This window comes from Desulfosarcina widdelii, assembly GCF_009688965.1.
Classification (GTDB): Bacteria; Desulfobacterota; Desulfobacteria; order Desulfobacterales; family Desulfosarcinaceae; genus Desulfosarcina; species Desulfosarcina widdelii.
The window spans coordinates 173015-287388 of sequence record NZ_AP021875.1; the positions used below are offsets into that span (position 1 = coordinate 173015).

Sequence of the window (114374 nt, forward strand, 5' to 3'; positions counted from 1 at the left end):
AACACCGTGATCAAGCACAATGCCCGCAAGGTGCGGCGCATCTACAACGATACCATTTTGGTGGGCTTTGCCGGCGCCACCGCCGATGCCCTGACTCTGACCGAGAAGCTCGAGCAAAAGCTGGAGCGTTACAACGGTATCCTGACCCGTTCGGCCGTGGAACTGGCCCGGGACTGGCGGGCGGACAAATACCTGCGCCGCCTGGAAGCACTGATGATTGCTGTGGACAAACGCTCCATGCTGCTGATTTCCGGCAACGGCGACGTCATCGAGCCGGACGAGGGCATCGTGGCCATCGGTTCGGGGGGGGTGGCCGCCCAGGCAGCCGCCACGGCCCTGTGCCGCCAGACCGAACTGGATGCCCGCCAGATCGTGGAAACCGCCATGACCATCGCGTCCTCGCTTTGCGTATTCACCAACGATCGCTTCACCATCGAAGAACTGTGACCTATGAAAGACCTCAAACCCGCTGAAATCGTATCCGAACTGGACAAGTACATCATCGGCCAGGACCAGGCCAAACGCTCGGTGGCCATTGCCCTGAGAAATCGCTGGCGCAGGCGGCAGGTACCCGAACCGCTCAGAGATGAAATTGCGCCCAAGAATATCATCCTCATCGGCCCCACCGGGGTCGGTAAAACAGAGATCGCCAGGCGGCTCTCGCGGATGAGCGATTCTCCCTTTTTCAAGGTGGAGGCGTCCAAATTCACCGAGGTAGGCTATGTGGGCCGCGATGTGGAATCCATGGTGCGCGACCTGGTCGAACTGACGGTCAACACGGTGCGTGCCGAGGCCCAGGAAAGGGTCCAGGAAAAAGCCTGGCGGGTGGCCGAAGAGCGCATGCTGGATCTGCTTTTGCCCAAAGCCGACCGTCCTCGTCCGGAGGGCGCAGCGGACGGCGGGCTTGAAGTGGTCAGCGCTCCCGCCGAGACGACCTCGTCCACCCGGGAAAAACTGCGCAAGATGCTTCAGGCCGGAAAGCTGGACAGCCGATACGTGGACCTGGATGTGGCCGACCGCAGCATGCCCATGGTCGAGATCTTTTCCAATGTCGGCATGGAGGAGATGGGCATCAATTTCAAGGACATGCTCGGTCCCTTGATGCCCAAGAACACCCGCCGGCGAAAGATCAAGGTGCCCGAGGCCATGAAAACCCTGGCCGCAGAGGAAGCCCAGAACCTGGTGGACATGGACCAGGTGATCCGGGATGCCATTGCCAAGGTAGAGCAGGCCGGCATTATCTTTCTGGACGAAATCGACAAGATTGCCGGAAACGGCAAGGGACACGGCCCGGATGTCTCCCGGGAGGGGGTTCAGCGGGATCTTCTGCCCATCGTGGAAGGATCCACGGTGACTACCAAATATGGGCCGGTAAAGACCGACCACATTTTGTTCATCGCCTCGGGTGCGTTTCATGCGATCAAGCCCTCGGATCTGATTCCGGAGCTGCAGGGCCGCTTTCCCATCCGTGTGACTCTGGACGCCCTGGACCGCAAGGATTTCTATCGCATCCTGACCGAGCCGCAGAACGCTTTGCTGCTGCAGTACATCGCCCTGTTGAAGACCGATGGCGTCGAGGTGGAATTCTCGGACGATGCGGTAGAGAAGGTCGCCGAGATCGCCGAGGAGGTCAATGTGCGCACCGAGAATATCGGGGCCCGTCGTCTGCACACCCTCATGGAGCGCCTGCTGGAAGACGTCCTGTTCGATGCACCCGACGGTTGCCAGCCGCACCTTACGGTGGATGCGGCCTATGTGGCTGACAAACTCAAGGCAATCAAGGATGATGAGGATTTGAGTCGGTATATCTTATAGGTGGGTAGTCTGAAGACTAAAGGAGTTTCGGCTTTTTTATTTTTTTCTATCTGCAATTCGCTATGCGTGACTATCTGAAATAGAGGAACGATCATGACCATCGAAACACCCCCTCCCAATTCCACCGTCGCCGATATTCTCATCGAGGCGCTCCCCTATATCCGCAAATTTTCCGGTATGACCGTAGTCGTCAAATACGGCGGCCACGCCATGGTGGACGAACAGCTTAAAATCGATTTTGCGCGGGACATCACCCTGCTCAAATTTATCGGTCTCAACCCGGTGGTGGTCCACGGCGGAGGCCCCCAGATCAACCGGGTGCTGGACCAGATGGGCATCCAGCCCCAGTTCGTGCGCGGAATGCGGCTGACCGACGGCCCCACCATGGACGTGGTCGAAATGGTGCTGGGCGGCAAGGTCAACAAGGGCATCGTGGCCCAGATCAACCAGCAGGGCGGCCGGGCCGTGGGGCTTTCCGGAAAGGACGGAGGGCTCATCGAGGCCAGGAAGATGCACATCGTCCATCAGGCCGACGCGGCCAGCCCCCCGGAGATCATCGACCCCGGCATGGTGGGGGAGGTGACCCGCGTCAACCCGCAGATTATCCACACCCTCTCCGAGAAAGGATTCATCCCCATCATCGCTCCGGTGGGTGCGGGCCGGGAAGGGGAAACTTACAACATCAACGCAGACCTGGTGGCCAGCCATATTGCCATGGCCCTGTCCGCCGGGCGGCTGATGCTGCTGACCGACGTGGATGGGGTGATGGACGCCAAAGGGCAGTTGATCTCTTCCATCGATGCGGCCGCCATCCGAAGCATGATCGCCGACGGCAGCATCAGCGGCGGCATGATCCCCAAAATCGAATGCGCCCTTGCGGCCATTGAAAGCGGGGTGGAGAAGGTACCCATCCTCAACGGCACGCGCCGCCACGCGATCCTTCTGGAACTGTTTACGGATAGGGGCATCGGGACGGAAGTAACGGAGTAGAACGCCTGGAAGCGGCATATTTCGGTCAGGTTAGACGTTCTCATGCTTTTGAGATCCTTGACATAGCGCTGCCACGCCTCCGGTCGCAAAATCGCTGCGGCCTTGACCCGAACCACAAGCAACCATTTCCGAGCGGCCCGATAAGAACCGATTGAAAGGAAAAGTCATTTGGTCTTGATTCGACCCCGTCGAAGGTGTATCGACCTTAAATTCTGAACGCTGAACCCAGAACGCTGAACAAATCGGAGTGAACAAATGACAGACACAATCATGCAGACGGCTGACCGGGTGATCGCCGCCACCTACAAACGCTTTCCCATTGTCCTGGAAAGGGGCGAGGGCACGGCGGTGTGGGATACCCAGGGGCGCCGCTATACCGATTTTGTCTCCGGCATCGCCGTGTGCAATCTGGGCCACGCCCATCCGCGCATTGCCGAGGCCGTCGCCCGGCAGGCCAGGCAACTGGTTCATGTCTCCAATCTATACTATACGTTGCCCCAAACCGAACTGGCCGACCTGCTGGTGGCACAATGCTTTGCGGACCGTGTCTTTTTCTGCAACTCCGGCGCCGAGGCCAACGAAGCGGCCATCAAGCTGGCCCGTAAATATTTCAAGGACAAGGGCCAGCCAGAGCGCTACCGGATCGTCTCCATGGAGCAGTCCTTCCACGGACGAACCATGGCCACCTTGTCCGCCACCGGGCAGGAAAAGATCAGGGCGGGATACGACCCGGTTCTCCAAGGGTTTTCTTTCGTGCCGTTCAACGACATCGAGGCCCTGGAGGCTGCCGTGGATGAGGGCACCTGTGCCGTGATGCTGGAGCCCATCCAGGGCGAAGGCGGCATCCGCTGCCCGGCCCCCGATTATCTTCAACAGGTGCGGCAGCTCTGCAACCGGCACGGCATTCTGATGATTCTGGATGAAATCCAGACCGGCATGAGTCGCACCGGCGCCCTCTTCGCCCATCAGCACGAAGGGGTCACCCCCGATATCATGACGCTGGCCAAGGCCCTTGCCAACGGGTTGCCCATCGGCGCCATGCTGGCCACGGAAAAGGTGGCCGCGGCTTTCGGTCCCGGCGCCCACGCCTCCACTTTCGGAGGGACTCCGCTGGTTACCGCCGCCGCCCTGGAAACGCTGAGAACCATGCTTGACGAGCAGATTCCCCGGCGGGCCGCAGAAACCGGCGTCTATTTCAGGCAGGCCCTCGAAGGACTGAAAAAGCGGTGCAGCCACATTGTCGAGGTGCGGGGCAGGGGGCTTTTGCTGGGGGTTCAACTGGACGGGCCGGCCGACGACCTGGTAGCGGTCTGCATGCAGAAAGGGTTTCTGGTCAATTGTGTCCAGGGAGACACCTTGCGGTTCGCACCGCCGCTGATCGTCCAAAAAGAAGAAATCGATGCACTGATTGCGTGCCTCGAAGTTATTCTAAAACAATAAATTCTGTATCGTAAAAGGAGAACCACACGGTGAAGGAAAAGATCAAGAAAGTTGTTTTGGCCTATTCAGGGGGCCTGGATACCTCGGTCATCCTGAGATGGCTCATCGAAACCTACGAATGCGAGGTGGTGACCTTCAGTGCCGACATCGGTCAGGTCGATTCGCTGGAAAACGTCGAGGCCAACGCCATGAAGACCGGCGCGGTCAAGGCTTATGTGGACGATCTGAAAGAGACCTTCGTCAAGGATTATGTATTCCCGGCCTTCCGGGCCAATGTGATTTACGAAGGCCAGTATCTGCTGGGCACCTCCATTGCCCGGCCGCTGATCGCCAAACGGCAGATGGAGATCGCCGCTATAGAAGGTGCCGATGCGGTCAGCCACGGCGCAACGGGCAAGGGCAACGACCAGGTGCGTTTCGAGCTGGGCTATTACGCCATCGATCCGGACATCAAGATCGTGGCCCCCTGGCGGGAGTGGGACTTGAACTCCCGCACGGCCTTGATGGCGTTTGCCGAAAAGCACGGTATTTCAGTACCCACGACCCATGCCAAACCTTACAGCACCGACGGCAACCTGCTGCACATCAGCTACGAAGGCGGCATCCTGGAAGACCCCTGGGCCGGACCGCCCGACGATATTTTTACCCTGACAACGTCTCCCAAAGACGCTCCCGACACCCCCGAAATCATCGAGATCACGTTTGAAGGCGGCGACCCGGTCGCCATCGACGGAAAACCGCTCTCACCGGCCAACCTGCTGGCCGAGCTGAACCAGCTGGGTGGCAAGCACGGCATCGGGCGTATCGACATCGTGGAAAACCGCTTTGTGGGCATGAAATCCCGCGGGGTATACGAAACGCCGGGCGGTACGATCTTGCGCCAGGCTCACATGGCCATGGAATCCATTACCCAGGATCGCGAAGTGATGAACCTGCGCGATTCCCTGATTCCGCGCTACGCCCAGCTGATCTACAACGGATTCTGGTTTTCACCGGAAATGGAGGTGCTGCAGGGCCTGATCGACAGCACCCAGACCCACGTATCCGGCGTGGTGCGTCTGGAGCTCTACAAGGGCAACTGCACGGTACAGGGACGCAAATCAGACCACAGTCTTTACAGCGAAGCCCACGCCACGTTCGAGGACGACGATGTATACAGCCAGGCGGATGCCGAAGGCTTCATCCGGCTTAACGCTCTGCGGCTTCGGATTCGTAAACTGATGCAGCGCAAAGAGGCAGGCAGGAATCATGGCTGAGAAACCCTGGGACGGGCGTTTTGCCGAAAAAACGGACAAGCGCGTGGAGGCCTTTACCGCCTCCCACGCCTACGACCGCCGGCTTTACCCCTATGACATTGCCGGCAGCATCGCCCACTGCAAGATGCTGGCCAAAGTCGGCGTGATCACCGGCGAAGAGGTTGCCCAACTGGTGGAGGGGCTGGGGACCGTCAAACGCGAGCTGGACCATGGAAAATTCGTGTTCGACGACAGCCTGGAAGACATTCACATGCACATCGAGGCCCGCCTGCTGCAAGTGGCCGGAAAGGTTGCCCAGAAGCTGCACACTGCACGCAGCCGCAACGACCAGATTGCTCTGGATGTGCGCATGTACCTGCGCGAAGAGACCAGGTGCACCATCGGACTGCTGCGCGCCCTGAGAAAGGCGCTGGTTGAGCTGGCCGCCGCCCACCCGGATGTGATCATGCCGGGCTACACCCATACTCAGCGGGCCCAGCCGGTACTGATGGCCCACCATCTGATGGCCTATTACGAGATGTTTACCCGGGACCAGGCCCGGATGGTCGACTGCCTGGGCCGCATCGACGTCATGCCTCTGGGAACCGCGGCCCTGGCCGGAACGACCTATCCCATCGACCGGGCATACGTGGCCGAGCTGCTAGATTTTCCGGCGGTCAGCAACAACAGCATGGATGCGGTGTCCGACCGGGATTTCGCCATGGAATTTTTGTCGGCAGCCAGTATCAGCATGGTCCATCTCAGCCGCCTTTCCGAGGAGCTGGTGTTATGGTCCACGGCCGAATTCGGCTTTGTCACCCTGCCCGACGCTTTTGCTACTGGCAGCAGCATCATGCCCCAGAAGAAAAACCCGGATATTCCCGAAATCGTACGCGGTAAGACCGGGCGGGTGGTCGGCTCCCTTGTGGCCCTGCTGACGCTCATGAAGAGTCTGCCCATGGCCTACAACCGGGATATGCAGGAAGACAAGGAACCGCTGTTCGATGCCGTGGACACCCTGACGGCCTGCCTTTCCATCAACGCCGACATGATCCCCCGCATTATCGTCAACCGGGAGACCATGCGCCGGGCCGCTTCGGTGGGGTTCCTCAACGCCACGGACATGGCCGACTACCTGGTGGGCCGGGGCATGCCCTTCAGAAAGGCACACGCCTGCGTGGGTAAGGCCGTGGCTTTTGCCCTGGACAAGGGCAAGGAACTGCACGAGCTGACACTGGACGAACTCAAAGGTTTCTCTTCGCTGATCCAGGAGGATCTTTACGAACACCTGACCCTGGAGCACATGGTCGACCGGCGGCAAAGCGTGGGGGGAACTTCAACCCGCAACGTGGTTGCCGCCATCGACGCGGCTCGCAGGGTGCTGGCCGGAGAGGAAGCATAAAATTCCAATATCCAAAAGACAAATTCCAAATAAATTCCAATTGTCCAAATTTCAAACAGGGGGATTGGGAGCCTGTTTGGGATTTGGAGCTTGTGATTTGATATTTGTTTGAGATTTGGTGCTTGTTTATTGTCAATTTGCTTCCAGTCATGCGAAACTTGATTTCGACAAATTGCATTGCCGCCGCATTTTTTCTGGCTGTTTTTTCCCTTGCCGCCTGCGGCGTAAAGGGCCCGCCAATGCCCCCCAAGGCAGCACCGCTTCCGGCGGTGGCGCTGACATACCGCCTGGACGGCGCTTCGGTGCAGCTACAGTGGGAAATGGCATCGGACCTTTCGAATAAGCAGGCCCGCCAGGCGACTTTTACGATCTACCGCTCCCGTCGAGATCTTTCCGAAGGGGCCTGCGACGACTGCCCGCTGGTGTTCGAAAAAGTCACCACCCAACCCTTCGTACAGACGGGCGGCAACCGTTTTTCCAGCGTCGAAACCTTGGATTCGGGCTATGGGTACGCGTTCAAGGTGCGCCTGGAGATCCGAGGACAGGCGGGCGCCGACTCCAACACGGTTCGATTCGAATATCCCTTTGTGGGCCAATCGTCGGATAAGGAGACGCCATGACACCCATTCCCTTTTTCAAAATGAGCGGCAGCGGCAACGATTTCATCCTTATCGACAACCGCACGTCCGTGGTGCCCGAAGCGCGGCTTGAGGAACTGGTTGTGGGCGTCTGCCGCCGTAAGATGTCGGTGGGTGCCGACGGCATGATTCTGGTCGAGCCTTCCGAGAACGTCGATTTCAAATGGCGTTTTTTCAATTCCGACGGCAGCCTGCCGGACATGTGCGGCAACGGCGCCCGCTGTGCGGCCCGTTTTGCGTTCCTCAACGGCATCGCCGGCCGCAAGATGGCCTTCGAGACGCTGGCCGGGGTGATCGAGGCCGAAGTGGGCGATGCGGGCGTGCGCATCCGTATGACCGACCCCAAGGATTTCAGGCTCGCACAACGGCTGGAACTGGACGGCCGATCGGTGGCGGCCAGCAGTGTCAATACTGGTGTGCCCCACGCAGTCGTGATGGTCGACGACATTGAGGCCGTGGACGTCGCGTCCGACGGTCGGGCCATTCGATTCCACCCGGATTTTGAACCCGATGGTACAAACGCCAATTTTGTGGAACTGAATCCTGCCGGGGAGATTTTCATCCGCACCTACGAGCGAGGCGTCGAAGAGGAAACCCTGGCCTGCGGCACGGGCAACGTGGCCGCCGCATTGATCCTGGCTAAGGAGCGGGGGCTGGCATCACCGGTGACCCTGACGACCCGCAGTGGGGGACGACTGACCGTGCATTTCACCCGAAGGGACGAAGGCTTCGTGGATGTATTTCTCGAAGGCGATGCCCGGGTGATCTATCGCGGTGAACTCTGGGAGGAAGCATGGCAGGGGTAGGGAATCGGCAAACGGTCTACCTCTCCGTGGGTTCCAACCTGGGCGACAAACTGGACAACTGCGTAAAGGGTATCGCAGCCCTGGTCGCCGGGGGCGAATGCGAACTGCTGGCCGTTTCGCGTTTTTACCGTACCTCGCCGGTGGATTACACGGACCAGGACTGGTTCGTCAACGCTGCCGTAAAGGTCGCTACCCGCCTGGAGCCCTCCGATCTGCTGAAGAAGCTGCAGACCATCCAGTCGCAAATGGGGCGCAAGAGCAACGGCATCCGCTTCGGGCCGCGCACTCTGGACTTGGATATCCTGCTTTACGACGAGCAGGTGATCCGGATCCCCGATTTGGAAATCCCCCATCCGCGCATGCACAAAAGGGTCTTTGTCCTGCAGCCCATTTGTGATATAAATCCGGCGATTATTCACCCCGTGTTGGGAAAGACCGTTGCCGATCTGTTGAAGCAACTCGATGCCCAAGATCAGCAGGTCGTTCCCATGCGCAGCCAGCCGGAATTACCACAAGGCGGGACGCCGTGAAACTGCTGCTGCTGATCGTCATCGTTTACCTGACGTACCGGGCCGTAAAATCCTGGCTGTTGCGCAACCTTCAGGTTCCCGGGCAAAACGCGCCACACAATCCGAAAATCGATGATGTGATGGTCAAAGATCCGGTTTGCGGCGTCTATTTCCCAAGAAGAGAAGGGGTGGAATTGCGCCACAAGGGACAAGAATTCATCTTCTGTTCGGAAAAATGCCGGGACCGGTTTTTGGAAGAAAACGTTGAACTGTGATCAGTGATTCGTGAACAGTGAACGGAAGGTGGAAGTTCAGCATCAACCTTTAAACATGTTTAATTGACCAATCGGGAAGGAACAGCATTCATGAAATTTTTTATCGATACGGCCAACGTGGATGAAATCAGGGAAGCCCACGCCATGGGGATGGCGGACGGTGTGACCACCAATCCATCGCTGATCGCCAAAGAGGGCCGTGTTTTCGAGGAAGTGATCCAAGAAATTTGCGAAATCGTGGACGGCCCCATAAGTGCCGAAGTGATCAGTCTGGAGGCGGATGGCATGGTCAAAGAGGCGCGGGAGTTGGCCAAGATTCACCCCAACGTGGTCATCAAGGTTCCCATGACCGTGGATGGACTTAAAGCCACCCGCCAGTTGGCCGCGGAGAATATCAAGACCAATGTCACCCTGATTTTCTCCCCTCTCCAAGCCCTGATGGCGGCCAAGGCCGGCGCATCCTATGTCAGTCCCTTTGTGGGCCGGCTGGACGATCTTTCCAGCGACGGAATGCTGCTCGTCGAGCAGATTGCAGAGATTTTTGCCAACTATGCTTTTGAAACGGAGATCATCGTGGCCAGCATCCGCAATCCGTTACACGTGCTGGATTCGGCTCTGGCCGGGGCCGACATCGCCACCATTCCCTTCAACGTCTTGAGCAAACTGGCCGCCCATCCCCTGACCGACAAGGGGATCAAGGCCTTTATGGCCGACTGGGAGAAGACCAAAAAATAGATACTAGCGGTTGCCCGGGCGCCGGCTACCGGGAAAACCGGTCCGGCGCCTTAAAGGCAGGCGCTCATCCAACGGACAGGCAACGGCAAATGAAAAAAACGTCCATCAACTCTCTTCTCACCCATCCCAATACGCTGACGCTTTTCAGGATCGTTGCGGTCCCGGTTATCGTAGTGCTTTTGTTGATGCCCAACCGGTTTACGGCATTTATCGCCGGCCTGATTTTCAGTGCCGCGGCCATCACCGACTATTTCGACGGTTATCTGGCAAGGCGCTACGGGCTGGTTTCCAACCTGGGAAAGGTGATGGACCCGGTGGCGGACAAGCTGCTGGTTTCCTGCTCGCTGATTATGCTGACCGCTTTGGGATGGATGCCCGCCTGGATCGCCTGTATCATCATCGGCCGCGAACTGGCCGTTACCGGACTGCGCAACATCATTGCCCAGAACGAGATGGACGTCTCCGCGTCCAGCCTGGGAAAGTACAAAACAGGGTTCCAGATCGCGGCGATCATCCCCTTGATGTTTCACTATCCGGCCCTGGGATTCGACTTTCAGGCCATCGGCATGTTCTTTCTGTGGGGGGCGCTGATATTCACTCTTTGGTCGGGGACGGACTACTTTCTGCGCTTCAGAAAGTTGCTGCGCGGATAAATTTTCTGTTGACATCCAGCCCGAATATTTATAAAAGTGCCACTTCAACTGAGCGGGAATAACTCAGTGGTAGAGTGCGACCTTGCCAAGGTCGAAGTCGCGGGTTCAAATCCCGTTTCCCGCTCCATTTTTTTTTAAAGGGGCGGCATAGCCAAGTGGTAAGGCAGAGGTCTGCAAAACCTCCATTCACCAGTTCGAATCTGGTTGCCGCCTCCAAAATTAAGTCCTAAAAATTCAAGTTTTTATAGTAAAAAGGAGCCCTTAACCGGCTCCTTTTTCTTTTCTAACTTCTCACCTGTAAACGTCACTCAGCGTACAGAAATACTCTAAAAGTACCCTTTTCACCTACCAAGTCCCATCAAAATTCACAACACCCCCGATCTACATAAAAGCCCATGCCGATTAGGATCTGTTGGTTTTGATCTTAAAATTTCTGCGGAAAAGTCACATCAATTGATGAAACCAAAATTGCGAAACATAAAAATGAAAAAGTTGTTGACAAACACGATTATAATCTATAGGTGTCAATTATGAATGATGGCACTAAAAAGATAGGAAGCATGCAGTTCACGACAAAGGACATCGAGAACCTCTGTGGATTGAAGCAGAATACGCTCCACCTTTATATTCAAGCGGGCGCACTTACACCTGACATCGATCCTGGAAAAGGAACCGGAAAAACGCGCCTCTTGTCAGGAATCAACTTTGTCCAGGCTGTCATCATTGCAAATATGATCGATCACGGTCTGCCACGCAGGGCAATTGTGGAAATGATGAAAAGCTTAAACCAGGACCGCGGGCGCTTGGATCCAGATGAACTTCCAAATCATGGGACGGTCTATGTTGCGTTTTTTAAGATTCGAGGGCGGTGGGTCCATAGCTTTTTAGATCAAGATGAGAGCGGGAGGATTTTGTTTGCGGATGTTCTTGGCCTTGCCGGGTTTTCACATCTTTTCAATTTGTCCCATATTTTAGGGGCATATGCTGAAATAGTGTTCAAAAAATACAGTTAATTTTTTTTTGGTCATAATAATCTATGGCTGACAATCATAGATAAAGGAGGGTGGGGATGCATTTCAACACTTCATTGCTGGTAGCCATCAAAGAAAAGGGATGGACTCAAAAAGAGTTTTCAGCAATTGCCGGTGACCATCCAACTTTTGTTTCCAGAGTAATCAATGGATGGATCAATCTGGACGATGCTCGCAAGGCCAAATATGCGAAGGTTCTGGATTGCGAAGTCGGCGACCTTTTCGACTGAAGAATCATGAGCACTCAAGGCGATCAAAAATACCTCACAGCCACCGAAGCGGGCGAATATATCGGCGGTCGATCCGCTGGAGCCGTTCGCAATTTGGTCATGCGAAAGGCAATCCCTTTCCGCAAGCCTGGCGGTCGCCTTTTATTCATCCGAGAGGAACTCGACGAATGGATACAAACTTCCAGCGGTATCAAAATAGACGAGTTACTTGAAAAGAGAAGATGAGACCACATTTGGCGCCCCGGCATCGGCGCAAAACCCATGGAGCGTGGAAATGGCAAAAGTGAATGGCCGAACATGTAAAATTACCTAACGACGCTGACCTTGAACAGTCGGTTCTGTCTGGGATGCTCTTAGATCCAGAATCTGCCGAGACTGTTTTTCAAATCATTTCACCCAACGATTTTTATCAAACCCGCCACCAGATCATCGCCCAAACGATCCACGATCTCCAGAGCAAAAACGATCCGTATGACATCACCATCGTTGCGCTGGCCTTGAGGGAAAATAGTCAGTCAAAGCAGGTTGGGGGGGCTGCCTATCTCAAAAAAATCACCATGGAAGCGCCAGTCCCGACCAGCGTCAAATACAGTTGTGAAAAACTGGCAAGCCTTGCCACCAAGCGGAAGCTGGCAGAGGTTGGCAGCAGGATAATACAGGTGGCCACGTCAAGCAACGGTGACGGTGACCCGTTGGCTTTTGCAAAGGATCTCATCGCTGGTGTCGCCAAAAGTCAGACCGCCGATCGCGCTCAGTGTGATTGGGAATGTTTGGCAGACTTGCAGGGAAAAGAGTTCCCTCAGCCCAAATGGATCGTGCCGGGCATCTTGGCCGAAGGTTCCACCATTATCGGCGCACCTCCTAAGATCGGCAAATCGACCCTTTGCGCGAATATCGGCATATCCGTTTCCACTGGCGGTAAGGCGCTGGGCTGTTTCGATGTTGAAAAAGGCAGCGTCTTCTACATATCGCTCGACGATAAGTCAGAACGGCGCCTCAAGGGACGCATTGAGAGGATGCTGCCGGAATACAATACCACCTGGCCATCAAACTTTTTTTACCGTACCGACTTCCCCAAAGCCGATGAAGGTGGCATTGAGATGTTGCGGGGCACACTTGAGAAACACCCCGATACCCGCCTGGTGATCATCGACACCATGTACAAATTCCTATCTGGCAAGCGCGACCGCCAGAAAAACGCCTACGAAATAGACGTCGACCGCATCACACCAATTGCCACTCTCGCCACGGAGGCCGGTGTATGCATCCTATTAATCCACCACACGACCAAAACGCGATATGCAGACCCGTTTGATTCCCTAAGCGGCAGTATTGGCGTTCAGGGAACCGTTGATGATCTTATCGTGATCGAGCGTGATCGCACCGGGTTTAAGTTGTCAACCCGCGGCAGGAGCCTTGATGACAAAGAAATCATCATCGAAAGGCACGAACCAACCTTTACCTGGCATTACAAAGGGGAGGCTTGTGAGGTCGTGGACACAGACAACCAGCAGGCAATCTTAGATGCTTTACGCGACGACGGCGGCAGCATGTCACCAAAGGAGTTGATGAAGGCCACCGGTTTGAAGAGAAGAACGCTCATGTACAACCTCAACCGTTTCTGTGAGCAAGGAATAGTAAAAACCATCGGATACGGACAATACATTATAACGACCCTGCAAGAGGAGAGAGATTAAGTGTTTTTTTTTCTCTGGAGGCTTTTCACAGTTTGCACAGTTTGCATGGTTTACACACCTTGCACACTTTACACAGTTTTAATGGGAAGTGTGCAAAGGGTGGCCTTAAGTGTGCAACAACTGTGCAAGGGGTGTTTTGAAGAAAATGCATTGTTTTTAGGATCTTATTATGAAGTGTGCAAGGTGTGCAGGGTGTGTAATAAATCCAAGTTTGCCGCTGCTCGGCCATTCCAGCGGCAAACCGGATGCCCCCGGTGCCGGCCGGGGGCGTCCACCTCAACCGCTTAACAGGTGACATTATGCAGACCGAAATAAGCAACACAACCCACTTGATCGGTGCCCCTTCTCGGGTGGTTTCCCAAATCAAGGAACGGTTGACTTTCGTCAACCCAAAATGGCTTGAAAACGACCGCATGGGCCGCTGGAACGGGGAAACTTCCAGAGTGCTCAAGTGCTACGACATCGACGATGACGGCTGTCTTTTGGCGCCCCGCGGATTTACAGGCCAACTGCTGGCCATGCTCAAAAAGGACGGAATCTCACCATCCCTTATCGACAACACCCGCGAACTGGACGCTGTTGATTTCCAGTTCCAGGGATCGCTGCGCCCATTCCAGGAGCGAGCTGTTGCTGACATTCTGCCGCGTCGATTCTCTACCCTGGCTGCTCCAACCGGTAGCGGCAAGACCGTCATGGCCTTGTACCTCATCGCTGAGCGCCGCCAGCCGGCCCTGGTGGTTGTTCACACAAAGGAGCTGTTGAACCAGTGGATCGACCGCGCCGAGCAGTTCCTTGACATCCCCGCTGAGGAGATTGGCATCATCGGAGCCGGGAAACGCACCATCGGCAATCGTATTACCATCGCTACCGTGCAGAGCCTTTATAAGTGCTCTCAAGACGTCTATCCGTACATAGGGCATCTACTTGTTGATGAGTGCCACAGAGCCCCCAGCAGGACATTCACCGAGGCCGTCACGGCTTTTGACTGCCGGTACATGCTGGGCCTGTCCGCTACGCCCTGGCGCCGTGACAAGCTGAGCAAGTTGATTTTTTATTATCTGGGCGACGTCCACCACCAGGTTGACAAAGCCGAGCTACAGAATGCCGGCCATATCATGCGCGCCCAGGTCACCACCCGTGAAACGAATTTCATTCCCTATTGCGACCCATCAACGGAATATTCGGCCATGCTGCGCGAGCTGACAGCGGACTATGAACGCAATCGCCTTATCGCTGCTGACGTTGCCAGTCAGATTGGCAACGGAGTAGCCCTGGTACTGTCCGATCGAAAAGAGCATTGCCGATCACTGGCATCGATCCTTGATAAGCACCATGGCATTGAAGCCGCGGTGCTCACCGGAGACGTGCCGGCGAAGCAGCGCGAGGAGATCGTTCAAATGATCAACCGCGGCGATGTAAAGGTTTTGGTGGCGACAGGTCAGCTCATCGGCGAGGGGTTCGACTGCAAGCACCTAAGCACGTTGTTCCTGGCCACGCCGATCCGGTTCAGCGGCCGACTCCTGCAGTACGTTGGTCGGGTGTTGCGACCAGATGCCGGGAAGGCTGCGCCCAAGGTCTTTGACTACGTCGATGTAAACGTAGGCCCGCTTATAGCTGCGGCAAAAGCCCGTCAGCGGGTTTATCAAAACGAGGCCGCATAGGAGGCAACCATGAAAATCCTTGCACTCGACCTTGCAACAAAAACGGGATGGGCCACCAGCGCCGGCCATACATCAGGCGTGCAGACCTTCGATGTCAAACGCGGTGAGAGTCCGGGCATGAGGTTCCTGCGTTGCAGGGCCTGGCTCAACGACATGCTGCAGCTGCTTGGTGGCATCGACATCATTGTCTATGAACAGGCCCACCACCGCGGCGGTGCTGCAACTGCCTGTTGCGTCGGATTGGTTTCGACGGTTCAGGCCTTCGCAGCAGAGCACGGGATTGAACTCATGGCCGTCCACACAGGAGAGCTTAAGCGATGGGCCACCGGCAAGGGCAACGCCAATAAGCCGGCCATGATCGAGGCTGCCCGTGCTCGCGGGTGGGTGCCTTTCGACGACAATGAGGCAGATGCCGAGCTGTTGCTGGAATATGCCATGGCCACACTTCAGGAGGCGCCCAATGAGTGATGACCCGATTCTCAGAAAGCTCGATGAAATAAACGAGGCCCTGGCCGTCATCGACCGGAACCTCAAGCGGGTGCTTGAGCTCACAGAAGGCATGGAAGAGCAGGGGTCATTGAGGCCGCACATGCTCAAAGCGGTCGGTGCAAAATGATTGATTTTGGTCTGGGCGATAAAACCCAATGAGCAGCGGTTGCTCAGGCCAATAGCCGGGAGCGCCCGGCGCCCGTCATCCGCCGGGTGCTCCCAAACTTCAAATGGAAGGATTGAGATCATGTTCGAAACGAAACCAGATGAATCTATTTTAACCGGCCGCTCATCGGCCAGGACCGCCCAAGAAGTGGCCGCCGCCATCGATGCGCGCAAGCAGTCGGGGTTTCGCAACCACCTGGCGCGCAACATCGGCCGGTCGCTGAGCCGGAAAGTCGATCAAGAATACGCCAAGGTTGACGCGCTTGCCAAGCGGACGGCGGCAGAAGATCGACTGCTCAAGGCCTACGGAAACGCCCGCAGCACATATCTCGACCTGGATGGACAGCTCCACCAGCTCGAAAAATCGGGCGACGACAACGAGCGCCGGGCGCTTCATGAGCGGACCATCGACAGGCTGAACGGTTTGTTTTCGGATCAGCGCCAGGAGCTGCTTGATGCACTACAAGGACTCGAACAGGGAGGTGTATCATGAGAGCATGCCAAAAGATCATTTTGGTTTCTATGTGCGGTGGGGCTGGTGGTGGAGATGGCGGCGGTGACGCTCCTGGGATCGGTCCCGGCGGAGGCCCTGAAGGAAGCCCGGGCGGAATGGGCGGAGGGACTGCTCCAGGCGGAGGTCCGGCTGGCAGTACCGGCGGGGATGGCGGTTTCGGTGGGCTCGGTATCGGCAACCCGGGTTCATACGGTGGACAGGACACCGTCGGCGCACCCGGGGCAACTGGTGGTGCCGGCACCACGTCTGGTGGAGAGGCTGACGTTGCCGGGTTGGCTGCAGCCGAAGCGGCCAGCAAAGCAGCGGCAAAAGCGGCCGCAGGAGAAGCCCTGACCGACGCAGATATCAGTGCAATGGTTACGGTCACGCAGGACGCCAACCTTGCAAAAAGCCTGACCGCTGAAACGCTGGCGCAAAGCTATATGTCCGCGTCAAAAGTATCGGACGTTGACAAGTCCAATCTCGCAAACAGCTACCTGGCCGCACTCGTTGCCCGGGGAGATATCAGCGAGTCCGATATTACCGCCAGCGATACCATGGCGAAAGCTATGTCGTTCCTTACCGATTTTGCGCTAAGCAAAACGGCCGTGCCGGTCGTAGGCCAGCTGGCCACAAAAATAGGCCTGCCGCCAGTTGCTACCAGCTTGGCAAGCAACCTGATTAGCACGGAGGGGTTCATTACCAGTCAGTCCCGGCAATCGTTTGCACAACACCAAGCGGCCAAGGCGCTCGGCCTGTCCACCGAATCGACCGAAGCAACTATGCAGGCCGGAAGCGGTGGCTCTCAGTCCAGTGCCGGAAAAGAAAGCGTTGCTGGCGCTGTTGGCGGTAGTGCACAGGGTACGCCCCAACCGGCGACGAGCACCACCATGGCCAGTAAAGAGACGGCCTCGGTCAAGCAGTCGCTCGCGGATAGACCGGTGCTGGGCATGGCGGGGATCGGGCGCTCGGGGACGATGCTCACAGGCCCCCAGGGGATCAAGAATGCACCAAAACTGAAACGCAACACATTACTGGGAGGTTGATATGTCCAAAAAATCAAAGCCTTTTCGATGGCACGCGATGAAAGAATGTGTCGTCAGCGCAAAGTTGATCGAGTCGAACGATGCCGGCCGGTTTGTGATCCAGGGCCAGCTGCTCAAACCCGGCGACCCCCTCCCAAAGGATGCCCTGCAAAAGCCCGTCGTGCCGCTGATCATCGATGGTGAAGCCATCCGGCCCGTTTCCGGCCCGCCGAATAGGGAGGGTCGGCCCGTGGGTCCGTTCGTTTTTTGTCGGAATCCTCATGAAGGCCTGCCAACTTTTTTCGAGTGGGACGCCAGAAGTCCAGATCAGATTCGAGAAGACATTTTGCATTATCACGGGCGTGCCGTTCCCGCCGATTTGCCCCGCGAAAAGCTGTTTCGTCGATGGCTCGAGGGTGAACGGAAGCTCGCAAAGGCAAAGCTGCCGACTGGGTATCCATTCAGATATTTCGACCATGGCGAGGACCCGGAACAGATTGGATTTGATCTGTAAACCCGTAAACCATCGATGTAAACCATGGCCACGAGAAAACTCAGTACTGCCGAGCTACTACGAAGGGTTGACGCTGGTGACACCTACGCTGAAATCGCCAGGGATCACGGTATCACCCGGCAAGCTGTTTATAAGCGCGTTCGTGAGCTGAGAGGCAAAACCACGAAGGTCACGGCCGTAAAGAAGATCGAGGATGTCGTTGATCGTAAACTCGACGCCGTGGATCAGCTCCAGAAGATCAACGAGAACGCCAACGAGTTGCTCGATCTGTGCATGGCCTGGCAGCGTGGCGATGACGTTGCTCTCCAAATTCTCGAATCCCAACGGACATCAAAAAAGATCCGCATCGGTGACGAGGAGATAGAGATCAAGGAGTTCAAGTTCAAAGATCCCCGTGATCTGGCGCTAAAGGCCATGGCCGAGATCCGGCAGCAGCTTCGGCTCCAGCTGGAAATATTCTCGACGCTGTACGACATGAAATCAGTCCAGGAGTTCCAAGATGAAGTGCTCGATGCCATTGGAAAGGTAGACCCGGATGCTCGCAACAAGATCATACGTCGACTCAACCAAAAGCGCGCTATTCGATCAGCTGTGCGATACAGCTGACCTGCTTTTCGCGGATTCGGTCACCGGATCAGGAGCAACGACTTCTTGATCAGTGTGCTAAGAGTCCGCAACGAGGCAAAAAAAAGTATCTCAAAGACCTGGTGCTTGTGGCGCTTTACAGTGGCATGCGGCAGGCAGAGATTTTCAACCTCAAAAAGGCTGACGTGAAAATCAAGGACCGTTACCTGCTGGCGACCGATACCAAAACCCATAAAAACCGTAAGGTGCCCATCAACGATACCCTGATGGCCGTTTTGAAGCGCCGGCTTGGTGTCAGTGATTCCGATTATGTATTTTGCACTTCCAGGGGAAAAAAGCTGACGCAGTTGACCAACGCTTATTGGTATGCCGTCAAAGAGGCAAAGTTGATTAAGTATGACGGTGATGAAATGATCCGTTTCCGGTTTCACGATCTGCGGCATACATTCGGCAGCCGCCTTGGCATGGCCGGGGCCGACCTTAAAACCATCATGGAAATCATGGGGCATGAAAGACCGAAAACGGCGATGCGGTATCAGCACCCAGCGCCGGATCATAAAATGGCTGTTGTGAAAACCTTGGATCAAGTCCCATCAAAATCCACAACAGGCCAGATTGAGGAAATCAAAAACATCAAGAAAGCGGTAGGATAGGGCCAGTCAATAATGGTCTGCAAAACCTCCATTCACCAGTTCGAATCTGGTTGCCGCCTCCAAATTTCTTTTGAAACCAGTCACAATTCTTTGCTTCCATTACACCCATGCGGTGATTCACTCGATTTGAGTTCTTTTGGTATCTGTCTTAATTGTGTCCAGGGCCTGGAGGGTCGCCATTCGGGGACTGGCAGGACCGGTTCCAATAATATAGAAGTGTCCACGGCCCCAGGACAAAGCTTGGGAGGGCATTAAGGCGGTTGCAAACAGAGCGACAGCGCTGAATATAATTAAATTTTTTATCCGTTTCTTGATACCTTCTCCTTTTTAGCTTTATTGCCGAAAAATCTTACCTGTAAAGATTTCTCCCAAAACAAAAAAACCACGACGGTCAATTCCTTCCAAAACGGAGGGACTATCCTTCGTGGCTTTTCTTAAATATATTATCCAGATCCAGCAAAGCGCCGGATTTGAATCCATATTACTTCCGATGCAGGTGATTTCTACCACCCATTGAGTAGCGAGTTTGTATATGACTCCCACTGCAAAGTCAAATTTTAATTGAACTTTAGCTCATAAAGACTCCATGGCACTGCATGTGGTTGACAAGATCAAAATTGCATACTACATCTGGTTGAACCCATCCGATATCCGACGAACTACACCGGTCCGCATTCGATCTCTGGCGGCAAGAAACGGAACCTGCTGATGTAGAGGAGCGGCGACATGGCAAGGCTACGGAAATGCAAGTTGTACTGGGCGGCTTCGGAAACGGAAGACATTGTTGGCTACAAACTGTACTGGGCCAAGGGAACAACGGTTAGCTACGATTGCGAATCTATAGCGGTCGGCAAGGTCAACGAGATCCCCATCCCCGAGTGCGTGCGCCTGTCCGACGAGCCGGTGATGCTCGGCATTACCGCTGTGGACATCGACGGCAACGAATCGGACATGACCACCCTCGAAGCACCCTTCCAGCTCAAACCCCCGGCACCGCCACAGTGTCTTCGCATCGCACCGGCCGATGAATTTGTTGTTGGCACACAAACAGCGGAAGAGGCCATCGAACTGGAGGTGATTCAACAGCTCATCGATGAATTGGAGGATGACGATTCACCGGCGGAAGACCCGCATCCCGTTTCCGAAAGGGATGAAGAGGAAGAGGTCTCGGCGCAATTCGATATCGGCTCCCTTTTTTGACAGGCCCGCACTGTTTCCCAACCGGACTTCTCATATTTTAGCGACTCATTTCTGGCCATACCGTCTGGCAAGGTCTGCATAGCACAGTCCGCTGCCGCCGAAAATGTCCAGAGCGCTGCCCACGGTAAAATCGATCTTGCCGTTGCCCAATGATTCGATCTGATCGATGTCTTTTTGACTGGAAATGCCTCCGGCATAGGTGATCGGCAAACCCTGCCAGCGTCCCAGGTAGGCAACCAGCTCGGTTTCGATGCCGGCGCAGCGGCCTTCCACGTCCACGGCATGAATGAGAAACTCATCGCAGTAAGCGGCGAGGCGTTCCATGAAAGCATAGGTGACCGCCTCTTTCGTAAAGGTCTGCCAGCGGTCGGTGGCCACCAGGTATTCGTCGTCCCGCCGGCGGCAGCTCAAATCCAGCACCAGACGCGACTTGCCGATGCGTTGGATCAGTTTTTCCAGCCGGGCCATATCGATCCTGCCGTCGTGGAACACCCAGGAGGTGACGATGACATGGCTGGCACCGGCATCCAGCCACTCGGCAGCATTGTCGGCGTTGATTCCCCCGCCCACCTGCAGCCCCCCCGGCCATTGGGAAAGAGCCGAGAGGGCCGCCTCGGCGTTGCCCGGACCTAACTGGATGACGTGCCCCCCTGTAAGCCCGTCCCGGCGATAGAGATCGGCGAACCATGTGGAGGGTTTCCCGGCTTGAAAGTTGGTCGTCGGGCCTTCGTCCGGCTCGTCGGACAACGTGGCGCCCACAATTTGTTTGACTACACCGTCGTGAAGGTCGATGCAGGGGCGAAAACGCATGCGATGCTCCCGGGGTTCGTGTGTCTTTAATGAGAAAAGCCGGAAAAGGGGAGAGTTTTCCTCGGCGGCCCGCCCCCTTTTTTAAAAAAAGAGCTTTGCTCTATTTGGATACCGGGCCGCCGTTTTGCTTGTCCAGAAGATTCTTGAAGGCTCCCACCGGTACGGGTCGGGCGAAGAGAAACCCTTGCATGTTGTTGCAGCCGTAGCCGGCCAGAAAATCCATCTGCTCCTGGGTTTCGACGCCCTCGGCCACAGCCTCGATATTCAGGTTGCGGGCCATGTCGATAATGGTTTTGATGATCTCCCGGTCCCCTTCGTTGTTCATGGCATCGCAGATAAAAGAGCGGTCGATCTTCAGGGTGTCGATAGGAAAGCGTTTCAGGTAGCTCAATGAGGAATAACCGGTTCCGAAATCGTCGATGGAGAACGACACACCCTTAGTGCGCAGGGCTTTCATCTTGGCAATGCACACTTCCGGATTCCGGATCACACTGCTCTCGGTGACTTCCAGCTTGAGCCATTCAGGAGACAGTCCGGTCTGGTCGAGAATGTCAAGCACCGTTTTGACGAAGTCGGCCTCCTGAAGCTGCCTGGCGGAAATGTTGACGGCGACGAAAAGATCGCTGTGCCCCAAGTCGTGCCAGTGTTTGAGTTGGGTGCAGGCCGTTTGCAGCACCCAGCGTCCCAGAGGAACGATGATGCCCGTCTCTTCGGTGATGCGGATAAAATCGTTGGGCAGGATAAGACCCATTTCCGGGTGATTCCAGCGCAGCAGGGCTTCCATGCCCACGATGCGATTGGATTCGTTGACCAGCGGCTGATAGTAGAGCAGCATTTCGTTGCGGTCCAGGGCCTTGCGAAGGCTGCTTTCCATCTTCATGCGGTAGAGCGCCTTGCGGTTCATCTCCTCGGTAAAGAACCGATAGTCGCCGCCGCCTTGCTCCTTGGCCGCGTACATGGCCATGTCCGCATTTTTCACCAGGCCTTCCACGTCCCATCCGTCGTTGGGAAATACGCTGATTCCGATGCTGGTGGAAGAAAAAATTTCCTGGCCGCCGATGAAAAAGGGGCGGGTGACTGATTTCAGTATTTTGCGGGCGACCCGGGCCACGTCGATATCCCGGCCGAGGTTGGTGAGAATCACGGTGAATTCGTCTCCTCCCAGGCGGAACAGGTGGTCCGTTTCCCGCAGACAACCTTTCAACCGGCCGGCCACGCTTTGCAAGAGCTGGTCCCCGGTATCGTGGCCCAAGGCGTCATTGACCTGCTTGAACTTGTCCAGATCCAGGAACATCAGGGCCCAGGAGCGGTCCGAATTCCGGCGGCCGGCGTGCTGCAGCAGGTCGTCGAGGCACATGTAAAAGGATTTGCGGTTGGGCAGGCCGGTGAGCGTGTCGTGGTAGGCGACATACTTGAGTTCTTCGTCCTTTTTGCGGCGCTCGGTGATGTCCTGAAGGGTGTTGACGAACCCCTCGGGCCGGCCCAGGGCATCCAGGAAAACGGCCCCGCTGATGGAAACATCCACCGCTTCACCGGATTTGGTATGGCGCCGCGTCTCCACGCCTGAAAAAGAAATCCCCTTTTTAACCTGGGACATGAATTCATCGGTTTCGGACTGGTTTTCCTCGGGAACGAAGTCGATGGTACGGTTGCGGTATTCTTCCAGGGTCCATCCGAAAACACGGGTGAATGCGGGGTTCAGGTAGATCACCCTTCCAGACATATCTCTGACGATAACCGGATCCGGTGCCGCCTCCAGAACCGTCCGGTGGCGTTCTTCGCTTTTTGCCAGCGCTTGCTGAGACTCGATGCGCTGGGTGATGTCCCGGTAAATCACATAGACGGCCGGCTCGTCATCTTCCGTCACGAAAGGTTTGGCCAGAACCGAAACATCCACCAGGCTGCCGTCTTTTCGCTGTCTGCGGCTTTCCACTTCGAAGGTTTCGCCGCTGGCCGCGCGGGCCGACAGGGACAGGCTTTCCGCTTTCCGATTTTCCGGGAGGATCAACGCGTCCATCCGCCGGCCGATGCAATCCGTTGCGGAGTACTGAAAAAGGCGGCAGAACTCTTCATTGACGCGAATGACCCGGTCTTCCAGATTGACGATGGCAATGGCTTCCGGGGCGATATCGATCAACTGGTCGGCATAGTTTTTCTGGTCCTGAAGCTTTTTTTCGGCCAGGCGCTGTCGGGTCACGTCGCGAATAACGCTCTGGTAGCCGTACGTCCGTCCCTCGGGGTCATCCAGGCGCATGGCGGTGACCATGGTATGCTTCAGCCGGTTGCGGGCATCCAGGAAAATAACGGGAGCGTCGTGCACCAGGCCGGTTTCGTCGGCCTGCCGGATCAACCGCTCCCGGTCCAATCGATTGGCGTAGAAGGAAGTAATATCGGCCTGCTGGAGTTCGTCCCGGGATACATCGAAAAAGTCCAGGGCCGCGGCATTGAAATCCAGAATTTGGCCCGCCTGGGTGGTGACGACGACGGCTTCGGGATGCCGCTCGAAAAGGGCACGATACCGTTCCCGGACGATATCGGCATCCATGGGGGTAAAGGTTGAATCCGTTTGGATAGATTTCGCCATTCCATATTCCAATGGTCGTGAGAGCGCGTTCTTCAATCTTATCGTTCTATCCGTCAGATCCCAACGAATGGAAAGGATGTTTCCCTAAGCTAGGACCTCTACACAAAATTGCCAATTTTGGCAAGGAGATATCGCTGCTCCGGTTTGCTTGCAGGGCCGCGGGCGTTGACAAGGTGAGAACAATCTTCTACCAATCCAACGACAGCAAAAGCAAATGCACCACCATAGATTATCGTATGGCAACGGGTGGATGAAGGATACAATTAGAATCGGGATATCAAGGAACCCTTCATGAAAATCGATTCGGGACAATGGCAGCGAACTGTGATCGAGGGCGCTGCGGCACTGGCGATCGAGGTGACCGATGACCAGGTCCGGGCCATGAACGCGCACGCCCGGCTGCTGCTGGAATGGAACCGGATCACCAATCTGACGGCCATTATCGATCCAATGGAGGTGGCCGTCAAACACTATGTGGATTCCCTGGCCGCGGTTCTATGGATCGGCGAAGGGGTCCGCATTCTGGATGCCGGTTCCGGCGGCGGATTTCCCGGAATCCCGCTGAAGATCCTGCACCCTGAGCTTTCCATCACGCTGGTGGACAGCGTACGCAAAAAAGTCTCTTTTCTCAAACACGCCATCCGAACCATCGGTCTGGAGGGAATCGAGGCCGTCCACGGCCGGCTGGAAACGCTCGGCGAATCGCCCCGGTATCGCGGGGCCTTCGATATGGTGGTCTGCCGGGCATTTTCTTCGCTGGAAACGTTCGCCGAGCGCACAGCGGATTTTCTGGCTCCCGGCGGCAGCTTGCTGGCCCTGAAAGGCCCCCAGACCGATCATCCTCTCGAGGCCGCCGGAAGCGGAAGCACGATTCGTCTTGGTGGTCGATCTTTCACCATCCAGGTGAACAGCTATCAATTGCCGTTTTTGAACTTGCAGCGTCGGGCGGTGAGGCTGACACCGATGACGAAAGAGGGATGATGGACGACGGATGATGGATGAGGGAAGATGGAGGAGGAAGGTCGGAAGGCAGAAATCCGACATCTGTCCTCCGACCTCAGACTTCCATTATCTCAGCGTCCGGGCATATGATTGCAGCGTGCACAGCATTTCCAGCCCCTGCTTGCTGGCCGCGATGCCTTTGGCTGCGGCCATGGCGCCCGCCGGGGTCGTAATGTTGGGGATGTTGTAGCGGATGGCGGTCTTGCGGATCAAAGCATCGTCCAATTGGCTTCGATGGCCGCTGGGCGTATTGACCACCAGGGCGACCTCGCCGCTTTTAATGGCGTCCACCAGGTCGGGCCGGCCGAAACCGATCTTCTTGACCAGTTGGGAGGGTATCCCGTTTTTCCGGAGAAAGGCATGGGTGCCGCGGGTGGCCAGAATGCCGAATCCCATCTCGTTGAACAGCCGGGTGGGTTCGAGGATGCTGGGTTTGTCTTCGTCGGTGACCGTGACCAGCAGATTCCCCCTCCCGGGCAGGCAGGGTCCGGCGGCTTGCTGGGAGCTGAAATAGGCCATGCCGAAGACCTCGGCCAGCGTCATCACTTGGCCGGTGGAGCGCATCTGGGGCCCCAAGAGGGGATCGGCCTGTGGAAAGACGTCGTAGGGGAAGACCGACGAACGAATGGCGCAGTAGGGCAGCAGGCGCCGGGGTAGATCCATTTCGTCCAGCGACCTGCCCAGCATGATATCCACCGCCCGCCGGGCCATGGGTATATCGCAGATTTTGGAAACCATCGGCAGGGTCCGGCAGGCCCAGGGACGGGCAGCCAATAGATAGACCGTGTCGTTGTATACGGCAAAGCGGGCATTGAGCAGTCCTTTGACATCGAGCTTCAGGGCGATTTTGCGGATGTAGGCGTTGATGGTTTCAATATGGCGCGGCGGTGTGCTGTAGGGGGGCGTCACCAGGGAAGAATCCCCCGAATGCACGCCGGCCAGTTCGATATGCTCCATGACGGCCGGCACGTAAACCGATTTTCCGTCGCACAGTGCGTCGGCCTCCAACTCGATGGCGTATTCCAGAAACTGCTCGATCAGCATGGGGGCGTCTTCCGACAAGTTAGTTCCCAACAGGTCCTGTTCTAGCATGTCGGCATCCATGATGACGGCGTACCGGTTGCGATGCCGATCCGCCGGAACGCTGACCACCAGGGGAAAGCCGATGGATTCGGCCAGATCCATGGCCGCTTCGGGGCTGGCGGCCTTGCCGATGGAGGGGTGGGGGATGCCCATTTCGGTGAGCAGGCCGGAAAAACGCAGACGATCCTGGGACAGCGCCACCTGCTCTCGGGCGGTACCCAGTACCGTGAATCCGGCGGATTCCAGATTTTCCGCCTGGTCCATGGCTGCATAGCCGCCGAACTGGAGAATGATTCCATCGGGCTTTTCATGGCCGCAGACCGCCTTGAGATCAGGGGCCGTCAGGGGCGCTACGTAGGTTCGGTCGGCATCGTCCAAACCGCCAGCCACGGCCGGGTTGCTGTTTACCAGGATGGACCGGCGACCGGCTTTTTGCAGGCGCCGGGCGGCGTGGGCGCAGCAGTGATCTAACTCGATGCCGTGACCGATGCGGCCGGCACCCGGTCCTGCAATGAGTATGCTTTTGCCCATGGGACTGTGGGGAGCTTTTTTATCCGCCAACGTGGTAAACCATATCCGGGACTGCCCGTTCGCATCGGCAGCCCGGGGAAGGACCTGGATTTCGGCCGCTTCGATCAATCCGGCGGCCGCCTCACCGGAAATGTTCAACAGACGGGCCAGACCGGCTTCGTTCAATCCGGCTTCAACGGCCTTGCCGATCAGTTTCGGTGAAGGAGGTTGGGTCTCCGGGTTAGCCAGTTGGATCTCCAGGCTCGCCAGGACGGCCAGTTCACGGAACCATTTTATGTCAATGCCGGTGGAAGTGCTCAGGTCTCCTGGCCGGGCTCCTTTTTTCAGGGCCTCGTGGAGGATGGCCAGGCAATCCGGTGAGGGGGGAACCAACCGCTGCATCAGGTCGTCGAGGGGGATCGACGTCCATTCCGGCCGCATTCCCAACAGGTGGTGGTACGGCATTCGGCAGCGTTCGGCCTTCAACAGGGCTTCCAGGAGGCTGCTTCCTATCCCCATAACCTCGCCCGTTGACTTCATGCGGGCGTTCAGGGCTTCGATTTCCCCTCCGAAACGTTCGAATTCCCAGCGCGGCAGACGAACGGCCACGATTTTTCCATTCATGATGGACGCAATCCCTGCAGGTTCTTTTTCCGGCGCATCGTCTCCCAGAATATCGTCTAAGCCAGCGCCCATACACAATCGGGCGTGGACCGCGGCCAGATCGACGCCGAAGGACCTGGCGCAAAAGGCGCTCATCCGGGAAAACCAGGGATTGACGGACAGTACGCGCACCGGACGGCCGCCCGGAGCGACGGCGAATTTCACGTGAAGGATTCCGGCGGCGCCCATGCGTTCGGCCACTTTGCAGGCCGTATCAAAGATCTGCCGGCAGGTGGCTGTATCGAGGGTCAACGGTGGGATAGCGGCCATTGAATCGCCGCTGTGAATGCCAACCGGCTCCATGTTTTCTGCAATGGCAACCGGCTGCATACGATTGTCCGCGTCGCGCAGCAGTTCCACTTCCACTTCTCGATGGTCGGACAGCACCTCTTCGATGCGCAGCGGTTCGATTTCTTCCGAAGGCAGGCGTCCTGCGGATACCAGTTGGCGCAGTTCCTCGACGTTGTATACGATGCCCTGACGCTGCCGGTCGGCAAGCGGCGCTGCGCGCACGAATACCGGATATCCGATAGCTTCGGCCGCCGCTGCAGCGGCGGCCATGCGGGTTACACAGCGGCCGTCCGGGGTGGGCAGACCGAGCTGGCCGGCGCAATCAAATAGCGCCGAAGGGTCGCCCATCATCGCCAGGGTTTCCGGTGTGGTCCCCAACAGGCGAATGCTCTTTTTTTCCAGCAGGCCGGAGTCGACCAACGCTTTGGCCAACCCCATGGCCGTCGGACCGCCAACGGTGGGCAGCAGGCCGTCGGGGCGTTCCCGCAAGAGGACCTCCTTGAGGGACTGCACGGTCAAAGGCACCATGTAGGTGCGATCGGCGGTTTCCATGTCCGTGGCCAGGGCCGACGGATCGCAGTGCACCATCACCGTTTCGACCCCGGCATCTCTAAGAATACGGCAGGCACGGCAGGCCGCGTCGTCAAAGGCGCCTGTCTGTCCGATTTTGACCGGACCACATCCGATGATGAGTACTTTTTGCAAGGGCGGGGTAGGCATTTTCACTCCTCAAAGATTGACGGCGTTTTAAAACGACGAAAACGCGTTGACCTTTCCTGACGGCGGTGGGCCTCAGGGGGGCCGGATGGCCGTCATTTCGGGCGCGCTGTTTTGTAGAACCATGACAAAACGAAAAACTTAATATTGAACCAAAAAGCGCCGGTTTTCAAGCGGCAATATCGATGGGCCGCCGTTTCTATTCCTTGACATGAATCGGCTTTCAAAGTAGAAATCTCTGTTTATCATGAAAATACCGATACGGAGGCATCGATGGATTACAAGAAGACCTTGAATCTCCCCAAGACCGGTTTTCCGATGAAGGCCAACCTGGCCGGCCGGGAACCCGAGCAGCTCAACCGATGGGATTCCATGGGACTGTACGCACAGATTCGCAAGGCATCCGAAGGAAAGCCCGCATTTACGCTGCACGACGGCCCGCCCTATGCCAACGGCCATATCCATATTGGTACGGCGATGAACAAGATCCTCAAGGACATCATCGTTCGTTCCCGGCAGATGGCCGGTTTCGATGCCGCCTACGTACCGGGATGGGACTGCCACGGCCTGCCCATAGAGCACAATGTGGACAAGGAACTGGGCAGCAAGAAAAAGGAGATGACCCAGGCCCAGGTGCGGCGCAAATGCCGGGCCTACGCGGAAAAATTCATCGATATTCAGCGTGACGAGTTCAAGCGCCTTGGCGTGATGGGTGAATGGGACAACCCCTACCTGACGATGAACTACCGCTATGAAGCGACCATCGCCAGGGAGTGCTGCAAATTCGCCCTGAACGGGAGCCTGTTTCTCAGCAAAAAGCCCATTCACTGGTGCTGCAGCTGCAAGACCGCCCTGGCCGAAGCCGAAATCGAATACCATGACGAAACCTCGCCTTCGGTTTACGTCAAATTCGCCCTGAAAGACGATCCGGCGGACATCGCCGCCCCTTTGGACGGAAAGCAGGTATCGGTGGTGATCTGGACCACCACCCCGTGGACTCTGCCGGCCAACCTGGCCATCGCCCTGCACCCCGATTTCGAATACGCGGCCGTCGAGACCGGCGACGGACAGGTGTTCATTCTGGCCCGGGAACTGGTGGACGCCTGCATGCAGACCTTCGGCATTGCCGATTACCGCATCATCGCCGATCTTGCGGCCCGCGACCTGGAAAACCGGCGTTGCAGCCACCCCTTCTATAATCGCGATTCGCTGATTATTCTTGGCGATCATGTGACCCTGGAAGCGGGCACCGGCTGCGTTCACACTGCCCCCGGCCACGGTCGCGAAGACTATGACGTCGGCCTGCAGTACGGGCTGGACGCCTATTCCCCAGTGAACGACAACGGCGTTTTCACCGAAGATGTGGGGCAATTCGCCGGGCAGTTCGTTTTCAAGGCCAACGAAAACATCAACCGGCTCCTGGAAGAAAAGGGGGTTCTGCTGGCCAAAGAGGAGATCGGCCACAGCTATCCCCATTGCTGGCGCTGTAAAAAACCGGTGATCTTCCGGGCCACGCCCCAGTGGTTCATTTCCATGGAGAAGACCGGGCTGCGGAAAAAATCCCTGGAAGAGATCGATCGGGTCAAATGGATTCCCCACTGGGGGCGTGAGCGCATTTACGGCATGATCGAAAACCGGCCGGACTGGTGCGTTTCGCGCCAGCGGGCCTGGGGAGTGCCCATCACGGTGTTCATCTGCGAAAAATGCGATACCGTCCACATGGACGAAGCCGCCATGAACCGCATTTTCGAAGAATTCGCCGCCCATGGGGCCGACGTTTGGTTTGAAAAAGAGGCCGCCGAACTGCTGCCAGATGGGGCCGTGTGCAGCAACTGCGGCAGCCCTTCTTTCACCAAGGAAACGGACATCCTGGACGTCTGGTTCGATTCCGGAGTCAGCCACGCGGCCGTCCTGGAAGACCGGGACTATCTGCATTGGCCGGCGGACCTCTACCTGGAGGGCAGCGATCAGCATCGGGGCTGGTTTCACAGCGCCCTGCTCACGGCGGTGGGCTTGCGGGGGCAGGCGCCTTATCGCAGTGTGTTGACCCACGGTTTCGTGGTGGATGCCGACGGCAAGAAGATGTCCAAGTCCCTGGGCAATGTGGTGGCCCCCAAAACGGTGATCGACAAATACGGGGCCGAAATCCTTCGCATGTGGGTTTCGGCATCGGACTACCGGGACGATGTGAGAATTTCCGACAGTATTCTCAAACAGCTCAGCGATGCCTACCGCCGCATTCGCAACACCAGCCGGTTTCTGCTAGGCAATCTCAACGACTTCTCTCCGGAGACTGACAGCCTTGCCCCGGAAAAGATGCTGGAAATTGACCGCTTTGCCCTGCACAAGCTTCAATTGCTGGTGGAGCGGGCCCTGAAAGCCTACGACACCTACGAGTTCCACGTGATCTATCATCGGCTGTACAACTATTGCACCGTCGATCTATCTTCGTTTTATCTGGATATTCTCAAGGACCGGCTTTACACCAGTCCGCCGGCTTCCGTAGAGCGGCGCAGCGCCCAGACCGCCATGTACCGGATCCTGGATGCCATGGCCCGCATCATGGCCCCCATCATGCCGTTTACAGCCGAAGAGATCTGGGAGCACATGCCGGCGGTGAAGGACAAGGCCGACAGCATCCACCTGGCGGCATTCCCCGATCCGGACCCGGCGTTGAAAGACGAATCCCTGGCCAGCAAATGGGAAACGCTGATCCGGGTGCGCGCCGAGGTGACCCGGGCCCTGGAAAAGGCACGGGCCGACAAAGTCATCGGCCATTCGCTGGATTCGGCGGTGACTGTGGGTCTGTCCGACGAACTGGCCGGTGTCATGGCGGATTTTGAAGACGATCTGCGTGCTATTTTGATCGTATCGCGGGCGAACATGACGAAAGGGGAGATTCCCGGCGCCTATGCCGGACAGGAAACCGAAGGCGTGTGGGTGAAGGTGGAGCCGGCCGGCGGCGAAAAATGCCAGCGCTGCTGGGTCTATGACGACAGTGTGGGAACCATTGACGGCCATCCCACCATCTGCAACCGCTGCGCCGGCGCCCTGGCCCGGATGGACGTTCCAGCGGCGGCCGACTGATCGTATTGCCATGAAAGCCGACCGCCCCGAAACCGCCGAATTCGACGATCCCCGGCAGAAAGCCGACCCGAAAGGACGTGTGCCCTCGCTGGGCGCCGGGCCCTTTGCCGGGATTTCCGGTCTGGTGGTGGTGCTGGACCAGCTCACCAAATGGCTGGTGATGGCCAACATGCCACTGCATCGCAGCATCGCAATCATTCCCGGCTTTTTCAACCTGACCCATATCCACAACCCCGGCGGCGCCTTCGGGTTTATGGCCGCCGGCAGTCCGGGCCTTCGCAACCTGCTTTTTCTCGGTGTGGCCACCGTCGCCATGGTGCTGATTATCTATTTCTACCGCAGCACCCCCCGGAACTATCCTCTCCTGGCAACGGCGCTGGCCCTGATTTTCGGCGGGGCGGTGGGCAACATCATCGATCGGCTGCGATTTGGCGTGGTGGTCGACTTTCTGGATTTTTACGTTGGCGCCTATCACTGGCCGGCCTTCAATGTGGCGGACAGTGCCATTACCGTGGGTATTACCATTTTTATCGGGCATGTTCTTCTGGGTAAAATGCCGGAATAATAAAGCAACAACGCTCCATTTCGACCAGTATCGGCGTTGGACTCACATTTCAATCCTCGAAAACCTTCGTGGTTGTCTGCGGTTGAAATGATCGTCCGCCTTGATCTTGGCCGAACTGAAACGTTGTTGAGCCGGCTGCATTGCTTTTTGGAGCGCAAGGATCCCCTGATGGAATTGCCTTGCCGCCGTTCTTGAATCTGACTTCCGACCTCTGACATCGGACATCGGACCCATGCCGATCATCGAATACAACGCCGTCGTCGATCATGTGGAACGGACAGCCGTCGAGGACTGGCCATCGGTTACCCTGATCTACGGTGAGGAGTTGCTTTGCAAAAAGGCCTACGATGCGGTGATGGACAAACTGGTGCCCCCATCGGACCGGGCCACGGGTGTGGAGGTCTTTGACGGCGGCGAGGATTCCATTGGCAGCGTACTGGCCAGCCTTAATACCTACGCCCTGCTTTCCAGTGCCAAGCTGGTGGTGTTGCGCGATGCCCGCCTGTTTTACACGGCCAATGCCAGAACGGCGCTGCGCGAGAAGATGACTCAGGCCGCCGAAGCCGGTAACGTGAAGAAAGCCGCACGGCCTTTTCTCAACCTGATGGCGATAGATGGCCTGGATTTCGAGGATTTGCGCACCCCGACTCACAGACGGAAGATCGTCGAGGACGCAGACGGCGGCGCGCCGGCGTGGTTCGATGAACTTTTGACCTACTGCCGGGACAAAGGGTTGGCTGTTCCGGAAAAGCGCGACGATGCCGACCTGCTCCAGGCGGCCATGGAAAAGGGCTTTCCGGAAGGGCATCGGTTGCTGATCACCGCGGACGTGATTGACCGCCGCAAGGCCCTTTTCAAAACGATTGAGCAAGAGGGCCTGGCGGTGAATTGCAGCGTGCCCAAGGGTGAGACCCGGACCGACCGCATGGCCCGTGAGGCGGTGATGCAGGCAGCGGTGGACGAAGCCCTTGCAAAGGTGGGCAAGACCATATCCGCGGCTGCGCGCCGGAGGCTGATCGACTGGACCGGCTTCGATCTTCGTACCCTGTCCGGCAACCTGGAGAAACTGATTGGCTTTGTCGGCGACCGCAAGACGATTCGGGATGAAGATGTGACGGCCGTTTTGCAGCGAACGCGCAAGGACCCCATTTTCGCGTTTACCAACGCGGTGGCTGACCGCGATCTGCCCAATGCCCTTCTTCTCATGCAGAGCCTGCTGGATGACGGCATGCACCCGCTGCAGCTGCTGGCAGCCGTGGCCAACCAGGTACGGCGCCTGCTGCTGGTCAAGGACTTCATCTTCAAAGACAAAAGCCGCCGCTGGTCGACACGGATGTCCTTCCCCCAGTTTAAAAGCGGTCTTTTCGTGGACGTTCAGGCTGCCGATGACTCCTTTGCCGACCTCATGGAAAACTGGAACGCGCTGGCCGATCCCGGCAGCAAGCCGGCCAAACGCAAAAAAAAGCCGTCCAGCGATCTGGTGCTGGCCCGAAATCCGAAGAGTCCATTTCCCGTTTTTCAGACACTGAAAAAAGCGGACAACTTTTCTTTGGAGGAGTTGACCTCGGCCGTGGATAGCCTGAGTAAAACCGATTTGCGCATGAAATCCACCGGTCAGGACTCGCGGTTGCTGCTGGAGGCCTTGCTGATCGGATTGTGCAGAAATGGGATTCATTAAAGAACAACAGGTCAAACTGGCCCTGCGACTGCTGGCCTGGCGCTATGAAAAGGCCGGACAGCCGCTGCCCGATCCCACCGTTTTGCAGCGACACGCCCGCGAACTGGTGGACGATGCCCATCGCATCGCCCGGGAGCGCGGTGGCAATGTGCTTTCCATCTTAAAAGAGATGGTGGCTGATGTGCGACGACGTTGAAGGCCGAAGATCGGTCCGGATAAAATGGCGTTGAAAAACAACGGTTGCCATGATAATTAGGCTTGCCAACCACTTCGGGGGTTTTTCCCCTGACCCACCCACCCAATCGGCAGTTAAAGGAGGAGCGATATGCGTAAATTTTCAGTTGGTTTGGTGTTTTTTCTATCTGTGTTCATGGTTTTCGCGTTAACGGCAGCAGATGCCGATGCCGCGGATACCATCAAGATCGGATTCAACATTCCGCTGACGGGCGACAACCCCGACGTGGGGGCCTCATCCAAGAACGCCGCCCAGATGTATCTGAAAAAAAATCCGAATGTCACCGTCGGTGGCAAATCCTATGCCCTGAAATTCATTTATGACGACAACGAATACAAAGCCGAGTCGGCGGTCAAGGTCAGCACGAAGCTGATTACCGAAGAGGGCGTGTTGGGTATCATCGGCCCGCAGTCTTCCAGTCAGGCCGTGCCGGCCGGCGAGGTGGCCAATAACTTTGCCACCCCCATGATCAGCCCCTGGTCCACCAACCCCAACACCACCCTCGACAGGCCCTATGTCTTCCGGGGATGCTTTCTGGATCCTTTCCAGGGACCGGTGGCCGCCAACTTTGCTACCGATGAATTGGGCGCCAAAAAAGCTGCCGTGCTGTATGACATCGCCGCCGACTATCCCAAGGGACTGGCCGAGTTCTTCAAGGAAGCCTTCGAGAAGATCCACGGACCCGGCTCCGTTGTGGCCTTCGAAAGCTTCACCACCGGCGACAAGGATTTCTCCGCCCAGATGACCAACATCATGATGTCCGGCGCCGATGTACTTTTCACTCCCCAGTATTACAGTGAAGTTCCCCTGATCGTCCGCGCCGCCAAGGAGATGGGCTGGAACAAACCGATCCTCGGCTCCGACTCCTGGGGCAGCGGCGATCTGATGGGGCTGTGCGGCGATGACTGCAAGGGCTACTACTTCTCGACCCATTACGCCGCCGCAGGCGCCAAAGGCGAAACCAAGGCCTTCATCGACGAATACTCCGCTACTTACGGCAAGACCCCCGACGACGTAGCCGCCCTGACCTGGGACTCGCTGGGGCTGATGATTCAGGCCATCAAGGACACCGGTGGACTTTCCGGCGACATCAAGGCTGATCGTACCAAGGTCAAGGATGCCCTGGCCGCCATCAAGAATTTTCCTGGAATCACCGGTGGAATGACCTTCACCCCGGACGGCGATCCCAAAAAATGTGCGGTCGTGGTCCAGATCAACCAGGATGGGCAGTTCGCCTTCCACAAGTCCGTTTGCCCGAAATAGCCTGTTGAACAAGCAGCGTTACCTGCCGTCCGTCGCCGTTTGTCGGCGGACGGCTAACTTGAAAAGGGGACAGGCTTGCCTGTCTCCCTTTCCTTTTGACGGGAGCCGTTGTCCATGACCTTCAACTTTCTCATGCAGAACCTGATCAACGCGTTGCAGTGGGGCAGTTTTTACGCCCTGATCGCGCTGGGTTACTCCATGGTCTACAGCATCCTCATGCTGTTCAATTTCGCCCACGGGGACATCTTCATGGTGGGTGCCTACATCGGTCTGGGCGTGTCTTTGGGGCTGCTCTCTCTGTTCGGCAGCGGCGCGGCCGCTATCCTGCCCGGATGGCTGCTGCTGGTGCTGACCATATTGATCTCCATGTTTCTGACCGCCTTCGTGGGGATCATCGTCGAGCGGGTGGGCTACCGACCGCTGCGGGAGGCGCCGCGGGCCTCGGCCGCCATCACCGGCCTGATGATCGGCATCATTCTGGAAACCGGCAATATCCTGTTCCTCGGCGGACAGCGCCTCAAATTTCCCCAGCTGATCGAATCGGTAACTTACAACGTCGGCGGCGTATACGTAACCAATAAAAAGATCATGATCGTGCTGGTGTCCATAGGGCTGATGCTGGCCCTGCATCAGTTGATCACCCGCACCAAGTGGGGTATGGCCATGCGGGCCATGGCCTATGACTACGTGGTGGTCCCGCTGGTGGGGGTCCCCATGAATACCATCGCCGCCATGACCTTTGCCATCGGATCGGCGCTGGCCGCCGCGGCCGGCATCCTGTTCGGTCTGGCCTATCCGGTGCTGGACCCTTACATGGGGGTCAGTTTCGGCTGGAAGGCGTTCGTGGCAGCCATTCTCGGCGGGCGCGGCTCCATCATGGGGGCATGCATCGCCGGTTTCATGCTGGGATTTATCGAAATCATGACCGTGCCGGCCATCATGATCATAAACCGGTTGTTCTCCTTGAACATTGGCTCCAATCTGCGTGATCTGATTGCCTATTCCATCGTTCTGGTGATTCTTATTTTCAGACCCCACGGTCTGTTTGGACAGGCGTACAGTGCGAAATTGAGACTATAATAGCTGATAGCTCGTTACTCATAGCTGATTGCTAAAGGCTATCAGCGATTAACTATCGGCTAAAAACGTTGACAAGGAACGCGTAATCCATGGAAGAAACACTCGCACCGCAACAAAACGGCCTGAAATACCGCCTGGGCCTGTTTTTCAAACCGGTGCCGCTGCTGGCATATCTGATTGGCTTTTTGGCCTGCGCCCTCTGGGAATTACTGGTAGGCGATGGGCTGACGTCGATTCTGGGACTGCCCAAAATGCCGGTGCTTTTCGGTCTTCTCACCATCTTCAAAGTACTGGCCGGGGTGGTCAACCTGGCGATCAAGGGGGAGGCCTTTAACTGGGCAACGCTGGTGCACATTCCCACGGCGTTGATCTACCTGTTCGTCATTTACCTGATTCCGTTGGCCGTGGTCGCCCGGGCGACAGCAAAGCCCGCCAATGTTTTGGCCCGCTTTCTTCATGGGTTTCCTCTGATCGTAACGGCCCTGGTTCAGTTGGGTCTGATGTACGCCGTGCTGCACATCTGGGCCGGCGTGAGCGACTATCGGCTGATTACCCTCAAGCTGACCCTGATTGCCGTGCTCTTCACCCTGAGCCTCAACATTATCAATGGATACATGGGGGAATTTTCCTGTTCCCATCCCGGCTTCATGGCTGTCGGAGCGTACATGTCCAGCCTGTTCACCGTAGGACTGTTCACCAGTGACAAGGTGCTGGGCGAGGCGGTCTTCACCTTTTCCGCGGCCTATTTATCTTTCCCGCTGGCACTGGTGTTCGGCGGCGCCATGGCCTCGCTGGCTGCCCTGATCGTCGCCATTCCATCGTTTAAAACCCGGGGAGACTACCTGGCCATTATCAGTCTGGCGTTTCTATTCATCGTCAAGAGCTTTTTCGAAAACGTGCAGGCGCTGGGCGGGTCGCGCGGCATCGCCGGCCAACCGGACTGGGCTACCCTGCCGGTGATTTTTATCACCGTGGCCTTCGGGGTCTGGACGATCAACAACTTCGTCACCTCCACCATGGGCAAGGCCCTCAATGCGGTGCGCGACGACGAAACCGCGGCCGAGGCCATGACCGTGAACACCCGCAAGACTAAGATGTCGGCGTTTCTTTTCGGCGCCTTCTGGGCCGGGGTGGCCGGCGGCCTTTTGGCCCATGTGCTGCGCTACATCAACCCGGCCATGTTCAGCGTCCAGAAACTGGCCGAGGTTTTGGCCATGGTCTACTTCGGCGGATTGAACTCGGTCTATGGCTCCATTGTGGGGGCCGTGTCCATCAGCCTTCTGGGAGAGGCCCTGCGGCCCTTGGAGATTCTCAAGTGGATCGTCATCCCGTTGCTGTTGATCCTCGTGATGATTTACCGGCCCACCGGTCTGATCGCCTTCAAGGAGTTCGATGTCCGGCAGGTGTTCGGGCCCAAGGAGGTGGATTGATATGCCGCTGCTGCACGTAACCGACATGAGCCACAATTTCGGCGGTCTTCAGGCTGTCTCCGAATACAACCTCAGCCTCGATCCGGGCCAGATTACCGGTCTGATCGGCCCCAACGGCGCCGGCAAGACCACCATCTTCAATCTGATTACCGGCATTTACCGGCCCACCCGAGGATCGGTCCGTTTCGACGGAGAGGAACTGGTGGGCAAAAAACCCAACGAGACCGCCGCCATGGGCCTGGCCAGAACGTTTCAGGAGATGAAGCTCTGGCGCCACATGACGGTGCTGGATCACATCAAGATGGCCCGCTATTCCAAGCTTTCCTACGGCCTTCTGGGAGCCTTTCTGGACACCCCCAGACGCCGCCGCGAAGAGCGTGAGGCGACCGATCTGGCCATGGAGGTCCTGAAGATGTTTGCCGTGGACCAGTTCGCCGACCAGTTGGTGGTCAACCTGCCTTACGGCGCCCAGCGCCGGGTGGAAATGGCCCGGGCCATGGTGATCCAGCCCAAGGTGCTTTTGCTGGACGAACCTACGGTGGGCATGACCCCGGACGAAATGATGGCCATGATCGAGGTGGTCCGCCAGGCCCATGAGCGCTTCAACCTGGCGATCTTTCTCATCGAGCACCGTTTGAAAGTGGTCCATGAACTCTGCCAGCACGTACAGGCGTTGGTGTTCGGTCAGGTTCTGGTCGAAGGAACGCCCAACGAGGTCCAGAACCATCCCAAGGTGATCGAAGCTTACATCGGCGAACAGGAGGTGGAATTCTGATGCTGCTCAACGTGGAAAACCTCCGGGTCTCATATGGAAACATCAAGGCCTTGCACGGCATCAGCTTCACCATCGATGCCGGCGAGATCGTCACCATTATCGGTGCCAACGGTGCCGGCAAGAGCACCACTTTACGGGCCATTTCGCGCATGGTGCCGGTGGAAACGGGAACGACCATGACCTGCATGGGCAAGGACCTGCTCCAGTTTCCCGCCGACAAGGTCGTCAGCCAACTGGGCGTCACTCACGTTCCCGAAGGCCGGCGTCTTTTCGGCAACCTGTCCGTCATGGAGAATTTGCAGTTGGCCACCTTCGCCCGCAAGGATCGCGACAATGTGAAAAAAGACATCCGACGGGTATTCGAAATTTTTCCGCGCCTAGAGGAGCGCAAAGCCCAGGCTTCGGGCACCATGAGCGGCGGCGAGCAGCAGATGCTGGCCATCGGACGTGCTTTCATGAGCGGCCGTCGGTTGATGCTGCTGGACGAGCCTTCCATGGGACTTTCGCCGCTGTTGATGATGAACGTGTTCCAGGCCTTAAAGGAGATCAACAAGCAGGAGGGCACCGCCATTTTGCTGGTGGAGCAAAATGCCCGCCTGGCGTTGAAGTTTTCCCAGAAAGGCTATGTGCTTGAAACCGGCAACCTTGTGCTGGAAGGCGATTCGCAGACCCTGATCAATGATCCGGAAGTGAAGAAGGCTTATTTGGGTGGTTGAAAGCTCAGAGGTCGAAGCTGAAGGCTCGAAGATATGGGCTGAAAGCTGAAAGGAAATAACGTGGCAAAACTTCGTGCAGCCGTGGTTGGCGCCACCGGCTACGCCGGCGCCGAACTGGTCCGCATCTTAGTCGGGCATCCGGATGTGGACCTTACCCTGATCACTTCCCGCAAGCAGGCCGGGCAGGATTACGAAACCATCTATCCAGCCTTGAAGAAGTTTGTCCGCCTGGCTTGTGCCGACAGCGATACGGCCGTGGTCGCCGAAAATGCGGATGTGGCCTTTCTGGCCCTGCCCCACAAAGCCTCCATGGCCATGGCTCCCGGATTGCTTGGTGCCGGGCTGCGGGTGGTGGACCTTTCCGCGGATTTCCGATTCAAAAACCAGGCGGCCTACGAGGCCCACTACCAGCCCCACAGTTGTGCCCACCTGCTACAGGCGGCGGTGTATGGTCTCTGCGAACGTTTTGCGAACCAAATCGCCAGAGCGGATCTGATCGGCAACCCGGGCTGCTACCCCACCAGCGTGCTGCTACCATTGCTGCCGCTGGTCGAAGCCGGACTGGTGGACCTGACGACGCTGGTGGCCGATTGCAAGTCCGGTGTCAGCGGGGCCGGGCGGGAAGCGACTTCAACAACCCACTTCTGCCATGTCAACGAGTCCTTTAAGCCATACAAAGTCGGCGGCCATCGGCACACGCCGGAAATCGACGAAAACCTTTCGATAGCTGCGGGCGAATCGGTGAAGATCACCTTTGTCCCCCACCTGATCCCCATGACCCGCGGCATGCAGAGCACGATATACACCAAATTGTCCGCCGGCGCCGATGAACCGCAGGTCCGGCAGTGTCTGGAATCGGCCTATGGTGATGCTCCCTTCATCCGGCTTCTGGCCGGCGGACGGGCACCGGACACCCTGAACGTCCGCGGCACCAATTTCTGCGACATCGGCTGGGCGGTGGATCCAGGCAGCGGGCGACTGATCCTGATGTCAGCCATCGACAATCTGGTCAAGGGGGCTGCGGGACAGGCCGTCCAGAACATGAACCTGATGTTCGGCTTTGCGGAAACCGCCGGTCTGGACGCCGTTCCTTACCCGCTCTAACTTTAGCTAAGATTTCCAACAAGATCGATTTGTTGACATCCAGGACGTTTTGGACTAAACAAAGATCGATTTGCCGTCTGCACCGGAAGGGGCAGCATCCACGCACACCAATCGACCGTATTCTCACGATGAATCCATGAAGCGCCACAGGCGATTCAACACTGCATAAACGTACTGCAACCATCAATGTGAAAGGAGAGAGCAGATGACAGCAACGCTTATCAAAGGCACCGAGATTCGCGAGCAGATTCTCGAGGAGATTACGGCCGAAGTCGCGAAAATCAAGGAATCGCACGGCGTGGTTCCCGGGCTGGTCACCATCCTCGTGGGTGAAAATCCGGCATCCATTTCCTATGTGACCCTGAAAATCAAGACCGCTCACCGAGTCGGTTTCAAGGAAGTGCAGGACAGCCAGCCGGTAGACATCTCCGAAGAGGACCTTCTGGCGCTGATCGACAAATACAACAAAGACGACAGCATCAACGGAATCCTGGTCCAGTTGCCCCTGCCCAAGCACATTGATGAGAAGAAAGTTCTCAACGCCATCGATCCTGACAAGGATGTGGACGGCTTTCATCCGGTCAACGTGGGCCGGCTGATGATCGGGGGCAAGGAAGTCAAATTTCCGCCGTGTACGCCCTTCGGCATTCAGGAGATGATCGTTCGCGCCGGCGTCGAAACCAGCGGCGCCGAAGTGGTCGTGGTTGGCCGCTCCAACATCGTCGGCAAGCCCATCGCCAACATGATGGTTCAAAAAGGTCCCGGAGCCAACTCTACGGTGACCATCGTGCATACCCGGACCAAAGACCTGGCCGCCCATTGCAAACGCGCCGACATCCTGATTGTCGCTGCCGGCGTGCCTGATCTGGTCAAGCCGGAGTGGATCAAGCCCGGTGCCTGTGTGATCGACGTGGGTGTCAACCGCGTAGGGGAGAAGATCAGCGAAAAAACCGGCAAAAAAATTGCCATCCTCAAAGGCGACGTGGATTTCGACGCGGCCAAGGAGATCGCCGGTTACATCACCCCGGTTCCCGGCGGTGTCGGCCCCATGACCATTACCATGCTCATGCTCAACACCCTTAAGTCGCTCAAGTTCAAGCTGGGAATCAATTAGGGAAAAGCAGTATTTCCCATTGCTTTGGCGGTTGTCATTTGCCAATTAAAATGGGAGGTTAAAAGAAGATAAGGCTGCCATGGGATTGACATTTTGTCCATAACATGGTAGCCTTTTTCTTTAATTCGTGGCGAGATGCTTGTAATATGCTGATATGTTAATCAATTTTACCGTTCGCGAGCTGCGGAGGTGCAATGGCTAAAAAGATCTCGTTCATCATTCTGAGCAATTCGGGAACGACCATCAAGCAGGTTGCCGTCCCCGTTGTTCTGATCGGGGTTCTGGCCATTGGGTTTCTCCTGGGGGCCGTTTTCTTCGGCATCGCCATTCATGACTACCAAACCCTCCGTCAATCCGTTGCCTATAACCGCTCGATGGCCCGGACAATCCAGGAGCAGCAACAAGAGATCGGGCAGCAGCGCTTGCAGGTTCAGGCTTTCGCCCACGAAATCAACGCCCTGAAAGACCATCTGGTCGAACTGGACCAGTTCGAAGAGAAAATACGCGTGATTGCCAACCTGGATTCCGATAAGGGCGAAAACAGCCTTTTCGGTGTCGGTGGCGCCGCTCCGGACGATTTGGATCCGCGATTGGAGATCTCCCAGCGACACGAGGGGCTGATGCGTGAAATGCATCGCCAGGTGGACGAATTGAATACGGTTTCCCAGAGACAGGAAAATCGTTTCGGACGCCTGATGGACCAGTTGGAAGGGCAGCGTAACCTGCTGGCCTCGACCCCGGCCATTCGCCCCACCAGCGGCTGGCTGACCTCCCGTTTCGGCTACCGGACCTCCCCGTTTACCGGAGGCAAAGAGTTCCACAAGGGCGTGGATATCGCCAACCGGAAGGGGACCGAAATCCTGGCTACTGCCGACGGCATCGTTTCGTTCACCGGGAAAAAGGGTGCCATGGGCAACGTGGTGGTCATCGATCACGGACACGGTATGGTTACCCGCTACGCCCACCTCAGCGAAATGTTAAAAAAACGAGGGGAGGCCGTCAAGCGGGGAGATGTTGTTGCCCGGATGGGCAGCAGCGGACGCAGCACGGGGCCCCATCTGCATTACGAAGTCCACCTCAACGGCGTTCCGGTGAATCCCACACAGTATATCCTAAATTAAAAGCTCGCCTTTGCATTAAATGTAACCGTTGCAATGGATACCGCCTTCGGATCAGCCGAACGTTTTCCCGCCTTGCCATTGATTCTCAGTCACAACTGTTGCATCTTAATTCCGATTTCAGCATACAAGACGGCGAATCCAGGCCTTTGCGCTTGAGTGGCCCGATGAAATGGTTTAGGATGGCGCCACTTGAATCGCCTTCCAACAGACAGGAGAAGAATTACCCATGATCGGCAAATGGTTAACCCAGGTATTCGGCAGCAAGAACGAACGGGAACTGAAAAGACTGCAGCCGCTTGTCGCCCGCATCAATGAACTGGAGCCCGAGATCAAGGCCATGAACGATGCGCAGCTCAAGGATCAGACGCCGCGTCTCAGAACCCGCCTCGATAACGGAGAACCGTTGGACGACCTGCTGCCCGAAGCCTTCGCCACGGTCCGGGAAGCCTCCATGAGAACCCTCGGGATGCGGCATTACGACGTCCAGCTCATCGGTGGCATGGTGCTGCATGGCGGCAGCATCGCCGAGATGAAAACCGGTGAAGGTAAAACCCTGGTGGCTACGCTGCCCGGCTATCTCAACGCCCTGACGGGCCGCGGAGTGCATGTGATCACGGTCAACGATTACCTGGCCCGGCGTGATACCGAATGGATGGGGCAGATTTACCGGTTCCTGGGCATGAGCGTAGGCACGATCCAGCACGGACTGGACGACCGGCAGCGCAAAGAATCCTACGGTTCGGACATCACTTACGGCACCAACAACGAATTCGGGTTCGACTATCTGCGGGACAACATGAAGTTCGATGCCGAGTCCCTGGTCCAGCGCGAGCTTTACTATGCCATTGTGGACGAAGTGGACAGCATCCTGGTGGACGAAGCCAGGACCCCTTTGATTATTTCGGGACCGGCGGAAAAATCGACCCAGTTGTACTACCAGGTCAACGGGATCGTTCCCAAACTCAAGGCCGAAGTGGATTACAAGATCGACGAAAAAGCGCGCAGCGCCACCCTCACCGAAGAAGGGGTGGCCCACGCCGAGCAGATGCTGGATGTGGAAAACCTTTACGATCCCAGCAACATCGAACTGCTGCATCACACCAACCAGGCCCTGAAAGCCCATACCCTTTTTAAACGCGACGTGGATTACATTGTCAAAGATGGTGAGGTGATCATCGTCGACGAATTCACCGGAAGGCTGATGCCTGGACGCCGCTACAGCGAAGGGCTGCACCAGGCCCTGGAGGCCAAGGAAAACGTCAAGATCGAAAATGAAAACCAGACCCTGGCGACCATCACATTCCAGAATTATTTCCGCATGTACGACAAGCTGGCAGGCATGACCGGCACGGCGGACACGGAAGCGGCGGAATTCAAGAAAATTTACAACCTGGACGTCTCGGTGATCCCCACCAACAAGCCCATGATCCGGCAAGACTTTCCCGATGTGATCTACAAGACCCGCCGGGAGAAATTCAACGCCGCCATCGAGGAGATTAAAGAGCTTCACAAACGGGGGCAGCCTGTGCTGGTGGGCACGGTGTCCATCGACATTTCCGAGCAGCTGGCCAAACAGTTAAAAAAACGAGGGATCCCCCATGAGGTCCTCAATGCCAAGAATCACGAAAAGGAGGCCGAGATCATCTCCATGGCCGGCCAGAAAGGGGCTGTGACCATCTCCACCAACATGGCCGGTCGTGGAACCGATATCGTCCTGGGCGAAGGCGTGACCGAGTTGGGTGGGCTGCACATCCTGGGCACCGAACGCCACGAAAGCCGGCGGATCGACAACCAGTTGCGCGGCCGCTCCGGACGCCAGGGGGATCCGGGCTCTTCCCGATTCTACCTGGCCCTGGAGGACGACCTGTTGCGGATCTTCGGGGGGGAGCGCATCACCGGGATCATGGAGCGCCTGGGTATGGAAGAGGGCGAACCCATCGAGCACAATCTGATCAGCCGGGCCATCGAAAATGCCCAGTCGAAGGTCGAGGCTCACAACTTCGACATCCGCAAGCATCTTCTGGAATATGACGATGTCATGAACCAGCAGCGGGAGGTGATTTACAAGCAGCGTCGTGACCTGTTGACCGGCGTGAACCTCAAAGAGACCATCGAAGACATCATGATGGAAAATGCAGAGACCATTGCGGCCCAGTTCGCCGACGAGCGTGCCCTGCCCGAGGATTGGGATTGGGACGCTGTTTCAGACGCCGTTTTCCAGCAGTTCAACTTCCGGCTGGCCAAGATGGACGAAAACACCCTGGACGGCCTCAACGACGAGGGACTGGCCCAGGCCATCTATGAGCAGGCCCATGAGATATACAACCAAAAAGCCACCATGCTGGGTAGCGAAGAGGATTTCCGGCAGCTCGAGCGGGTGGTGATGCTCCAGACCGTGGACAACCTGTGGAAGGACCACCTGCTGTCCATGGACCATCTCAAGGAGGGCATCGGTCTACGCGGCTACGCCCAGCAAAATCCGCTGCTGGTCTATAAAAAAGAGGGCTTCGAGATGTTCCAGGAAACCATCGAGCGCATTAAATCGGAGACCCTGGGCATCCTTTTCCGGATTCAGCTTGCCGAACCGGATCATATCGAAGATCTGCAGCAACCCAAGGAGCAGCCGCTGGTTTTTTCCGGTGGCGGGGATGCGCCGGCGGCCAAGAAGCCGGTCAAACGCGAAGCCAGGAAGGTGGGGCGCAATGACCCCTGCCCGTGCGGAAGCGGGAAGAAGTATAAGAAATGCTGCGGCAGGTAGGGATGAACGCAACAAACCCAAAAACCATCGGCATTATCTCCGACACCCACGGATTGCTTCGTCCGGAAGTCGAAAAAGCCCTGGCCGGATGCGATCATATCCTGCATGCCGGCGACGTGGGCGACAACCGGGTGCTGGAGCGGCTGGCACGAATTGCCCCGGTGACGGCCGTACGCGGCAACATGGACTACGGTTCCTGGTCCAATGCCCTGCCGGTAACGGAGATGGTCGAGATCGACACGGTCTTTTTTTACATCCTGCACGACTTGAATCGCCTGGATCTGGATCCGGTGGCGGCCGGAATTCACGTGGTGGTGAGCGGCCACACCCATCAGCCTGAATTGACCCGCCAGGAAGGGGTTTTCTATCTCAACCCGGGCAGCGCGGGCCAGCGGCGCTACGACTATCCGATATCCGTGGCCCGGGTTCCCATCGAAAACGGCCAACCCATTCCCCGCATTGTTGAAATCGCTCTTTAACAGCCCCGAAAAACGATTCCATGCCAATCGTTTGAAAAGGGAGACAGGCTGTCGTTGGATCGACTTCCAGCCACGGTCCTTGAATCGGACTTTACAACCCCTGCCGGCGGTGATTATAATCTTTTAAAGTTAATGGCCGATAGGTTTTTGTCTTGGATAGCGGATAGCTGTGCAAGGGCCGCAGGGACAAAAACCGAGGCGGATTGCAAGTCAATCCGAACAAATCCGATAAACGAAACGAATTCGATAAACCCGATAAGCACGAGAATGGGCCGTTACCAGACAGAGGAGCAGGTAAGCTCAAAGACCCGGGACGAAACCAAAGAACCATCCATGTACCGGGTGCTTTTGCACAATGACGACTACACCACGATGGAATTTGTGGTCGAAGTGCTGATGTATGTATTCAATAAATCGCCTGAATCGGCGGCCAAAATCATGTTGAACGTGCATCAAAAAGGCATTGGCATTTGCGGGGTCTACACCCATGAGGTCGCGGAGACCAAGGTCGATACGGTTCACAACCTCGCCCGTGAAAGCGGGTATCCGCTGCGGTGCAGCATGGAACAGGAATAGAAGATGATCAGCAAAGAACTCAGTGCTACATTGGGCTTCGCCGTTCGCGAAGCCAAGAAGCGGCGCCATGAATATGTCAGCGTCGAACACGTTTTATTCGCTATTCTGCATGACCGTTCAGGACTGGAAATTGTCGAAAAGTGCGGCGGCGATCCCGAGAAGATCAAAGCCAGCCTGGAAACGTTCTTCAACGAAAACATGGAGATGCTTCCGGAAGAAAGTGAATATGTACTCCAGCAGACCATCGGCTTCCAGCGGGTGATCCAGCGGGCGGTTAACCATGTGCGCTCGGCCGAAAAAAAAGAGGTCGCTGTAAGCGATATCCTGGCTTCCATTTTCATGGAGAAGGATTCCCATGCCGTCTTCTTTTTAAACGAGGAGGGCATTTCGCGGCTGGACGTCCTGCAGATCATCTCCCATGATAGACCCTCGGAAATCCCGGACAGCCAACCGGAGGAGACGGACAGCCCGGCCGAAAAGAAAGGGGCCAAGAAAAAAAGCTCGCCTTTGGAAGCCTACACGGTGAACCTGATCGACCGGGCCGCCAAAGGCAAGCTGGATCCGCTGATCGGCCGCGAGCTTGAGTTGGAGCGCACCATGCAGGTGCTCTGCCGACGCCGAAAAAACAATCCCATTTTCGTCGGCGACCCCGGTGTGGGCAAGACGGCCATGGCTGAAGGGCTGGCTCAGAAGATTTGGGAAGGCGACGTACCGGACCTGCTGAAAGAGGTGCGCATCTATTCGCTGGATCTGGGCGGCATGCTGGCCGGGTCTAAATTCAGGGGTGATTTCGAGCAGCGCCTCAAGGGAGTGGTGGCCGAATTGAAGAAGCGCAAGAACGCCATCATGTTCATCGATGAGATTCACACCATTGTGGGGGCCGGCGCCACCAGCAGCGGGTCCATGGATGCCAGCAATATCCTCAAGCCCTTTTTGTCCACCGGCGAACTGCGCTGCATCGGCTCAACGACCTATGAGGAGTACAAGAACCATTTCGAAAAGGACCGCGCGCTTTCCCGGCGTTTCGAGAAGATCGACATCCTGGAGCCGCCGGTAAAGGAATCCATCAAGATCCTCAAGGGGCTGCGCAGCCGCTACGAAGAGCACCACGAGATCGAATACACCGACGCAGCCCTCAAGGCGGCCTGTGAACTCTCGGCCAAGTACATCAACGATCGCTTTTTGCCGGACAAGGCCATTGATGTCATCGACGAGGCCGGTGCCGCCATTCGGCTTTCCGGCGCCGCCAATCGCAAGAAGATTCACCCTTCGGACATCGAAAAGATCGTGGCCAAGATCGCCAGGGTGCCGGCGGTCAATGTCTCAACGCCGGACAAGGCCAAGCTGGAGAACCTGGGCGGGCAGCTCCGCAAGGTCGTTTTCGGCCAGGACGACGCCATTGACGCCCTGGTCACCGCCATCAAGCGTTCCCGGGCCGGATTGGGGCAGCCCGAAAAACCCGTTGGTTCCTTTTTGTTCACCGGCCCCACCGGCGTGGGCAAGACCGAGGTGGCCCGGCAGGTGGCCCGCCTGCTGGATGTGGAATTCATGCGCTACGACATGAGCGAGTACATGGAAAAGCACGCCGTTGCCCGGCTGATCGGCGCTCCCCCGGGCTACATCGGATTCGACCAGGGCGGCCTGCTGACCGACGGCGTGCGCAAGCACCCTTATTGCATTCTGCTGTTGGACGAGATCGAAAAGGCCCACGAAGACCTGTTCAATATCCTGCTCCAGGTGCTGGACCATGCCACCTTGACGGACAACAACGGCAAGAAAGCCGATTTTCGCAATGTCATCGTCATGATGACCTCCAATGCCGGTTCCCGGGAAATGAGCAGTGCCACCATCGGATTCGGCGACCCCAAGGGAGACTCGGCCGACAAGGGCAAGAAAGCCATCGAAAAAATCTTCAGCCCGGAATTCAGAAATCGGCTGGACGGCATTATCAACTTTAACGCTCTTGATAAGGAAATAATGAAGCGGATCGTCGACAAGTTTATGCAGGAGTTTGCCGACCAGTTGGCCGTCAAGAAAGTCACTTTGGAGTACTCGGAAAAGGTGAGAAAATGGCTGGCCAAGAAGGGCTACGATCCCCAATACGGCGCCAGGCCTTTGGCCCGGGTCATCCAGACCCGGATCAAGGACGTCCTGGCCGATGAAATTCTCTTTGGCCGTCTGGAGAAGGGCGGGGAAGTTGGGCTGGACATGGATGGGGATGAACTGGTGTTTGAGTATCGCTTCTAGCTCATGCCTGTTTTTGCCCTTTCTGATCGACTCTCTTTCCCCCCGCCGCATCTGGCCATCAAAGAAGGCCTGTTGGCCGTCGGCGGCGATCTGAGCGTCGAGCGGCTGCTTTTGGCTTACCGCAGCGGCATTTTCCCCTGGTATTCCGAAGGCGAACCCATTTTGTGGTGGTCGCCGGACCCCCGGCTGGTGCTCTACCCCGATGAATTGAAAATTTCTCGATCCCTTCGTAAAGTAATCAAGAGAAAACGTTTTCACATCACCTTCGATCAGGATTTCGAGGCGGTAATCACCGGCTGCGCCGAAGCCAAACGCAGTTACGGTGAAGGGACCTGGATCACCGAAGAGATGAAATCCGCCTACATCGAACTTCATCACTTGGGCTACGCACATTCCGTAGAGGCCTGGCAGGAAGAGAAATTGGTCGGAGGCCTTTATGGCATTGCCATGGGCCGCGCCTTTTTCGGCGAATCCATGTTCAGCCGGGTCTCCAACGCCTCCAAGGTGGCATTTGTCAGTCTTGTCCAAACCCTCCAAAAAAAACACTTCACGATCATCGACTGCCAGGTACGAACCGACCACCTTATGCGGTTTGGGGCACGGGAAGTTACCCGTAAGGTGTTTTTTGAGCAGTTGGGGAAGGCGATAAGAAGGAAATAGTCTATTGAAAAGCATATTCATGCTATGAATTGAATGTTGCCAGTTTGGCTAAAGTCCCTCTATTTTTTCACTGTCAAGACTTCATAAGTGCTTTTTCCGAATGAATAAACGCCTAAGATAACTCGCTGAGGTTTTTCGGATCCCATAACCCCAGTTAGTCACTCCCTTCCATTTATATCTTAAAAAATTTTCAACAAGATTGCTTATGTAATTAATTACATAAGTATATAAATACTATGGTTTTATTTGTCCTCAACTATTTAGAAATCAATAATTCCATTCTCTATAGATTTTAAAAAATTTATAACAATTTGATATTGTAGTATAAAAAATAATAAAAAAAATGATTCATTTTGGCATTTAAATTGTATTTCTGCTTCTTTAGTTCTCATTGCAGCTGCTTTTTTTCACTATGCCAAGACAGATACTGTTTTGAGGAGAATGTTGGGATTCAGAAGAGTTTTAGTTTTTTAACGTTAAGTTAAGAGAGCATTGCTAATATGTTGAAGAAGAAAGGAGGAAAGTAAAGGTATCTGTAACTATAACTCACTACTTTTATACTAATCTCGAGGAAAAGAATGAAACTTTTTAGAATTTTACCACTGTTGAGTGCTTTACTTTTAATGATTGCAAGTAGTTCTTTTGCTATAAGCATAGATGAACTAAATTTTGACCAAGATTATTGGACAATAACTGACTTGTCAACCAATGCAACCGGAACGTCATTATTTCAGATTGAAGTAGAACAGGCTGACTATGAATCAAATTTTGGACTCTATTATATTGATGATACAAGTCAATCAGTAACTAAATTTAAAGTTTTCGACAAATCAAATGAACCAATCACCAAGGTCACGATATCATTTCTTTATGATGATTCAGACTGGTGGATTACTAATAACTATACTGATGATACTACAATTTGGACTTCGTTTAGTAACGTATTTGGCTTCTATTATGAAGTTTACACAGGTGGTACATACGATACGAGTATTGATTATACCTGGTATACTGATGTAGCCCTAAATTCAGACGATGTTGAGCATATTGGTACGGTTTATAATGAGTCTGACAAAAGTGCTTATATTTATTTAGATGACCAGAATGGTGGTGGAGACCAAGACTTTAATGATATGACTGTTTTTGCTAACGATGTAGCGCCAGCCCCGGTACCCGAACCCGCCACAATGCTCTTGCTCGGCACCGGGCTTATCGGACTGGCCGGTATTAGCCGCAAGAAGATGTTCATGAAATAATCAATGGATTTTTCCTGCTGACTCAAGCAGAGCGAAAAGTTAAAACCTATTATAATTTAGGGGAAGGACGGAAATACGATTTCCGGAATTCCCCTTTTCATATTTCAATTTTTAGATTTGGAGGGGGGTATTATCCCCTGAAAGGTACCGCTATCTGCTATTGTTGATAGTCTCGTAAAAAATGCCATGCTCATCATGCCGGACTTGATCTGGCATCCAGAAACCATTGAAATGACGAGGGGCCATTTCCAACATCTCATATCCCATACCACTCATCCTATTCAACATCATCCCGTTTATCCGGTATAGCGCGACTTCGTTCGAGGCACTGAGGTTGCAGAAATTTTTATAGGACGCGGATTAACGCCGATGAACGCGGATCGAACGAATAGCTGTCTACTTCGCTGATTAAAACGGTAATATTTTCCGGCAATAATCCTAAATTTACCCTCTCTATGAGCAATGAGCTATCAGCTCTGAGCTTTCTTCCACATCCCATATCTCATATCCCAAATCCGCCAATTCAAAATTCAAAATCAAAAATTCAAAATTGTATTTTCTTCCCTCTTCCAGCTTCCCTCGCTCATCGGTTTCTTCCCCCTATGAGCTGTTTTCTATGAGCCATCAGCGACGAGCAGTTTCTGATGGCCGGCCTTGACGATTCATAATCAAAATATTATACATAGCGTATGAAAAACTTTATCAATCGGAATGCGGAACTCGATCAGCTGTACGCGCTGTATCGGCAGGAAAAAAGTGCGCTCGTGATTCTTTACGGTCGCCGGCGGCTTGGGAAAACCACGCTGCTCAACGCCTTCAGCGAGAAACATGACCTTCCGTGCTGCTATTTCATGGCGGATCGGGCCGGTGAAGAGTCCCAAAAAAACGCCGTTGCCATTTCCATGTCCGCCGCCCTCGATGAGCCGCTGCTGCAAACGGTTTCCTATGGAACCTGGTATGATCTTTTCGCTGCCTTTGACCGATTTCGTAAAAAAGACCGAAAGATTGCCCTCATTTTCGATGAGTACCAATACCTCTGTCAGATGCAGCCGGCCTTTTCTTCCTATATCCAAAAATGGTGGGATGAACACTGGTCCGACGGGAACATCCTGTTGATTCTCTGCGGGTCGGTCACCTCCATGATGTACCGGGAGACCATGGCGGCAAGTTCCCCGTTGTATGGCCGCGCGGATGCCCAGATACTGCTCGGCCCCTTACCCTACAACTATACACGAGATTTTTTCCCGAAACGCAGGGAAAATGAACTCGTTGAGCTATATAGTATTAGCGGAGGGGTGCCCCGATACCTGGAATTGATTCGTGAATACCCATCCTTCGACGAGGCCCTGCACAAACTGGCGTTGCATCGTTCCGGAATTCTTTATCGGGAGGCCCGGTACCTGCTGCAGGAGGAAATCACCACCCCCAATACCTGTTGGTCGATTCTGAACGCGCTGGGAAACGGTACTGGAAGAATCTCGGAATTGGGAAGCCGTTTGCGGTTGCCGGCCAACCAGCTCACTCGCTACATCGAACTGTTGCGCGATCTGTATTTGATTTATCGGGAAGTGCCGGTGCTGGAAAAGAATCCCCAAAAATCCAAAAAGGGCTTTTACCAGGTTGCCGATCCTTTTCTCCGGCTCTGGTTCGGGGCGATCTATCCTTACGCGAGCTTCTTGGAATTCGGTCAGATACGGGTTGTCGAAGAGCGGCTGCGCCCCTTGATCGACAGTCACATTGCCCACTGCTACGAGAAATTGTGTCGTGAATTCGTGTCGTTTCGCGCGGTCGAAATGGATTGCCTGCGCGTGGGAAGGCAGTGGGGCAGGAACTATGAAATCGATGTGGCCGGCGTCAATGGTAAAAACGAACTGACCGTCGTCGGCGAGTGCAAATGGAGCCGCCGCAAGGTGGGACTGTCCGTTCTTCGGAATCTGAAACGAAAAATCACGGCAAACAAGTTGCCGGTATCGGCGGGTTGCCGTTATCTTCTGTTCGGCAAATCCGGGTTTACCGAGGAGTTGCAGGATATGGCCAGGCGCGATCATCGGATTCGACTAGTCGAATCGATTTTTTAAAAACAAACCACCCGAAGGGTACACCTGTCAGGGGGTTGGGGGGTGGGTTCTTTTTTGCCACAGACACACGCGGACGCACACGAACATCCCATATGATCACGAATAAACAAAAACCACATTTGGCACTAAACCGCTTCAGCCTAGAGCCTAAACACCTATTTTTCACCGCTCAGTTTATTCCGCCAAAGTGGGGCTGCGCTCGAGACGCGAAGAACACAGAGGTATTTTCCGGCAATAGACCTCAATTCAAGATGCCTTCCCCCTATGCGCTATACGCTATGAGCTGTTTCCCACATTCCATACCCCACATTTTCTTCACCGCCACCCCGTTTATCCCGCCCAACCAAATTATGTTCGAGACGCAGCCTTCTCAGAGATTTTTATAGGACACGGATTAACGCGGATCGGGCGAATAGCGGTCAGCTTCGCTGATTAAAACGGTGGTGCTTTATCCGTGTCTATCCGCGAAAATCCGTGTCCGAATTTTTTTTGTTGGCCACTCTCAAGGCACCCATAAGACCTGGCCGATGCTTAAAAAAATGGAACGATTTTTCATCGGGCGGACACAGTCAGGGAAAATTTCATGTACTTGATTTTTAATGGATATCAGGTTTCTTGAACCATTGCCCTGAATCCCACATCCCATCTTGATCCTCCATCCTCCCTCATCCATCGTCCATCGGTTTAGATTCCCCATTTGCTATCGGCTATCAATTCATTCGACCCACAATACATCCGTAAATTTGTGAAAAATATCCCACAAATACCCATCAAGTATAACATTTATTACATAATATTTTGTGCGATACCAATGCGTTTCGACGCTTAAAGTGGTGAAGGATGTTTATAACCATCTAAATTAAATTAAAAATTTAGAATCCAAAATTTTCCTGCTGTTTTGGCGTGTTCCTTGTAGCACCAAAATTGATCCCCAAAGTTTATATCTTTTGTTACTCACATTAAATAGCGGCTATCATAAATTTTATCTGTGGTCGTTATAAATCGAATTTGATTGTTCCAATCGGAAGGAGGTGAGAATTCTTTAAGTTTTTTAACAGTTGTTTAAAAAAAAGTGAAAGGAAACATCAAAATGAAAAAAATTGTTTTTTTGGCTATTTTAATGGCGACTTTTTTAGTCGCTTCAGGTTCAGCCTCAGCACTACTTTTTACAGATATTTATGATGCAGGAGACATATATATGGCTGCTGCAGATTATCCAGGTGATTATGATGATGTAGCTTCTAAAACATGGCAATTCGACATCACGGACGACGGGTTTGATCCAGATACAATGACTATCACAGCTGCTTCAGTTGGTCTTACAGTTGGCTGGGCTGCCAAGGACGATGAACGGATTGAATTGGATATTTCACCAAATTTACCAGGCGATCCTAACGTTTTTGAGTGGGAATTGGACGATGGTTTGAATACTGTAGCTTTTTATGGCTTTGCAAGTCTACAGAATAATGGGATGACTATGGTGACGCTTACAGCATTAGAAGGAAGGTTCATTTTTAAGGAGGCCACGTTGGAGGCTTCAACAGCACCCGTTCCCGAACCCGCCACCATGCTCCTCCTCGGTACCGGCCTGGTCGGCCTGGCCGTAGGATCCCGGAAAAAGTTTTTCAAGAAATAATATTAGTGCATGCATCACTTTGATAAAAAAACCGTCGGGTCTGAAGGACCCGGCGGTTTTTCTTATTGTTTGTCGCTCGTTGTTTGTTGAGTCTATGGCTGATGGCTCATAGAGAGGGGCTATAGGCTATAGACGATTGACCATCGGCGAGAGAAGGAGGTTGTCGAAATCAAAAAGGACTTGTAACCCATTTTTTTGAGTCGCGTTTACCTGCCAACCATTTACAGTTTACAAAGCCAAAATTCCAATCCGCAACCCGCCAAAATCGATCCGTAAACCAAAATCGAATATGAAATTATTTTCCTAATTACCTACCGCATATTACATTAATTTCTCTGTCAAAATCCAAAATGGGAAGAAATTCCCATTAAAAGTAAAATAAAATCAGGATGTTAGGGACTTTTTTTGTTCCTAACTATATGGGATATATTTGGAAATCTATAAATGCGATTCCATTTTGGTTGTTCAAATTTTTTCTGGCGCATCGTTTGCTATGGACATGATGTAACGTGTTGTAACCTTGCCGGCATGATATTTTTTAATGCATGATCATTTTTATTTATGACAGTTTGCCGCAATTCTTTTTGCTTTTTAAACAATGGACCGTCAATCCAGAAAAATTTTGCTCCGATGATTGCGGCTTAAATGGATCTGATTGTTTCAATCGGAAAGGAGGAGGGAAGAAAAGTAGGAAAGAGACTATCAAACAAAATTTCATGGTCAAATTATTAAAGAGGTGAATTATGAAAAAAGTTCTTCTTGTTTTCAGTTTAATTTTATTGTCTTCTTCAATCGCATTTGCAACACCGATTACATACGAGATTGGTGATGGATCGTCGGTAACATTGGGGGGGAACACAGCCACTACAACTGTTTGGGGGGTTACAATAGGAGGAGCCTCAATTTCAGGATCTCTTTTACCAAATTTAGGCACTGGATCTGGTACAATCGCGGATAATGATTTTGCAACCATTGATTTCTTCACCCTAACAGTAAACTCATGGGGTTTGGTTGCTGGCGGCGATTATACGATTTCTGCTACATTAGACCTTGATTTGCCCGATGTTGAAGGGCAAGGAAGTGGTGACGGATATTTTGGCACTATCGCTGGTGTGATCAATGGAGGAACTCTAACTTGGAACGAATCGACTCTCCCTGATTATTTCACTTTGGCTGATGGAACTCTTTTCTCAATTGACTTTGAAAGTGGAATTGCATTAGGCCTTGGTGAAACAGCAACTGTCCATGCCTATCTTGAAAACCACGGTGTCGCCCCCGTTCCCGAACCCGCCACCATGCTGCTCCTCGGCACCGGGCTCGTCGGCTTGGCCATTGGCTCCCGGAAAAAGTTCTTCAAGAAATAGAATCAAACTATTCGTTCGGTAAAAATAAAAACCGTCGGGTCTGAAAAGGCTTGGCGGTTTTTTTGTCTGTTGGTTGTTGTTTGTGGGTTGTTGTGAGTGGAAGAAGGCTGGATCATCTCAAAAAAGTGGACACACCGAACAGCCAGGTTGTATGAGGCAACAGGAGGTGTTCAACCATGGGAAAACGGTTTGACCAAACGAAATGGGGACGGGCCGAGCCAACTAACTTGAAAATCAGTCAGGAAATCTGAAAAAGATCCCCCATTTTGGGTCTATAGCATAATTTTCAAGGCCAAAAATCGAGTTATAGGAGAATTGTTACTCCAGCAGTTCAAATACCCCATCCACCGTGAGGCCATTTCAACGGATGACCGACGACGCCGGCACGAACCATATTCAAATCAATGTATACCAGACACCGCAGCAGGTGTTCACCGGTCTCGATGGCGCTGGAATGGTATCGATCCTTTCAAAAGGAGCGCATTCGATATCCTGTGTAATGGGGACGCCCATTAAAGGGCGGGTCAAGTAAAAAAACACCTCCCCGTGCGAAACGCATGACTGATTTTCGCTTGACCACATTTTTGTTTGAACGACAGATTCGCTGTTTTCCCTTCTTCCGCACCCGTTGCTTCAATGATGTCGGCTGAATCGATGATGGTCGATCCGCACCAGTCACCCATCGGGATCAAGGTGGTCTATGCCACCCCTGGCTCAAAGAGCCCCAGAAAACCTTCGGTACCACGCCGATACCAAATGATGTTTCACAGACCGGTGGCTGGAAGCCAGCCCCATCGTGGTTCACGGCATGGGCGGATGAATCGAAAAACAGGCGGGATGCGGCAGTTCCAATCAGACCCTATGGATGATACCAACCCCAGAAATGGATCACTGCCGCACCCAGATTTTACCTGAATAATAATGCCGGATCGTAGGTCGTTTGATCCCGCATGATAAAATGTGACGCCTTACTCAACTTGTTGGCCAAAGCTTTGATGGCCACGTTGTAATTTTTCTCACCGCAGCAGGTGTTCACCGGTCTCGATGGCGCTGGAATGGTATCGATCCTTTCAAAAGGAGCCTTTACGGTGTTTCCGACGGTTATATTCCTGGGCTGTTCTTCCGGCGACCAGCCCAATTGCCTGCGGGATAATGGCCGATAGCTGACAGGAAATGAATATTGACAGCAATGCTTGCATTGCAGTAACTTAACATTGTAATTTATAAGATCAGGCACACTCGTGAAAGTCATTAGACATTAGAAAATAATCAGATGGAGGCACTGATGGCTACGATTACCTTGAGAAATTTGGATGAGTCACTGAAAGCGAGCCTTCGGATGAACGCTGCAGCAAACAGCAGGTCAATGGAGGAGGAGGTGAGGCAAATTTTAAAGCGGCATTTGTTGCGTGAACGATGCAAGAAAGGCGTCGGTTCCCGAATCGCCAATCGGTTTTCCAAGGTAGGTGGAATCGACCTCCCAAAAGTTTCGCGTTCATATCCACGCGGCGTTTCTGATGGTTTTGTGGATGAAACCAATGGGGAAACAACGGCATAATGTTTCTTCTGGACACAAATGTACTCTCCGAATTGATGCGTCCCATGCCTGATCCTCGCGTGGTCCAGTGGATTGATAGGATTCCCGAGTGGGACCTTTGGATCAGTACGATAACTGTAGCCGAGATACACTTGAATATCGCGTTGCTGGATGATGGCCAGAGGAAAAGAAAGTTAGGTGATTTAGCCGAACAGATGTTCAGAGAAGATTTCGAGGGTCGGATTTTGCCTTTCGATTATCATGCAGCAACCGAATATGCGAAAGTTGTAGTTCACCGGAGTCGTATCGGTCGCCCTATAAGTGTTGAAGATGCTCAAATCGCGGCGATCGCACGAACCGCCGATCTATCGATAGCAACGCGTAACACAAAAGATTTTCATGATATTCAGGGGATAGACCTCAGCAATCCATGGATCTGAATGAATTGCCAAGATAATCGTCGTGCCTTATTTTTCCGTCGTTCCTCCCATATGCTTTTTTAAAACGCCAGGCTCATGATAGGGAATTCGATGCCCATTGCTACCACTTCAACCGAAGCGACACATCTGCTTGCCGACGACCGTTCCTTTCAAGACCTTCTGTGGCCGTACCTCGCCCCTTATCTGGTATACGTCGCCATCTCCAGCATCCCGGATTCCCTGTTGCCGGCGGAAGCGGCCCAGGGCTTGAAACTGGTGGCCACTGCTGCCGTTTTGTTCTGGTTTCTGAAATGCTATCGTTTTGGACCGCTGAAACTGTTCCATGGGATCATCGCCCTATTGTCCCTGCCCGTGGCCCTGCTGTGCTGGATCGGGCCGTTTTATCTGCTGTCGGAATTGGGTATTTTAGACGTGGTTTCTTCCGGGAAAGGAGAGACTTTCTCCGCAAGCTATTTTTATCTGCGATTGCTCAATTCGGTGATTCTGGTGGCCATCTTCGAGGAACTGCTTATTCGCGTCTACGTGATGGGATGGCTGCATCAGGCAGGGTTGCAATGGCAGGAGAAAGGCATGGTTGCCTCAATTCTGGACACGCTGGATCAGCGTCCCAAATTTCTCATAGCCCTGCCATTGAGTCCTTTTGCCGTGATCGGAACGACCATCGTTTTTGCTGCCGGTCACCAGGTCCATGAATACCTGTCTGCCGCCCTCTATTTTCTTTTCACCACCTGGCTTTATAAAAAGAGCGGCAGCCTGTGGGTCTGCATCCTGATTCATGGGTTGACCAACCTCACGATAGCCCTGCTTGTGAGATATGCGGGGATGGGGTGGTTGTGGGGGTGAGAGATAGAGGGTAGGTGACAGCTGATAGGTGGTAGGAATACCCATCCAATACCTGCCGTAAAATTTTCCGTGCGTTTCGATCTCGACCCACTTTTCCTATTTCTGGATGAGCGATAGCGAGCAGAGCCATTCCCAAACGGGCAGGACATGAATGGTGCCGGATTTTGTTTTGATGGTTGCTCCCGTTTCCGCCGTGAGCAGAAGGCTTTCCGTACATCCCAGGTGGTTCATGGCCTCGTCGAGAGATCTTGTTTCCCTCTGGCGGGTTGAGAGGTTGTCGATTGTGGTGCTGACATTGATAAGATTGCCTTCAACGAAAAAATCGACTTCGTAAGCCTGTTTGAAATAATAGATATCCGGCGTCTGACGACGCAGGTGCAGGAACACCAGATTCTCGTAGAGTTTCCCCGTGTCCTGCCCGGCGAAAGCGTCGTAGAGCCGTTTGTAGCTGTTATCGATGATGTAAATTTTCTTGGGATTTCGCTGCTCCTCCCTGACGGATTTTCGGAAAATAGGAACGCTGAAGGCGGCATACGCGTCGTTCAGGTAAGAAAAATAGTCGATCAGCGTGTCTTTGGATATCTTGAAGCCCTGGGATCGAAATTCATTGTACAATTTATTGTAGCTCACCAGGGTCGCCGGATTGACGAACAGGTACTTGATCAAATGTTTTAAGAGAGCGCGGTTGGTGACCCCGAAGCGGTCGACGATGTCCCGGTAAATGACCAGATCGAGATAATCGCGCAAGATGCGCCGTTGAATATCGTCGCTCTGGTCGAAACATTCCGCGAATCCGCCATGGGTCAGGTAATGATCGAAATGATGTTTGATCAGTGTGCGGCTTGCCGATGAATGCAAGTTGACTTCGACGTTCTGGTAGCGGAGGTATTCGCGAAACGAAAAAGGGAACACCTCGTACCGAAGGGTTCTTCCTCGAAGACTTGTTGCCAGTTCGCTGCCGAGCAACTTTGCCGAGGAACCGGTAATGAATATTTGCCCCTTTTCGGTATCGTGCATCCGCCGGATAAATTTTTCCCAACCTTCGATGTTTTGAATTTCATCGAAAAACCAATACGTACGGCTTTCACGATGCAGCGGATAAAGCTCGTAGTAGGCCTCGAGAATAAGATCGAGTTCAGCGATGGCGAGAGAGTCCAACCGGTCGTCTTCGAAATTTAGATAGACAATTTTTTTCGGGTCGACCGTTTCTCCCAGTTTCGAGATAGTATGCTGCAGGGCGGAGGTTTTACCGCTGCGACGGACCCCGATGAGCGATACGATTTTTTTACTGTCCACGGGGAAGGGTATATCCCGTGCAATCCTCTTGGGGACTGGGTTCTCCTGGAAGTCGACGATTAGCCGCTTGAGGATGTTTTTCATTTTATCCTTATTGAAAAGGTCAAAATATAGTTATTTTTACCTTTTTATAAAGTATAAATCAAGTTTTTAGCTGATAGGGGATAGCTCATAGGTCATAGTTGATAGCTGATAGGTGGTCGCTGGTAGGAGAGAGTCTTCAACCTTCCACGATTTTGTACCTCGTCGTGCGTTTGTCACCGCTTTTAACAAGAAGCCCCATCTTCACTCCCTGCTGCAGATCGCGGCTGGCTGTGGCCGTGGAGATGGTTTTGAAAAACGCCTGGTAGTCTTTCCTGGAGAAAGATGTCTCGCCGATGGCTTGCGTAGCGATCTCCAGGCGATCCATGGCATTGAGCATCACGGACCGGGTCGCTGCGATCAACCCGCCTAAAGATTCCCGTACGAGGCCAAGCATCAACTCAACAAAACCGTTACAGTCGCCGGTATCGTCTCCGACAGCTAATTTCTGGTAATATTCGTCCTGGTTTTGTTTGATGAGATCCTCCACGGGCAGAAATTCGAAAATGGGATGATACTCCATCAGCAGACGCGTTTGCCATAGCCGCCCCATGCGGCCGTTTCCATCGATGAAGGGATGAATATGTTCCAATTGGAAATGGAAACGGCATGATTTCATTAGCCAATGATCCTCGGATGTCTTCAGGTAGGCAAACAGGGCGCGCATCGATGGCTCGACCTGCTGCCAGGGAGGGGCTGCGTGAAAAATATCGCCCGGCCGGATTATGCCGATGGGTTCTTGCCGAAGCCTGCCTTTGGAGGAGAGCAACTTGTCCATGAGAACGCCGTGCGCGTCCAGGAAGGATTCAAAAGAAAGCGGATTCAACTTGCCGATTTGTCGATACAAACGAATCGCGTTTTTTACTTCGATGATGTCCTGACTGGGACCGATTACAGGCTTTCCGTCTATCAGGGCAGTTACCTGATCCTGGGTCAGAGAATTGCCTTCAATGGACAGGGATGATTGGATGGTGCGGATTCGGTTACTTTTTCGAAGCGTGGGGGCGGGTTTATTGAGCTTGACTCCCTCTATGGTGCCGATCATTTCCGCAATGGCGGTGAGCAGACGAATGATCCGTGGTTTCAGGCGGCATTTGTGCAGGGTTTCTTTCATATTTAGATAATATCATATGATACTATCATGTCAATGCTGACTCAATAATCCCCTCGATCACCCCGGCCAACTTGGTCGGATCATGCCGGATAATATCGCCGGAGGTTTCCAGAAGGTCTTCAACAATTAACGGGCAGCGGTCGTCATTGAAGCCGATATCGACAAAGTCTGATTTCTGTTTGTGGTAAAGATTGAGAAGCCGGTCGTCGGGACGCCGGTTGTTCACTATGGCCCCGGTGAGCCTGCGTCCGGTAAAGCTTTCCAGGGTGGCGATGAAATCGCAGGCCTGGAAATGGTTGGTTTCGCCGAACTTGGTCATGATGTTGACCACCTGATAGATAGGCACCGAGATGCTGGCGAGTTTTTCTTTAAGGCCGGGTACGAGAAGATTGGGTATAATGCTGGTGAACAGGTCCCCCGGTCCGAGGATGACGATATCGGCCTTGTCGATGGCTTTGAGCACCGGTGGATACACCGTGATGGCGTCGCTGTGGTGGGGAACCAGGTAGACGTCGCGGATGGTCTCGCGCTGGTGTCCCCGGGGCATGTCGATGGCACTTTCGCCGAATATGCGGCTGCCGTCGGTCAGTTCGGCCACCAAGGTGGCCCGGTCGATGGTTACCGGCAGGATTTCTCCCTGGACATCCAGTATCTCGGCCAGAGCCTGGACGCCGGCCGGGAAGCTCCCGGTGTAGCGCGAAAGCATGGTCAACAGCATATTGCCGGCGTTGTGCCCCTTCAGGCGCCGGTCTTTTTTAAACCGCTTCTGAAAAACGGAACGGGCCATCTCCTGGTGGGGAGAAAGGGCCAGGACACATTTGAGGATGTCTCCGGGAGGCAGGGTGCCCAGTTCGTCGCGCAGCCTTCCGGTGCTGCCGCCGCTATCCATCATGGAAACAACGGCGCTGATGTGAATGTCCGGCAGTTTTCTCAGTCCGGAGAGCAGTGCGAACTGGCCGCTGCCACCGCCGATGGTGACGATGTGGATGGGTTTGTTTGTTGCCTTTGATTTCTTTTTTGTTGCGGTTTTCACCATCCCGATTCCTTAGCCACCTACTTTTTGTATTCAATCACCCGTTCCAGATAGCCATCCGAATGCGAAATACCCTTGGCAATGACCAGTTTTCTGCCTTTCTCGTTGCCGTCGGCCAGTACCCGGGCGTCGTGACCGGGACCCTGTCTGGAAAACGAGCGCACGTGAGGATAGCGATGGGCGACGTAGCGCTGCAGGGCCGAATCGTCCAGGCGGGCCGGAAGGCGACTGGTTTCGGTACTAGATTCGGAAACCTTTTCCAGGGTGCTGCGAAAGCCTTCGATGACGCCAACGGCAAAATCGGTCTTGCGGTAGCGGTTCAGCCCCTTTCCCCGGCGGTATTCCGCCCAGGTCGTGTCGATATATCGGCGCACGGCCTGGTAGACATACTCGGCGATGCGGACATTTTTATCGCTGCCGCTGATTTCCAGCACGCGTCCCATACGGGCCTTTTCCAACGCCCAGGCCTCGACCCACATGCATTGGACAAAGTAGAAATCCTGCAGCAGGTGGGCCAGGTGGTAGTTTTCCCGGAAATGGCGCAGCCGAGGCGTTCCCAGGAAGATGCTGACATAGTGCTGCTTGACTCCCCGGTCGATCAGATCCACATTGTGGCGGGAGATCAGTTCGTGGGCCTTGCTCATTGCGGCGTGGGCTTCGTTGGGATTGGCGCTTTCGGCCAGGGCCATGAGTTTCTGGATTCGGGTTACGATGCGGTCCTTGGCATCCAACTTTTCTCCGCGACGCAGCCGTTCGTGCAGGGAAAAATGGGTTCCCGAAGCCGCCGGATTGGCCCGCAACAGGCGGCATGCCTTTTTAAAGGCGGGACCGTGGTCCGGTTCTCCCAAGGCCTTAAATCCCTCGTGGGCCACCTGATGGGCCATTTCGTGCAGCAGCACTTCCCGGACATCATCCCAGCGGCTGTTGTTGACCAGATCGCGGCTCAGGGCGATCTCCCGTTTGTACGGGGTCCAGCTGCCCAGCCGGCGAGCTGTGCCGCCGATGGAAAAGATCGGTTTTTTCAAAGATCGGCGCAGAGGGTCATGCAGCAACCAGCAGGCGTTTTCCCATTCGGCCGCAAGGCCCTGCAGAACCTGTCGCTCGAAGGCCAACTGCAGGTTGGCGATATCTTCAGCTAAAGCGAAATCCTCTTCGGCGGGCGGCTCGTCCCACAAGGATTGTTGTTTAAAATCGGCACTCATACCCATCAGGCGATCATTTCCGCCAGGGCTTCAAGGGCATAAATGTATCCGGCCGGACCCAGGCCTGTAATTTGGGCTGTGGCCACATCGGCGATATAGGAGTGGTGGCGAAACGGCTCCCGCTTGTGAATGTTGGAGAGATGGACTTCCACGACGGGCACGTCCAGCAACAGAACGGCATCGCGAATGGCCACGCTGGTGTGGGTGAAGGCCGCCGGGTTGATGATCAGGCCGTCGATCTGTCCCACGGCCGCCTGGATGGCTTCGACCAGTTCGCCCTCGTGATTGGATTGAAAGGCCGACACCTCGACGCCCAATTCCCTGGCCCTGTCTTTGATGGAGCGGTCGATAGCTCCCAGGCTCTGGCTGCCGTAATGCTCGGGCTCCCGTTTGCCCAGCATATTCAGGTTGGGGCCGTGGATGACGAGAATGCGTTTTACCTGCTGCGTTTGCGCCATGGCTGCGTCCCCCTTACCAGTTGGCTTTGAGTTCCGATATGGTCCGGCCATAGTCTTCGCTGCCGAAAACGGCGCTGCCGGCAACGAACACATCCACTCCGGCTTCCGAGATGCGGCCGATGGTGCCTGCATTGACACCGCCGTCGATCTGGATGAGGGTGGACAGACCGCGCTTTCGAATGATCTCTTTGAGCCGGGCCACTTTGTCCAGCGCCGACGGAATGAATTTCTGTCCCCCGAAGCCGGGGTTGACGCTCATGATCAGAACGAAGTCCAGGTCCTCAAGTATGCACTGCAACGCTTCCACCGGCGTGGCGGGGTTTAGGGCCACACCCGGCTTGGCCCCCTTTTCCCGGATCTGCTGAACGGTCCGGTGCAGGTGGGTGCAGGCCTCCTGGTGGACGGCAATATAGTCCGCCCCGGCATCGGCGAAGTCGGCCACGTAGCGTTCCGGTTTTTCGATCATCAGGTGGACGTCGATGGTCAGGGCGGTGGATCGGCGCACGGCCTCGACCACCAGCGGCCCCATGGTGATGTTGGGCACGAATTGCCCGTCCATGACATCCACATGAATCCAATCCGCGCCGGCGGCTTCAACGGCCTGGACCTCGTCTCCCAATTTTGCAAAATCAGCCGACAGAATCGACGGTGCAATGCATTTCATAACAACGACTCCTTGTTTCAGTCTTGCATCAGAGCAGCTTTACGTCGTGATCTTAATGTTTATTCGCGGCTGGACCGCTTTGCTGGCATGCTATTGCCAATTCAAGGTTGCAAACTTTTGATATGTGCTTTTCATCAACTGGCCATCCACATAAACTCGCACCGACGAGGTATCACTTTTTGGAATCAAAAGCCAGATTTCTTGGCCTGGCGACACAAAATCGTCGAATAGGCGCATTGGCCCCTGTGACTTTCCGACCATTACCGTTACCCTTTTGTTCAAGAAACCGTTTTCCAGGGTGTAGCGGAACAGTTTCATCGCATCAGAGGGCTCCCTGTCGCTGTCGGGCCAAGCGACCTGGCTGCGATTGACCGTCAGATCCACCTGGCTTCCAGCAGCGACCCGATATCCGGACGGAGGGGTCTGCTCAAGAACGGTTTCTAGAGGTGATCCGGGTCTGAAAGAGAACTGTATGCTGCCCACTGTCACTCGAAGGGCATCCAACCGGCGCAAGGTTTTCTCAAGGGGCTGACCGGAAAGGTCCGGCATGGGGAACGAAAAAGATCGTGGGCCGCCGCTGATCAGCAGATCCGCGCAACCATCCCGGGAGGTCGTGGCCCCGGCCGGCGGGTGCTGGGCCACGACCTGGCCTTTATTTTGTCGTGAACTGGCCATAGTTGCCAGGCTGCCCTTGCACAGTCCGTTCTCGGTCAGCAGGATCCGGCTCTGCTGCAGGGAAAGACCGGTGAGGTTGGGCATGACAATCCGTTCCGGACCGCGGGAGACCCGGATCTTCACATCCCGGCCTCGTTTGATGGAGGCGCCGGGCTCCGGATCCTGGTCGATCACATGGTTTTTGGGTACCTGCTCGTGATAGACCGTGCCCCGAACCCGGGTATTGAGGCCCAGATCGGAAAGAATTTCCAGACTGTAGAGAACATCCTTGCCCACCAGGTCGGGAACCACGACCGGTTCTTCGCCCTTGACGATCAGGGTCAGGGCAAGGTAGGCGCCCGCGGCGGCCATGGCCATGAAAAGGGCGATCAGAAGCCCAACACGCAGTACCTTTCTCAGCACGGGACGGATGGAGGAAACCGGGGGCATCATCGGCCTAAAAATCGAAGCTCAGAAGCAGGGCCGCTCCCCCCGGTGCCGGTGCCAGGGACAGGGGCATGGGTCTGTTTCCGTTGAGGTGGCTTTTGAATGCGTCCACGCGGTCGCGGTTGAATTTGTGGGCGCTGGACACGGCACCATAGATGTTTCCGGCGTAAAAACCGAACTCGACAAAGGTGATCACACCGCCAAGGGCGGGCAGATCGTTGTCGAAGGCCTCCCAGGCGGCCAGAATCAGTCCGGCGTTGACCAGAAAAGCGGTCAGCGCATCCCGATACCGGTTGCAATAAAGCTGACCGCCGCCGGGTACGATGGAAAGAGTGCCAGCGAGGGTGGGGCTTTTGGTCGGGATCGCGTCGTGCGCGGCCAGAGACTGCCGCAGGTCGGCGATCCGGTAGCCATTCCGGTTGGCGGATGTGATCGCATCGAAGGCCCGGTCGGCCTGTTGCCACTGCCCTTGCTGTACGTGCAGCCAGCCCTGTTCGTAGCGGGCCCGGTCGATGACATCGACGTCAGCGGCGACAGCCGTCAGGTTGTGCAGATCCAGTATGGCCTGTTCGATCCTTCCCTGATCCGCATGGCTGCGGCTGAGCATGAAATAGGCCTCGTTTTGCAGGGGCAGCCCTTCATAATTACGGGTTTGACGGTCGAAGACGGCCGCAGCCGCAGGGTAGCGGCCGGCACGGTAGTGCGCTATCCCCGTTTGAAACCGGGCACGGGGGATCCTGGGGTCGTCGGGGAAAAAATGGATAAAGCGATTGAATTCGGCGATGGCTTCATCGAAGGCGCCAGCATCCAGGCTGGATTGTGCAAAGCGGTACTGGCTGTCGGCATCGATGGTCAGCGGGTCGGCGGCGTTGGCAAAACCTGTCGGCAGCAATACTCCCAAAACAAAAAGGAAGAAAATCGGCCGGTGAAATCGCATGGCGTTTTCCATGGAAGATCAGCGCAGCCAGAAATCGTTGTTGTCAAGGGGGTCCTGGCAACGGATGCCCTGGCGGGTGATTACGGAGGGGCTGAGCTTCAATTCGTCACGGCCGCAGCGCATCAGGCGGTCGCAGGTCATGATCCACCCCAAAAAGGCGCCGTGACGCCGAATGGCCTGGACGGCATAACCGGAACAGGAGGGGGTCATGGGGCAGCGATGACCGTCGGCGCCGGACAGGTATTCTTGATAGAAATGAATAGGGCCGGTCAGGATTGACGAGGCCGCCGTTTGTTCCGCCTGTTCCTGCCTAGTTGAGTCTGCCCGGGCAACACCTACCATAAAGATCAAGAATAGAATGATAAGGCCGCCATCATTCATCAATCGTTTCATTCTATCACACAATTTTCTTGGTCGTCCTGAAGGTTTTCGGAGGATGCATTTGGCAAGGCCAGAGGGAGGAAGCTGTATTTAGACATACCGCGACGACCGATAACGCCGTCCAAAAGTATCCTCTGGAGACCGATAGTTCTCATTGTTGGGTTACCCTCAGCACCTCCTCGATCGTGGTCTTACCGGCCAGTACTTTCTCGATTCCGCTCTGGCGCAGGGTTCTCATCTTGTATTGCAGCGCGTAGTGCTTGATCTGGATCGCGTCATAGGTTTTGAGGATCAGGTTCTTCAATCCTTCGCTCAGATGCATGATCTCGAAAATGCCGATGCGGCCTCGATAGCCGGTGTTAAAGCATTTCTCGCAGCCTTTGGCCTGGTAGATGGTGTGGTTTTCCAACTGTTCGCGATTGATGCCGATACTTTCGAGAATCACGCCCGGCGTGTATGCCTCTTTACAGTGGTCGCACAGGACCCGCACCAGGCGCTGGGCGATGACCGCCAGCACGGAGGAGGAGATGAGAAAGGGCTCGACGCCGATGTCCACCAGACGCGTGATAGCGCTGGCCGAATCGTTGGTGTGCAAAGTAGAGAAAACCAGATGGCCGGTCAGGGCCGACTGAACGGCAATGGAAGCGGTTTCTCCGTCCCGGATCTCGCCGATCAGGATCACGTCCGGGTCCTGGCGCACGATGGAGCGCAGCCCCCGGGCAAAGGTGAGGTCGATTTTCGGGTTTACCTGAATCTGGCTGATGCCCTTGAGCTGATACTCCACCGGGTCCTCGATGGTGATGATGTTGATGTCCGGTTTGATGATGGAGGCCAGCACGGAGTAGAGGGAGGTGGTTTTACCGCTGCCCGTGGGACCGGTCACCAGAATGATCCCGTTGGGCTGGGTGACCAGATTGTTGACCAGTTTGAGATCATCGCCCGACAGGCCCAGCTCCTTGAGGTTCAGGACCTCTTCCGATTTGTTCAACAGGCGCATGACCACCCGTTCACCAAAGGTGGTGGGCAGGGTGGATACGCGCACATCCACGTTCTGGCTGCCGATTTTGACCTCCAGCCGCCCGTCCTGGGGCAGACGCTTTTCGGCGATATTGAGTTTGGCCATGACCTTGATGCGTGAAATCAGCGCCGGCTGGATCCATTTTGGGGGACTGAGCAGATCGTAGAGGATGCCGTCAACCCGGTAGCGCACCTTGAAGCTGTCCTGATAGGGTTCGATGTGGATGTCGCTGGCCCGCGCTTTTATGGACTGGGAAATGATGTGGTTCACCAGCTTGATGATGGGCGCGTCGCTGGTATCCTCCAGCAGGTCGGCGGTGTCCTCGATTTCGCTGATGATCGTGCTGCCGTCCTCCTCCATGTGCTGGACCAGCTGTTCGGCGGTTCCCTGACTCATGTCGAACAGCAGGTTGATGGCGGCAAAAATGGCGCTTTTGGTGGACAGTACCAGGTTGTAGGCCGAAAAGCCGATCATGCGGGCCAGGTCGTCCAGGGGCTGAAAGGCCGCCGGATCGTTGACGGCGATGATGTTGACCATGTCTTCGGGCAGGCCGGGACCGCCGTCGGTCGGGGCGTTTTTAAGCACCAGCGGCACCATGGCATGCCGCTTGAGAAAACTGATGGGCGCCTTGCGGGTGCGGTCTTCCCCGAAGTTCTCCAAAGGCAGTTCGGGCCAGAAGGGAAGATTGTACTGCTCGCCCAGGGCATCCAGCAACTGGGTCTCGGTGACGACCTTGCGGCGCAACAGCACTTCGGAAAGGCTGCCGCCTTCCTTTTCGCCGTGGATCCTGGCGGCTTCAGCGAAATCTTCCTCGGAGACGCCGAATTTGGTTTTTAACAGCTCTTCCAGCGATTTAGTCATGGATGATATACTCGCCCGTCGCCTCGCTTTCCGGTGCCGACGCGTCTTCGTTTTCACCTCCCCCACGATACAGCTTGATCTGGGTCTCCATTTTCTTGTCGATTTCATCCTTCTTAATTTGCGAAACGGAGGCAGCTTCAGACGGATTCTGGAGTACCTTGGGGGTGATAAAAATGTACAGGTTGGATTTCTCGTTGCCCTTGGAACGCGTTTTGAAAAGCCAGCCTAATCCGGGAACATCTCCCAGGCAGGGGACCTTATATTCGGTTTGCGAGAACGTATCGTCGATCAACCCGCCGATAACAACGGTATTGCTGTTCTTGACCATCACCGTGGTCTCCACGGTGCGTTTGAGCGTCGTGGGCCGAAAATCCGTGGTGCTCTCCAGGGAGGACACTTCCAGGGAGATATTCAGCCGAACCATGCGGTCCTTGTTGATCTGGGGCGTGATTTTCAGGGTCTTGCCCACATCCCGGTATTCGTAGGAATTGTAAGTGTCGTTGTCCGTCGTGGACGTAGTTGTCTGATAGGGAATATTTTTGCCGACAGTGATGCTGGCTTCCTGGTTGTCGGTGGTGAGCAATTGGGGGGTGGAAAGAATATTGACATCCTTGTCCTTTTTGTAGGCCTGGACGATGGCGGCGATGCTGGGGAAGCTGATGCCTGCAATTTCGACGGCCTCGCCGAAAAGGCCCATGGAGAAACCGGAGGCCAGGGCCGGAACGATGTCACCATCCGTTCCGATCGAAATGGCCGAATCCTCGGAAATGAAACCGCCGGCGGCAATGCCTTGGCGGTCGTTGTTTAATTTAACATCATCGCCCACGATCCATTCGGTGCCCAAATCGAAGCTTTTTTCCGCGTTGACCTCCATAATCAACGCTTCGATATAGACCATGGCGCGGGGGATGTCGATCTGGCGGATGATCTCCACCAGGGTTGCGTAGTCGTCCCGGTCGGCGGTGATGATCACGCTGTTGGTGGCTTTGTCTGCTGTAATGGTCACATCGCTGGAAACCACGGGCGCCTCCTTGGCGCCGGCCTTTTGAGTTTTTTCTTCTTTTGGAAGGTCTTTCAGCACGGCGACCAGTTCTTCGGCGGCCGCGTATTCGAGGTAGTAGACGTGGATCTTCTCCTTGCCCTTGGGAGTTTCCTGGTCGAGGATTTCAATCAGGCCGCGGATCCGGTCGGTGGCATCTTCACTGGCCACCATGATGATGGTGTTGGTACGTTCGTCGGCTACGAAGGCAGCCGAACGGTCTGTCGATACGCTTTTACCCTTCTTGGCGGTGGAATTGGTCGTTTTGAAGACGGTATCCAGCAGAGACACCAAATTGGATGCATCGGCGTTTTGGATGGGAAACACCGTGATCTCGCGGCCCACCCCGGGAATATCGATGGTTTTGAGAATTTTCATCAAACGGGCGATGTTTGAATACCGGTCGGTGACGATCAGGGTATTGGTCGGTGTGTAGGACAGGATCACGCTGCTTTTGGAAACCATGGGCGTGAACAGCCGCTTGACTTCGTCCGGATCTGCGTAGCGCAGGGGCATCAACTGGGTGACCACCTGGTCGTCATCGGAGTCCCCCCGGGCTTTGGTGAGGGTCTCGATATTTTTCGTGCGGGCATCGGGCGAGGGGATGATTTTAATCACTTTCCCCGCCTCCACGGTGGCGAACCCGTGAACGTCGAGAACCGATTCGAACACCTTGTAGGCTTCGGCCACTGAGATTTTCGACGGCGAGATGATGGTCACTTTGCCCTTGACCCGCTGGTCGATGACGAAGTTCTTATTGGTCAATTCGCTGATGAACTTGATGAAAACGCTGATGTCGACATTGTTGAAATCGATGGAGACGAATCGCTGCGACCCGTTGGCCGATGCACTGCCGGCCGCCTTTTCCTGGGCAGCGGCGCCGGTGGTTATCGAAAAAAGCACCAGCGCCGCGATCAGTCCTGCCAATATGCGTTTTGTGTAAGCAACCCTTGTATGTTCCATCGCCATATTCTCTTTTCCCGTTTTTGGCCGATGCCGGAGCCAAGACGGCCTTTCGGCTATCTGATTCGATATTCGATATTTTTCTCCCGCCCTCTGCGCTTGAGCTGCAGGGAAAGGTTGGATGAAGACTTGAGGCTGTCCACCATTTTCAGGGCGTCGTCCACGGTCGAGATTTCGCTTCCGTCCACGCCTACGATGACGTCGCCATTTCTCAGGCCCATTCTCCTGAAGATGGAATTGGGCTTGATGCTGGAAAGGGCCAGACCTGCCGGCACTCCGTCTTCCATGTGCGGCTGAATCTTCACCTGGGTCATGAGCGAGGCCATGTCCTGCATGGACTGTTCGAGATAAGATCGTCTCAGGGAGATGCGCTGGGCGCGCGTAGCTCCCGTGCCTGCGACCGGCCCGCGGGCAGGCAGTCCGCCGGGTTTGAAGGTTCGCTTGCCGGATTCGAACTCTTCCATCTGAAGAATCTCGTCCTGTCCGTTGACGGATAGAACCACTTTTTCACGGAAGATGCCCTTGACGGTGGCCGTCTGGACGGCGTCCCCAACGCGGTACAGGTTTTGTTCGCGGGATTTGACGTCTTCGATGACCGCATATTCTCCGTCGTCGCCGCCGATAACCGTTCCCCACAGTTTCAGGTTCAGCTTGGTTTCTTCCAGCGTGGACGTATCCACTTTTCGGGCTGCCGGGGCGGCGTCGGCACGGGTGTCGAAAAGATCGCGTTCCACGACGTTTTTATAAGCGGACAAGGGGCGCCGTGAGACGTCGGTGTCGTCAACGCTGTAGGCCTTTTGAACGATGCGTTGGGGCGTGGCGGACAGACGCCCGGCCAAGTTGCCGTAAACGCCGTCAACGACCATGTAGCTGGACAGGGTGATGCAGGCCAGGTTGATCAGGATGAAAACGATTTTGGGTATCATGGCCTACCTCGTTGAAACCTTGGGGTCGTCCACCGAGCCGCGCAGCCGGAAAGACAGACCACGGGTTCCCAGGGTGCGTGGGTTGACGAACCCTTCGGGGATGATCTCCTGCAAGCGGGCGAACAGCTCCGGTTGGGGTTTGGCGTTCCCGCTCAGATTCAGGCGGCTTTTGCCAAAGGGAGTGCGCAGTTGAATGCTGCCGTCGATCTTGCCTTCGACCATGGGACCGCCGAAGGTGAGCGCTTTGATGCGCAGGTTTTCCCCCTTGATGGAAAACTCCGTATCGGCCTGAACCACGACTATCTCGGAGATGCCGTAAAACGGTTTTTTCAGTGAAATCCGCAGACCATCGACAGTCAGTTTCCCGTTGGTCACCGCCGCCGGGGTCCCACCGCTGTCGTGGGTCAGATGCCCTTTTAGCACCCCGGACAGGCCGAAGCGGTCAATGGCTTTCACGGCATCCAACCGGTCCAGGCGGATGCGGTCCAGGTCCGCCTCGGCCCGTGAAATTTCAACCGGGCCGTTGGCGCCCAAGACAGCCCGGCCGTCGATTTCCCCGTCCGCCAGTCGGGCCTGGAAACGAATCCGTTTCTCCGCTTTAAAAATGGAGCCCAGCTCCGTGGACATACGGGCGTTTTCGCAGTGAGCCAGGTGCAGGCGGTCGTGACGAACATCGACCCCGGTCATCTTGATACCCGGCGGCAAGGCCGGCCGCACCGATGCAGCCTCCATGGACAATAGCGGATCAATAGCGGCCAAGCGGCGATTCATGTAGGCGGTCACCGCCTGGCCGGGAAACAGAAGGACCATGAAAAAAGCCGTCGCCAGAAGGGCATACAGGATATAGGCGAAGATGGTCTTTGCGGAAACCATGCGGGTTCTTACTTCTCCAATGTCTCGACCTGAAACACCGTAGTGATGAGGTCGGCCTTGCGCTCTTCCTTGGAAATGGAGAGCCGTTTGACGAAAATCATGTTATTCGAGGCCTCGATTCCATGCAGGTACGCCATGAGCTGCGAGGTGGTGATATCGGACAGTTTCATTTCGACCAGAGACAGCCGGTAGGGGCTGTCCTTACCGGCGGTGCTGGTCGGCCGCATATAGGCGATATTGTTTTTCACATTGGTCTTGCCAGCCAGGGTTTCAAGAAATGAGAACAGGGTGAATCCGCGTTTGCGGCGATTGATGAAACGCTGGACCTCTTCCGCCTTCTGGGACGTTTGGCGAAATTCTGCCTGCAGCAGCCGAATTTGTTCCAATTCCTGCTGTCGTGAGATCAGTTTGCTGGACAGCCGGTCGTTTTTATCCAGCAGGGGAAAAACCAGGAATTGAAGCAGTACAAAGATAAGAAGGGCTGCTGACGCCGCAATTACGCTGAGTTTTTCCCGTTTATTGAGATTGATGGCCATGGGAGGTCAATAATCCATTTTCAGTTTGAAGCGCACCCCTTTCCCCGATTTGTCGAGGTCGGCGGAACTGATGGTCACCTGTTTGAAAATTTCCGCTTCTTCCAGGCGGCTCTTGATTTCGTCTACCGTATTGAACGTGTCGGTGTTGCCCGACAACACCGCATTATCTGTTCCCACCACCAGGCGGCTGATTTTTAACTCGGCCGATTCGGGTATCCGGCGGCTCAGGGTGTCGAGCAGGTCGATCACCAGCACTCGGGTGCCGAACATATCCGAACCGGCGCCGTTTTCCTTGGCATCTTTGATCTTGAGCTGCATCTGCTGCAAAGGAGCCTGGACGCGGGTGACTTCGGGAAATGTCTCCTTAAATACTGTCTCGATCTTGCGGTCCAGTTCGTCCAGCCGCCGCTGCTTGTTCCGGACTTCGAAAAACTGGCCGGCCAGGACAATGGCCAGGGTCAGGACAACCAGCACGGCGGTAAAGATTATGCTGCTGCGATATTCGCTCCAGTAGTGCTGGAAGGTCGAGCGACGGGTGGAGAAGTTGACGCCGCTGACCGCCTCGGTCTCCATAAGCGCCAGGGCCAGGGCAATGTCCAGGCAGCCGGTCTCCCAAACCGGGGTGTCCATGACACCCTTCAACTTTGGAAAGGAGCGAATGCCCTCGATGGACTTGACCGGCAGGCCCAGGAGGGTGATGGCGCCGTTGACGCCGGTAAGCAGTTCGTTCTGGGGACCCGTGGCAAAGACCGCGGACGGGTCGATCCCGATCCCCAGGCTTTCTCCTGCGGCGGTAAAGGTCTGCCGGAGACGGGTCTCCAGGTTGTGAAGGACCGGATTGCCGCCGAAGGCTACCGGGAGGGACCGTACCATGCGCACGCTGCCCGAGCAGACGGCGTAGACCGAATGATTGTTTTCCCCGGTGTCGATGAGCAGAAAATCGTCGCTGCCCGAGGCCATCGTCGAGATAAACCGCGCCGCGGCGTACCCGCCGGGCATGATACCCACCGGATTCAGGTTTGCCGCCGTCAGGGCGTCCAGGTAAAACTGAATTCGGTCCCTGCGGGCGGCGAACGCCAGAAGGTCCTGGTGGCCGTCCCTTTTGACGGCTTCAAAGTCGAAGACCAGTTCTTCCACCGGCAGCGGCAGGCTGGGTTCCAACTCGAAGGGCAGAATCTGCCGGATCTTCTTGAGATCATGGAATGGAAGGGAGAGGTTGCGAAAAGAGACGAACGTAGCCGGAATTCCCAGTACACAGGCGGCGCCGGCAGGCTTCAGCTTCTCGACAACAGCCTGGATCACCTGGTCCAAGCCCTGATTTTCCGCATCCTCGCTCTCCGGAATTGGAAAAAACGCCTGCCCGAGCACCTGGCTGCCTTTGAAACCGCTGTCCAGCAGCACGGCTGCGATGGATTGTTCCCGAATGTCGAGACCGAGGATTTTGCGGCTCATCGCTGCTCATTCAGTTGGAGGTTCGCGTTCGTCAAACCAAAAATATATCTCATTCTGCCTGCCAAATCAAGGTTTTACATATCCATTTGCCGGTATCCGAATCTTTTTCCCGATGGACTACCGCCTCGACCGTAAGGCTCCTGTTGTTGCGTTTGGCCGTGGAGGAGATCCGAAACAGATCGCTGGAGACGGTGATCAGGTCGGAATCAATGGTGACGCCGCCGGCGCCGGGCACGTTTTTGTACCAGGTTTTGCCGGTAATATTGTTGGTGTAAGTCTCGTCGGACTTGGCCGTCCGGAAATCGGCCAGGGCTTCGGCCAAATCGTCGCTCTCCTCGGGCAGCAGGGCGCCCAATACTGCCACATCGGCCGTCGAAATATTGATTTTGCCGTCGTAGGTGAATTGCCCGTCGGTGGACTCCGATACCCCATGGACGGTCAATAGCGATGAAAGACCCGCAACGCCGCCGGCCCCGTAAAACAGCTCCGGCGTCACCCCTTGAACCAGGGCCACTTCGCCCAGGTGATCCACGGGGCCGTTTTTACAGCTATAGGGCGGGTCCAGGCCCTCGTAATAATCCGATTCGGCGCCGCTCAAACCGGTGATGGCATCGTCATCGCCCTTGTCCATCCAGTCTTTCAGCGAATTGATGATCTTGTTGGAATCGGTGTCCGGCGCATCTTCAAACATGGAAAAGAGTCGATTCAGCAGCCTTTCCCAAAGGGATCGCTGGGAAGCTATGAACTGCCGACCTTCGGGGAATTTGACCAGGGCGTTGACCTGGATTTTGCCCCGTTCGTCGGCGATTGCGACTTCCACCGTTCCTTCCTCGAAGGGAATCAAGGCCATCCATTCAGCCACCTTCTCGGGATCGGCCCAGTCTTCCTGGAGCGTGTCGGTCTGGTTTTCCCTGCGGTCGTTGATCAACATCACCTCGGCGGCGTGGATGCCGGACGCAGCCATTTCGGAAAGGACCAAAGCATCCCGGGCCATGGCGGCTTCGACAACCGAGCCCCGGATGCGCTGGTTCAGCGCCAGGCCGGCGGTGAGCAATACGGCCACCACCCCGATGGCGACCAGAATGGCCACGCCGTCGGCATTGCCCAATACGGTCGCCCTGCGGGCGTCATTGTTCGACGGTTCCATGGAAGGTGGCTTTTCAGACGACTTCGTAATAAAGCCGAGATCAAGGTTTGCGAGTCCCGAGGACGGAGGCGTACCTGAACGTACTCCGCACTGACGAGGGATGAAGCGGCTCGCCGATATCGGACTTCTTACGAAGTCGTCATTCCTTGGTTTCGCGAAAGGCATACAGCGCAATCCTTGTAGTAAATGTCCGCGACCGGTCCTGCGTTCCGACCGTCAGGCGTACTTCGACGGCACGCGGGGTGGCATAGTCGGCGTCGGCCGCTTCCGAATCCCAGCTATCGTTTATTTCGCCGTCGGCATCCAGATAACCGAATTCAAGGGCCAGGATATTGTCGCATAAAATGGGGTCGTCCTCGCTCTCCTCGAAATCGGGAAACGGGTAAAGGTGGTCGGCGCGTCGCAGCACCAGGGTGTCGTCATCCTTGGGATGCACATAGTAAACGATTCGGCACACCCCCTTGCGCGGGTCACGGTTTAAGGCAAGGTGGGCCAAGGAGGCGAACCGCAGCCGCCCGAACTGGGTGCCGGAAAGGTCGATGGCATCGCCAACCAGGCGGTAGGGGTCCGGCGGGTCGTTGAATTCGGGTTTTTCGTATCGGGGATATTGGGTGACCTGCAGGGCCGCCAGGTCCGTGGCCATGCGCCCAAGGCAGGTGCGGGCCGTCGCGAACGTCTTCACATCGCCGCCAACGGCGTCGGCGCTGGAAAAGACGGCCCTGAAAGAGCCGAATACGGTGGTGATCACCACTGCGAAGATGAATATGGCCACCATGATCTCCAGCAGGGTGAAGCCTTGGGTCGACTTGCCGCCTGCCGGTTTGCCAAACCATGATGGTCTCGGAAAAAGCAGATTTTCAGGCGACTTCGTAAATTGACTATTCATACAGGTGCCTATAGGTGGTCATCTGAAAAATAGATTCGTCATCGTTCAAGCCGATGGTCAGCCGGATTTTCCGGAGAACCGGCCCGTCATCCCGGATCAGGTCGGAAACGACTTCTTCGGTTTCAATTTTCCAGGTATAGCCCGGATGGTCACTGCCGAAATCGCCGCTGTTGCCAATCAGCTCGGTCGGGTCGATGGTCTCCATCTCCGCCAGCTTCTGGCGGGCCAGCATGACCGCCACGCTGTCGAAACGTCCCCTTTCGTCCATGAAAAGGGTTTGGGTGTGCATGCGGTAGATGGCCAAAAGCGCAATGGCCACCACCGACAGGGCCACCACTACCTCCATCAGCGTGAAACCGGCACTCGAATGGTCGGTCGAAGGCGGAGCTGAAATGCGAGCATCGCGGCCGGAAAATGGCATGGCTACCATCCCTGGCTTCCTTTGACCAGTTCGGCGCCGGCCAAAAAGGGCTCGATGAAAAAAGAGAGGCGGTCGCCGTCATTGGTTCTCAGGCGGATGACCGCTTTGTCCGAGTATCCCTGGGGATAGAAGCCGATGGGAATCGATCCGCTGGAAATCCGTTCATCGGAGGAAAAGGCCACGTGGTCGATGCGGATTCCTTTGGGGAGCCGATAGCCCTCGTCACGCGCGCTGCTTGCATCTGTCTCCGCCATGCCGTCCACGGTGATCCAGAAACGCTGGATGTCCGGGGAGACGTTGAGCAGATAGGTTTTTTGCTCGGTTACGGCCTTTTCCTTGAGTTGGCTGACGGTGGCGATGATCCAGCGGGAGGTTTCGCCGCTGCCGTCGGAAAGCAAACCGCCGCTCAGGCGGGGGATCGCCACCATGAGCATAATGGCGATCAGGGCGGTGACGACGACCATTTCGATCAGGGTGAACGCCCGCTCGTCAAAGCATTTAAGATAATGCTTTCGGGCTGCGTTATCGGTTGTCGCAGTATTGCCTATACAGCGTCCTCCCTCTGGCCTTGTCAGAAGCATTATCTTGAACGCTATGGTAAAAAGAGTGCTTTTCCTCCCGATTGCAGGAAAAGGTGCACGCAAGGCGGACGATTTTGCGGCTTGGATCGGTTTCATGACGTGGATGGGGTGGTCCGGATCATGTCCGGACCAAACATCGACCCTATGAATCGGTTTCCCAACTGTTGATGTCGGCGTTCTTTTCTTCGCCGCCGGACGAGCCGTCGGCGCCGTAGGAGATCAGGTCGAAATCGTCGTGGATGCCCGGGCAGAGGTAGATGAAATCGTTGTCCCAGGGGTCCTTGGGTACTCTGCCCTTTTCCAGGTAGCCGCCTTTGCGCCAGTTCTTGGGGACTGTGCCGGAGGAGGGCTGTTCCACCAGGGCCTGCAGCCCCTGTTCGGTGGTGGGGTAGCTGCCGTTGTCCAGCTTGTAAAGCTTCAGGGCCGTGGCAATGCTTTCGATCTGCATTCTGGCTTTGAGGCGCTTGGCCTGTTCCGGTCGGCTCATGATGCGGGGAACGATCAGGCCGGCCAGGATGCCGAGAATGACAATGACCACCATCAGTTCGATCAGGGTGAACCCGCGGCGATTGCCCACGGCAGTGTTGCTGATAAGATTCATGTTTCCTCCATGGATCCCATAAAAGGCCGTATCCCACGGCAGGGAAAACGATTTAGCTTGTTTCTTTGGATATAACCCAACCGGCCCCAACATTCAAGCAACGGGAAAATTACCAAGTGGTAATAAAAAAAGATCAAAGGTCAAAATTCAAGGCTGAAAGCTGAAAGGTTAAAAGACCGTACGCTGAACCCAAAACGATCAACTCCAAACCCTCTATCCCACCAGTTGATTCATTTCGAAAATGGGCAGGCAGATGGAAAGAACGATAAACAGCACCACAACGGCCATGACAAGGATCATGACCGGCTCCAGCATGGCCATCATGCTCATGATGGATGCCTGGACGTCGTTCTCGTAGACGTCGGCAATTTTGTATAGCATGGGCTCCAGTTCACCGGACTGCTCGCCCACCTGTACCATCTGTACAGCCAGATCGGGAAAGACCGCATCGGCGGCCAAGGAAACCCCCAGTCCCTGGCCCTTTTCCACTTCATCGGAGGCCCTTTCGATGAGACCGGAGATGATCACGTTGCCGGTGATGTTTTTTACGATCTCCAGGGCCGGCAGCATGGTCACGCCGTTTTCGAGCAGCGATCCGAGGGTACGGGCGAAACGGGCCACCGCGATTTTCTTGACCATCGAACCGACGACGGGCGTAGACAGCAGCATGCGATCCGTTGTGGCCAGACCGCGTTCGGTTTTCCTGAACATCTTCAATGCAACCAGGGCCGCCACCGCCAAGATCACCAGCAGCCACCAGTAGCTTTTAAACAGGTCGCTGGCCCCGATGAGAAAACGGGTCGGCGCCGGCAGGGCCTGGTTCATGTCTTCGAAAATGGTGGTGATGTTGGGGACCACGAAGGTCATCAGGAAAAACAGCACCAGGGTGCCCACGGCCGTCATGAGGATAGGGTAGGCCATGGCGGTCTGGATTCGGGATTTGAGTTCCTGCTGTTTTTCCATGATATCGGCCAGACGCTGGAGAACGATCTCCAGGGTCCCCGACGTTTCCCCGGCGCGCACCATGTTGATGTAGATCTGGGAAAAGATTTTCGGGTAGAGGGTCAGGGCCGAGGCAAAGCTGTTGCCCTCCACGATGGAATCCTTAACGCGGGCAGCGATTTTGGCGAATCCGTGGGTTTTGGTCTGGGAGACCAGCGTGGTCAGGGCGGTGACCAGCGGAAAACCGGCACCGGTCAGGGTGGCCAGTTGCCGGGTCCACAGGCTGACATGGGCCGGCGTTACGCGACTGAAAAGTCCGGAAAATGAAGGGCCACGGGCCTTTTCACTGGTTTCGCCTTCGGTGACTTCCTTGACCTTGACCGGGAAACTGCCCATGTCGCGGATTTTTTGCCGCGCAGCCGCAGCACCGTCGGCGTCGATGATGCCGGTGACGGTTTTTCCTTTGGGATCCAGGGCCTGATAATCGAAAACGGGCATGATCTTTCATCCTGTCAGCACATTCGCGTGAGTCGTGCTGCAAAAAAACCGTCCATGTGATGGGTATGGGGAGCGGTGCGAAAAAATCCGTCCGCTCCCATAAACGGAAGCACGGTTTTTTCTGTAATCGCTTTATTAGCGCTTATAGCAAAATTCGGGTGCTTTTTCAAAAATTGCTTCACCACCGATTCGTTTTCTTCTGGCTCCATGCTGCAGTCGGCAAAAACCAGCGTTCCCTGCTTTTTGACCAAGGGGGCCAGGTGTTCAAGAAAGCGGACCTGCCGCCGGGCGAAACCGGCGATGTCTTTCTTAAAAGAGGACCATTTGGCGTCGGGATTGCGGCGCAGCACCCCCAGGCCCGAGCAGGGTGCGTCCAGTAGGATGCGGTCGAATCGGGGAAAATCGGACGGATCGATCGGCCGGTTCAGGTCCGTCCGCCGGGTCTCGATGATGGCAAGTCTCATCCGCCCGGCCTCTTTTTCCAGGCGGACCAGCTTTGCGGGGACGTGGTCCAGGGCCACAACGTGGCCTTGGTTTTCCATGAGTTGGGCCAGGTGGGTGGTTTTGCCGCCCAGACCCGCGCAGGCGTCCAGTACGGTTTCGCCCGGCTTTGGGTCGAGTAGCAGGGAAATAAGCTGGGCGGCGCCGTCCTGGACCGAGAAGCGTCCGTCGGCAAAGGCCTGCATCCGGTGGATGGCACGGCGCGGCCGAATCAGCTGGAGGGCGCCGGGGACCGCTTTTATGGGTTCGACCCTTTCGGCATCCGGTTCCAGGGCTGCCATCAGTTCGGCCAAATTGTTTTTCAAGCCATTGCAGCGCAAAATGGTGGGGGGGATGGTGTTGACGGATTCGCACAGCAAAGCGGCCTCGTCCGGTCCCAGGCGGTCGATCCAACGGGCGACCAGCCAGCGCGGCATGGATTGCGAAACGGACAGGTGGCCGACCGGGTCGGCATCTGCGTCGGGTAGACCGTCGCGGCCGGGTTCCCGCAGGGCGCTGCGCAATACGGCGTTGACGAATCCGGCGGCTTTGGACGCCCGGTGGGTTTTGGCCAGCGCCACGGTGGTGTTCACCGCCGCCGAGGCGGGGATGCGGTCCAGAAACCGGATTTGAAAAAGGCCCAGGCGCAGAATGTTGCGTAAGTTCGGTGCAATTTTCTTCAAGGGGCGACTGGCATGGGCGGAGATGACGGCATCCAGCCGCAGCCGCCAGCGCAGCACCCCATATACCAACTGGTTGAACAGGGCCCGATCCCGGCGCGGCAATGCGTCGATCATGGCCGCTTCGTTTTCGAGAATGCTGTCCAGGGTGGCCGGCCGGCTGTCCAGCCGTTCGAGAACACCCAAGGCGGCTGCACGGGCGTCGGCAGTGGGCCGGTTGGGTAGGTCCGACTGCGGGGCAGGGCGGTGTTGGGATTTAGTCATTGATGCTTTTGAATAGTTGGTTCTAAAGTCAAAATAAATGCTTCAACATCAAAACATTCCGTTTTTCAAACGCCTTCGTTAAACGTTCGAGATCAAGGCTTGCGAGTCCCGAGAATAACGCAATCGCGTGTGCCGTAGGCAGCGTACATGGAAGTACTCCGCAGTGACGAGGGATGAAGCGTAACGAAGATATCGGGCGTTTAACGAAGGCGTTATCGGTTACCCCAGACACGTCCCATCGGGCAGCCGGCACCCGCAAAGAAAATCGTCGATGGGCAGGCGTTTGCCGGATTTGCCCTGGATTTCGCTGATAGCCAAGGCGGATTTGCCGGTGGCGACGCGCAGTTCTCCGGGCATGCATTCCAGAATGGTGCCCGGCGGAACGCTGATGTCTCGCTCAAGCACGCGGGCCTTGAAGATTTTCAGGCGCATGCCGTCGCTGAAGGTATAGGCCCCCGGCCAGGGCGTCATGCCCCGGATCCGGCGGGCGATGCGTTCGGCCGGCTGGGACCAGTCGATTTCGCCGTCCGTTTTTTTCAGCATGGGGGCGTAGGTGGCCTTTGCGGGGTCCTGGACAATGGGATTCAGGTCGCCGGCCTGAAGGTGTTTCAATGTTTCGAGCAGCAGCGGTGCGCCCATTTCGCTGAGGCGGTCGTGAAGCTCGTCGGCGGTTTCTTCGGCGGCGATGGGGGTCTTTTCCATCAGCAGGATTTCGCCGGTGTCCATGCCTTTATCCATCATCATGGTGGTCACGCCGGTTTCCTCGTCCCCCTCGATAATGGCCCACTGGATGGGGGCGGCGCCACGGTGACGGGGCAACAGGGACGCATGGACGTTGACTGCGCCCAGGGCAGGAATTTCCAGCAGGGAAGGTGGCAGAATCTGTCCGAAAGCCACCACCACGAACAGGTCCGGGGCCAGTTGGCGCATGCACTGGTGGAAGTCATCGCTGCGCACGGTTTCGGGCTGAATCACCGGAATTCCGAAAGCCGTCGCGGTTTCTTTCACCGGCGGCGGAGCGAGCTTGCGGCCGCGGCCTTTAGGTCGGTCAGGCTGGGTAACCACTGCCAGCATCTGGAAGCCGTTTTCCTGCAAGGCCCTCAGCGGCGGGACGGCGAAATCCGGCGTTCCCATGTACACTATCTTCAAGGGATTATTCACCGGCTCTTCATCTCCTTTTTGACCCGGCGTTTGTACATCTGCCGTTTCAGGGCGCTGATGCGATCGATGAAAAGAGTTCCGTCCAGATGGTCCAGTTCGTGCTGGATGACAATGGCCAGAAGCCCGTCGGCCTCGAATCGCAGCGGGTTGCCTTCCCGGTCCACCCCTTCCACCAGGATGCGTTCGGCCCTTTTGACGTCGGCCCTGAAGTCGGGCACGCTCAGGCAGCCCTCGTTTTCCGAGAGGATTTCTCCCTCGCTGGAAACGATCCTGGGATTCACCAGTACGTGAAGGTCATGGCCATCCTCTTTGGGGGCGATGTCGTAGACGATAAAGCTCTGGCTGATGCCCACCTGGGGGGCAGCCAGGCCAACGCCGGGGGCCTGGTACATGGTTGTGGCCATGTTGTCGAAGACGGCCTGCAGAGCCCCGTCGATGTTATCGACAGGCGCGGTCTTTTGTTTCAGGACCTTGTCCGGATATGTCAAAATGTCTAATACAGTCACTTGCAACCTCTGTTATGCGGTATCGTTTATGAACAAATACCAATTTAACGCACAACCCGTCAATTTCAAATAAAAAAAGCGAGGCAATCCGGCTCGCCGCAGGCAGGCCTTCCCGTTGTCGGCGGTTGGCAAGCGGTTCGCGTCAGGTTCGGGGATCACGGGAAAGACAGCTTTTGCGGGCGCTGCGGGTAGCGTCACAGGCTGTCAGGTACAAAGGATAAAAAAGTTCGCGGCTTGGCGAGCGGTCAGGTTTTTAAATGCGGCGCCAGAATTTCCCTGGCCTTGGCAATGTCCCGATCGATCTGTTCGATCAGTTCGTCGATGCCGGAGAACTTGATTTCGCCCCGGAGGCGCTGGACGAAATTGACCATGATTTTTTCGCCGTAGATATCTTTTTTAAAGCCCAGGATATGGGCCTCCACCGTGAACACGTTGTCGTCGAACGTGGGGCTGTAGCCGATGTTGGCCACGCCCGGGTAGCGCCGGCCGTTGTAGTTTACGATCACGGCGTAGACCCCGGCCTTGGGACACAACTCGTCTTGAAGGTTGATGTTGGCGGTGGGGATGCCCAGCAGTTTGCCCCCCCGATCCCGGCCGCGGGCCACGGTGCCGCGGATCTGGTAATTGCGGCCAAGCATTTTGCCGGCTTTTTCCATATCGCCTTCCATCACCAGTTCGCGAATGGCCGTACTGCTGATGCGATCGCTGTCCGCGTTGGTGGACTGAATCCATTCGGCTACGATCACTTCAAAGCCCATTTCGGCAGCGTATTGTTTCAACAGTTCCACGTTGCCTTCGCGCCGGTTGCCGAAGGTGTAGTCCTGGCCCACGACGATGGCCTTCATGCCGATGCGCTTGACCAGGATTTCCTCGACGAAGGTGCGCGCCGACAGGGCCGCGAAATCCATGGTGAAGGGGATGCAGATCAGCACGTCGATGCCGGCCTTTTCAATCAGTTCAGCTTTTTGTTCGTACAGGGTGATCAGGGGCGGATTCCCGTTGCGTTTGATGACCCGGATGGGGTGGGGGTCGAAGGTCATTGCGATGGCCGTTCCGTCCATAGCCTCGGCCCGTTCGATGACTTCGTGAAAAAGGGCTTGGTGGCCGATGTGAACTCCGTCGAAATTACCGATGGTGATGACTGCGGATTTAAACGGTTCCTTTATGGTTTCGATATCTTGTATAATTTGCATGATCTTTGGATTGAGGTTAAAAATGAGGTTGACACGAAAACGAAAAAAATATAGTTAGTGCATCTTCAGCTTGAAATCAACCTTTTTGAAATCAGGCTGAAACGTGCCGAAGTGGCGGAATTGGTAGACGCGCTAGGTTCAGGGTCTAGTAGGGGTTCCCCTGTGGGAGTTCGAGTCTCCCCTTCGGCACCATAATAAAAACAAGGGGTTACGACATTCTCACCATTTGCCGCAACCCCTTTTTTCTTGGCCTGGTCAACGCTTTGGTCAACATTTCGTAAAAACACCTCAAGATCCCTGCCAGCCTTCACGGCATCGTCCCGATCAACTGTATTATATCGGTCGAACATCTCCCTTGTGCTGTGCCCGGTGATCCTCATAATAACCGACTCGGCCACACCGGCCCGGCGCATGTTCGTGTTAGCTGTGTGCCTCAGATCGTGAAAGGTGATCCCGTTCGGCGTATTACGGCCATAGGGTACGCCCGCAGCTTGGCAGGCAGCCATAAAACCGTCACGGGCATCCCGCAAAGGCTCACCACGGTAAAGGAACACATGATCATCATGGATTGCCCTTGGAATCGATTTCAGGACTTCCAGAAGAGGGGAGACTATGGGAATCAGACGGGGCTCTTCGTCCTTGGTATCCTTGTCAGTCAATTTTATGAACCGTTGTTTTTTGGATACTTGGTGCCACCGGAGGCCCAGGATTTCGCCCTTACGCATCCCGGTATAGTAAGCCATGGCAATGATCGGTTTAATGTGCCTGGGCGCTTAGGTGTAAGTTTTGCGTCGGCCCATTCGGAGCTAGATATCTCAAGTGTTGCCTTGGACGGCACACATATCCCGGCGGTTTTTTCCTTGAAGTCATAAACCGGCGTTTGATTGATCAAGTCGCGAATTTGCTCAACGGCAGCGCCAGCCTGTATCCAATCGGAGACATCCTTTCCGACCGGTACTCGCACAACGCGGACGCTTGCAGCTACGCCATCAAGGCTTTTCAAAACCGCATTCAAGTATGTCTTACCAGGCGCGTCGTTATCCGGCAGGATAGCAAGATGCTTGCCCTTTAGATATTCGGCGTATTCCGGTTTCCAGTTGGATGAGCCCATCGGCGAGGTGGTGGCGGTCATGCCCATGGCGTTGAGCTTGGTCGCATCTTTTTCGCCCTCGACAATCAGAACTTTATCGGTAGCCATTACCGCCGGTAGGTTGAAAATCACACGGCGGACTCCCTTCATGTTCCGCTGATCCGAGCTGGCCCATTGGCTGAAGGTTTTTTCCCTGCCGGGCTCCTCGTATCGAATGACGGAAAAAAGGAGCCTCCCATCTTCGTCATGGTACGGGTATTTTTTAACGATGTTTTTGTCGAGCCGCCGGGCTTTCTCACGCTTTTGAATCGTCTTTACGTCCAGATAGCGGTCGGCCAGCCCTATAAAGTCCGTATTATAAAAGTGCTGGAAAAAGGAGATTCGGTCGCCACCTTTGAGCCCACATTGACGACACATAAAGCTGTCATCGGACCGGATGAAAAAGCGATCCTCTCCGCCGCATTTGGGACAGGGACCGGCCACTTCTCCACCGGTTTTCCGCTGGCGGATTTCGATGTGTTCACGGGGGTCCGGGAGTGCGGCTTTCAGTGACTCGGCAATCGCGTTCGTGTCAATTGCGGATCGTTTGGCCGCCATCATTGAGAACCTCCGTCGAACCACCATAGTAGCGTATCAACTACCCTGTATCGGCCAGCAGTTTCGGGAAGCCACCTCTCGATGACAAGGTCGGGAATGAAGTAAAGAAGAAATTTTGCAGCCCTGGAGCGAAGAGCTGCAAGTTTTGGTTGGATATCGTGTTGCGTGATTTCGATGGCCATATCGTCTCCTTGTGCTGAGTTGGCGTGATGTGGTCTCTCGCCGCCGGCCGTCGAATTTTTTAGGTTGAGCATTCCCAGCATTTTTTTTGCGCTCCCGCTGGGTAAAGCTATGGCGATCAGTTGGTCGGTTCGACCCGGTTCTGGCGGATATATTCGCGAAGATCTCGAATCCGGTAACGAACAGCCCGCCCGAACTTGTGATATGCCGGCCCCGCGCCCTTATGCCGCCAGTTTCGAACCGTCTGTACGGCGACGTTAAGAATTACGGAAGCCTCGGTGTCGGGCACCAAATTCTCATCGTTGAAACTCATTTCTTTATCCACAACTCCCTCCACTGATTGCTGTATAAAAAAAAAGTGGGAAGCACATTCCGACTGTGCTTCCCACCATTACACGCAATAAAATGGTTGTAAACCCCTGTATTTACTTTTTTATCCGAAAACGTAACGTATTCGGATAACTTTAATTTTTTCTTCCGAACACGTTACGTTTTCGGATTATTTGACCAGCCTTTCCTCCCTCAAATGTCGAACAATCGTCTCAAGTGTGGGTCTTTTTTCCTCGGGTAAGGGGAGATGTACCCTTATTCTTCTGGCAAGTGGATAATTTTTCAGTTGCTTCTTTCCTTCAATTTTGAAGTACGTCTCAACTATCGCCTGGTGAACCGGTGCCCGCCTGTCCCTCTTCCCCTTTGTGCCCAGGCCAGTGCGCTCTTTGGTGAAATTAATTTTCTCAGCACCTAAATGGGTGCCGGCGTCGAATATTGCGGTCGAATAGGCAACTTTGGCGAGGGCCAGGTCAACCATGGAAATCAGGTGGGTATTTATATTTTTCCCCTTCAGCCGCGTAGCCTCCAGATAAAACATAGCGATTGATGCCGACAGGGAGGGGAGATATCCCGGCGCATTAAAAGTTTTTGCTGTAAGATCTATCCTGCCAGACAACAACTCTCCAAGGAGCGTGACTCCATGCTCTTCGGCCACTTCCCAAGTCTTCAGGCTGAGTTCTTCCACCTTTTGAATTGTTTTTTTAGATGGATCTTTCTTGAATTGATTGGTTCCTACGGAATCTTGATGGGCTAAAACCGTAGTTATTGTGCCGGTGAAAAGCTGGACAGCAAAATGGTACTTTTCTTTCAACAGGTCCAGATCGACAACGTCTTCGCCTTTGATCCAATCAGAGAAACTCATCCTCCACCTCCCGTGGTGGGCCCGGCTTGGAGAGGATTGGGGAGAGGCCAGCCGGGAAACTGGCCGTTCAGCTCGGGGAGCGACCCCGAACCTATCCCCAAAAAAAATCCTGGTCAACGTTTAGTCAACAATTGGCTGAAAACACCCCTTATTTTTTCTCATTCTACCTACGTTTACTTCTTTATACTGATGCTACTGTATTTTTAATGATATTAGAACTATACATGGTAAAAAGAAGTAAGTCAATGGGTAAAAATTCAAGGTTCAGGGTCTAGTTGGGGTTCCCCAGTGGGAGTTCGAGTCTCCCCTTCGGCACCAAAAGTAAAGATAACCCGCTGAGAAATCAGCGGGTTTTTTCTTTGGGGCCTCCTTAAAATCCCTTCAAAAGGTCGGGTGGTACACCCAGGTGGTACACTTCAGTGGTACACCAGGGCAATGACAAAGGAGGCCGACCCCATGCCCATCTATTCCGCATCCTATCTCATGCGAACGCAAAGACGCGGTTGCTATTCATTCAGGATGAAAGTCCCGCTTGACCTTCAGTCGTGCATCGGCAAAAAGGAGCTTCGCGCATCTCTTCGAACCGGGTACACTGGAGAGGCACACTTCAAGGCCAGACTGATTGAAGGCAGAGTGCAGCAACTGTTTAGGAAAATACGCATAAGATTTTGAGATAATTACGATATGACTGAACTCGACGAAGCTAAAATCAATGAAATTATCAGAGGATTCATCAAGGATTCATTGGACGAAGAGGAAGAGGTTCGTATCAACCGTCAGAGCGCCCTCAGCGAGGAGGAAATTGACCAGAGAGCCAGCTTCCTTGGGTCCCTTCAGGCCGACCGTCGTGAGTCTCTAACCAAGCCCGATTTCAGACCAGCCGAAAATATCACCGATGAAACCATCAAACAGCATGGGCTTGATATTGAAAAAAGAACCAGCAAAGCAATTTTGTGACAACCATATGGCCAAAGGGCCGAAAGCACGATTGCTTCAAACTAACCAATTGACATGCTTATATGTTCTGCTTTAGAAGCAAAGAAACAATCTAAATGGTGAACAATAATGAACGTATCCGAATGGCTCGACGAAAAGGTCAAGGAAAAGGTCGATGTCTCCCAGATCGAACTGCCTGCGGAGATCGCCTACGACATGGTCGCGGATGAAACCGTTTTCTTTGAAGAAGACAACCCCTGCGGGGTGCTGTGTACCAAGAACCACCCTTACGCCAAGGTCGAATGCTTCGGGCACTGGTATCTGTGCAAGGGGCAGGACAAAAAGGCGGGCATCCACTCGAAGGAAGGCAAGTGGCGGCTGATTACCAGGGATAAGGAAAAGGCCGTCAGCACCGCCAAGGCACGCATGGAATGAATTATCCAAAACCCATTTTCATATAACGCTGGATGCGGAACCATCTCAGCGTTGCCCATTCATAACGCTGCCGGTGGGTTATTCCTCCAATGAAGCGGACAAGACTCCTTTTCTGAAATCATCGATCCCAACTTCATCAAGCATGAATCCGATTCGATAGCGGCGTGAGTTTGACTTGTAGTAGGAGATGGTTTTGGCCACCATGCCAAGGGCCTCATCCCAACTGAGATCCTCGAAGAGAAGATCGGCCAGTCGTGGCTTAATGCCACCCATTCCACCCACCAGGAGGTTCCAGCCGTCTTTCGTTCCGTAAAGGGAGAGATCCTTGATGCAGTTTTCGCCGCATTGGATCTTGCAGCCGCTCACCGCCATTTTCATTTTGCTGGGCAGTATCATCCCATGGTAAATCTCATCGAGTTTCTTGCCCATTTTGATGCTGTCCTGCTTGGCCAGTCGGCAATGCTCGATGCCCGGGCAGACCTTGACGCTGCGAACGCAAAGACCGACGGCGTGCCCCTTGTCAAATCCCAGCTCGTCCCAGATGGCATCGACGTCTTCTTCCTCGATGCCGAGCATAGCGATCCGGGCGGCACTGGTAATTTTTAATATCGGAACATTGTATTTGCGGGCCACTTTGGCAAATTTTTCCAATATATCGGGGGTGACAAGACCGCACGGCAGGTGGGGTGCGATGCCGTAGGTTTTTTTATCTCGCTGCAATATGACGCCTTTTTGGCCATCCTTGAGCATGAACGTCTCCTTTTCATTCGGCGCTTTAAAGGTGAACGGAACACCTTGAATAATTATGGCTCTTTGAAAAATCCTGCCTTGGACTCTTCGCGCACAAGTATGTCAAACGGGCACTTGGGTGTCAATCGCACGGCATGTGCTTAGAAGCGGGGTGAAGGGACGCTGGCTGCGACGGTTGCCCAGATGCCTGCGGAAATGGGCATCATCGGGGTTCGGATGGCATTGGAAGCGATAAAAGGAAACCGGATTTCCGAGATTACGTATACGGAAACAAAGGTGATCGATTCTTACAATGTCGCCGAGTTCAAAGCTTATCTGAATCAATACAGGTAGTGACCTCATTGGCAAAAAGGAGTGAAGAGGAAGAGAAAAGCCCCCGCAGCGCAATGAACTGCAGGGGGCTTTAAGAGAGTGAGGTGGAATGAAATATTACGGCGTTTTTCATTCCTGAAATTGTAGAACCATCCCATTTTCAGTGGTTACATTTTTTTTTCAAGTCCGGGTAATAGACATCCTTGCAGTCCGGACAGATGGTGTGGGTAAAGTCGGAATCAGTGTGCTCTTTGACGTAGGCATCCAGCGGCCACCACTTGCCGGATTCGTCCCGGATTCTCCTGCAGCCGCTGCAGATCGGCAGCATGCTCCGCAGCACCTTGATCTCTTTCAGCAGACGGTCTTTTTCCGCCAATGCGGCGGCCAATTTCCGGTTCTGCTCCTCCATCTGCAGTTCGGCTGTTTTTCTGAGGGTAATATCCCGCGTAACGCCGACAATTTTGAGCGGACTGCCCGGCTCTTCCATCAATTTGGCCCTGACTTCAACCCAGTACGTTCCACCATTTTTGTGCATCATCTCGACTTCAAGCGTCCGTGTACCGTCGCGATCTCCGCTTTCGTATTGGTTCAAAGACGTTTCTATGGTTACCAGGGCTTTTACCTGCGACTTCTCGACGAATCGGTGTGTGATCGGTTTGCCGATGAGTTCTTCGGCGGTGTATCCGCTGAACCGGTAAATGGAAGGGGTCACGTATTCGTATTTCAAATTTCCGGCATTGATCACCCATACCGCATCCACGAGGTTATTGGTCAGTAGACGATTGTGGCTTTCCAGTTCCGCCACTTTGTCTTTGATCGACTCCGCCATTTTTTTTCCTTCCCGTGGCATTGATTGAAGTATAAATCGGTCGATTTGCTAAAAACTTGAGTCGCCGCGATTCCTGTCTGTTTATCGTTTCAGATGATAGTTTTTAACTATCATCACCCAGCCAGCCGGCTCACATTGCCTGATTCCCTACTTGCTGTATATTTGCATCAGTAGGAACAATGAACTCGATTAACCAACCATTATCCAATAGAGGTGATTTCATGGCTGAAAATAGAACCCACGACTACGTTGACGACAAGAGCGAAGGACACGTCGATACCCGCGAAGCCAACTTCAAGTGCGAGAATCCCGATCCCAATCTGGGTTGCGATCCCGGAATCGATGTGGCGGGGTAGCTGAAATGAAACGTCTGACCAAAGCCATATTGCTGCCGATTCGCAGCCTGTCCCGCCGCTGGAACAGGCCCCGGCTTTACTACTGGAGCGAATCCAGGCTGTTCGAACTTCGAGCCGTGAAAGTAATGCCGCAATTTTACTACCGCTGGCTTTACCAGTTGAGCATGAATCTGCTCGCTATTCGCAGGTTCCGCCCCCTGGCAGACCGGCTGATTCACACGATCCCTTACGATATCCGGTTTCGTGTGGCTTGAGTTCACCACCGCACCAGCTTAAAAGGCAGGGTTTCGATCAGGCAGGCGAAAGAATAATTACCGCTTATCGGGCAGTAACGGGCAGCGTCTTTGAAGAGACGTTGCCTTTTTTATGGCCTGCATTGACAGCGCCTCCCTATATCCGACACTCCCGCCAGGGCCGAACGAGCAGGATCAATCCGGAGGCCAACAGATACATGGTGCCGAGCAGGGAGAAGACAAGAACATAATTGCCCCCGGTCCGATCCAGAAGATGGCCGCTCAGCCACGGACCGATGGGTCCGGCCACGAATCCATAGGCGGTAAAAACAAGGCCGAAGATGGCTCCAAAGTGCGACATGCCGAAACAATCTCCGGCCAGCGGGCCTGAAACGGCAAACATGGTGCCGAAAGCAAAGCCGATTACAGCCGCCATAACGGCCCAAGCCCATGGGGTCGCCGCATGGGGCATGATCAGATAGGCGATACCGGCGGCAGTAAAACTGATCGCCATCGTCCGGGAACGACCGAACCGGTCCGAAAAATGCCCGCTGATCAACCGGCCGCAGCCATTTGTCAAATTGAATGCCGTCAGCAGAACAACGGCACTGGCCAGACCCATTCCTCGGGCCAGGCCGAATCCCGTGGCCAAAACCAACATGCTTGCACCGGCTGCACCGGCCAGGACCCAGGTCAACCAGAGGCACCAGAAAGCGCGGCTTTTCAGGGCTTGGCCAACCGTAAGACCAAGACCAATGGAATTTGATCGCCCCATGGGCGCTTGCTTCGATAGAACTGCGGCTGGAAAACCGATCCACCGCGAAGCGATCAGTCCAATGGTAAGTGACGCTGTGCCTGCCGCCACGGTCAGCATCCCATAGCCCCATCTTGCCAAAAACAAGGTGAACACCGGGGACATGATGGCCGCCGACAGGCCGAAGGCCATATTGAAAAGGCCGGCAACCAATCCGCGTCTTTCGGGAAACCAGCGTTGAACCACGGTCAGTCCCGGCAGATAGATAAAGGCAGATCCCGCTCCCACACAAAATGCCCAAAGATTGACTTCGGCCATGCTTGCCGCCCACCGCAGGCCGATGGTGCTGGCGCCGCACAGGATCGAACCGATGGCGGCCAATCTTCCTGGACCATATTTTTCCTGCCAAAGACCGCAAACGTACATGAAGCAGGTCGCCCCAGCCAGAATAAAAAACACCGTTCCACCCACGTCGCTTGCGCCGGCTTCGAACACCTGCTGCCAGTGTTGACGCAGGATACCGGGAAAGCCGAAAACAAACGACCCGGGCCAGAAAACGGCCAAGGCGCAGGCGATCAAAACCCGGAAGCGATCCGTGCCGTTTTGCATTACGTTGCCCTCAAAGCATCGACCCTCGATCCATGGGGGCTCACCAACATGTGCAAGGTGCCATCCCCCTGGCCGATTTCCTTTTTACATCCCGACAAGATTGGCATATGATATCTTGCAACCCTACGTGTTTTGTTCCCAGCAACGATGTGCCGATCCGTAACGATTGGTATAGCTGAATTTAAGCTAAATGGACAGCTTCTTGCCGGTAGCTCCCGGTTGGAATCTCATCCGCAACGACCTTCGCTCGACGATCTTTCTGCAGGTCAAAACCAAAAGCGATCACTTGATGGGAGGGCCTATGAAAAAACGGTGCCTGGCTCTATCGTCCGCTTTCCTTTTTTCCCTTGCCATTTCAGGACATGCCCAGGAGGTGAACACCATGATGAGACTTTCATCCCCCAGCTTCGAAAACCAGCAGCGTATTCCCAAAAAGTTTACCTGCGACGGAGAAAACGTCTCACCGGCCCTGCAATGGTCCGGTGCCCCGGAAGGGACCCGAACCTTTGCGCTGATTGTCGACGACCCTGACGCTCCCGATCCGGCCAATCCAAGAATGACATGGGTTCACTGGGTCCTTTACAATCTTCCGGCAACGGTCGATTCACTGCCGGAAAATGTCAGGGATGCGGAACTTGCCCCGGGGAGCTTGCCCGGTTTGAACGACTGGAAAAAGACCGGATACGGCGGACCGTGTCCGCCCATCGGCCGCCACCGCTATTTCCACAAACTCTATGCCCTGGATACCGTTTTAGGAGATTTGAATTGCCCGACAAAAGCGGCCCTGGAAAAAGCCATGGAGGGGCATGTGCTTTCCAAAGCGGAACTGATCGGGACCTATCAGCGATAATCCAATCCGCCTGACGCGCCGTTTTCGAGGCGGATCACCTCTAAGGCAGCTTTTTTCCGGCCATGTGCTCCTGGGGCAGAAGGCTGTGGTAGGTCAACCGGTTGACTGGCGTCGGGACGTTGTATTTCTCCCCGTGCCGGACAACGGCGCCGGGTTGCTCGTTCAGCTCCGAAGGGCGGCCGGCCATGATGTCCCGCTGCATCGAGGCGGTTCCCTCGAAAGGCAGCGCATCGATGAAGGCCATGGTATCTTCGATCGCTTTCTCTTCGACCGGGACGCCAACGGCCCGGGCCACGTCGTAAACCTCCCGGATGGAATCCATCAGCATGGCCCGCGTCTCCGGCAGGCTGCGGATCGCACCGATCGGCGACCGGGTCAGGGCGCCGATCCCGCTCCAGGGGGCAATCAGCATGAACTTGCGCCAGAGTTGGGTCATGATGTTCCGGGAGAGATGCACGCTCACTCCCCTGGCCTCGGAGAACACTTGGGCCACGTGTTGGGCCCGCTGGCTCAGCCGTCCGTCCACTTCACCGAAGGCCAGGTAGGGAGCCGCGCCGGCGTGGCGAATGTGCCCCGGGTTGTCGATCATGGTGATCAGCTTGCAAAGACCGGGCAGTACGTGTTCGGCGCCCAGGGATCGGGCGAGAATATCGTGGGCTTCAACCCCGTTGAGCAGGGGAATGACCAAGGTCTGCGGTCCGACCAGGGCACGCATTTGATCTGCGGCTTCGGTCACCTGCCAGGATTTCATACAGCACAAGACCACATCCACCGGGCCGACCGCTTCCGGCAAGGCCGTGGCCTTGGCCGGGTGGACAACGAAATCGCCGTCAATACTTTTTACATGCAGGCCGTCGGCCAGGATGGCGTCAAGGTGGGCGCCCCGGGCGATGAAGGTTACATCGATGCCCGCCTGCGCCAAACGACCGCCGAAATAGCCGCCGACGCCGCCAGCGCCGAAAATACAAACTTTCATGGGGCACCCCCGTTTGTTTGTCGTTTTGACCAGCCGGCATATGGTTGCCGGTAAAAGGCAACGTAACGCCCATTGGCCCGGTGTCAACCTTATTTTCGGCACGGCCATCCACATCGGCGCACGGGGGCCTTTGGTGACAGTATCGTTAACAATTCCATTGAGGTGTGGTATGGATTCCACGTGAATTCCCGTGAGAAATAAAAAAAGCAGGGCACCGTTATGAAATTCATCCACACCGCCGACATTCATCTTGACAGTCCCCTGCAGCGACTGGAAGCCTACGAGGGGGCGCCGGTCGAAGAGATCCGCCAGGCATCGCGGCGGGCCTTCGAGAATCTGGTCGACTTGGCCATCGACGAAGCCGTGGATTTCGTGCTGATCGCCGGCGATCTGTTCGACGGCGACTGGAAGGACTACAACACCGGCCTCTATCTCATCAAACAGGTGCGGCGGCTCGGCGAGGCGCACATCAAGGTGTTTATCATTGCCGGCAACCACGATGCCGCCGGCCGGATGACGCGCGAACTGCCGTATCCGGACAACGTGCACCTGTTTTCACCCCGTAAACCCGAAACGCGGCTTCTCGAAACGCCCAAGGTGGCAATCCACGGGCAGAGCTTCTTTAAAGCTGCCGTCACGGACAATCTCGCTTCCGGTTATCCGGACCCGGTTGCCGGGTATTTCAATGTCGGCCTGTTGCACACCAGTCTCACGGGCCGCGAAGGACACGAAAATTATGCCCCATGCACCCTAGACGACCTGGTCAACAAAGGCTACGATTACTGGGCGCTGGGGCATGTGCACCGGTTCGAAATCGTTTCCCGGGACCCGCCGGTGGCGTTCCCGGGCTGTATCCAAGGCCGCCATATCCGGGAAACCGGTGCCAAGGGGTGTGTGCTGGTGACGGCCAGGGAAGGGGAATCCCCAAAGACCGTCCACCGCGATATCGACGTGATCCGCTGGGAACGGGTGGCGGTCGATCTCGGCGGTGCGGTCAGCGTCGATGAAATCCTGGAACGCTTCCAGGCCGCCGTCGAGGCGGTACTGGATCGCCACGATCCCAAACCGGTGGTCGCCCGGGTTGAATTCGTCGGCGAAACGGACCTCCATGTCCGGATTGCCGCCGATCCGGACCCTATCAAAGAGTCGGTGCGGTCCACGGCTATGGCCCATTTCGGCGACCGGGCCTGGATCGAGAAAGTAACGGTCCACACCCGGCCTCCGGCCGGCATTGCCGCCGATCCGGGTCCCCTTTTGGAGTTGCGCGCCCTGACGGACGAGTTAACCGCAAACGATGCCGATCTGCTGGCCTTGGGCCAGCAACTCGCGACGCTTTTCCAGAAGCTGCCGCCCGATTACCGGCAGGGGGATGCGCGGATCAAGGCGGACGACCCGCAACAGATCCGCGAACTGGTAATCCAAGCCCATGCCCTGCTGGCGCAACGCCTGAAAAGGGAGGCTACCGGCACATGAAGATCAGAAGCATCCGGCTGGCCGCCTATGGTCCCTTTACCGATATGACTCTTGATCTGCCTGCATCCGGTCCGGATTTTCACCTGGTGTTCGGTCCCAACGAGGCAGGCAAAAGCACGGCGCTGCGTGCCCTGCGGCACATGCTCTTCGGCATTCCGGCCCGGACCGGAGACAATTTTCTTCACGGCTATGCTCAACTGAGAATTGGCGCCAGACTGGTCAACGGCGCCGGGGACGAGATCGCCTTTCTGCGCCGCAAAGGGCAGGCCAAGACCCTGCGCAAAATGGATGATGAGACTGTGCTGGAAGACGATGCCCTGGCTCCCTTTTTAGGGGGTGTCAGCGCCGAGATGTTCGAGCAGATGTTTGCCATCGGGCACGAGGATCTGATCCGCGGCGGCGAGGAAATCATGTCCGGCAAGGGCAGCGTCGGCGAAGCCCTGTTTGCCGCCGGTGCGGGCCTGATCCGTCTGCAGAACGTCCAGAAGGAACTCGATCAGACCTGCGGGGCGCTGTTCAAACCCAGCGGATCGACACCGGCCATCAACCAGGCCATCAAGGCCATTAAAAACGAACGCAGGGACGAAAAGGATGCCCTGCTTTTGCCCAAGACCTGGAAGACGCACGACGCCGATTTGCGCGATGCCCGCAAGCGGATGGATGCGGTCAAAAAAGCGCTGGCCGATTATAAGCAGCAACAGGCGAAGCTTGCGCGCATCGGGGACGCCCTGCCGCTGATCGCCCGCAAAAAAGAGATCGATGCCGATTTGGCCGTTTACCAGGATGTGCCGGATCTTGCCGATGACTTCGGGGACAAGCTCCGTGATGCGGAAAGGGAGTTGAAGCCGGCCGACCGTGACGTGGCGCGCTTGCAGGAGACCGTGGAGAAAATCGTCCTGGAGATCGACGCATTGCCGGATCATCGGACCCTGCTTGAAAGTGCCGCCAGCGTCGAGTCCCTGCAGCATGAGTTGGGCAGCTTCCGCAAAGCCCGGCAGGACCGGCCCGGACTCGAAGGGCGTATGCGGACCCTGCAGGCCCAGGCCGTAAAGATGCTGGAGGAAATCGGAGCCGACCTTTCCGGTGAAACGGCCAGGAACTTGAAGCTGCCGCCATCCATCGTCGGCGAGGTCCGCAAACTGGAAAAGGACCACGAGCGTCTGACCGCCAGGCTGGAATCGGAAGTCGAACAGCAGCGCAAACGCGGTGCCCGCGTCAGTCAGCTTGCCGAGCGGCGCCGGTCCCTGACCGAACCGGTGGATGTCTCCCGCCTGGAAAATGCCCTGCAGCCCGCCCGGGAGGCCGGTCCCATCGAAAAGCAGCTGGAAGAGATGCAGGCCGCAAACGAGCGGATCGAAGGCGAGCTGAACCGCGTACTGAAGCGCCAGATCCTCTGGAATGGATCGTTGGCGCAAATCGACACACTGCCGTTGCCATCCAAAGAGAACGTCGACCGGTTCGAGGACCGGTTCGACGCGCTGCGTCGCAGTATTGAAAAACATCGGGAGGCCAGGGCCGTCGCGGAAAAAGAGATCGCGCAAACCCGGGCCGATATTCAGGCCATCGACCGATCCCACAACGTGCCCACCGAAGCGGACCTCAAGGATGCCAGGGGGTTTCGCGACAAAGGCTGGGGGTTGATTCGCCGGCAGTTGGAAGGCCAGCGTGTATCGGCTGAATCATCCCGGGAAATCGTCGATCGGTTCGATGGTGCATCTGATCTTCCCGATGCCTTCGAAAGCAGTATTGAGCGTGCAGATCGTCTCTCCGATCGTCTCAGGCGGGAAGCCGACCAGGTGAGCAGAAAAGGACTGCTGGAAGCCCAAAAAGAGAAGTTGGAAAAAGAAAATGCCGCCATTGCGACTGTGCTTATAAAGGCTGGGTCTGACCACGGAGAACTCACAGCTGAGTGGAAAGCGCAATGGGCACCGGCAGGGATCACGCCCCAAACCCCCAAAGAGATGCAGGCATGGCTTTTGGAAATGGCGGTACTGCGGGAGAAACTGGCCGACTTGCAATCCAGGAAAAGCCAGGCGGAAAGCCTCGCCGGACAACTGACGGCACTCAGATCCGGAATGTTGAGAGCCCTGGAGGATGTCGGTGCAACCCGGGACGAAAACGCGTCGCTGTCCGCAATGATCCAAACCGCCCAACACGAAATAAAAACCCAGAAGGAACTGGAATCGGCCATCGCTTCCGCCGACCGGGAACAGATTCGCCTCAAGGCGGAACTGAAAGAAGGGACAGCCGTTATCGAAGATCTCGAGGAGCGGTTTTCCCGATGGAAAGCAAACTGGCAAATCAGCGTTGGCAAGCTCGGCATTCGACCCGATGCGACCCCGACGGAGGCCGTTGCCGTCATCGAAAGCATCCGTGAAATTCGGAACAAAACCGATGAAGCCGACGTGCTGCGCAAGCGGATCGAGGGGATCGATCGGGATTCGGCCCGATTTGCCGCCCGCGTGAAAGAACTGGTCGACACCCTGGCGCCGGATCTGCAAGATGAATCCCCGGATCGGGCCGCCGAATTGCTAAACGGCAGGCTGACCCGGGCGCGCAAAGATGCCTCCAGACATTCGAGCCTCACCGAGCGGCTGGAAGCCTCTCGGAACGAACTGGCAGACGCTGAAAAGCGACTTTTCGAGTGCCGGACGTTGATCGAATCCCTGTGCAAGGAGGCCCGCTGCAAGACGGCCGAAGAGCTGGCTGCAACGGAAAAGCGGGCGCAGGAACGAAAAGCACTTGTTGCCGAGCGAAGCGACCTGGAACGGCAGCTTCGCAAATTGAGCGCCGGAGTCACCGTCGAGGCCTTTATCGACGCGGCCGCTTCCATGGATGCCGACCGCATTGGTCCCGAGCTTGAGGAGTTGGCCGAAGCGACGGAAACCCTGGAAAAGGAGCGTTCGGAGCTGGATCAGCGGATCGGTGCCCTGAAAGCCCGGCTCGAACAGATGGATGGCCGTTCAAAAGCCGCCATGCATGCCGAAAACGCCGAGCACCTGCTGGCCGGCCTGGAGTCGGATGTCGAGCGATATGCCCGGTTGAAAATTGCGTCCATCATTCTTGCCCGCACCGTGGAACGATACCGCGAAAAACACCAGGGTCCCCTGATTTCCAGGGCCAGCGAGCTTTTCGCCCGCATGACCCGGGACGCTTTTTGCCGGCTGCGGGCCGATTACGACGACAAAGGCAGTCCGGTGCTGGTCGGCATCCGTTCGAAAACCGAGGCGGCCGTGCGCGTCGAAGGCATGAGCGACGGCACGGCCGATCAGCTTTACCTGGCCCTGCGCCTGGCCAGCTTGGAGCAATACCTGGAGAACAACGAGCCCCTGCCCTTTGTGGTGGACGACATTTTACTGCGTTTCGACGACGAGCGGGCCCTGGCCACCCTGGATGTGCTGGCCGGTCTGGCGGACAAGACCCAGGTGCTGTTTTTTACCCACCATCGGCACCTGGTGGAGTTGGTCGAAAATGAAGGAAAACCGCATCTGAAATTCGGGTTGCATCGGTTGTAACGCATGCGACGAAGCTGAAAGGAAGGGCGAAATAGCACCCGTTGCCCGCATGCCATGAACGAAACCGCAATTTTTCTGGTGCTTCTGTCCGCAGCCATGCATGCCCTTCGGAATTTTCTCACCAAGAAGGCCCTCGACAAGCAGTCCTTCATCTGGTGGTATGAAACCTTCGGGCTGATCTTTTTTACACCGGTCTTTGTCTGGGTACTTGTAAGTGAGGGGATGGGCGTCCTGATCTTCTCGAAGATGATTCTCATTTCCGGGGTGCTGCACGTTTTGTACTGGGTGTTCCTGGCAAAATCCCTGGAAAATGGAGACCTCTCCCTGGTTTACCCCATCATGCGGTCTTCACCGGCGCTGGTTTTGGTGTTCTCCATCGCCGTTCTTGGCGAGCGGGTCAGTACGACCGGGATCGCCGGGATCCTGCTGGTTGCCGTCGGGGTTTACACCATCGGAATGAATCGGTTTTCCCTGGCGGAATTGATCCGGCCGATGCGCGCCGTCCGGTCCGACCGCGCCACCCGGTTTGCGTTGTTGACCCTGGTAATGGTGGCGGCCTACTCGCTGGCCGACAAGATCGCGGTGGAAGAAATGCACCCCGTCGTGTTCGCCTATCTGTACCCTTGGGTGAGCATGGCTCTTTTTTCCCTGTATCTCGGAAATACAAAATGGTCGGGCGGAGCGTTCATTCGTGAGTGGGACTGCAACAAGACGGGGATTCTGCTTTGCGGTGTACTTTCGATTTTCGGCTACTTTCTCATCCTGGCGGCCTTTACTCTTGAACGGGTAAGCTACATTGTCGGCCTGCGGCAACTGAGCATCGTGTTCGCCGTACTTCTGGGCGGGCACTTTCTAAAAGAAGAGAACCGGCTCGTTCGGATCGTTTCCTCGGTCGTGATCTTTCTGGGCGCCTACCTGATTGCAGTCGCCGATTGAAGAAATGAAACCAGAATTTGCACGATCACCAAGTTATGGGGTAAAAAGCGATTGTGATTTCTGTGTTCTGATGGGAGAAAGAATTGTTCCTGGCCGATCCTATTGCAAGTCAACATGGACCGGTTCTGCGAATATGTCCATGGACAACCTCGATGCGCTGCTGGCTGAGAAAGGATCATAGCCATCCGGCGTGAGGCGTTTTTCAGACCCCGAGAAGTCGCACACCCGCCGAGCCTTAAGGAATGAACGACGATGCAGACACAGCCGCCGGTAATCGACGCCCATGCCCATTGCGGGATCATCGACCGCAGTTGGCCGCAGTCCTTCGCGGATTATGCGCGACAGGCCGCCGCAACGGATATTGCCGGGGTGGCCCTTTTCTCGCCGGTTCAGGAAATTTATGATCGCTATGACGCCCATTTTGCCGATACGGCCGACTGGCAGCGGCGCCGAAGGGAGAGCAATGCCCATCTGCTTTCGTTTAATTCCGACGAATTGACCGTTTATCCATACTTTTTCATTTGGAACGACTTTGCCGTCGAGCAGCTTTCAACCGCCCACTGCGGGATCAAGTGGCATCGCCATGCCGACGAGCCGATGTACGCCTACGGCGATCCCCGCTGCCGGAAGGCCCTTGCCGAGATCTGGCGCAGGCGTCTGCCGGTAGTTCTGGAAGAGGAATTTGGCAACACCGTACGGTTCATCCGCGAACTGGCGCAGGGGATAACGGTGATCATTCCACACCTGGGTATGCTCAACGGTGGTTTTCGGGCCATTGCCGGAGCCGGCCTATGGGAGCTGGAAAATGTTTGGGCAGATACCGCCCTTGCCGGTCCGGGCGAGATCAGCAGTTATATTCAATCATACGGCCATCGGCGATTGATGTTCGGATCGGACTTTCCTTTCGGCGATCCTTTTCAGGAATTGGAAAATGTCCGCCGCCTGCAGTTGGCGCCGGCCGTGGAAAATGCGGTACTGGGCGGCAACTTCATCCGTCTGCAGGCCGGCGTCGACCACGGAACGGACCGGGCCGACGGCAAGCGCGGAATCGAGGGAAGCGGACAATGACCGGATTTTTTAAAGGACCGCCGCTGCTGGTACACATTCTGATCGTTACCATGGCCAATGCCCTGGCTTTTCCGCTTTTTTACCAATGGGCGGGTTCCATTCTCTACGCCTTTCTGATAAGTGTCGGCGTTCTCTGTGTTTATGGACTGGCTGTTGTCTGGTTTTTTAAAAGCAATAGATAGATTATGGCTAAAAAAAAATATTACGCAGTTGCCGCCGGCAGAAAGACGGGTGTTTATACCGATTGGTTCGGTCCCGACGGAGCTCAGGTCCAGGTGCTCGGATTCCAGGGAGCGATCTACAAGGGGTTTGCCACACGCCAGGAGGCCCAGGCGTTTATGGAAGCGGGTCGTGCAACTGCCAAGCGCAGCGCGGGTCGAAGCCGTTCAAAGAAAGCGCGATCGGTCGCAGCATCTATACCGGCCGCTGGCGACCGAATCGTCATCTACACCGACGGGTCCAGTTTGGGAAATCCCGGTCCCGGGGGGTATGGCGTGGTCATTCCCTCCGACAACGGGGACCGGGAGTTATCCGGCGGCTTCCGCAGAACCACCAACAATCGCATGGAGCTTCTGGCCTGCATCGTCGGCCTCGAACAGTTCCGGTCGCCGGCCGCCGTGGCCCTGTACAGCGATTCCCGGTACGTGGTGGACGGGATCACCAAGGGCTGGGCCAAAAACTGGCGGCGCAACGGCTGGCGCAAGAGCAACGGCTCCCCGGCCCTGAATCCCGACCTGTGGGAGCGCCTGCTGACCCTTTGCGAACGGCATGATGTACAGTTCCTCTGGGTCAAGGGGCATGCCGGCAATCCCGGCAACGAGCGGTGCGACCAACTCGCCACGCAAGCCGCCGCCGGATCCGACTTGCCTGCGGACAAAGGGTACGAAGGCGTGGCCTGATCCATCCGGCCGCCGATTAAGTATTGACAGCAGCGGGCCGGGCGGTCAATGATTCATCAGCGCCGTGAACAAAGCGGCCGGCATGCGACCCGGAGCACCAGCACCCATTGATCCTGACGGACCTTTCCCTCCTTTGATGCACAGCAACCCGGGTGCCTCCTCGTTATCCAATATCGAAAGATCGATCGCCGACAGGCAGGTGTCTGCCCCCATTGCGCGGCTTTTTTGCGAGTAAAGTTCGACGGTAAAATGGCGATATGGTTTAAAAGAGGTAAACTACGAGCGGCCGAAGCGACAATTCCTGGATAGGTCCGGGAGTTGTTTTCAACGATAGAGGTTCGGATTTCAATTCTATGGCAACAATGGCAACAAAACCGGCTGCGGAAAAAGAGCGGCGGGTTTTTATCAACGATAAGGGGCAGGGGACGTTTATCTGCCCGGTCTGCGAAAAAGGGGTCATCCGCGACCTGAGCCAGTTCAGCGATATCGAATCGGCGGTTCGACTCAAGTGCAAGTGCAGTTGCGGGAACGTCTACCGGGTGTTGGTGGAGCGCCGGCGGCATTTCCGCAAGCCGGTCAATCTGGTGGGCATGTTTTTCTACCGTGGCGCAAAAAAGGCTCCCCTCAAAGGACTGATCAAGGTCCTGGATATTTCCCAGTCCGGACTCCGCTTTTCGGTCAACACCGTACCTGAATTCGAGGTGGGCAGCAGGTTGACCCTGGAATTTACCCTGGACGACGAGGAGCATAGCCAGGTGCGAGAGGATTGCATTGTAAGGCGAATTCGTTCCAATATGATCGGCGTGGAATTTGACGACCTCGACCATTACGGCAAATTGGGCCGCTACCTGTTCCGCTAACCCCCGGCAGGTGTTTTTCCCGCTACCATCTCGCCATCGGCGTCCATCCAGGCGGGAAACGTTTTTCGATAATCTTCCAGGATCGCAACGGAAAATACTCCAGTAACAGTCGCTTCCGCATAACTTCTGCTGTCCACGATCCGGCCCAGGGGATCGATGATGCGGCTGTCCCCGCTGTAGCGATAGCCCTTACCGTCCGTACCCACCCGGTTCACGCCGGCCACATAGCACTGGTTTTCGATGGCCCTTGCCTTGAGCAGGGCCTTCCAGTGGGGAGCGCGCCGTTCGGGCCAGTTGGCCACGAAAATGGCCGCATCGTAAGCGCTGTCAATATTGCGGGTCCAGATGGGAAAACGAAGATCGTAGCAGACAAAGGGGCGAATTTTCCATCCTTGACAGGTCACCGTCAGGTGATTCCTTCCGGCCGTATACACCTTCTCCTCGCCGGCATAGCGAAAGAGATGTTTTTTGTCATACGTGGCGACCTTGCCATCGGGTTTGGTCCAGATGAGACGGTTGTAAAAATGGCCCTGCTCCTCCACCATCAGGCTGCCGGCGATATCCGCCTGAAACTCCTGCGCACGCTCCTGCATCCAGGCGACCGCCGGCCCGTCCATGGGCTGGGCCAGTCCGGAGGGCTGCATGGAAAAACCCGTCGAGAACATCTCCGGCAAAACGATGAGGTGAACGTCGTCGGAAATCCGGGCGATACGTTCGTAAAAACGCTCCAGGTTGGCAATGGGGTCTTCCCATGCCAGCTCCGCCTGTATCAGGGCAATCTTGAGATCCTGCATCGGTTTTTTGTTTCCGTGTGTTGAAAAACGATGGTCATGGGAAAAGGACGTCCGGTTCTGGTGAGCAGTGGCATTCAAATCGCCACGGCCGTCACGAGAATTCTCATTCATGTTCTCAGTCCGGATTTTTTCGGTAGTGCTCGGCCATGGCCGCTGCATGGCGGCCCACGATGCGGCGCAGGGCCGGCGGGTCCAGCACCCTGGCCTCGGCGCCCCAGCGCAGGACCCAGTGGCTGATTTCCTCGGTGCCGGCCACGGTGGCCGTAAAGATCACCCCGCCGTCGTCGGCATCGGTCAGTTGCTGGCTTTTGTGCCAGATGCGTTCGCGAATGTAGCCGGCCACCTTGGGGCTGAAACGGATTTTTACCGTTTCCGGCGGCCCCTGAAAGATGCCGAAGCTGTCTTCCAGAAATCCCTGCAGATCAAAATCTCCGGGCATCCGAAAGCCTTCGCCGGTTACGGTCACGCTTTCGATGCGGTCCACGGCAAAGGTGCGCACCTGCTCGCGCAACTCGCAATAGCCGATCAGGTAGAGGGTTTCCTCCACATGGCGCAGGCGATAGGGATGGACCGTGCGGTGCGTTTCGGCCTGCCTGCCCATGGAGAAGTAGACCATGTCGATCTTTTTTTCGTCGAGGATTGCCGTGTTGAGATCGGTAATCATTGGGCCGAAGCGTGTGTAGTCTTTGCGGGGCGCCGGGCCCGCGTCCACCCGGTCTTGAAGACGATCCAGAAAATCGATGTATCCGGGGGGCAGAGTCGCTTTGATTTTGGAAATCAAGGAGGCGATGGCGTCGTAAAAAACGGTTCCGCGGTAGGTTTGCAGCATCTCCTTGCCGAAGTACAGGGCCATGAGTTCCGCCGTGCTGAACGCCATGGGCACCTGCTGACGTCCGGCGTTGAGAACGGTCCAGTAGCTGCGATTGTCCCGAGTTTCGGTCGCGATGGGAAATCCGCCGGCCTGCAGGGCTTCCAGGTCCCGGTAGACTGTTCTACGGGTGCATCCCAGCTCCTCGGCAAGCTCGGAGGCGCTTTTGCCCAGACGGGATGCAAGCAGTGTGTGAATCATCTTCCACTGACGGCTTAACTGTTCGCCTCTGGCCATGAACACAATTCTCTATTTTGACGGCTTCTTACTTTGATTCATCGGACGATGAGCACCGGGCAGGGCGCCTGGTGCAGCACCCGGTGGGCCACGCTGCCCAAGAAGAGCCCGGTAAGGTTCGATCGGCCCCGGGAACCCATGACAATCATTTCGCTTTTTTCGATGCGGGCCACTTCACAGATTTTTTCTCCCGCGGGTCCCTCCAGGATCAGTTCGGTATAATCGGCCCCTTTCTGGTCCAGCAGCGAGCGGAAAGGCGCCAACCGTTCGGCGGACTGCTGCATGATCTTATCGATGGCCTTTTGAAAGTAGGGGTCTCCCAGTTTCACCGGAAAGGGACGGTGGCAATGAAGCAGGAACAGGCGGGCATTCATCATCGTGGCGATCTTGACGGAATACTCCGCCGCCCGCAATGCATGTTCCGACCCGTCAACCGGCAAGAGGATGAGCGGCTTTGTCATGGCGTACCTCCTTGGTGTGAAGGTTCTAACTACGGCGGGCGCGGGTTCATTTCAGGGCTGGCGAGACTGCTGAATCTCCGGCCTGCACAATTCAAGAATAGCCGTAGACCGGTGATTTGTCAAAACTCGGCGATCATTTGCCTGGCGGCATGTTCTCCGGCATCCTTACGGCCGCGATTTTGCCGGTTAAGGTCTTTTTTACCCGGCTTGAAAGTTTGTCAGACCTCCCATTTGCCCGGGTTCATGATCCGGTTGGGATCGAGGAATTCCTGGACGCGCCGGATGAGGGCGGCGGTGTTGGGCTCCATTTTCGCCAGCACCATCTTCTGGGCCGACTTCTCCCCCTTCCAGATCATACCGCCGAGATCGAGGGTGGCCCGGTTGGATTCCTCCAGCGCCATGCGCGCTTTTTCGATATCCGCTTCATCCGCACGGTTGAAGGAATAGTTGAACCCGAACATGATGCTGTTTCCCATGAGCACCTGGTGCACATAGGAGCAGACCATGCCGTACCGGTGGGAGATCTCGATGCCCTTGCGCCAGGCGGCCGGCACCTGGTCGACGGGCAGGATGGCCCCGGTATACTGGAACCCGCCGCCCTTGCGAAAATCAGCGGCCAGGGCGGCCAGCGGCGGCACATCCAAAAAGCGTTTCTCCAGGGCTGGATGGAGGTCGGAGACAAACGAGATGCACTCGCCCCCCTTGAAATCGGAAAACAGGCGCTTGTAAGCCGTTTTCTTGAATTCCAGCTCCTCTTCGAAATGCCCGGAGAGGATCACCACGAGAAAGGCGTGGTTCATCCAGTCCGGCTTTTCCTGCATGATGAGGAAAAAATCTTCCGCCATGTCCAGGTACATGATTTCGGCGATGGCTTCGGGCAGCAGATCGATGTCGTCGGTCTTAAATACGATGACCTGGCGGAATCCGGGCTTGGGAAACAGTTTCAGGGAAATTCGGGTCACGATGCCGGTGGTGCCGTACCAGCCGACGAACAGGCCGGCCAGGTCCGGAAGCGGTCCCCGGGAAAACCATTTTCCCTTAAGGGCGCAGGCGCCGATCCGGGCAATCTCTCCGCTGGGCAGCACCACTTCCATGCCGGCGATCATGTCCGAATTGATTCCGTAGCGCGGCGAGATGTGGCCGTGGCCGTGGATCAGGGCGTTTGCCGTCACCGTGGCGGTGGGCGGCGCCTCCGGAGTGGAGTGCTGAAAGCGTGGGTGGTGCTTTTTCAGGTACGCCTGCAGGGCTCCCTGGGAGACCCCGGCTTCGATGACTACATAGCGGTTGAGTTCATCGACTTCCAGGATGCGGTCCATCCGCTTCATGTCCAACACGATCCCCCCGCGCTCCGGCACCACGATGCCGGAAAGGGTCAGGCCCGCGCCCACCGGCGTGACGGGAATCTTCTCGCGGTTGGCCAACCGCAGGATCGCGCTGATTTCCTCCGCTGTTTTCGGCAAGACGACGAAATCGGCCCGTCCCGGCGGCTGGGCCCCGGAATCCCGCGAATAGATAAACAACTCCGCCGGGTCGTTCGACACCCGGTCCACTCCCACGATATCAACCAGTGCATCCCTTATCGGCATATGGCCCCCATAACCATCATCAAGAATTACGGTACATTAAACCTCGGGATATGCCCAAGCGACCCAAGTTTTTCAGACCGGTTCGGCGAGGCATTCAATCGGCAAATGGTTTTTGAACGTCGAACAGCGAACATCGAACGTCCAATGCAGAGAGCACTTCGCTTCGTCGTTCAACAAAAAAAATTCCCGAGCCATTGTTGCCATTTGTAAAGCAAGGTTTGACCATCCCGCAAAACGTCCCAGTCACGTTATGCCGGGCTTGATCCGGTATCCAGAAGGTATTGAAATGACTGGATTCCGGCATACGCCGGAATGACGCCAACTTGCGATTTCCGACTTTTTATGAAATCATCAAGATTTTAAAAAATAAATAAAATGACCGCATGCATTATTCGATGTTCGACGTTCATTTTCGTGCATCATTACCCCAAGGCTTCTGCCACCAGTTCCGACAGTTCGCGTACTTCGAGGCGCTGCTCCAGGTTCCGGGCCTTGACGGCATCTTCGAGCATCACCGTGCAGATCGGGCAGGCGGTGACGAGAACCTGCGCGCCGGTGTCCGCGGCCTCCTCGACGCGTGCGGCGGCCGAGGTGTCCGGTCCGCTGCAAACCAGGTCGGTGAAGAAGTTGCCGCCCCCGCCGCCGCAGCAGAGGCTGTCCGCCCGATTGCGCGGCATCTCCACCCGCTCGATGTCGGGCAGGCGGTCGAGGATGCTGCGCGCCGTGTCGAATTCCTTGTTGTGCCGGCCCAGGTAGCACGGATCGTGAAAGGTCACCCTGCGCACGCTCCGGGAAGCCGCCTTGTAAAGGCGTTTGTCGGCCGGTAGAATTTCGGCGAGCAGGTGCGTGTAGTGGCGCACGCTGAAATGCCCACTCCACTGCGGGTAAATGTTCTTAAAGGCGTTGTAACCGTGGGGGGAAAGGGTGACGATTTTTTCCACGCCGGCCTGCTGGAAGGCCTCGATGTTGCGTTTGGCCAGGTGCTCGAACAGTGCGAATTCTCCAAGGGCTCTGGCATCGTTGCCGTCCGAACCTTCGGCGGGTCCAAGGATGCCGAAGGAAACGCCGAGTTTTTGCAGCAGCCCGGCCACCGAGCGGGCGATTTCCATCCCCCGATGGTCGAACGACCCCACGTCGCCGACGTAAAAAAGAACCTCCGTGTCGGCCGTGTAAGGCTTGACGCCCAATTCCGCGGCCCAGTCGCCCCGCTTCTTTTGACTGATCTTGTAGGGGTTATTGTGGTCCAACAGGCGGGTGAGGTAATCGCGCACCGGCGGCGGCACGGTGCCCTGGTCGACCATTTCTGCCTTGGCCGCGATGAACGCTTCGAGGATCGACTCCCTGAACTTGTCGAAAATACAGTGCTCGACACAGCTGCCGCACGTGGCGCAGGAGAAAAAAATTTCCTGCAAGCGTGCATCGGTCTGGACCTGGCCGGAAAGCCAGGCGCGGGTCAGCCACATGCGGCCGCCGGGAGAAAAGGATTCAAAACGGTATTTGAGATAAGCCGGGCAAGTGAAGCTTCCGTAATCGGAGGGCAGCTTGCAGAATCCACATCGAAAACAGCGGTGAAGAATCTCCTCGTGCTCCATCGTCCATCCTTTCGGTTTCGGTCTGCAGCACTTTTTAGGGATGTTGTTACCCTGATCGCGTAAGGCGATGACGACTTCGGTTGTCGGGGGATCGGTGGTCGGGGGATTACGGCTGTGTCAGGTAAATGAAAACGTATTGTTCGTCATTGATGTCGACAGTGGTATCGCATCTGCAGGATTCGGCGTAATTAAGCCATCCCGGTTTGCCGGAGCCGGCACATTCGGCCTTGGGGTGCGATTCGCCGGTGGTGGCATCGTACCAGGAAACCAGTTTGGGATCCGGACAAAGGGATTTCACCTTTTCCTCGGCCATGGACCGGGCCGCGGTAAAATCCAGATCCGACTGCTCACTCTTGATTTTTAGCGGATTGATCAACTGATACTTCAAGGGTGCTTTTGCCAATTTCTCCTCCTCATGGTGAAATCGATCCCCAATGGACGGCAAAGATAGTATGGTTGATTTCAAAAATCAATAGTTGAGCATGCGTCGGGACAAGCCCGACTGCCAATGCCCGCTGAAACTGCCCAATGGGACCGGTTTGAAGTGGCGACGGCCCTGTGATAGGCTGATTTCCATCCACGAAAGGAGGAAGCGGTGGCGAAAAACAGGGTTGTCGATGACTGGTTTGCCATGGAAACCGTACGGGCCCGGCTGCTGGAGCCGTCCGGGGAATCTGTCGAACGCACCATTCAAATCCGCAAAAGCCCCGTTTCCGGTCGAACCAGCCGCATTGCCTTCAGCCGGATCAACGAAACGGAGGCAGGAACGGACCGCCTGCCGCCCCCTCCGCCGGATGCCGGCCAAAAAGAACGCTGCCCCTTTTGCCGTCCTCAGGTGCTGGAGCGCACCCCGCGGTTGATCCCTGAGATTCACCAAGATGGACGCATATCTCGAGGGCAATCCCTGCTGTTTCCCAACCTGTTCCCCTACGGGGCCTGGTCGGCGCTCAGCCTGTTCGATGAGCGCCATTACGTGGAGATCGGTACGGCCAGCGAAAAGAGCTACGCGGACTGTCTGATCAACTGCGCCGACTATTTGAAGCGGATCAAGCGGCACGATCCGTCGGCGGTCTACATGGCCATCACCCAGAACCATCTGCCGTCGGCTGGGGGTTCTTTGGTTCATCCCCATCTCCAGGTGCAGGCCGATGCTGTGGCTTCCAACCACCATCGATTCCTGGCCCAACGCGCCCTTGCCCACCGTCAGGCCACCGGGCGGGGATTGTTCGAAACGTATGTTCAGCGAGAGACGGCTATGGGCGAGCGCGTGATCGGCCGTACCGGTCCCTGGACCTGGGTGGCCGCTTTTGCCCCTGAGGGTTTTTTCGAAGTCTGGGCCATCTGCCCCGGAAAATCATCCCTGCTGGCCGTTGAAGAGGATGCCTGGCACCACCTGGCTGCCGGGATGATCCGCATCCAAAAGCTTTATCGCAGCCTGTACCGCAACGGTTACAACTTCGGCCTTTTGAGCGTGGAGCGGGAAGACAGCGCCCTGGAAATCAGGGCCGTGATGGTGGTTCGGTCCAATTACGCGCCCTGGGTGAGAAGCGACCACACCGGTTTCGAGGTGATGCTGGGGGACATGGCCACCTTCACGGCTCCGGAAGAGACCGCGAGGCTGGCCCGAAAATTCTGGTAGTGGTGGCCGGATGAAACCGTTGATCCGTAGAAGCTATCTGAGAACCAGGGCGCTGAAAACGGCCCATACCAGCACGAAAAGGGTGCTGAAAAAACACAGGATGCCCAGCCAGCGGTGAACAGCGGTTTCCCGCTTACGCTCCCGGTAACCCAAAGCCAGCCCCAGCAGGATGCCGGTCACCATACCTCCACCATGGGCCCAGTTATTGATTCCCGGAACGATAAAACCGAAGAGGATGATGAACAGGGCCCAGCCGCCCACCTGGCGGTAAACCGCCTGGCCGTAAAGGCCGCCGCGGCTTTTGCCGTAGTAAAGGGCTGCTCCGATAAGCCCGCATATGGCGGCCGAGGCCCCGATGGTAAAGCGGACCCCAGCCAGGTAGGAAAGCAAAAAACCGGCTGCTCCGGTGAGAGTGTAAATGGCCAGCATGCGATGGGTGCCGTAGGTCTGAACGATAAACGGGGCGAGCTGGCGAAAGGCCAGCATGTTAAACAGGATGTGCAGCAGGCCACCATGGAGATAGGAGGCCGCGATCAATGTCCACCAGCGGTGGTAGCCGTCGATGGGGATGGTGCCGGTGGCGCCCAGCGCCATCAGTCCTCTGGAAGACGGTGCCAGAAATGCCAGGGGGTTGGCGCTCAGGTGCATGCCGCGGCCGCTCAACATCAAGGTGAGCAGGTAAAAGACGACGTTGACGACCAGAATGGCCCGGATCAGCCGGTTCCCGTCCATCAGCAGCGAAGTGCCTAAACCGTGTCTCCAGCGTGATCCCGGTGCAGTCAGGCCGCAGTAAGGACATCGGCTTTCGTCGGCACTGACCAGTTTCCGGCAGCGGGGGCACAGCAAGGGGCCTTTGGAGGAGGCGGGATTATTCACGGTTCGCAGTTCTCCGGCCGCCTACCATTTCCACTGGACCGGGTTGTCGTCGATGAGATCAACGACCGGGCGGCTGATGCGGTCCATGGTTTCCAGTTCGGCGTCGGTCAGCCGGACGTCGGCCGCTCGGGCGTTGTCGGTCGACTGGTCGGCATTGCGAGCGCCGGCAATGGCGCAGACCCCAGGCTTGGCGATGACCCAGGCCAGGGCCAATTGGGCCATGGTGATGCCTTTTTCTTCGGCCATGGAACGCAGGGCCTCCAGGGCCTTTTGCACATGAGGGTATACATCGGAATGGAACAGGCGGTTGCCGCTGCGGTGATCGCCTTTTTCGAAGCGGTGGTCGGGGCCGAATTTGCCGGTGAGCAATCCCTGGGCCATGGGTGAGTAAGCCAGAATGGTCACCTGGTTGGCCTGGCACCAGGCCAGCGTATCGGGTTCCACATGCCGCCAGAACAGGGAATAGGGTGGCTGGAGACTTTCGATGGGGCCGATTTCGGATATGGCCTTGAGCTGGTCCAAAGAGAAGTTGGACACGCCGATGGCGCGGATTTTCCCCTGATCCTTGAGATCCGTCAACGCCCGCATGGTCTCTTCCATGGGCACCGGTTTGGCGCCGAACGATCCCGGAGGCCAGTGGATCTGGTAAAGGTCCAGGTAGTCGGTCCCCAGGTTTTTAAGCGAACGGTTGCAGGCCCCCACCACCTGGTCGTACTTGAGGTGGTTGGAAAATACCTTGGACAGGATCTGCACTTCGTCGCGACGGCTGCCGATGGCTTTACCCAGCACCTTTTCCGAGTGTCCGTTGCCGTATGCCTCGGCCGTGTCAAAGGCGGTGATGCCGGCGTCCATGGCGGCCCGGACCGCTTTTTCGCTCTGGGCGTCGTCGATTCCGGTCCACATGGATTTGCCGGTCTGCCAGGTGCCCATGATGATCGGCGACAGGTGAATGTCAGTTTTTCCCAGCGGGCGTGATTCCATGGCGCTTCTCCCTGATTTACCATTGATATTCTCTTTTTTGCGGGGCCGTGCCGGTTTGTTGGCTTGACCGCAACGAATTCGGTCCATACAGTAGTGCCCGTTTTCCCTCATGGCAAGCCCAAGCGGTTTGAAAAGGAAAGGGCCTTTGAAGAAACAAAGACATCCAATCGCCGTCACGACTCTGGTGACGTCTGTGCTGCGCAGCGGCGATCTGGACGTGCGCTTTTCCTCTCCGGGTCGATCCCTGGACGGCATCCGCATCCATCGCGACATTCAGCGCCGGCGGCCGGAAGGCTACCGGGCCGAGGTGCCGGTTTTTCTGGAGGTGGAAACCGAAGACCTGGTGCTGGCGGTCGGCGGGCGGGTCGACGGGGTTTTCGAAGAAGAAGGAGGTACCGTTGTCGAAGAGATTAAGTCCACCACCCGGGAACTGGTCGATCTCGAAGATCGGTCCGATCCGTGCCATTGGGGCCAGGCCAAGGCCTATGCGTATTTGTTGGCCTGTGAGCGGAAGCTGGAGGAAGTGGGCGTCCGGCTGACCTACTGCAATGTGGACAGCAAGGAAACGCTGGAACGGGAAGAGACGTTTGCACGGGACGAACTGGAATCCTTTTTCCGGGATCTGGTCGACGGATATCTCGCCTGGGCCACGACCCAGGTGCGCTGGCGAAAGCTTCGCAACACCACCATCGGTGAACTCGATTTTCCATTTGCATCCTATCGGTCCGGGCAGCGGACCATGGCGGTGGCGGTGTATCGGACCTTACGGGACGGCGGCCAGGCCCTGATCCAGGCCGCCACCGGAATCGGCAAAACCATGGCGGCGCTGTTTCCGGCGATCAAAACCATTGGAAACGGCGACACCGACCGGATCTTTTTTCTCACGGCCCGCAACACCGGAAAAACCGCCGCCATTAGCGCATTGAACCTGCTTCAGGAAAAGGGGCTTCGGCTGAAACGGGTCTGCCTGACCGCCAAAGACCACATCTGTTTTTGCCCCGATGCTGCCTGCAGCCCGGATCTGTGCGAGTACGCCAAGGGCCATTTTGACCGTCTGCCCGATGCTTTGCAAGATGCCTTTGCATACGACAACCTTGACCGCGCGACCATCGAGGCCGTTGCCCGGGACCGCGAGGTGTGCCCCTTCGAACTTTCTCTGGAACTGGCCTGCTGGGCCGATTGCATCGTCTGTGATTACAATTATGCCTTCGATCCGCGGGTCTATCTCCGGCGCTTTTTCGACGAGGAGAGCGGCGCCTATGCCTTTCTGGTGGACGAAGCCCACAATCTGGTGGACCGGTCCCGCGAGATGTTCTCCGCCCGATTGAACAAGTCCGCGTTCCTGGAACTCCGGCAGGCGGTGAAAAGCGGCCTGCCGGCCGTTTACCGGGCCGCAGGCAAAATCAACACCTGGATGCTGGCGGCCCGCAAACAGGCAGTGGCTTGCGGCGGATTTCAATCCGACCCCCACCCGCCCGACGGGTTGGAGCCGCTGTTGCGTGTTTTTCAAAGGGTATCCGAACGCTGGCTGGCCAAAAACCGGCCGGCCCCCTGGCGGGAGCTTCTCCTGGAAATTTATTTCGAGGCAGGTGCCTTTTGCCGGGTGTTGGAGTGCTACGACAACAGCTATGTATCCTGCTATACTGCGGCAGGCAAGAATCTGGAGGTCAAGCTGTTCTGCCTGGACCCGTCGAGCCAGTTGAAAGCCGCGCTGCAGCGCGGCCGTGGGGCGGTATTCTTTTCGGCCACCCTCACGCCGCCGGGCTATTTTCAGGAGATTTTCGGGTGCAGCGACAGCGCCGCCAAACTGGGCATCGGATCCCCTTTTCCCCGCGACAACCTGCAGGTGCTGGTTGCCGATGGCATTTCCACCCTTTTTACCCAGCGCGAGAAAAGCGTCGAACCCATCGCCGAACTGATCCGGACCTTCGCTGCCGGCAAGAAAGGCAACTACCTGTGCTTTTTCCCCTCTTATGCCTATATGACCATGGTGGTCGAACGCTTTGAAATGCTGGAAAAAAGGGTTCGGGTTGCGATCCAGTCACCGGAGATGGATGACGCCGAGCGGGACCGGTTTCTGGACCGTTTTTCGGAACAAAACCGCGACACCCTGGTGGGTTTTGCCGTCATGGGGGGCGTATTCGGTGAAGGTGTGGATCTGGTCGGCGAACGGCTCAGCGGTGCTGTCATCGTCGGGGTAGGTCTGCCGGCCATTTGTCCGGAAAGGGATTTGATCCGCCGACATTTCGACGAAAAGGATACCGGGTTCGACTATGCTTACCGTTATCCGGGAATCAACCGGGTTTTGCAAGCCGCCGGAAGGGTCATACGAACCGGCCGGGACCGGGGATGCTTGCTGCTCGTAGACCGGCGCTTTACCGACGCCGGCTATCGAAGACTGCTGCCCGGCCACTGGTCGATCAGAAGGGTCCACTGCCATGGGCAGTTGGAAGAACGCTTAAAACGGTTCTGGGCGACGGCGAAAGCGCTTCATCTCTTATGAAAATCGAAACTCTCGCCTGAGCGCTCCGTCGGCTTACGGATGGCTGAACCCTTGGCCGACGTCTCCTGGTCCGGCAGTCCTCCCAGGCAATAGCTCCGCCAATGGCACTGGATGTCGTCGCAATCGGCCCGGCCTCTGCGAAAACAGTCGTTCAATCCGGCGGTACGCTGAAGACTCCGCACCATGGCGATGATGTCGACCTGATCTCTCGAGTCGGGTCTGGCGTCCCTGTCGTTTCCGTCAGCGTCGGGGGATGGGCTGCCGGGCGGATGCGGTATCCGTTTGCCGTCAGCCGCGAACCGGAATCGATCTGTCATCATTGTCTCTCGTTCTTAGAAAGGGCTCATCATGGCTGCAGACGGCGATTTGATCTGGTAACGGCTCTCCTCGGTACAGTCGATGGCGCTGTAACAGACATTTTTCGCGGTCATCAGGTGGAACTCTTGGACGTCGTGAAGAATTTTGCAGTTCTTCAGGCATTCGTCTTTCGGGTCGTTCCGTCTTTCGCAAGTTTTACACGGAGAAGATATCATGGTGTTCTCCTTTCCTGGCGTCTGCTTTGCCATGTTGGCAGACTCGGCCTTTTGTCCACCCCAATACGGACAACAGGCTTTTCTCTGCTATGGCCATATTATCGGCAGAAAACAAAAAGTCTATAGGGAGATGTCTCAATTTTACGGGAGTTTTTACCGTTTTCCGGGAGAAATTCCCGGTTCACGAGAAAACTTGGGGATGAGAACGGAAGCGGT

112 protein-coding genes, 3 tRNA genes and 2 pseudogenes (2 of these 117 running past the window's edge) are annotated in these 114374 nt (G+C 55.8%); 69 read left to right on the plus strand and 48 right to left on the minus strand.

Annotation, left to right across the window (positions count from 1 at the left end):
• The 27 genes from hslV to GN111_RS00960 form a co-directional block, all read left to right on the plus strand.
• A protein-coding gene (hslV, locus tag GN111_RS00830) for an ATP-dependent protease subunit HslV (protein WP_155301932.1) crosses the window boundary here: on the plus strand, positions 1-447 show its 3' portion. Its footprint begins 111 nt before the window's first position; the window shows 447 of its 558 coding nt (coding positions 112-558); the start codon falls outside the window, past its left edge; the stop codon is at positions 445-447.
• 3 nt (positions 448-450) lie between these two features.
• The gene (hslU, locus tag GN111_RS00835; RefSeq protein WP_155301933.1) at positions 451-1815 is read left to right on the plus strand and encodes an ATP-dependent protease ATPase subunit HslU; all 1365 of its coding nucleotides are present in this window, start codon (positions 451-453) and stop codon (positions 1813-1815) included.
• 93 nt (positions 1816-1908) lie between these two features.
• Positions 1909-2805 carry an acetylglutamate kinase gene (argB, locus tag GN111_RS00840; RefSeq protein WP_155301934.1) on the plus strand — a complete coding sequence of 299 codons (897 nt, stop codon included), beginning with the start codon at positions 1909-1911 and terminating at the stop codon, positions 2803-2805.
• A gap of 255 nt (positions 2806-3060) precedes the next feature.
• Positions 3061-4245, plus strand: coding sequence for an acetylornithine transaminase (locus GN111_RS00845; protein WP_155301935.1), 1185 nt, complete (start codon positions 3061-3063; stop codon positions 4243-4245).
• A gap of 29 nt (positions 4246-4274) precedes the next feature.
• The gene (locus GN111_RS00850; protein ID WP_155301936.1) at positions 4275-5501 is read left to right on the plus strand and encodes an argininosuccinate synthase; all 1227 of its coding nucleotides are present in this window, start codon (positions 4275-4277) and stop codon (positions 5499-5501) included.
• The gene (argH, locus tag GN111_RS00855; protein WP_155301937.1) at positions 5494-6882 is read left to right on the plus strand and encodes an argininosuccinate lyase; all 1389 of its coding nucleotides are present in this window, start codon (positions 5494-5496) and stop codon (positions 6880-6882) included. The genes GN111_RS00850 and argH overlap by 8 nt, the downstream gene beginning before the upstream one ends.
• Before the next feature lie 239 nt (positions 6883-7121).
• Complete coding sequence (locus tag GN111_RS00860; RefSeq protein WP_155301938.1) at positions 7122-7502, plus strand: hypothetical protein; 381 nt, start codon at positions 7122-7124, stop codon at positions 7500-7502.
• Positions 7499-8326, plus strand: a complete 828-nt coding sequence (gene dapF, locus GN111_RS00865) for a diaminopimelate epimerase (protein ID WP_155301939.1) — start codon at positions 7499-7501, stop codon at positions 8324-8326. Before GN111_RS00860 ends, dapF begins: the two co-directional genes overlap by 4 nt.
• The gene (gene folK / locus GN111_RS00870) at positions 8314-8856 is read left to right on the plus strand and encodes a 2-amino-4-hydroxy-6-hydroxymethyldihydropteridine diphosphokinase (RefSeq protein ID WP_155301940.1); all 543 of its coding nucleotides are present in this window, start codon (positions 8314-8316) and stop codon (positions 8854-8856) included. The genes dapF and folK overlap by 13 nt, the downstream gene beginning before the upstream one ends.
• On the plus strand, positions 8853-9110 hold the full coding sequence (locus GN111_RS00875; RefSeq protein WP_155301941.1) for a YHS domain-containing protein: 258 nt from the start codon (positions 8853-8855) through the stop codon (positions 9108-9110). Before folK ends, GN111_RS00875 begins: the two co-directional genes overlap by 4 nt.
• A gap of 90 nt (positions 9111-9200) precedes the next feature.
• Positions 9201-9845, plus strand: a complete 645-nt coding sequence (gene fsa / locus GN111_RS00880) for a fructose-6-phosphate aldolase (protein WP_155301942.1) — start codon at positions 9201-9203, stop codon at positions 9843-9845.
• A gap of 89 nt (positions 9846-9934) precedes the next feature.
• Entirely contained in the window at positions 9935-10498 is a 564-nt protein-coding gene (pgsA, locus tag GN111_RS00885) for a CDP-diacylglycerol--glycerol-3-phosphate 3-phosphatidyltransferase (RefSeq protein ID WP_155301943.1), read from the plus strand.
• A gap of 52 nt (positions 10499-10550) precedes the next feature.
• Positions 10551-10625: transfer RNA gene (locus tag GN111_RS00890), tRNA-Gly, on the plus strand.
• Between the two features lie 14 nt (positions 10626-10639).
• Positions 10640-10714: transfer RNA gene (locus GN111_RS00895), tRNA-Cys, on the plus strand.
• A 314-nt stretch (positions 10715-11028) separates the two neighbouring features.
• Entirely contained in the window at positions 11029-11511 is a 483-nt protein-coding gene (locus GN111_RS00900; RefSeq protein ID WP_155301944.1) for a hypothetical protein, read from the plus strand.
• A 56-nt stretch (positions 11512-11567) separates the two neighbouring features.
• Complete coding sequence (locus GN111_RS00905) at positions 11568-11759, plus strand: helix-turn-helix domain-containing protein (RefSeq protein WP_155301945.1); 192 nt, start codon at positions 11568-11570, stop codon at positions 11757-11759.
• 6 nt (positions 11760-11765) lie between these two features.
• Positions 11766-11984 (plus strand): helix-turn-helix domain-containing protein, encoded by a 219-nt coding sequence (locus tag GN111_RS00910; protein ID WP_155301946.1) that lies wholly within the window; start codon positions 11766-11768, stop codon positions 11982-11984.
• A gap of 62 nt (positions 11985-12046) precedes the next feature.
• Entirely contained in the window at positions 12047-13456 is a 1410-nt protein-coding gene (locus tag GN111_RS00915; RefSeq protein WP_155301947.1) for an AAA family ATPase, read from the plus strand.
• A 299-nt stretch (positions 13457-13755) separates the two neighbouring features.
• The gene (locus GN111_RS00920; RefSeq protein WP_155301948.1) at positions 13756-15117 is read left to right on the plus strand and encodes a DEAD/DEAH box helicase; all 1362 of its coding nucleotides are present in this window, start codon (positions 13756-13758) and stop codon (positions 15115-15117) included.
• 9 nt (positions 15118-15126) lie between these two features.
• Positions 15127-15585, plus strand: a complete 459-nt coding sequence (locus GN111_RS00925; RefSeq protein ID WP_155301949.1) for a hypothetical protein — start codon at positions 15127-15129, stop codon at positions 15583-15585.
• Entirely contained in the window at positions 15578-15733 is a 156-nt protein-coding gene (locus GN111_RS00930) for a hypothetical protein (protein WP_155301950.1), read from the plus strand. The genes GN111_RS00925 and GN111_RS00930 overlap by 8 nt, the downstream gene beginning before the upstream one ends.
• A 120-nt stretch (positions 15734-15853) precedes the next feature.
• A complete protein-coding gene (locus GN111_RS00935) occupies positions 15854-16264 on the plus strand; it encodes a hypothetical protein (RefSeq protein ID WP_155301951.1) in 411 nt (136 codons plus the stop codon).
• 293 nt (positions 16265-16557) lie between these two features.
• Entirely contained in the window at positions 16558-17310 is a 753-nt protein-coding gene (locus tag GN111_RS00940; RefSeq protein WP_155301952.1) for a hypothetical protein, read from the plus strand.
• 1 nt (position 17311) lies between these two features.
• Positions 17312-17803, plus strand: a complete 492-nt coding sequence (locus GN111_RS00945) for a hypothetical protein (RefSeq protein WP_155301953.1) — start codon at positions 17312-17314, stop codon at positions 17801-17803.
• A gap of 24 nt (positions 17804-17827) precedes the next feature.
• Positions 17828-18409: a helix-turn-helix domain-containing protein gene (locus GN111_RS00950; protein WP_155301954.1), complete on the plus strand. Its 582-nt coding sequence runs from the start codon at positions 17828-17830 to the stop codon at positions 18407-18409.
• Positions 18410-18423: 14 nt separating this feature from the next.
• Entirely contained in the window at positions 18424-19041 is a 618-nt protein-coding gene (locus GN111_RS00955; protein WP_231715773.1) for a tyrosine-type recombinase/integrase, read from the plus strand.
• 726 nt (positions 19042-19767) lie between these two features.
• Positions 19768-20241, plus strand: a complete 474-nt coding sequence (locus GN111_RS00960; RefSeq protein ID WP_155301956.1) for a hypothetical protein — start codon at positions 19768-19770, stop codon at positions 20239-20241.
• A 45-nt stretch (positions 20242-20286) separates the two neighbouring features.
• On the opposite strand, the gene hisA is transcribed toward GN111_RS00960, so the two are convergent.
• Positions 20287-21051: a phosphoribosylformimino-5-aminoimidazole carboxamide ribotide isomerase gene (gene hisA / locus GN111_RS00965; RefSeq protein WP_155301957.1), complete on the minus strand. Its 765-nt coding sequence runs from the start codon at positions 21049-21051 to the stop codon at positions 20287-20289.
• Between the two features lie 100 nt (positions 21052-21151).
• Positions 21152-23635 (minus strand): sensor domain-containing protein, encoded by a 2484-nt coding sequence (locus GN111_RS00970; protein WP_155301958.1) that lies wholly within the window; start codon positions 23633-23635, stop codon positions 21152-21154.
• Positions 23636-23926: 291 nt separating this feature from the next.
• Here GN111_RS00970 and rsmG point away from each other — a divergent pair, with 291 nt between their 5' ends.
• Complete coding sequence (gene rsmG, locus GN111_RS00975) at positions 23927-24616, plus strand: 16S rRNA (guanine(527)-N(7))-methyltransferase RsmG (protein ID WP_155301959.1); 690 nt, start codon at positions 23927-23929, stop codon at positions 24614-24616.
• 87 nt (positions 24617-24703) lie between these two features.
• Here rsmG and carB read toward each other — a convergent pair whose 3' ends face one another.
• Positions 24704-27904: a carbamoyl-phosphate synthase large subunit gene (gene carB, locus GN111_RS00980; RefSeq protein ID WP_155301960.1), complete on the minus strand. Its 3201-nt coding sequence runs from the start codon at positions 27902-27904 to the stop codon at positions 24704-24706.
• Positions 27905-28174: 270 nt separating this feature from the next.
• On the opposite strand from carB, the gene ileS reads away from it, so the two are divergent.
• From ileS to GN111_RS01100, 24 genes are all read left to right on the plus strand, one after another.
• On the plus strand, positions 28175-30988 hold the full coding sequence (gene ileS, locus GN111_RS00985; protein ID WP_155301961.1) for an isoleucine--tRNA ligase: 2814 nt from the start codon (positions 28175-28177) through the stop codon (positions 30986-30988).
• A gap of 10 nt (positions 30989-30998) precedes the next feature.
• Positions 30999-31553 (plus strand): signal peptidase II, encoded by a 555-nt coding sequence (lspA, locus tag GN111_RS00990; RefSeq protein WP_155301962.1) that lies wholly within the window; start codon positions 30999-31001, stop codon positions 31551-31553.
• A 232-nt stretch (positions 31554-31785) separates the two neighbouring features.
• The gene (gene holA, locus GN111_RS00995; protein WP_155301963.1) at positions 31786-33231 is read left to right on the plus strand and encodes a DNA polymerase III subunit delta; all 1446 of its coding nucleotides are present in this window, start codon (positions 31786-31788) and stop codon (positions 33229-33231) included.
• The gene (locus tag GN111_RS01000) at positions 33218-33427 is read left to right on the plus strand and encodes a hypothetical protein (RefSeq protein ID WP_155301964.1); all 210 of its coding nucleotides are present in this window, start codon (positions 33218-33220) and stop codon (positions 33425-33427) included. Before holA ends, GN111_RS01000 begins: the two co-directional genes overlap by 14 nt.
• A 129-nt stretch (positions 33428-33556) precedes the next feature.
• Entirely contained in the window at positions 33557-34729 is a 1173-nt protein-coding gene (locus tag GN111_RS01005) for an ABC transporter substrate-binding protein (RefSeq protein ID WP_155301965.1), read from the plus strand.
• A gap of 114 nt (positions 34730-34843) precedes the next feature.
• Positions 34844-35809: a branched-chain amino acid ABC transporter permease gene (locus tag GN111_RS01010; RefSeq protein ID WP_155301966.1), complete on the plus strand. Its 966-nt coding sequence runs from the start codon at positions 34844-34846 to the stop codon at positions 35807-35809.
• Positions 35810-35898: 89 nt separating this feature from the next.
• Entirely contained in the window at positions 35899-37239 is a 1341-nt protein-coding gene (locus GN111_RS01015; RefSeq protein WP_155301967.1) for a branched-chain amino acid ABC transporter permease, read from the plus strand.
• Between the two features lies 1 nt (position 37240).
• A complete protein-coding gene (locus GN111_RS01020; RefSeq protein ID WP_155301968.1) occupies positions 37241-38014 on the plus strand; it encodes an ABC transporter ATP-binding protein in 774 nt (257 codons plus the stop codon).
• The gene (locus tag GN111_RS01025) at positions 38014-38730 is read left to right on the plus strand and encodes an ABC transporter ATP-binding protein (RefSeq protein WP_155301969.1); all 717 of its coding nucleotides are present in this window, start codon (positions 38014-38016) and stop codon (positions 38728-38730) included. Before GN111_RS01020 ends, GN111_RS01025 begins: the two co-directional genes overlap by 1 nt.
• A gap of 60 nt (positions 38731-38790) precedes the next feature.
• Entirely contained in the window at positions 38791-39834 is a 1044-nt protein-coding gene (argC, locus tag GN111_RS01030) for an N-acetyl-gamma-glutamyl-phosphate reductase (RefSeq protein ID WP_155301970.1), read from the plus strand.
• Between the two features lie 205 nt (positions 39835-40039).
• Positions 40040-40948 (plus strand): bifunctional methylenetetrahydrofolate dehydrogenase/methenyltetrahydrofolate cyclohydrolase FolD, encoded by a 909-nt coding sequence (folD, locus tag GN111_RS01035; protein ID WP_155301971.1) that lies wholly within the window; start codon positions 40040-40042, stop codon positions 40946-40948.
• Positions 40949-41142: 194 nt separating this feature from the next.
• Positions 41143-42069 (plus strand): M23 family metallopeptidase, encoded by a 927-nt coding sequence (locus GN111_RS01040; RefSeq protein ID WP_155301972.1) that lies wholly within the window; start codon positions 41143-41145, stop codon positions 42067-42069.
• A 226-nt stretch (positions 42070-42295) separates the two neighbouring features.
• On the plus strand, positions 42296-44827 hold the full coding sequence (gene secA, locus GN111_RS01045) for a preprotein translocase subunit SecA (protein WP_155301973.1): 2532 nt from the start codon (positions 42296-42298) through the stop codon (positions 44825-44827).
• Between the two features lie 2 nt (positions 44828-44829).
• Positions 44830-45306: a metallophosphoesterase family protein gene (locus tag GN111_RS01050; protein WP_155301974.1), complete on the plus strand. Its 477-nt coding sequence runs from the start codon at positions 44830-44832 to the stop codon at positions 45304-45306.
• A gap of 267 nt (positions 45307-45573) precedes the next feature.
• Positions 45574-45882 carry an ATP-dependent Clp protease adapter ClpS gene (clpS, locus tag GN111_RS01055; protein ID WP_155301975.1) on the plus strand — a complete coding sequence of 103 codons (309 nt, stop codon included), beginning with the start codon at positions 45574-45576 and terminating at the stop codon, positions 45880-45882.
• A gap of 3 nt (positions 45883-45885) precedes the next feature.
• Complete coding sequence (gene clpA / locus GN111_RS01060) at positions 45886-48129, plus strand: ATP-dependent Clp protease ATP-binding subunit ClpA (protein ID WP_155301976.1); 2244 nt, start codon at positions 45886-45888, stop codon at positions 48127-48129.
• Between the two features lie 3 nt (positions 48130-48132).
• Positions 48133-48789: a leucyl/phenylalanyl-tRNA--protein transferase gene (gene aat, locus GN111_RS01065; RefSeq protein WP_155301977.1), complete on the plus strand. Its 657-nt coding sequence runs from the start codon at positions 48133-48135 to the stop codon at positions 48787-48789.
• 578 nt (positions 48790-49367) lie between these two features.
• Positions 49368-50045, plus strand: coding sequence for a PEP-CTERM sorting domain-containing protein (locus tag GN111_RS33600; protein WP_197740476.1), 678 nt, complete (start codon positions 49368-49370; stop codon positions 50043-50045).
• Between the two features lie 689 nt (positions 50046-50734).
• On the plus strand, positions 50735-52123 hold the full coding sequence (locus GN111_RS01075; RefSeq protein ID WP_155301978.1) for an ATP-binding protein: 1389 nt from the start codon (positions 50735-50737) through the stop codon (positions 52121-52123).
• 1090 nt (positions 52124-53213) lie between these two features.
• A complete protein-coding gene (locus GN111_RS33605) occupies positions 53214-53759 on the plus strand; it encodes a PEP-CTERM sorting domain-containing protein (protein ID WP_197740477.1) in 546 nt (181 codons plus the stop codon).
• A gap of 743 nt (positions 53760-54502) precedes the next feature.
• The gene (locus GN111_RS33610) at positions 54503-55123 is read left to right on the plus strand and encodes a PEP-CTERM sorting domain-containing protein (RefSeq protein WP_197740478.1); all 621 of its coding nucleotides are present in this window, start codon (positions 54503-54505) and stop codon (positions 55121-55123) included.
• A gap of 1285 nt (positions 55124-56408) precedes the next feature.
• On the plus strand, positions 56409-56681 hold the full coding sequence (locus GN111_RS01090) for a FitA-like ribbon-helix-helix domain-containing protein (protein ID WP_176603276.1): 273 nt from the start codon (positions 56409-56411) through the stop codon (positions 56679-56681).
• Positions 56681-57100: a type II toxin-antitoxin system VapC family toxin gene (locus GN111_RS01095; RefSeq protein ID WP_155301980.1), complete on the plus strand. Its 420-nt coding sequence runs from the start codon at positions 56681-56683 to the stop codon at positions 57098-57100. Before GN111_RS01090 ends, GN111_RS01095 begins: the two co-directional genes overlap by 1 nt.
• A gap of 90 nt (positions 57101-57190) precedes the next feature.
• Entirely contained in the window at positions 57191-57943 is a 753-nt protein-coding gene (locus tag GN111_RS01100) for a CPBP family intramembrane glutamic endopeptidase (protein WP_170302068.1), read from the plus strand.
• A gap of 96 nt (positions 57944-58039) precedes the next feature.
• On the opposite strand, the gene GN111_RS01105 is transcribed toward GN111_RS01100, so the two are convergent.
• From GN111_RS01105 to GN111_RS01225, 25 genes are all read right to left on the minus strand, one after another.
• On the minus strand, positions 58040-59323 hold the full coding sequence (locus GN111_RS01105; protein ID WP_155301982.1) for an ATP-binding protein: 1284 nt from the start codon (positions 59321-59323) through the stop codon (positions 58040-58042).
• Positions 59324-59459: 136 nt separating this feature from the next.
• Positions 59460-60434 carry a Fic family protein gene (locus tag GN111_RS01110; protein WP_155301983.1) on the minus strand — a complete coding sequence of 325 codons (975 nt, stop codon included), beginning with the start codon at positions 60432-60434 and terminating at the stop codon, positions 59460-59462.
• 25 nt (positions 60435-60459) lie between these two features.
• A complete protein-coding gene (locus tag GN111_RS01115) occupies positions 60460-61470 on the minus strand; it encodes a gluconeogenesis factor YvcK family protein (protein ID WP_155301984.1) in 1011 nt (336 codons plus the stop codon).
• A gap of 17 nt (positions 61471-61487) precedes the next feature.
• On the minus strand, positions 61488-62675 hold the full coding sequence (locus tag GN111_RS01120) for a DUF2786 domain-containing protein (protein ID WP_231715638.1): 1188 nt from the start codon (positions 62673-62675) through the stop codon (positions 61488-61490).
• Positions 62675-63127 carry a type II 3-dehydroquinate dehydratase gene (gene aroQ / locus GN111_RS01125; RefSeq protein ID WP_155301985.1) on the minus strand — a complete coding sequence of 151 codons (453 nt, stop codon included), beginning with the start codon at positions 63125-63127 and terminating at the stop codon, positions 62675-62677. The genes GN111_RS01120 and aroQ overlap by 1 nt, the downstream gene beginning before the upstream one ends.
• Positions 63128-63140: 13 nt before the next feature.
• Positions 63141-63791, minus strand: a complete 651-nt coding sequence (gene rpe, locus GN111_RS01130) for a ribulose-phosphate 3-epimerase (RefSeq protein ID WP_155301986.1) — start codon at positions 63789-63791, stop codon at positions 63141-63143.
• A 90-nt stretch (positions 63792-63881) separates the two neighbouring features.
• Positions 63882-64898, minus strand: coding sequence for a PASTA domain-containing protein (locus GN111_RS01135; RefSeq protein ID WP_155301987.1), 1017 nt, complete (start codon positions 64896-64898; stop codon positions 63882-63884).
• A 4-nt stretch (positions 64899-64902) separates the two neighbouring features.
• Positions 64903-65829, minus strand: a complete 927-nt coding sequence (locus GN111_RS01140; protein ID WP_170302069.1) for a tetratricopeptide repeat protein — start codon at positions 65827-65829, stop codon at positions 64903-64905.
• 18 nt (positions 65830-65847) lie between these two features.
• Positions 65848-66222 carry a membrane protein insertion efficiency factor YidD gene (gene yidD / locus GN111_RS01145; RefSeq protein WP_231715639.1) on the minus strand — a complete coding sequence of 125 codons (375 nt, stop codon included), beginning with the start codon at positions 66220-66222 and terminating at the stop codon, positions 65848-65850.
• 139 nt (positions 66223-66361) lie between these two features.
• Positions 66362-68089, minus strand: a complete 1728-nt coding sequence (gspE, locus tag GN111_RS01150; protein ID WP_155301989.1) for a type II secretion system ATPase GspE — start codon at positions 68087-68089, stop codon at positions 66362-66364.
• Positions 68082-70091 carry a type II secretion system secretin GspD gene (gene gspD, locus GN111_RS01155; RefSeq protein ID WP_170302070.1) on the minus strand — a complete coding sequence of 670 codons (2010 nt, stop codon included), beginning with the start codon at positions 70089-70091 and terminating at the stop codon, positions 68082-68084. Before gspD ends, gspE begins: the two co-directional genes overlap by 8 nt.
• 56 nt (positions 70092-70147) lie before the next feature.
• Positions 70148-71017, minus strand: coding sequence for a type II secretion system protein GspC (gene gspC / locus GN111_RS01160; RefSeq protein ID WP_155301991.1), 870 nt, complete (start codon positions 71015-71017; stop codon positions 70148-70150).
• A 3-nt stretch (positions 71018-71020) separates the two neighbouring features.
• Positions 71021-71890, minus strand: a complete 870-nt coding sequence (gene gspN, locus GN111_RS01165) for a type II secretion system protein GspN (protein ID WP_155301992.1) — start codon at positions 71888-71890, stop codon at positions 71021-71023.
• An 8-nt stretch (positions 71891-71898) separates the two neighbouring features.
• Positions 71899-72426, minus strand: a complete 528-nt coding sequence (locus GN111_RS01170) for a type II secretion system protein M (RefSeq protein WP_155301993.1) — start codon at positions 72424-72426, stop codon at positions 71899-71901.
• A gap of 6 nt (positions 72427-72432) precedes the next feature.
• The gene (gene gspL, locus GN111_RS01175; RefSeq protein WP_155301994.1) at positions 72433-73878 is read right to left on the minus strand and encodes a type II secretion system protein GspL; all 1446 of its coding nucleotides are present in this window, start codon (positions 73876-73878) and stop codon (positions 72433-72435) included.
• Between the two features lie 49 nt (positions 73879-73927).
• On the minus strand, positions 73928-75025 hold the full coding sequence (locus GN111_RS01180) for a type II secretion system minor pseudopilin (RefSeq protein WP_170302071.1): 1098 nt from the start codon (positions 75023-75025) through the stop codon (positions 73928-73930).
• A gap of 139 nt (positions 75026-75164) precedes the next feature.
• A complete protein-coding gene (locus GN111_RS01185) occupies positions 75165-75911 on the minus strand; it encodes a type II secretion system protein GspJ (RefSeq protein WP_155301996.1) in 747 nt (248 codons plus the stop codon).
• Positions 75904-76341 carry a prepilin-type N-terminal cleavage/methylation domain-containing protein gene (locus GN111_RS01190; RefSeq protein ID WP_155301997.1) on the minus strand — a complete coding sequence of 146 codons (438 nt, stop codon included), beginning with the start codon at positions 76339-76341 and terminating at the stop codon, positions 75904-75906. Before GN111_RS01190 ends, GN111_RS01185 begins: the two co-directional genes overlap by 8 nt.
• Complete coding sequence (locus tag GN111_RS01195; protein WP_170302072.1) at positions 76335-76913, minus strand: pilus assembly FimT family protein; 579 nt, start codon at positions 76911-76913, stop codon at positions 76335-76337. Before GN111_RS01195 ends, GN111_RS01190 begins: the two co-directional genes overlap by 7 nt.
• Positions 76914-77055: 142 nt before the next feature.
• A complete protein-coding gene (gspG, locus tag GN111_RS01200; protein ID WP_155301999.1) occupies positions 77056-77514 on the minus strand; it encodes a type II secretion system major pseudopilin GspG in 459 nt (152 codons plus the stop codon).
• A gap of 213 nt (positions 77515-77727) precedes the next feature.
• Complete coding sequence (gspF, locus tag GN111_RS01205) at positions 77728-78954, minus strand: type II secretion system inner membrane protein GspF (RefSeq protein ID WP_155302000.1); 1227 nt, start codon at positions 78952-78954, stop codon at positions 77728-77730.
• Positions 78955-78968: 14 nt separating this feature from the next.
• Positions 78969-80378, minus strand: a complete 1410-nt coding sequence (gene rsmB / locus GN111_RS01210) for a 16S rRNA (cytosine(967)-C(5))-methyltransferase RsmB (protein WP_155302001.1) — start codon at positions 80376-80378, stop codon at positions 78969-78971.
• A 219-nt stretch (positions 80379-80597) separates the two neighbouring features.
• Entirely contained in the window at positions 80598-81539 is a 942-nt protein-coding gene (gene fmt / locus GN111_RS01215; protein ID WP_231715640.1) for a methionyl-tRNA formyltransferase, read from the minus strand.
• Positions 81536-82045, minus strand: a complete 510-nt coding sequence (gene def, locus GN111_RS01220; protein WP_155302002.1) for a peptide deformylase — start codon at positions 82043-82045, stop codon at positions 81536-81538. Before def ends, fmt begins: the two co-directional genes overlap by 4 nt.
• Positions 82046-82290: 245 nt before the next feature.
• Complete coding sequence (locus GN111_RS01225; RefSeq protein WP_155302003.1) at positions 82291-83238, minus strand: bifunctional riboflavin kinase/FAD synthetase; 948 nt, start codon at positions 83236-83238, stop codon at positions 82291-82293.
• A 105-nt stretch (positions 83239-83343) separates the two neighbouring features.
• Between GN111_RS01225 and GN111_RS01230 the strand changes: the two genes are divergently transcribed.
• Positions 83344-83430, plus strand: a tRNA-Leu gene (locus tag GN111_RS01230).
• Between the two features lie 191 nt (positions 83431-83621).
• Here GN111_RS01230 and GN111_RS01235 read toward each other — a convergent pair.
• From GN111_RS01235 to GN111_RS01255, 6 genes and pseudogenes are all read right to left on the minus strand, one after another.
• Positions 83622-83981, minus strand: a pseudogene (locus GN111_RS01235) (site-specific integrase); the annotation flags it as partial.
• Positions 83900-84460 (minus strand): toprim domain-containing protein, encoded by a 561-nt coding sequence (locus GN111_RS33780; RefSeq protein WP_231715836.1) that lies wholly within the window; start codon positions 84458-84460, stop codon positions 83900-83902. The pseudogene GN111_RS01235 and the gene GN111_RS33780, both read right to left, overlap by 82 nt.
• 297 nt (positions 84461-84757) lie before the next feature.
• Positions 84758-84952 (minus strand): annotated as a pseudogene (locus GN111_RS33785) (hypothetical protein); the annotation flags it as partial.
• Positions 84925-85107, minus strand: a complete 183-nt coding sequence (locus GN111_RS01245) for a hypothetical protein (protein WP_155302005.1) — start codon at positions 85105-85107, stop codon at positions 84925-84927. The gene GN111_RS01245 and the pseudogene GN111_RS33785, both read right to left, overlap by 28 nt.
• 116 nt (positions 85108-85223) lie before the next feature.
• Positions 85224-85430, minus strand: coding sequence for a helix-turn-helix domain-containing protein (locus tag GN111_RS01250; protein ID WP_231715641.1), 207 nt, complete (start codon positions 85428-85430; stop codon positions 85224-85226).
• A 174-nt stretch (positions 85431-85604) separates the two neighbouring features.
• Complete coding sequence (locus GN111_RS01255; protein ID WP_155302006.1) at positions 85605-86297, minus strand: hypothetical protein; 693 nt, start codon at positions 86295-86297, stop codon at positions 85605-85607.
• Between the two features lie 483 nt (positions 86298-86780).
• Between GN111_RS01255 and GN111_RS34320 the strand changes: the two genes are divergently transcribed.
• From GN111_RS34320 to GN111_RS01265, 3 genes are all read left to right on the plus strand, one after another.
• The gene (locus GN111_RS34320) at positions 86781-86969 is read left to right on the plus strand and encodes a DUF6538 domain-containing protein (RefSeq protein ID WP_353740198.1); all 189 of its coding nucleotides are present in this window, start codon (positions 86781-86783) and stop codon (positions 86967-86969) included.
• Positions 86970-86981: 12 nt separating this feature from the next.
• Positions 86982-87254 carry a hypothetical protein gene (locus tag GN111_RS01260; protein ID WP_155302007.1) on the plus strand — a complete coding sequence of 91 codons (273 nt, stop codon included), beginning with the start codon at positions 86982-86984 and terminating at the stop codon, positions 87252-87254.
• A 108-nt stretch (positions 87255-87362) separates the two neighbouring features.
• Positions 87363-87668, plus strand: a complete 306-nt coding sequence (locus GN111_RS01265) for a hypothetical protein (protein WP_155302008.1) — start codon at positions 87363-87365, stop codon at positions 87666-87668.
• Positions 87669-87746: 78 nt separating this feature from the next.
• Here the strand turns inward: GN111_RS01265 and GN111_RS01270 are convergent, their stop codons facing one another.
• Both GN111_RS01270 and GN111_RS01275 read right to left on the minus strand, forming a co-directional pair.
• Positions 87747-88418: a ferredoxin-like domain-containing protein gene (locus GN111_RS01270; protein ID WP_155302009.1), complete on the minus strand. Its 672-nt coding sequence runs from the start codon at positions 88416-88418 to the stop codon at positions 87747-87749.
• Between the two features lie 472 nt (positions 88419-88890).
• Positions 88891-89559, minus strand: a complete 669-nt coding sequence (locus GN111_RS01275) for a PAS domain-containing protein (RefSeq protein ID WP_170302074.1) — start codon at positions 89557-89559, stop codon at positions 88891-88893.
• Positions 89560-89780: 221 nt separating this feature from the next.
• Between GN111_RS01275 and GN111_RS34115 the strand changes: the two genes are divergently transcribed.
• Positions 89781-89915: a hypothetical protein gene (locus GN111_RS34115; RefSeq protein ID WP_269433809.1), complete on the plus strand. Its 135-nt coding sequence runs from the start codon at positions 89781-89783 to the stop codon at positions 89913-89915.
• Positions 89916-89920: 5 nt separating this feature from the next.
• Complete coding sequence (locus GN111_RS01280) at positions 89921-90169, plus strand: hypothetical protein (protein WP_155302011.1); 249 nt, start codon at positions 89921-89923, stop codon at positions 90167-90169.
• Positions 90170-90305: 136 nt separating this feature from the next.
• Here the strand turns inward: GN111_RS01280 and GN111_RS01285 are convergent, their stop codons facing one another.
• Entirely contained in the window at positions 90306-91511 is a 1206-nt protein-coding gene (locus GN111_RS01285) for an MFS transporter (RefSeq protein WP_155302012.1), read from the minus strand.
• 382 nt (positions 91512-91893) lie between these two features.
• Here GN111_RS01285 and GN111_RS01290 point away from each other — a divergent pair, with 382 nt between their 5' ends.
• Positions 91894-92361 (plus strand): YbhB/YbcL family Raf kinase inhibitor-like protein, encoded by a 468-nt coding sequence (locus GN111_RS01290; RefSeq protein WP_197740479.1) that lies wholly within the window; start codon positions 91894-91896, stop codon positions 92359-92361.
• 40 nt (positions 92362-92401) lie between these two features.
• Here GN111_RS01290 and GN111_RS01295 read toward each other — a convergent pair whose 3' ends face one another.
• Positions 92402-93337, minus strand: coding sequence for a 2-dehydropantoate 2-reductase (locus tag GN111_RS01295; RefSeq protein ID WP_155302013.1), 936 nt, complete (start codon positions 93335-93337; stop codon positions 92402-92404).
• 219 nt (positions 93338-93556) lie between these two features.
• Here GN111_RS01295 and GN111_RS01300 point away from each other — a divergent pair, with 219 nt between their 5' ends.
• From GN111_RS01300 to GN111_RS01330, 7 genes are all read left to right on the plus strand, one after another.
• The gene (locus GN111_RS01300; protein WP_155302014.1) at positions 93557-94810 is read left to right on the plus strand and encodes a metallophosphoesterase family protein; all 1254 of its coding nucleotides are present in this window, start codon (positions 93557-93559) and stop codon (positions 94808-94810) included.
• The gene (locus GN111_RS01305; RefSeq protein ID WP_155302015.1) at positions 94807-98325 is read left to right on the plus strand and encodes a YhaN family protein; all 3519 of its coding nucleotides are present in this window, start codon (positions 94807-94809) and stop codon (positions 98323-98325) included. Before GN111_RS01300 ends, GN111_RS01305 begins: the two co-directional genes overlap by 4 nt.
• A gap of 54 nt (positions 98326-98379) precedes the next feature.
• Positions 98380-99261 carry a DMT family transporter gene (locus tag GN111_RS01310; protein ID WP_155302016.1) on the plus strand — a complete coding sequence of 294 codons (882 nt, stop codon included), beginning with the start codon at positions 98380-98382 and terminating at the stop codon, positions 99259-99261.
• Positions 99262-99513: 252 nt separating this feature from the next.
• Positions 99514-100329 (plus strand): amidohydrolase family protein, encoded by an 816-nt coding sequence (locus GN111_RS01315; RefSeq protein WP_155302017.1) that lies wholly within the window; start codon positions 99514-99516, stop codon positions 100327-100329.
• Complete coding sequence (locus GN111_RS01320) at positions 100326-100511, plus strand: hypothetical protein (RefSeq protein WP_155302018.1); 186 nt, start codon at positions 100326-100328, stop codon at positions 100509-100511. Before GN111_RS01315 ends, GN111_RS01320 begins: the two co-directional genes overlap by 4 nt.
• A 3-nt stretch (positions 100512-100514) precedes the next feature.
• Entirely contained in the window at positions 100515-101228 is a 714-nt protein-coding gene (rnhA, locus tag GN111_RS01325; RefSeq protein ID WP_155302019.1) for a ribonuclease HI, read from the plus strand.
• A gap of 362 nt (positions 101229-101590) precedes the next feature.
• Positions 101591-102088, plus strand: coding sequence for a PilZ domain-containing protein (locus GN111_RS01330; protein WP_170302075.1), 498 nt, complete (start codon positions 101591-101593; stop codon positions 102086-102088).
• Here the strand turns inward: GN111_RS01330 and GN111_RS01335 are convergent.
• The 6 genes from GN111_RS01335 to GN111_RS01360 form a co-directional block, all read right to left on the minus strand.
• Positions 102085-102882 (minus strand): amidohydrolase, encoded by a 798-nt coding sequence (locus tag GN111_RS01335; protein ID WP_155302021.1) that lies wholly within the window; start codon positions 102880-102882, stop codon positions 102085-102087. The genes GN111_RS01330 and GN111_RS01335 overlap by 4 nt on opposite strands.
• A gap of 115 nt (positions 102883-102997) precedes the next feature.
• Complete coding sequence (locus GN111_RS01340; protein ID WP_155302022.1) at positions 102998-103987, minus strand: helix-turn-helix transcriptional regulator; 990 nt, start codon at positions 103985-103987, stop codon at positions 102998-103000.
• 38 nt (positions 103988-104025) lie between these two features.
• Positions 104026-104448 carry a universal stress protein gene (locus GN111_RS01345; RefSeq protein ID WP_155302023.1) on the minus strand — a complete coding sequence of 141 codons (423 nt, stop codon included), beginning with the start codon at positions 104446-104448 and terminating at the stop codon, positions 104026-104028.
• 218 nt (positions 104449-104666) lie between these two features.
• On the minus strand, positions 104667-106034 hold the full coding sequence (locus GN111_RS01350; RefSeq protein ID WP_155302024.1) for an FAD-binding oxidoreductase: 1368 nt from the start codon (positions 106032-106034) through the stop codon (positions 104667-104669).
• A 422-nt stretch (positions 106035-106456) separates the two neighbouring features.
• A complete protein-coding gene (locus GN111_RS01355) occupies positions 106457-107626 on the minus strand; it encodes a (Fe-S)-binding protein (RefSeq protein ID WP_155302025.1) in 1170 nt (389 codons plus the stop codon).
• 106 nt (positions 107627-107732) lie between these two features.
• Positions 107733-108029, minus strand: a complete 297-nt coding sequence (locus tag GN111_RS01360; protein ID WP_155302026.1) for an AF1514 family protein — start codon at positions 108027-108029, stop codon at positions 107733-107735.
• A 192-nt stretch (positions 108030-108221) separates the two neighbouring features.
• Here GN111_RS01360 and GN111_RS01365 point away from each other — a divergent pair, with 192 nt between their 5' ends.
• Complete coding sequence (locus GN111_RS01365) at positions 108222-109265, plus strand: galactose-1-phosphate uridylyltransferase (RefSeq protein WP_231715642.1); 1044 nt, start codon at positions 108222-108224, stop codon at positions 109263-109265.
• Positions 109266-109298: 33 nt separating this feature from the next.
• On the opposite strand, the gene GN111_RS01370 is transcribed toward GN111_RS01365, so the two are convergent.
• Both GN111_RS01370 and GN111_RS01375 read right to left on the minus strand, forming a co-directional pair.
• The gene (locus GN111_RS01370; RefSeq protein WP_155302027.1) at positions 109299-110141 is read right to left on the minus strand and encodes a rhomboid family intramembrane serine protease; all 843 of its coding nucleotides are present in this window, start codon (positions 110139-110141) and stop codon (positions 109299-109301) included.
• Between the two features lie 21 nt (positions 110142-110162).
• Positions 110163-111122 (minus strand): aldo/keto reductase, encoded by a 960-nt coding sequence (locus tag GN111_RS01375; RefSeq protein ID WP_155302028.1) that lies wholly within the window; start codon positions 111120-111122, stop codon positions 110163-110165.
• Positions 111123-111267: 145 nt separating this feature from the next.
• On the opposite strand from GN111_RS01375, the gene GN111_RS01380 reads away from it, so the two are divergent.
• Complete coding sequence (locus tag GN111_RS01380) at positions 111268-113625, plus strand: ATP-dependent DNA helicase (RefSeq protein ID WP_155302029.1); 2358 nt, start codon at positions 111268-111270, stop codon at positions 113623-113625.
• Here GN111_RS01380 and GN111_RS01385 read toward each other — a convergent pair.
• Together GN111_RS01385 and GN111_RS01390 are read right to left on the minus strand one after the other, a co-directional pair.
• A complete protein-coding gene (locus tag GN111_RS01385) occupies positions 113613-113945 on the minus strand; it encodes a hypothetical protein (protein WP_155302030.1) in 333 nt (110 codons plus the stop codon). The genes GN111_RS01380 and GN111_RS01385 overlap by 13 nt on opposite strands.
• A 12-nt stretch (positions 113946-113957) precedes the next feature.
• The gene (locus tag GN111_RS01390; protein WP_155302031.1) at positions 113958-114158 is read right to left on the minus strand and encodes a hypothetical protein; all 201 of its coding nucleotides are present in this window, start codon (positions 114156-114158) and stop codon (positions 113958-113960) included.
• Here GN111_RS01390 and GN111_RS01395 point away from each other — a divergent pair.
• On the plus strand, positions 114157-114374 hold the 5' portion of the coding sequence (locus tag GN111_RS01395; protein WP_155302032.1) for a hypothetical protein. It continues 124 nt past the right edge of the window; only the first 218 of its 342 coding nucleotides appear in the window; its start codon is at positions 114157-114159; its stop codon lies off the right edge, out of view. The genes GN111_RS01390 and GN111_RS01395 overlap by 2 nt on opposite strands.

What these genes read in the sequence shown, in the direction of transcription:
- hslU (WP_155301933.1), top strand. Translation starts at nt 451, where the DNA reads ATGAAAGACCTCAAACCCGCTGAAATCGTATCCGAACTGGACAAGTAC.
- yidD (WP_231715639.1), bottom strand. Translation starts at nt 66,222, where the DNA reads ATGAAACGATTGATGAATGATGGCGGCCTTATCATTCTATTCTTGATC.
- GN111_RS01345 (WP_155302023.1), bottom strand. Translation starts at nt 104,448, where the DNA reads ATGACAAAGCCGCTCATCCTCTTGCCGGTTGACGGGTCGGAACATGCA.
- gspE (WP_155301989.1), bottom strand. Translation starts at nt 68,089, where the DNA reads ATGACTAAATCGCTGGAAGAGCTGTTAAAAACCAAATTCGGCGTCTCC.
- GN111_RS01260 (WP_155302007.1), top strand. Translation starts at nt 86,982, where the DNA reads ATGACTGAACTCGACGAAGCTAAAATCAATGAAATTATCAGAGGATTC.
- GN111_RS00920 (WP_155301948.1), top strand. Translation starts at nt 13,756, where the DNA reads ATGCAGACCGAAATAAGCAACACAACCCACTTGATCGGTGCCCCTTCT.
- GN111_RS34115 (WP_269433809.1), top strand. Translation starts at nt 89,781, where the DNA reads ATGGCTGAAAATAGAACCCACGACTACGTTGACGACAAGAGCGAAGGA.
- GN111_RS01025 (WP_155301969.1), top strand. Translation starts at nt 38,014, where the DNA reads ATGCTGCTCAACGTGGAAAACCTCCGGGTCTCATATGGAAACATCAAG.
- GN111_RS01195 (WP_170302072.1), bottom strand. Translation starts at nt 76,913, where the DNA reads ATGCTTCTGACAAGGCCAGAGGGAGGACGCTGTATAGGCAATACTGCG.
- gspF (WP_155302000.1), bottom strand. Translation starts at nt 78,954, where the DNA reads ATGCCCGTTTTCGATTATCAGGCCCTGGATCCCAAAGGAAAAACCGTC.
- GN111_RS01285 (WP_155302012.1), bottom strand. Translation starts at nt 91,511, where the DNA reads ATGCAAAACGGCACGGATCGCTTCCGGGTTTTGATCGCCTGCGCCTTG.
- GN111_RS01290 (WP_197740479.1), top strand. Translation starts at nt 91,894, where the DNA reads ATGATGAGACTTTCATCCCCCAGCTTCGAAAACCAGCAGCGTATTCCC.
- GN111_RS00945 (WP_155301953.1), top strand. Translation starts at nt 17,312, where the DNA reads ATGTCCAAAAAATCAAAGCCTTTTCGATGGCACGCGATGAAAGAATGT.
- GN111_RS01180 (WP_170302071.1), bottom strand. Translation starts at nt 75,025, where the DNA reads ATGGAACCGTCGAACAATGACGCCCGCAGGGCGACCGTATTGGGCAAT.
- GN111_RS00925 (WP_155301949.1), top strand. Translation starts at nt 15,127, where the DNA reads ATGAAAATCCTTGCACTCGACCTTGCAACAAAAACGGGATGGGCCACC.
- ileS (WP_155301961.1), top strand. Translation starts at nt 28,175, where the DNA reads ATGGATTACAAGAAGACCTTGAATCTCCCCAAGACCGGTTTTCCGATG.
- GN111_RS01050 (WP_155301974.1), top strand. Translation starts at nt 44,830, where the DNA reads ATGAACGCAACAAACCCAAAAACCATCGGCATTATCTCCGACACCCAC.
- GN111_RS01095 (WP_155301980.1), top strand. Translation starts at nt 56,681, where the DNA reads ATGTTTCTTCTGGACACAAATGTACTCTCCGAATTGATGCGTCCCATG.
- GN111_RS01140 (WP_170302069.1), bottom strand. Translation starts at nt 65,829, where the DNA reads ATGCGATTTCACCGGCCGATTTTCTTCCTTTTTGTTTTGGGAGTATTG.
- aroQ (WP_155301985.1), bottom strand. Translation starts at nt 63,127, where the DNA reads ATGGCGCAAACGCAGCAGGTAAAACGCATTCTCGTCATCCACGGCCCC.
- GN111_RS00950 (WP_155301954.1), top strand. Translation starts at nt 17,828, where the DNA reads ATGGCCACGAGAAAACTCAGTACTGCCGAGCTACTACGAAGGGTTGAC.
- aat (WP_155301977.1), top strand. Translation starts at nt 48,133, where the DNA reads ATGCCTGTTTTTGCCCTTTCTGATCGACTCTCTTTCCCCCCGCCGCAT.
- argH (WP_155301937.1), top strand. Translation starts at nt 5,494, where the DNA reads ATGGCTGAGAAACCCTGGGACGGGCGTTTTGCCGAAAAAACGGACAAG.
- secA (WP_155301973.1), top strand. Translation starts at nt 42,296, where the DNA reads ATGATCGGCAAATGGTTAACCCAGGTATTCGGCAGCAAGAACGAACGG.
- GN111_RS01385 (WP_155302030.1), bottom strand. Translation starts at nt 113,945, where the DNA reads ATGATGACAGATCGATTCCGGTTCGCGGCTGACGGCAAACGGATACCG.
- GN111_RS01110 (WP_155301983.1), bottom strand. Translation starts at nt 60,434, where the DNA reads ATGAAAGAAACCCTGCACAAATGCCGCCTGAAACCACGGATCATTCGT.
- GN111_RS01265 (WP_155302008.1), top strand. Translation starts at nt 87,363, where the DNA reads ATGAACGTATCCGAATGGCTCGACGAAAAGGTCAAGGAAAAGGTCGAT.
- GN111_RS01305 (WP_155302015.1), top strand. Translation starts at nt 94,807, where the DNA reads ATGAAGATCAGAAGCATCCGGCTGGCCGCCTATGGTCCCTTTACCGAT.
- rsmB (WP_155302001.1), bottom strand. Translation starts at nt 80,378, where the DNA reads ATGACTAAATCCCAACACCGCCCTGCCCCGCAGTCGGACCTACCCAAC.
- folK (WP_155301940.1), top strand. Translation starts at nt 8,314, where the DNA reads ATGGCAGGGGTAGGGAATCGGCAAACGGTCTACCTCTCCGTGGGTTCC.
- folD (WP_155301971.1), top strand. Translation starts at nt 40,040, where the DNA reads ATGACAGCAACGCTTATCAAAGGCACCGAGATTCGCGAGCAGATTCTC.
- rsmG (WP_155301959.1), top strand. Translation starts at nt 23,927, where the DNA reads ATGAAAATCGATTCGGGACAATGGCAGCGAACTGTGATCGAGGGCGCT.
- GN111_RS01355 (WP_155302025.1), bottom strand. Translation starts at nt 107,626, where the DNA reads ATGGAGCACGAGGAGATTCTTCACCGCTGTTTTCGATGTGGATTCTGC.
- GN111_RS01185 (WP_155301996.1), bottom strand. Translation starts at nt 75,911, where the DNA reads ATGAATAGTCAATTTACGAAGTCGCCTGAAAATCTGCTTTTTCCGAGA.
- GN111_RS33605 (WP_197740477.1), top strand. Translation starts at nt 53,214, where the DNA reads ATGAAAAAAATTGTTTTTTTGGCTATTTTAATGGCGACTTTTTTAGTC.
- clpS (WP_155301975.1), top strand. Translation starts at nt 45,574, where the DNA reads ATGGGCCGTTACCAGACAGAGGAGCAGGTAAGCTCAAAGACCCGGGAC.
- GN111_RS01090 (WP_176603276.1), top strand. Translation starts at nt 56,409, where the DNA reads ATGGCTACGATTACCTTGAGAAATTTGGATGAGTCACTGAAAGCGAGC.
- GN111_RS01105 (WP_155301982.1), bottom strand. Translation starts at nt 59,323, where the DNA reads ATGAAAAACATCCTCAAGCGGCTAATCGTCGACTTCCAGGAGAACCCA.
- GN111_RS01015 (WP_155301967.1), top strand. Translation starts at nt 35,899, where the DNA reads ATGGAAGAAACACTCGCACCGCAACAAAACGGCCTGAAATACCGCCTG.
- GN111_RS00935 (WP_155301951.1), top strand. Translation starts at nt 15,854, where the DNA reads ATGTTCGAAACGAAACCAGATGAATCTATTTTAACCGGCCGCTCATCG.
- GN111_RS01280 (WP_155302011.1), top strand. Translation starts at nt 89,921, where the DNA reads ATGAAACGTCTGACCAAAGCCATATTGCTGCCGATTCGCAGCCTGTCC.
- rpe (WP_155301986.1), bottom strand. Translation starts at nt 63,791, where the DNA reads ATGAAATGCATTGCACCGTCGATTCTGTCGGCTGATTTTGCAAAATTG.
- GN111_RS01375 (WP_155302028.1), bottom strand. Translation starts at nt 111,122, where the DNA reads ATGGAATCACGCCCGCTGGGAAAAACTGACATTCACCTGTCGCCGATC.
- GN111_RS01330 (WP_170302075.1), top strand. Translation starts at nt 101,591, where the DNA reads ATGGCAACAAAACCGGCTGCGGAAAAAGAGCGGCGGGTTTTTATCAAC.
- GN111_RS00910 (WP_155301946.1), top strand. Translation starts at nt 11,766, where the DNA reads ATGAGCACTCAAGGCGATCAAAAATACCTCACAGCCACCGAAGCGGGC.
- GN111_RS01120 (WP_231715638.1), bottom strand. Translation starts at nt 62,675, where the DNA reads ATGGGTATGAGTGCCGATTTTAAACAACAATCCTTGTGGGACGAGCCG.
- GN111_RS00970 (WP_155301958.1), bottom strand. Translation starts at nt 23,635, where the DNA reads ATGGCGAAATCTATCCAAACGGATTCAACCTTTACCCCCATGGATGCC.
- GN111_RS01255 (WP_155302006.1), bottom strand. Translation starts at nt 86,297, where the DNA reads ATGAGTTTCTCTGATTGGATCAAAGGCGAAGACGTTGTCGATCTGGAC.
- gspL (WP_155301994.1), bottom strand. Translation starts at nt 73,878, where the DNA reads ATGAGCCGCAAAATCCTCGGTCTCGACATTCGGGAACAATCCATCGCA.
- rnhA (WP_155302019.1), top strand. Translation starts at nt 100,515, where the DNA reads ATGGCTAAAAAAAAATATTACGCAGTTGCCGCCGGCAGAAAGACGGGT.
- GN111_RS00900 (WP_155301944.1), top strand. Translation starts at nt 11,029, where the DNA reads ATGAATGATGGCACTAAAAAGATAGGAAGCATGCAGTTCACGACAAAG.
- GN111_RS01010 (WP_155301966.1), top strand. Translation starts at nt 34,844, where the DNA reads ATGACCTTCAACTTTCTCATGCAGAACCTGATCAACGCGTTGCAGTGG.
- GN111_RS01390 (WP_155302031.1), bottom strand. Translation starts at nt 114,158, where the DNA reads ATGATATCTTCTCCGTGTAAAACTTGCGAAAGACGGAACGACCCGAAA.
- pgsA (WP_155301943.1), top strand. Translation starts at nt 9,935, where the DNA reads ATGAAAAAAACGTCCATCAACTCTCTTCTCACCCATCCCAATACGCTG.
- GN111_RS33600 (WP_197740476.1), top strand. Translation starts at nt 49,368, where the DNA reads ATGAAACTTTTTAGAATTTTACCACTGTTGAGTGCTTTACTTTTAATG.
- holA (WP_155301963.1), top strand. Translation starts at nt 31,786, where the DNA reads ATGCCGATCATCGAATACAACGCCGTCGTCGATCATGTGGAACGGACA.
- lspA (WP_155301962.1), top strand. Translation starts at nt 30,999, where the DNA reads ATGAAAGCCGACCGCCCCGAAACCGCCGAATTCGACGATCCCCGGCAG.
- GN111_RS01335 (WP_155302021.1), bottom strand. Translation starts at nt 102,882, where the DNA reads ATGCAGGATCTCAAGATTGCCCTGATACAGGCGGAGCTGGCATGGGAA.
- GN111_RS01310 (WP_155302016.1), top strand. Translation starts at nt 98,380, where the DNA reads ATGAACGAAACCGCAATTTTTCTGGTGCTTCTGTCCGCAGCCATGCAT.
- carB (WP_155301960.1), bottom strand. Translation starts at nt 27,904, where the DNA reads ATGCCTACCCCGCCCTTGCAAAAAGTACTCATCATCGGATGTGGTCCG.
- GN111_RS01245 (WP_155302005.1), bottom strand. Translation starts at nt 85,107, where the DNA reads ATGGCCATCGAAATCACGCAACACGATATCCAACCAAAACTTGCAGCT.
- GN111_RS01170 (WP_155301993.1), bottom strand. Translation starts at nt 72,426, where the DNA reads ATGGCCATCAATCTCAATAAACGGGAAAAACTCAGCGTAATTGCGGCG.
- GN111_RS01040 (WP_155301972.1), top strand. Translation starts at nt 41,143, where the DNA reads ATGGCTAAAAAGATCTCGTTCATCATTCTGAGCAATTCGGGAACGACC.
- GN111_RS00845 (WP_155301935.1), top strand. Translation starts at nt 3,061, where the DNA reads ATGACAGACACAATCATGCAGACGGCTGACCGGGTGATCGCCGCCACC.
- GN111_RS01340 (WP_155302022.1), bottom strand. Translation starts at nt 103,987, where the DNA reads ATGGCCAGAGGCGAACAGTTAAGCCGTCAGTGGAAGATGATTCACACA.
- GN111_RS01350 (WP_155302024.1), bottom strand. Translation starts at nt 106,034, where the DNA reads ATGCCGATAAGGGATGCACTGGTTGATATCGTGGGAGTGGACCGGGTG.
- GN111_RS01075 (WP_155301978.1), top strand. Translation starts at nt 50,735, where the DNA reads ATGAAAAACTTTATCAATCGGAATGCGGAACTCGATCAGCTGTACGCG.
- gspN (WP_155301992.1), bottom strand. Translation starts at nt 71,890, where the DNA reads ATGGTTTCCGCAAAGACCATCTTCGCCTATATCCTGTATGCCCTTCTG.
- argB (WP_155301934.1), top strand. Translation starts at nt 1,909, where the DNA reads ATGACCATCGAAACACCCCCTCCCAATTCCACCGTCGCCGATATTCTC.
- fsa (WP_155301942.1), top strand. Translation starts at nt 9,201, where the DNA reads ATGAAATTTTTTATCGATACGGCCAACGTGGATGAAATCAGGGAAGCC.
- GN111_RS00960 (WP_155301956.1), top strand. Translation starts at nt 19,768, where the DNA reads ATGGCAAGGCTACGGAAATGCAAGTTGTACTGGGCGGCTTCGGAAACG.
- dapF (WP_155301939.1), top strand. Translation starts at nt 7,499, where the DNA reads ATGACACCCATTCCCTTTTTCAAAATGAGCGGCAGCGGCAACGATTTC.
- gspC (WP_155301991.1), bottom strand. Translation starts at nt 71,017, where the DNA reads ATGATACCCAAAATCGTTTTCATCCTGATCAACCTGGCCTGCATCACC.
- GN111_RS00905 (WP_155301945.1), top strand. Translation starts at nt 11,568, where the DNA reads ATGCATTTCAACACTTCATTGCTGGTAGCCATCAAAGAAAAGGGATGG.
- GN111_RS00915 (WP_155301947.1), top strand. Translation starts at nt 12,047, where the DNA reads ATGGCCGAACATGTAAAATTACCTAACGACGCTGACCTTGAACAGTCG.
- GN111_RS01270 (WP_155302009.1), bottom strand. Translation starts at nt 88,418, where the DNA reads ATGCTCAAGGATGGCCAAAAAGGCGTCATATTGCAGCGAGATAAAAAA.
- GN111_RS01000 (WP_155301964.1), top strand. Translation starts at nt 33,218, where the DNA reads ATGGGATTCATTAAAGAACAACAGGTCAAACTGGCCCTGCGACTGCTG.
- gspG (WP_155301999.1), bottom strand. Translation starts at nt 77,514, where the DNA reads ATGAATCTTATCAGCAACACTGCCGTGGGCAATCGCCGCGGGTTCACC.
- hisA (WP_155301957.1), bottom strand. Translation starts at nt 21,051, where the DNA reads ATGCGTTTTCGCCCCTGCATCGACCTTCACGACGGTGTAGTCAAACAA.
- GN111_RS01115 (WP_155301984.1), bottom strand. Translation starts at nt 61,470, where the DNA reads ATGGTGAAAACCGCAACAAAAAAGAAATCAAAGGCAACAAACAAACCC.
- GN111_RS00860 (WP_155301938.1), top strand. Translation starts at nt 7,122, where the DNA reads ATGCCCCCCAAGGCAGCACCGCTTCCGGCGGTGGCGCTGACATACCGC.
- GN111_RS01005 (WP_155301965.1), top strand. Translation starts at nt 33,557, where the DNA reads ATGCGTAAATTTTCAGTTGGTTTGGTGTTTTTTCTATCTGTGTTCATG.
- GN111_RS01020 (WP_155301968.1), top strand. Translation starts at nt 37,241, where the DNA reads ATGCCGCTGCTGCACGTAACCGACATGAGCCACAATTTCGGCGGTCTT.
- GN111_RS01275 (WP_170302074.1), bottom strand. Translation starts at nt 89,559, where the DNA reads ATGGCGGAGTCGATCAAAGACAAAGTGGCGGAACTGGAAAGCCACAAT.
- GN111_RS01315 (WP_155302017.1), top strand. Translation starts at nt 99,514, where the DNA reads ATGCAGACACAGCCGCCGGTAATCGACGCCCATGCCCATTGCGGGATC.
- GN111_RS01135 (WP_155301987.1), bottom strand. Translation starts at nt 64,898, where the DNA reads ATGATGCCCCCGGTTTCCTCCATCCGTCCCGTGCTGAGAAAGGTACTG.
- GN111_RS01225 (WP_155302003.1), bottom strand. Translation starts at nt 83,238, where the DNA reads ATGCAAATTATACAAGATATCGAAACCATAAAGGAACCGTTTAAATCC.
- GN111_RS01320 (WP_155302018.1), top strand. Translation starts at nt 100,326, where the DNA reads ATGACCGGATTTTTTAAAGGACCGCCGCTGCTGGTACACATTCTGATC.
- GN111_RS01190 (WP_155301997.1), bottom strand. Translation starts at nt 76,341, where the DNA reads ATGGTAGCCATGCCATTTTCCGGCCGCGATGCTCGCATTTCAGCTCCG.
- GN111_RS01300 (WP_155302014.1), top strand. Translation starts at nt 93,557, where the DNA reads ATGAAATTCATCCACACCGCCGACATTCATCTTGACAGTCCCCTGCAG.
- gspD (WP_170302070.1), bottom strand. Translation starts at nt 70,091, where the DNA reads ATGGAACATACAAGGGTTGCTTACACAAAACGCATATTGGCAGGACTG.
- GN111_RS34320 (WP_353740198.1), top strand. Translation starts at nt 86,781, where the DNA reads ATGCGAACGCAAAGACGCGGTTGCTATTCATTCAGGATGAAAGTCCCG.
- GN111_RS00930 (WP_155301950.1), top strand. Translation starts at nt 15,578, where the DNA reads ATGAGTGATGACCCGATTCTCAGAAAGCTCGATGAAATAAACGAGGCC.
- GN111_RS01295 (WP_155302013.1), bottom strand. Translation starts at nt 93,337, where the DNA reads ATGAAAGTTTGTATTTTCGGCGCTGGCGGCGTCGGCGGCTATTTCGGC.
- GN111_RS01100 (WP_170302068.1), top strand. Translation starts at nt 57,191, where the DNA reads ATGCCCATTGCTACCACTTCAACCGAAGCGACACATCTGCTTGCCGAC.
- clpA (WP_155301976.1), top strand. Translation starts at nt 45,886, where the DNA reads ATGATCAGCAAAGAACTCAGTGCTACATTGGGCTTCGCCGTTCGCGAA.
- GN111_RS33610 (WP_197740478.1), top strand. Translation starts at nt 54,503, where the DNA reads ATGAAAAAAGTTCTTCTTGTTTTCAGTTTAATTTTATTGTCTTCTTCA.